The 115,343-nt window shown below is 41.4% G+C and carries 116 protein-coding genes, 9 tRNA genes, 2 rRNA genes, 1 pseudogene and 2 riboswitches (2 of these 130 only partly in view); of the genes and pseudogenes, 33 read left to right on the top strand and 95 right to left on the bottom strand.

Features of this window, described 5'->3' with window-relative positions; all coding sequences use genetic code 11:
• The 4 genes from NSQ64_RS03600 to NSQ64_RS03585 form a co-directional block, all read right to left on the bottom strand.
• Positions 1-2,904, bottom strand: a 23S ribosomal RNA gene (locus NSQ64_RS03600); it reaches 27 nt to the left of the window's first position.
• Positions 2,905-3,087: 183 nt separating this feature from the next.
• A 16S ribosomal RNA gene (locus NSQ64_RS03595) occupies positions 3,088-4,636 on the bottom strand.
• The 16S and 23S rRNA genes sit together here with 2 tRNA genes alongside, the layout of an rRNA operon.
• Before the next feature lie 180 nt (positions 4,637-4,816).
• Positions 4,817-4,890, bottom strand: a tRNA-Gly gene (locus tag NSQ64_RS03590).
• 15 nt (positions 4,891-4,905) lie between these two features.
• Positions 4,906-4,982, bottom strand: a tRNA-Arg gene (locus NSQ64_RS03585).
• Positions 4,983-5,351: 369 nt separating this feature from the next.
• Here NSQ64_RS03585 and gltP point away from each other — a divergent pair.
• Positions 5,352-6,602, top strand: coding sequence for a glutamate-aspartate/proton symporter GltP (gene gltP / locus NSQ64_RS03580; protein ID WP_024719154.1), 1,251 nt, complete (start codon positions 5,352-5,354; stop codon positions 6,600-6,602).
• A gap of 38 nt (positions 6,603-6,640) precedes the next feature.
• On the opposite strand, the gene NSQ64_RS03575 is transcribed toward gltP, so the two are convergent.
• Positions 6,641-7,660 carry a S66 family peptidase gene (locus NSQ64_RS03575; RefSeq protein WP_341015101.1) on the bottom strand — a complete coding sequence of 340 codons (1,020 nt, stop codon included), beginning with the start codon at positions 7,658-7,660 and terminating at the stop codon, positions 6,641-6,643.
• Between the two features lie 79 nt (positions 7,661-7,739).
• Positions 7,740-8,615, bottom strand: a complete 876-nt coding sequence (locus NSQ64_RS03570; RefSeq protein WP_173407803.1) for a DMT family transporter — start codon at positions 8,613-8,615, stop codon at positions 7,740-7,742.
• A gap of 296 nt (positions 8,616-8,911) precedes the next feature.
• On the opposite strand from NSQ64_RS03570, the gene NSQ64_RS03565 reads away from it, so the two are divergent.
• Positions 8,912-9,637, top strand: a complete 726-nt coding sequence (locus NSQ64_RS03565; protein WP_007496390.1) for an AzlC family ABC transporter permease — start codon at positions 8,912-8,914, stop codon at positions 9,635-9,637.
• The gene (locus NSQ64_RS03560; RefSeq protein WP_058336356.1) at positions 9,634-9,954 is read left to right on the top strand and encodes an AzlD domain-containing protein; all 321 of its coding nucleotides are present in this window, start codon (positions 9,634-9,636) and stop codon (positions 9,952-9,954) included. The genes NSQ64_RS03565 and NSQ64_RS03560 overlap by 4 nt, the downstream gene beginning before the upstream one ends.
• A 36-nt stretch (positions 9,955-9,990) precedes the next feature.
• Here the strand turns inward: NSQ64_RS03560 and NSQ64_RS03555 are convergent, their stop codons facing one another.
• The 3 genes from NSQ64_RS03555 to NSQ64_RS03545 form a co-directional block, all read right to left on the bottom strand.
• The gene (locus NSQ64_RS03555; RefSeq protein ID WP_341015096.1) at positions 9,991-10,653 is read right to left on the bottom strand and encodes an O-methyltransferase; all 663 of its coding nucleotides are present in this window, start codon (positions 10,651-10,653) and stop codon (positions 9,991-9,993) included.
• Positions 10,654-10,801: 148 nt separating this feature from the next.
• Positions 10,802-10,987: a CsbD family protein gene (locus NSQ64_RS03550; RefSeq protein ID WP_012009048.1), complete on the bottom strand. Its 186-nt coding sequence runs from the start codon at positions 10,985-10,987 to the stop codon at positions 10,802-10,804.
• Between the two features lie 154 nt (positions 10,988-11,141).
• Complete coding sequence (locus tag NSQ64_RS03545) at positions 11,142-12,131, bottom strand: aldo/keto reductase family protein (RefSeq protein ID WP_341015093.1); 990 nt, start codon at positions 12,129-12,131, stop codon at positions 11,142-11,144.
• A gap of 198 nt (positions 12,132-12,329) precedes the next feature.
• On the opposite strand from NSQ64_RS03545, the gene NSQ64_RS03540 reads away from it, so the two are divergent.
• Positions 12,330-13,223: a LysR substrate-binding domain-containing protein gene (locus tag NSQ64_RS03540; RefSeq protein WP_160758202.1), complete on the top strand. Its 894-nt coding sequence runs from the start codon at positions 12,330-12,332 to the stop codon at positions 13,221-13,223.
• Positions 13,224-13,345: 122 nt separating this feature from the next.
• On the top strand, positions 13,346-13,897 hold the full coding sequence (locus tag NSQ64_RS03535; protein ID WP_341015087.1) for a GNAT family N-acetyltransferase: 552 nt from the start codon (positions 13,346-13,348) through the stop codon (positions 13,895-13,897).
• Positions 13,898-13,901: 4 nt separating this feature from the next.
• Here NSQ64_RS03535 and NSQ64_RS03530 read toward each other — a convergent pair whose 3' ends face one another.
• Positions 13,902-14,489, bottom strand: a complete 588-nt coding sequence (locus tag NSQ64_RS03530) for a LysE family transporter (RefSeq protein WP_341015085.1) — start codon at positions 14,487-14,489, stop codon at positions 13,902-13,904.
• Between the two features lie 110 nt (positions 14,490-14,599).
• On the opposite strand from NSQ64_RS03530, the gene NSQ64_RS03525 reads away from it, so the two are divergent.
• Entirely contained in the window at positions 14,600-15,154 is a 555-nt protein-coding gene (locus tag NSQ64_RS03525) for a helix-turn-helix domain-containing protein (RefSeq protein ID WP_041507617.1), read from the top strand.
• A gap of 45 nt (positions 15,155-15,199) precedes the next feature.
• Here the strand turns inward: NSQ64_RS03525 and NSQ64_RS03520 are convergent, their stop codons facing one another.
• From NSQ64_RS03520 to NSQ64_RS03495, 6 genes are all read right to left on the bottom strand, one after another.
• The gene (locus NSQ64_RS03520) at positions 15,200-15,493 is read right to left on the bottom strand and encodes a hypothetical protein (RefSeq protein ID WP_341015082.1); all 294 of its coding nucleotides are present in this window, start codon (positions 15,491-15,493) and stop codon (positions 15,200-15,202) included.
• 348 nt (positions 15,494-15,841) lie between these two features.
• Positions 15,842-16,894 (bottom strand): LLM class flavin-dependent oxidoreductase, encoded by a 1,053-nt coding sequence (locus tag NSQ64_RS03515; protein WP_024719164.1) that lies wholly within the window; start codon positions 16,892-16,894, stop codon positions 15,842-15,844.
• Positions 16,895-16,911: 17 nt separating this feature from the next.
• Entirely contained in the window at positions 16,912-17,535 is a 624-nt protein-coding gene (locus tag NSQ64_RS03510; protein ID WP_039170198.1) for a nitroreductase family protein, read from the bottom strand.
• A complete protein-coding gene (locus tag NSQ64_RS03505) occupies positions 17,519-17,992 on the bottom strand; it encodes a MarR family winged helix-turn-helix transcriptional regulator (RefSeq protein WP_007496406.1) in 474 nt (157 codons plus the stop codon). Before NSQ64_RS03505 ends, NSQ64_RS03510 begins: the two co-directional genes overlap by 17 nt.
• Positions 17,993-18,101: 109 nt before the next feature.
• Complete coding sequence (locus tag NSQ64_RS03500; protein ID WP_061420843.1) at positions 18,102-18,605, bottom strand: dihydrofolate reductase family protein; 504 nt, start codon at positions 18,603-18,605, stop codon at positions 18,102-18,104.
• 115 nt (positions 18,606-18,720) lie between these two features.
• Positions 18,721-19,272 carry a TetR/AcrR family transcriptional regulator gene (locus tag NSQ64_RS03495; RefSeq protein ID WP_024719167.1) on the bottom strand — a complete coding sequence of 184 codons (552 nt, stop codon included), beginning with the start codon at positions 19,270-19,272 and terminating at the stop codon, positions 18,721-18,723.
• A 150-nt stretch (positions 19,273-19,422) separates the two neighbouring features.
• Here NSQ64_RS03495 and NSQ64_RS03490 point away from each other — a divergent pair, with 150 nt between their 5' ends.
• The 3 genes from NSQ64_RS03490 (at position 19,423) to NSQ64_RS03480 (ending at position 21,031) form a co-directional block, all read left to right on the top strand.
• Positions 19,423-20,046: a GNAT family N-acetyltransferase gene (locus NSQ64_RS03490; RefSeq protein ID WP_268383346.1), complete on the top strand. Its 624-nt coding sequence runs from the start codon at positions 19,423-19,425 to the stop codon at positions 20,044-20,046.
• Positions 20,047-20,114: 68 nt separating this feature from the next.
• Positions 20,115-20,510, top strand: coding sequence for a VOC family protein (locus tag NSQ64_RS03485; RefSeq protein ID WP_008346708.1), 396 nt, complete (start codon positions 20,115-20,117; stop codon positions 20,508-20,510).
• Positions 20,507-21,031, top strand: a complete 525-nt coding sequence (locus NSQ64_RS03480) for a GNAT family N-acetyltransferase (protein WP_008346711.1) — start codon at positions 20,507-20,509, stop codon at positions 21,029-21,031. The genes NSQ64_RS03485 and NSQ64_RS03480 overlap by 4 nt, the downstream gene beginning before the upstream one ends.
• Before the next feature lie 12 nt (positions 21,032-21,043).
• On the opposite strand, the gene NSQ64_RS03475 is transcribed toward NSQ64_RS03480, so the two are convergent.
• On the bottom strand, positions 21,044-21,313 hold the full coding sequence (locus NSQ64_RS03475; protein WP_035390333.1) for a YesK-like family protein: 270 nt from the start codon (positions 21,311-21,313) through the stop codon (positions 21,044-21,046).
• A gap of 51 nt (positions 21,314-21,364) precedes the next feature.
• Between NSQ64_RS03475 and NSQ64_RS03470 the strand changes: the two genes are divergently transcribed.
• Complete coding sequence (locus NSQ64_RS03470; RefSeq protein WP_268383349.1) at positions 21,365-21,838, top strand: GNAT family N-acetyltransferase; 474 nt, start codon at positions 21,365-21,367, stop codon at positions 21,836-21,838.
• Here the strand turns inward: NSQ64_RS03470 and NSQ64_RS03465 are convergent.
• Positions 21,830-22,618 carry a GNAT family N-acetyltransferase gene (locus tag NSQ64_RS03465; RefSeq protein ID WP_319078401.1) on the bottom strand — a complete coding sequence of 263 codons (789 nt, stop codon included), beginning with the start codon at positions 22,616-22,618 and terminating at the stop codon, positions 21,830-21,832. The two genes, NSQ64_RS03470 and NSQ64_RS03465, sit on opposite strands and share 9 nt — an antisense overlap.
• 161 nt (positions 22,619-22,779) lie before the next feature.
• Here NSQ64_RS03465 and NSQ64_RS03460 point away from each other — a divergent pair, with 161 nt between their 5' ends.
• Together NSQ64_RS03460 and NSQ64_RS03455 are read left to right on the top strand one after the other, a co-directional pair.
• Positions 22,780-23,220, top strand: coding sequence for a LytTR family DNA-binding domain-containing protein (locus NSQ64_RS03460; RefSeq protein ID WP_268383353.1), 441 nt, complete (start codon positions 22,780-22,782; stop codon positions 23,218-23,220).
• Complete coding sequence (locus tag NSQ64_RS03455) at positions 23,217-23,633, top strand: hypothetical protein (RefSeq protein ID WP_072368465.1); 417 nt, start codon at positions 23,217-23,219, stop codon at positions 23,631-23,633. Before NSQ64_RS03460 ends, NSQ64_RS03455 begins: the two co-directional genes overlap by 4 nt.
• A 60-nt stretch (positions 23,634-23,693) precedes the next feature.
• Here the strand turns inward: NSQ64_RS03455 and NSQ64_RS03450 are convergent, their stop codons facing one another.
• The 4 genes from NSQ64_RS03450 to NSQ64_RS03435 all read right to left on the bottom strand — a co-directional run bounded on the left by NSQ64_RS03450 (position 23,694) and on the right by NSQ64_RS03435 (position 28,995).
• Entirely contained in the window at positions 23,694-24,344 is a 651-nt protein-coding gene (locus tag NSQ64_RS03450) for a response regulator transcription factor (RefSeq protein WP_341015074.1), read from the bottom strand.
• Between the two features lie 5 nt (positions 24,345-24,349).
• A complete protein-coding gene (locus NSQ64_RS03445) occupies positions 24,350-25,567 on the bottom strand; it encodes a sensor histidine kinase (RefSeq protein ID WP_341015072.1) in 1,218 nt (405 codons plus the stop codon).
• 69 nt (positions 25,568-25,636) lie between these two features.
• Positions 25,637-27,814, bottom strand: coding sequence for an MMPL family transporter (locus tag NSQ64_RS03440; RefSeq protein WP_113767299.1), 2,178 nt, complete (start codon positions 27,812-27,814; stop codon positions 25,637-25,639).
• A gap of 149 nt (positions 27,815-27,963) precedes the next feature.
• Positions 27,964-28,995: an acyltransferase family protein gene (locus NSQ64_RS03435; RefSeq protein ID WP_045035192.1), complete on the bottom strand. Its 1,032-nt coding sequence runs from the start codon at positions 28,993-28,995 to the stop codon at positions 27,964-27,966.
• Positions 28,996-29,176: 181 nt separating this feature from the next.
• Between NSQ64_RS03435 and NSQ64_RS03430 the strand changes: the two genes are divergently transcribed.
• Positions 29,177-30,528, top strand: a protein-coding gene (locus NSQ64_RS03430) for an IS3 family transposase (protein WP_268356789.1) whose coding sequence is annotated in 2 segments (ribosomal slippage) — positions 29,177-29,621 and positions 29,621-30,528 — 1,353 coding nt in all. Because the reading frame shifts where the segments join, the coding sequence is not laid out codon by codon here.
• A gap of 48 nt (positions 30,529-30,576) precedes the next feature.
• Here the strand turns inward: NSQ64_RS03430 and NSQ64_RS03425 are convergent.
• Together NSQ64_RS03425 and NSQ64_RS03420 are read right to left on the bottom strand one after the other, a co-directional pair.
• The gene (locus NSQ64_RS03425; RefSeq protein ID WP_017358445.1) at positions 30,577-31,773 is read right to left on the bottom strand and encodes an MFS transporter; all 1,197 of its coding nucleotides are present in this window, start codon (positions 31,771-31,773) and stop codon (positions 30,577-30,579) included.
• 31 nt (positions 31,774-31,804) lie between these two features.
• A complete protein-coding gene (locus tag NSQ64_RS03420) occupies positions 31,805-32,410 on the bottom strand; it encodes a TetR/AcrR family transcriptional regulator (protein WP_268383361.1) in 606 nt (201 codons plus the stop codon).
• A gap of 136 nt (positions 32,411-32,546) precedes the next feature.
• Here NSQ64_RS03420 and NSQ64_RS03415 point away from each other — a divergent pair, with 136 nt between their 5' ends.
• The 3 genes from NSQ64_RS03415 to NSQ64_RS03405 all read left to right on the top strand — a co-directional run bounded on the left by NSQ64_RS03415 (position 32,547) and on the right by NSQ64_RS03405 (position 34,238).
• Positions 32,547-32,732, top strand: coding sequence for a hypothetical protein (locus NSQ64_RS03415; RefSeq protein ID WP_024719177.1), 186 nt, complete (start codon positions 32,547-32,549; stop codon positions 32,730-32,732).
• A gap of 103 nt (positions 32,733-32,835) precedes the next feature.
• A complete protein-coding gene (locus NSQ64_RS03410; RefSeq protein ID WP_341015065.1) occupies positions 32,836-33,288 on the top strand; it encodes a MarR family winged helix-turn-helix transcriptional regulator in 453 nt (150 codons plus the stop codon).
• A gap of 56 nt (positions 33,289-33,344) precedes the next feature.
• Positions 33,345-34,238 (top strand): alpha/beta fold hydrolase, encoded by an 894-nt coding sequence (locus tag NSQ64_RS03405; protein ID WP_268383364.1) that lies wholly within the window; start codon positions 33,345-33,347, stop codon positions 34,236-34,238.
• Positions 34,239-34,273: 35 nt separating this feature from the next.
• On the opposite strand, the gene NSQ64_RS03400 is transcribed toward NSQ64_RS03405, so the two are convergent.
• The 6 genes from NSQ64_RS03400 to NSQ64_RS03370 form a co-directional block, all read right to left on the bottom strand.
• Entirely contained in the window at positions 34,274-35,422 is a 1,149-nt protein-coding gene (locus tag NSQ64_RS03400; RefSeq protein ID WP_007496435.1) for a type II asparaginase, read from the bottom strand.
• Positions 35,423-36,139: 717 nt separating this feature from the next.
• Positions 36,140-36,901: an SDR family NAD(P)-dependent oxidoreductase gene (locus tag NSQ64_RS03390; RefSeq protein ID WP_268383367.1), complete on the bottom strand. Its 762-nt coding sequence runs from the start codon at positions 36,899-36,901 to the stop codon at positions 36,140-36,142.
• A 111-nt stretch (positions 36,902-37,012) separates the two neighbouring features.
• The gene (locus NSQ64_RS03385; protein ID WP_048001239.1) at positions 37,013-37,390 is read right to left on the bottom strand and encodes an MmcQ/YjbR family DNA-binding protein; all 378 of its coding nucleotides are present in this window, start codon (positions 37,388-37,390) and stop codon (positions 37,013-37,015) included.
• A gap of 151 nt (positions 37,391-37,541) precedes the next feature.
• Positions 37,542-38,435, bottom strand: coding sequence for an alpha/beta hydrolase (locus NSQ64_RS03380; RefSeq protein WP_341015060.1), 894 nt, complete (start codon positions 38,433-38,435; stop codon positions 37,542-37,544).
• Between the two features lie 190 nt (positions 38,436-38,625).
• Complete coding sequence (locus tag NSQ64_RS03375; RefSeq protein WP_045035253.1) at positions 38,626-40,065, bottom strand: DHA2 family efflux MFS transporter permease subunit; 1,440 nt, start codon at positions 40,063-40,065, stop codon at positions 38,626-38,628.
• 72 nt (positions 40,066-40,137) lie between these two features.
• A complete protein-coding gene (locus tag NSQ64_RS03370) occupies positions 40,138-40,716 on the bottom strand; it encodes a TetR/AcrR family transcriptional regulator (protein ID WP_039169846.1) in 579 nt (192 codons plus the stop codon).
• 266 nt (positions 40,717-40,982) lie between these two features.
• On the opposite strand from NSQ64_RS03370, the gene bglS reads away from it, so the two are divergent.
• Entirely contained in the window at positions 40,983-41,714 is a 732-nt protein-coding gene (gene bglS, locus NSQ64_RS03365) for a beta-glucanase (protein ID WP_341015057.1), read from the top strand.
• 42 nt (positions 41,715-41,756) lie between these two features.
• On the opposite strand, the gene NSQ64_RS03360 is transcribed toward bglS, so the two are convergent.
• On the bottom strand, positions 41,757-42,158 hold the full coding sequence (locus NSQ64_RS03360) for a MerR family transcriptional regulator (RefSeq protein WP_017366673.1): 402 nt from the start codon (positions 42,156-42,158) through the stop codon (positions 41,757-41,759).
• Positions 42,159-42,381: 223 nt separating this feature from the next.
• Here NSQ64_RS03360 and NSQ64_RS03355 point away from each other — a divergent pair, with 223 nt between their 5' ends.
• Together NSQ64_RS03355 and NSQ64_RS03350 are read left to right on the top strand one after the other, a co-directional pair.
• Positions 42,382-43,431 carry an NAD(P)-dependent alcohol dehydrogenase gene (locus tag NSQ64_RS03355; protein WP_024719191.1) on the top strand — a complete coding sequence of 350 codons (1,050 nt, stop codon included), beginning with the start codon at positions 42,382-42,384 and terminating at the stop codon, positions 43,429-43,431.
• Between the two features lie 248 nt (positions 43,432-43,679).
• A complete protein-coding gene (locus tag NSQ64_RS03350) occupies positions 43,680-44,141 on the top strand; it encodes a CarD family transcriptional regulator (protein ID WP_100325800.1) in 462 nt (153 codons plus the stop codon).
• 278 nt (positions 44,142-44,419) lie between these two features.
• Here NSQ64_RS03350 and NSQ64_RS03345 read toward each other — a convergent pair whose 3' ends face one another.
• From NSQ64_RS03345 to NSQ64_RS03335, 3 genes are all read right to left on the bottom strand, one after another.
• Complete coding sequence (locus tag NSQ64_RS03345; protein ID WP_003214229.1) at positions 44,420-44,623, bottom strand: cold-shock protein; 204 nt, start codon at positions 44,621-44,623, stop codon at positions 44,420-44,422.
• Positions 44,624-44,982: 359 nt separating this feature from the next.
• Positions 44,983-45,360, bottom strand: a complete 378-nt coding sequence (locus NSQ64_RS03340) for a hypothetical protein (RefSeq protein ID WP_268383406.1) — start codon at positions 45,358-45,360, stop codon at positions 44,983-44,985.
• 396 nt (positions 45,361-45,756) lie between these two features.
• Positions 45,757-46,557, bottom strand: a complete 801-nt coding sequence (locus tag NSQ64_RS03335; RefSeq protein ID WP_341015051.1) for an alpha/beta fold hydrolase — start codon at positions 46,555-46,557, stop codon at positions 45,757-45,759.
• Positions 46,558-46,892: 335 nt separating this feature from the next.
• Between NSQ64_RS03335 and NSQ64_RS03330 the strand changes: the two genes are divergently transcribed.
• The gene (locus NSQ64_RS03330) at positions 46,893-47,456 is read left to right on the top strand and encodes a GNAT family N-acetyltransferase (RefSeq protein ID WP_341015049.1); all 564 of its coding nucleotides are present in this window, start codon (positions 46,893-46,895) and stop codon (positions 47,454-47,456) included.
• A gap of 193 nt (positions 47,457-47,649) precedes the next feature.
• Here NSQ64_RS03330 and NSQ64_RS20945 read toward each other — a convergent pair.
• The 15 genes and pseudogenes from NSQ64_RS20945 to NSQ64_RS03260 form a co-directional block, all read right to left on the bottom strand.
• A pseudogene (locus NSQ64_RS20945) lies at positions 47,650-47,718 on the bottom strand (hypothetical protein); the annotation flags it as partial.
• 277 nt (positions 47,719-47,995) lie between these two features.
• Positions 47,996-48,541 (bottom strand): HAD-IIIA family hydrolase, encoded by a 546-nt coding sequence (locus NSQ64_RS03325; protein WP_341015047.1) that lies wholly within the window; start codon positions 48,539-48,541, stop codon positions 47,996-47,998.
• Between the two features lie 625 nt (positions 48,542-49,166).
• A tRNA-Leu gene (locus NSQ64_RS03320) sits at positions 49,167-49,250 on the bottom strand.
• Positions 49,251-49,298: 48 nt separating this feature from the next.
• Positions 49,299-49,381, bottom strand: a tRNA-Leu gene (locus NSQ64_RS03315).
• Between the two features lie 7 nt (positions 49,382-49,388).
• Positions 49,389-49,464 (bottom strand) — tRNA-Lys (locus NSQ64_RS03310).
• A 32-nt stretch (positions 49,465-49,496) separates the two neighbouring features.
• Positions 49,497-49,571, bottom strand: a tRNA-Gln gene (locus tag NSQ64_RS03305).
• Positions 49,572-49,595: 24 nt separating this feature from the next.
• A tRNA-Glu gene (locus tag NSQ64_RS03300) sits at positions 49,596-49,667 on the bottom strand.
• A 9-nt stretch (positions 49,668-49,676) separates the two neighbouring features.
• Positions 49,677-49,767: transfer RNA gene (locus NSQ64_RS03295), tRNA-Ser, on the bottom strand.
• Between the two features lie 4 nt (positions 49,768-49,771).
• Positions 49,772-49,846: transfer RNA gene (locus NSQ64_RS03290), tRNA-Asn, on the bottom strand.
• Positions 49,847-50,055: 209 nt separating this feature from the next.
• Positions 50,056-51,903 (bottom strand): sigma-54-dependent Fis family transcriptional regulator, encoded by a 1,848-nt coding sequence (locus NSQ64_RS03285; RefSeq protein WP_341015045.1) that lies wholly within the window; start codon positions 51,901-51,903, stop codon positions 50,056-50,058.
• A gap of 108 nt (positions 51,904-52,011) precedes the next feature.
• A complete protein-coding gene (lpdA, locus tag NSQ64_RS03280) occupies positions 52,012-53,391 on the bottom strand; it encodes a dihydrolipoyl dehydrogenase (protein ID WP_341015043.1) in 1,380 nt (459 codons plus the stop codon).
• A gap of 18 nt (positions 53,392-53,409) precedes the next feature.
• Entirely contained in the window at positions 53,410-54,540 is a 1,131-nt protein-coding gene (locus NSQ64_RS03275) for a dihydrolipoamide acetyltransferase family protein (RefSeq protein ID WP_341015040.1), read from the bottom strand.
• A gap of 17 nt (positions 54,541-54,557) precedes the next feature.
• The gene (locus NSQ64_RS03270; protein ID WP_098680548.1) at positions 54,558-55,595 is read right to left on the bottom strand and encodes an alpha-ketoacid dehydrogenase subunit beta; all 1,038 of its coding nucleotides are present in this window, start codon (positions 55,593-55,595) and stop codon (positions 54,558-54,560) included.
• A 20-nt stretch (positions 55,596-55,615) separates the two neighbouring features.
• Complete coding sequence (locus tag NSQ64_RS03265; protein WP_340940212.1) at positions 55,616-56,593, bottom strand: thiamine pyrophosphate-dependent dehydrogenase E1 component subunit alpha; 978 nt, start codon at positions 56,591-56,593, stop codon at positions 55,616-55,618.
• 192 nt (positions 56,594-56,785) lie between these two features.
• A complete protein-coding gene (locus tag NSQ64_RS03260; protein WP_035704229.1) occupies positions 56,786-57,259 on the bottom strand; it encodes a SprT family protein in 474 nt (157 codons plus the stop codon).
• A gap of 99 nt (positions 57,260-57,358) precedes the next feature.
• Here NSQ64_RS03260 and cmpA point away from each other — a divergent pair, with 99 nt between their 5' ends.
• Positions 57,359-57,493 (top strand): cortex morphogenetic protein CmpA, encoded by a 135-nt coding sequence (gene cmpA, locus NSQ64_RS03255; protein WP_008346893.1) that lies wholly within the window; start codon positions 57,359-57,361, stop codon positions 57,491-57,493.
• A 19-nt stretch (positions 57,494-57,512) separates the two neighbouring features.
• Here cmpA and NSQ64_RS03250 read toward each other — a convergent pair whose 3' ends face one another.
• The 14 genes from NSQ64_RS03250 to acpS all read right to left on the bottom strand — a co-directional run bounded on the left by NSQ64_RS03250 (position 57,513) and on the right by acpS (position 68,506).
• Entirely contained in the window at positions 57,513-59,672 is a 2,160-nt protein-coding gene (locus NSQ64_RS03250; RefSeq protein WP_146271939.1) for a Tex family protein, read from the bottom strand.
• 76 nt (positions 59,673-59,748) lie between these two features.
• Positions 59,749-60,348 (bottom strand): PP2C family serine/threonine-protein phosphatase, encoded by a 600-nt coding sequence (locus NSQ64_RS03245; protein ID WP_017358391.1) that lies wholly within the window; start codon positions 60,346-60,348, stop codon positions 59,749-59,751.
• Positions 60,348-61,136 carry an RNA polymerase sigma factor SigB gene (gene sigB, locus NSQ64_RS03240; RefSeq protein WP_341015035.1) on the bottom strand — a complete coding sequence of 263 codons (789 nt, stop codon included), beginning with the start codon at positions 61,134-61,136 and terminating at the stop codon, positions 60,348-60,350. The genes NSQ64_RS03245 and sigB overlap by 1 nt, the downstream gene beginning before the upstream one ends.
• Positions 61,102-61,590 (bottom strand): anti-sigma B factor RsbW, encoded by a 489-nt coding sequence (gene rsbW / locus NSQ64_RS03235; RefSeq protein WP_108611672.1) that lies wholly within the window; start codon positions 61,588-61,590, stop codon positions 61,102-61,104. Before rsbW ends, sigB begins: the two co-directional genes overlap by 35 nt.
• Positions 61,587-61,916: an anti-sigma factor antagonist gene (locus NSQ64_RS03230; RefSeq protein ID WP_017358393.1), complete on the bottom strand. Its 330-nt coding sequence runs from the start codon at positions 61,914-61,916 to the stop codon at positions 61,587-61,589. The genes rsbW and NSQ64_RS03230 overlap by 4 nt, the downstream gene beginning before the upstream one ends.
• Positions 61,917-61,975: 59 nt before the next feature.
• Entirely contained in the window at positions 61,976-62,983 is a 1,008-nt protein-coding gene (locus NSQ64_RS03225) for a PP2C family protein-serine/threonine phosphatase (RefSeq protein ID WP_017358394.1), read from the bottom strand.
• A gap of 10 nt (positions 62,984-62,993) precedes the next feature.
• Positions 62,994-63,395: an anti-sigma regulatory factor gene (locus tag NSQ64_RS03220; RefSeq protein WP_003214085.1), complete on the bottom strand. Its 402-nt coding sequence runs from the start codon at positions 63,393-63,395 to the stop codon at positions 62,994-62,996.
• 2 nt (positions 63,396-63,397) lie between these two features.
• Positions 63,398-63,766, bottom strand: a complete 369-nt coding sequence (rsbS, locus tag NSQ64_RS03215; protein WP_003214235.1) for an RsbT antagonist protein RsbS — start codon at positions 63,764-63,766, stop codon at positions 63,398-63,400.
• Between the two features lie 4 nt (positions 63,767-63,770).
• Positions 63,771-64,601, bottom strand: a complete 831-nt coding sequence (locus tag NSQ64_RS03210) for an RsbT co-antagonist protein RsbRA (protein WP_024719204.1) — start codon at positions 64,599-64,601, stop codon at positions 63,771-63,773.
• Positions 64,602-64,715: 114 nt separating this feature from the next.
• On the bottom strand, positions 64,716-65,066 hold the full coding sequence (gene ndoA / locus NSQ64_RS03205) for a type II toxin-antitoxin system endoribonuclease NdoA (RefSeq protein WP_003214169.1): 351 nt from the start codon (positions 65,064-65,066) through the stop codon (positions 64,716-64,718).
• A gap of 4 nt (positions 65,067-65,070) precedes the next feature.
• Positions 65,071-65,352 carry a hypothetical protein gene (locus NSQ64_RS03200; protein WP_003214273.1) on the bottom strand — a complete coding sequence of 94 codons (282 nt, stop codon included), beginning with the start codon at positions 65,350-65,352 and terminating at the stop codon, positions 65,071-65,073.
• Positions 65,353-65,649: 297 nt separating this feature from the next.
• The gene (alr, locus tag NSQ64_RS03195; RefSeq protein ID WP_341015031.1) at positions 65,650-66,828 is read right to left on the bottom strand and encodes an alanine racemase; all 1,179 of its coding nucleotides are present in this window, start codon (positions 66,826-66,828) and stop codon (positions 65,650-65,652) included.
• Between the two features lie 135 nt (positions 66,829-66,963).
• On the bottom strand, positions 66,964-67,980 hold the full coding sequence (locus NSQ64_RS03190; RefSeq protein ID WP_007496489.1) for an outer membrane lipoprotein-sorting protein: 1,017 nt from the start codon (positions 67,978-67,980) through the stop codon (positions 66,964-66,966).
• A 160-nt stretch (positions 67,981-68,140) separates the two neighbouring features.
• Complete coding sequence (gene acpS, locus NSQ64_RS03185; protein WP_178929501.1) at positions 68,141-68,506, bottom strand: holo-ACP synthase; 366 nt, start codon at positions 68,504-68,506, stop codon at positions 68,141-68,143.
• Between the two features lie 94 nt (positions 68,507-68,600).
• On the opposite strand from acpS, the gene NSQ64_RS03180 reads away from it, so the two are divergent.
• Positions 68,601-69,206: a rhomboid family intramembrane serine protease gene (locus tag NSQ64_RS03180; RefSeq protein WP_007496491.1), complete on the top strand. Its 606-nt coding sequence runs from the start codon at positions 68,601-68,603 to the stop codon at positions 69,204-69,206.
• Positions 69,207-69,262: 56 nt separating this feature from the next.
• Here NSQ64_RS03180 and NSQ64_RS03175 read toward each other — a convergent pair whose 3' ends face one another.
• From NSQ64_RS03175 to NSQ64_RS03145, 7 genes are all read right to left on the bottom strand, one after another.
• Positions 69,263-70,759 carry a PH domain-containing protein gene (locus tag NSQ64_RS03175; RefSeq protein WP_135010069.1) on the bottom strand — a complete coding sequence of 499 codons (1,497 nt, stop codon included), beginning with the start codon at positions 70,757-70,759 and terminating at the stop codon, positions 69,263-69,265.
• Positions 70,749-71,228: a PH domain-containing protein gene (locus tag NSQ64_RS03170; RefSeq protein WP_008346922.1), complete on the bottom strand. Its 480-nt coding sequence runs from the start codon at positions 71,226-71,228 to the stop codon at positions 70,749-70,751. Before NSQ64_RS03170 ends, NSQ64_RS03175 begins: the two co-directional genes overlap by 11 nt.
• A 110-nt stretch (positions 71,229-71,338) precedes the next feature.
• Positions 71,339-72,829: a degradosome RNA helicase CshA gene (gene cshA / locus NSQ64_RS03165; protein ID WP_041507152.1), complete on the bottom strand. Its 1,491-nt coding sequence runs from the start codon at positions 72,827-72,829 to the stop codon at positions 71,339-71,341.
• 166 nt (positions 72,830-72,995) lie between these two features.
• Entirely contained in the window at positions 72,996-73,334 is a 339-nt protein-coding gene (locus tag NSQ64_RS03160; RefSeq protein WP_113767287.1) for a n-acetylglutamate synthase, read from the bottom strand.
• A gap of 120 nt (positions 73,335-73,454) precedes the next feature.
• Positions 73,455-74,153 carry an alpha/beta hydrolase gene (locus tag NSQ64_RS03155; RefSeq protein ID WP_341015025.1) on the bottom strand — a complete coding sequence of 233 codons (699 nt, stop codon included), beginning with the start codon at positions 74,151-74,153 and terminating at the stop codon, positions 73,455-73,457.
• A 26-nt stretch (positions 74,154-74,179) separates the two neighbouring features.
• Positions 74,180-75,544, bottom strand: a complete 1,365-nt coding sequence (locus NSQ64_RS03150) for a UDP-N-acetylmuramoyl-tripeptide--D-alanyl-D-alanine ligase (RefSeq protein WP_341015022.1) — start codon at positions 75,542-75,544, stop codon at positions 74,180-74,182.
• An 81-nt stretch (positions 75,545-75,625) separates the two neighbouring features.
• Positions 75,626-76,708, bottom strand: a complete 1,083-nt coding sequence (locus tag NSQ64_RS03145; protein ID WP_341015020.1) for a D-alanine--D-alanine ligase — start codon at positions 76,706-76,708, stop codon at positions 75,626-75,628.
• Between the two features lie 184 nt (positions 76,709-76,892).
• Between NSQ64_RS03145 and NSQ64_RS03140 the strand changes: the two genes are divergently transcribed.
• Together NSQ64_RS03140 and fbpB are read left to right on the top strand one after the other, a co-directional pair.
• The gene (locus NSQ64_RS03140; protein WP_008346934.1) at positions 76,893-77,213 is read left to right on the top strand and encodes a thioredoxin family protein; all 321 of its coding nucleotides are present in this window, start codon (positions 76,893-76,895) and stop codon (positions 77,211-77,213) included.
• Positions 77,214-77,552: 339 nt separating this feature from the next.
• Complete coding sequence (fbpB, locus tag NSQ64_RS03135; protein WP_017366658.1) at positions 77,553-77,702, top strand: Fur-regulated basic protein FbpB; 150 nt, start codon at positions 77,553-77,555, stop codon at positions 77,700-77,702.
• Positions 77,703-77,800: 98 nt separating this feature from the next.
• On the opposite strand, the gene NSQ64_RS03130 is transcribed toward fbpB, so the two are convergent.
• From NSQ64_RS03130 to NSQ64_RS03095, 8 genes are all read right to left on the bottom strand, one after another.
• Positions 77,801-78,136 (bottom strand): hypothetical protein, encoded by a 336-nt coding sequence (locus NSQ64_RS03130; protein ID WP_017366657.1) that lies wholly within the window; start codon positions 78,134-78,136, stop codon positions 77,801-77,803.
• A 117-nt stretch (positions 78,137-78,253) separates the two neighbouring features.
• Positions 78,254-79,021, bottom strand: coding sequence for an ABC transporter permease (locus tag NSQ64_RS03125; RefSeq protein WP_024720482.1), 768 nt, complete (start codon positions 79,019-79,021; stop codon positions 78,254-78,256).
• On the bottom strand, positions 78,999-79,925 hold the full coding sequence (locus NSQ64_RS03120; RefSeq protein ID WP_341015017.1) for an ABC transporter ATP-binding protein: 927 nt from the start codon (positions 79,923-79,925) through the stop codon (positions 78,999-79,001). The genes NSQ64_RS03125 and NSQ64_RS03120 overlap by 23 nt, the downstream gene beginning before the upstream one ends.
• Positions 79,926-80,051: 126 nt before the next feature.
• Complete coding sequence (locus tag NSQ64_RS03115) at positions 80,052-81,293, bottom strand: dicarboxylate/amino acid:cation symporter (RefSeq protein ID WP_025206789.1); 1,242 nt, start codon at positions 81,291-81,293, stop codon at positions 80,052-80,054.
• Between the two features lie 77 nt (positions 81,294-81,370).
• A riboswitch (cyclic di-AMP (ydaO/yuaA leader) is annotated at positions 81,371-81,504 on the bottom strand.
• Between the two features lie 63 nt (positions 81,505-81,567).
• Positions 81,568-82,590 carry an AI-2E family transporter gene (locus tag NSQ64_RS03110; protein WP_007496515.1) on the bottom strand — a complete coding sequence of 341 codons (1,023 nt, stop codon included), beginning with the start codon at positions 82,588-82,590 and terminating at the stop codon, positions 81,568-81,570.
• A 209-nt stretch (positions 82,591-82,799) separates the two neighbouring features.
• Positions 82,800-84,068: a C4-dicarboxylate transporter DctP gene (dctP, locus tag NSQ64_RS03105; RefSeq protein WP_007496516.1), complete on the bottom strand. Its 1,269-nt coding sequence runs from the start codon at positions 84,066-84,068 to the stop codon at positions 82,800-82,802.
• A gap of 124 nt (positions 84,069-84,192) precedes the next feature.
• Positions 84,193-84,837, bottom strand: a complete 645-nt coding sequence (locus NSQ64_RS03100; protein WP_341015014.1) for a response regulator — start codon at positions 84,835-84,837, stop codon at positions 84,193-84,195.
• A gap of 24 nt (positions 84,838-84,861) precedes the next feature.
• Positions 84,862-86,481, bottom strand: coding sequence for an ATP-binding protein (locus NSQ64_RS03095; RefSeq protein ID WP_041507162.1), 1,620 nt, complete (start codon positions 86,479-86,481; stop codon positions 84,862-84,864).
• A gap of 67 nt (positions 86,482-86,548) precedes the next feature.
• Here NSQ64_RS03095 and NSQ64_RS03090 point away from each other — a divergent pair, with 67 nt between their 5' ends.
• Positions 86,549-87,646: a TRAP transporter substrate-binding protein gene (locus NSQ64_RS03090; protein WP_341015012.1), complete on the top strand. Its 1,098-nt coding sequence runs from the start codon at positions 86,549-86,551 to the stop codon at positions 87,644-87,646.
• Between the two features lie 25 nt (positions 87,647-87,671).
• On the opposite strand, the gene NSQ64_RS03085 is transcribed toward NSQ64_RS03090, so the two are convergent.
• Complete coding sequence (locus NSQ64_RS03085; protein WP_024720476.1) at positions 87,672-88,502, bottom strand: EcsC family protein; 831 nt, start codon at positions 88,500-88,502, stop codon at positions 87,672-87,674.
• Positions 88,503-88,658: 156 nt separating this feature from the next.
• Between NSQ64_RS03085 and NSQ64_RS03080 the strand changes: the two genes are divergently transcribed.
• The 4 genes from NSQ64_RS03080 (at position 88,659) to NSQ64_RS03065 (ending at position 91,425) form a co-directional block, all read left to right on the top strand.
• A complete protein-coding gene (locus NSQ64_RS03080; protein WP_003214275.1) occupies positions 88,659-88,919 on the top strand; it encodes a GlsB/YeaQ/YmgE family stress response membrane protein in 261 nt (86 codons plus the stop codon).
• Between the two features lie 229 nt (positions 88,920-89,148).
• A complete protein-coding gene (locus tag NSQ64_RS03075; protein WP_341015010.1) occupies positions 89,149-90,426 on the top strand; it encodes an Nramp family divalent metal transporter in 1,278 nt (425 codons plus the stop codon).
• Between the two features lie 67 nt (positions 90,427-90,493).
• Positions 90,494-91,063, top strand: a complete 570-nt coding sequence (locus tag NSQ64_RS03070; RefSeq protein WP_008346964.1) for a GNAT family N-acetyltransferase — start codon at positions 90,494-90,496, stop codon at positions 91,061-91,063.
• 98 nt (positions 91,064-91,161) lie between these two features.
• Positions 91,162-91,425 carry a hypothetical protein gene (locus NSQ64_RS03065; protein ID WP_008346966.1) on the top strand — a complete coding sequence of 88 codons (264 nt, stop codon included), beginning with the start codon at positions 91,162-91,164 and terminating at the stop codon, positions 91,423-91,425.
• A 40-nt stretch (positions 91,426-91,465) separates the two neighbouring features.
• On the opposite strand, the gene NSQ64_RS03060 is transcribed toward NSQ64_RS03065, so the two are convergent.
• From NSQ64_RS03060 to topB, 12 genes are all read right to left on the bottom strand, one after another.
• Positions 91,466-91,690: a hypothetical protein gene (locus NSQ64_RS03060; RefSeq protein WP_024720475.1), complete on the bottom strand. Its 225-nt coding sequence runs from the start codon at positions 91,688-91,690 to the stop codon at positions 91,466-91,468.
• A 73-nt stretch (positions 91,691-91,763) separates the two neighbouring features.
• The gene (locus NSQ64_RS03055) at positions 91,764-92,483 is read right to left on the bottom strand and encodes an endonuclease V (RefSeq protein WP_341015006.1); all 720 of its coding nucleotides are present in this window, start codon (positions 92,481-92,483) and stop codon (positions 91,764-91,766) included.
• A 17-nt stretch (positions 92,484-92,500) separates the two neighbouring features.
• The gene (locus NSQ64_RS03050) at positions 92,501-92,947 is read right to left on the bottom strand and encodes a toxin-antitoxin system YwqK family antitoxin (RefSeq protein ID WP_061418008.1); all 447 of its coding nucleotides are present in this window, start codon (positions 92,945-92,947) and stop codon (positions 92,501-92,503) included.
• Complete coding sequence (locus NSQ64_RS03045; RefSeq protein ID WP_445684635.1) at positions 92,937-94,640, bottom strand: T7SS effector LXG polymorphic toxin; 1,704 nt, start codon at positions 94,638-94,640, stop codon at positions 92,937-92,939. The genes NSQ64_RS03050 and NSQ64_RS03045 overlap by 11 nt, the downstream gene beginning before the upstream one ends.
• 233 nt (positions 94,641-94,873) lie before the next feature.
• On the bottom strand, positions 94,874-96,595 hold the full coding sequence (locus NSQ64_RS03040) for a pyruvate oxidase (protein ID WP_341015004.1): 1,722 nt from the start codon (positions 96,593-96,595) through the stop codon (positions 94,874-94,876).
• 70 nt (positions 96,596-96,665) lie between these two features.
• Complete coding sequence (locus tag NSQ64_RS03035) at positions 96,666-98,492, bottom strand: APC family permease (RefSeq protein WP_007498061.1); 1,827 nt, start codon at positions 98,490-98,492, stop codon at positions 96,666-96,668.
• Positions 98,493-98,604: 112 nt separating this feature from the next.
• Positions 98,605-98,752, bottom strand: a riboswitch (cyclic di-AMP (ydaO/yuaA leader).
• Between the two features lie 66 nt (positions 98,753-98,818).
• Complete coding sequence (locus NSQ64_RS03030) at positions 98,819-100,900, bottom strand: cellulose biosynthesis cyclic di-GMP-binding regulatory protein BcsB (protein WP_341015001.1); 2,082 nt, start codon at positions 100,898-100,900, stop codon at positions 98,819-98,821.
• 4 nt (positions 100,901-100,904) lie between these two features.
• Entirely contained in the window at positions 100,905-102,128 is a 1,224-nt protein-coding gene (locus NSQ64_RS03025; RefSeq protein ID WP_412055034.1) for a glycosyltransferase family 2 protein, read from the bottom strand.
• 37 nt (positions 102,129-102,165) lie between these two features.
• The gene (locus tag NSQ64_RS03020; RefSeq protein ID WP_341014997.1) at positions 102,166-103,881 is read right to left on the bottom strand and encodes a DUF2334 domain-containing protein; all 1,716 of its coding nucleotides are present in this window, start codon (positions 103,879-103,881) and stop codon (positions 102,166-102,168) included.
• The gene (locus NSQ64_RS03015) at positions 103,871-104,722 is read right to left on the bottom strand and encodes a GGDEF domain-containing protein (protein ID WP_341014995.1); all 852 of its coding nucleotides are present in this window, start codon (positions 104,720-104,722) and stop codon (positions 103,871-103,873) included. The genes NSQ64_RS03020 and NSQ64_RS03015 overlap by 11 nt, the downstream gene beginning before the upstream one ends.
• Positions 104,703-105,785 carry a glycosyl hydrolase family 8 gene (locus tag NSQ64_RS03010; protein WP_135010091.1) on the bottom strand — a complete coding sequence of 361 codons (1,083 nt, stop codon included), beginning with the start codon at positions 105,783-105,785 and terminating at the stop codon, positions 104,703-104,705. Before NSQ64_RS03010 ends, NSQ64_RS03015 begins: the two co-directional genes overlap by 20 nt.
• Positions 105,786-105,982: 197 nt before the next feature.
• Positions 105,983-108,169 carry a DNA topoisomerase III gene (topB, locus tag NSQ64_RS03005; RefSeq protein WP_341014990.1) on the bottom strand — a complete coding sequence of 729 codons (2,187 nt, stop codon included), beginning with the start codon at positions 108,167-108,169 and terminating at the stop codon, positions 105,983-105,985.
• A 471-nt stretch (positions 108,170-108,640) separates the two neighbouring features.
• Here topB and NSQ64_RS03000 point away from each other — a divergent pair, with 471 nt between their 5' ends.
• Positions 108,641-108,937 (top strand): DUF3817 domain-containing protein, encoded by a 297-nt coding sequence (locus NSQ64_RS03000; RefSeq protein WP_008347156.1) that lies wholly within the window; start codon positions 108,641-108,643, stop codon positions 108,935-108,937.
• Positions 108,938-108,995: 58 nt separating this feature from the next.
• Here NSQ64_RS03000 and NSQ64_RS02995 read toward each other — a convergent pair whose 3' ends face one another.
• On the bottom strand, positions 108,996-111,245 hold the full coding sequence (locus NSQ64_RS02995; RefSeq protein WP_341014988.1) for a hypothetical protein: 2,250 nt from the start codon (positions 111,243-111,245) through the stop codon (positions 108,996-108,998).
• 160 nt (positions 111,246-111,405) lie between these two features.
• Between NSQ64_RS02995 and NSQ64_RS02990 the strand changes: the two genes are divergently transcribed.
• Positions 111,406-111,624, top strand: a complete 219-nt coding sequence (locus tag NSQ64_RS02990) for a hypothetical protein (RefSeq protein WP_082708258.1) — start codon at positions 111,406-111,408, stop codon at positions 111,622-111,624.
• Between the two features lie 13 nt (positions 111,625-111,637).
• Positions 111,638-111,820: a hypothetical protein gene (locus tag NSQ64_RS02985; RefSeq protein WP_008347162.1), complete on the top strand. Its 183-nt coding sequence runs from the start codon at positions 111,638-111,640 to the stop codon at positions 111,818-111,820.
• A gap of 594 nt (positions 111,821-112,414) precedes the next feature.
• Here the strand turns inward: NSQ64_RS02985 and NSQ64_RS02980 are convergent.
• Together NSQ64_RS02980 and NSQ64_RS02975 are read right to left on the bottom strand one after the other, a co-directional pair.
• Positions 112,415-112,837 carry a pyridoxamine 5'-phosphate oxidase family protein gene (locus NSQ64_RS02980; protein WP_008347166.1) on the bottom strand — a complete coding sequence of 141 codons (423 nt, stop codon included), beginning with the start codon at positions 112,835-112,837 and terminating at the stop codon, positions 112,415-112,417.
• Positions 112,838-113,130: 293 nt separating this feature from the next.
• Positions 113,131-114,000, bottom strand: coding sequence for an SDR family oxidoreductase (locus tag NSQ64_RS02975; RefSeq protein WP_024720227.1), 870 nt, complete (start codon positions 113,998-114,000; stop codon positions 113,131-113,133).
• A 155-nt stretch (positions 114,001-114,155) separates the two neighbouring features.
• Here NSQ64_RS02975 and NSQ64_RS02970 point away from each other — a divergent pair, with 155 nt between their 5' ends.
• Entirely contained in the window at positions 114,156-114,767 is a 612-nt protein-coding gene (locus tag NSQ64_RS02970) for a class I SAM-dependent methyltransferase (RefSeq protein ID WP_341014985.1), read from the top strand.
• 16 nt (positions 114,768-114,783) lie between these two features.
• On the opposite strand, the gene NSQ64_RS02965 is transcribed toward NSQ64_RS02970, so the two are convergent.
• Positions 114,784-115,343, bottom strand: the 3' portion of a protein-coding gene (locus NSQ64_RS02965) for a BglG family transcription antiterminator (protein WP_008347174.1). Its footprint extends 1,528 nt past the window's final position; 560 of the gene's 2,088 nt are visible here — the last part of the coding sequence; the start codon falls outside the window, past its right edge; it ends in the stop codon at positions 114,784-114,786.

The raw sequence follows: 115,343 nt of genomic DNA, 5'->3' as shown, positions 1-115,343 counted from the left end.
CTGTCAGCTCCACGTGTCACCACGCTTCCACCTCAGACCTATCAACCTGATCATCTTTCAGGGATCTTACTTCCTTGCGGAATGGGAAATCTCATCTTGAGGGGGGCTTCATGCTTAGATGCTTTCAGCACTTATCCCGTCCGCACATAGCTACCCAGCGATGCCCTTGGCAGAACAACTGGTACACCAGCGGTGCGTCCATCCCGGTCCTCTCGTACTAAGGACAGCTCCTCTCAAATTTCCTGCGCCCGCGACGGATAGGGACCGAACTGTCTCACGACGTTCTGAACCCAGCTCGCGTACCGCTTTAATGGGCGAACAGCCCAACCCTTGGGACCGACTACAGCCCCAGGATGCGATGAGCCGACATCGAGGTGCCAAACCTCCCCGTCGATGTGGACTCTTGGGGGAGATAAGCCTGTTATCCCCGGGGTAGCTTTTATCCGTTGAGCGATGGCCCTTCCATGCGGAACCACCGGATCACTAAGCCCGACTTTCGTCCCTGCTCGACTTGTAGGTCTCGCAGTCAAGCTCCCTTGTGCCTTTACACTCTGCGAATGATTTCCAACCATTCTGAGGGAACCTTTGGGCGCCTCCGTTACATTTTAGGAGGCGACCGCCCCAGTCAAACTGCCCACCTGACACTGTCTCCCTGCCCGATAAGGGCAGCGGGTTAGAAGGTCAATACAGCCAGGGTAGTATCCCACCGATGCCTCCACCGAAGCTAGCGCTCCGGTTTCCAAGGCTCCTACCTATCCTGTACAAGCTGTACCAACATTCAATATCAGGCTGCAGTAAAGCTCCACGGGGTCTTTCCGTCCTGTCGCGGGTAACCTGCATCTTCACAGGTACTATAATTTCACCGAGTCTCTCGTTGAGACAGTGCCCAGATCGTTGCGCCTTTCGTGCGGGTCGGAACTTACCCGACAAGGAATTTCGCTACCTTAGGACCGTTATAGTTACGGCCGCCGTTTACTGGGGCTTCAATTCGCACCTTCGCTTACGCTAAGCGCTCCTCTTAACCTTCCAGCACCGGGCAGGCGTCAGCCCCTATACTTCGCCTTACGGCTTCGCAGAGACCTGTGTTTTTGCTAAACAGTCGCCTGGGCCTATTCACTGCGGCTTCTCGGGGCTTTAACACCCTAAGAAGCACCCCTTCTCCCGAAGTTACGGGGTCATTTTGCCGAGTTCCTTAACGAGAGTTCTCTCGATCACCTTAGGATTCTCTCCTCGCCTACCTGTGTCGGTTTGCGGTACGGGCACCTCTCACCTCGCTAGAGGCTTTTCTTGGCAGTGTGGAATCAGGAACTTCGCTACTAAATTTCGCTCGCCATCACAGCTCAGCCTTCACGGGAAACGGATTTGCCTATTTCCCAGCCTAACTGCTTGGACGCGGATATCCAATACCGCGCTTACCCTATCCTCCTGCGTCCCCCCATTGCTCAAATGGTGAGGAGGTGGTACAGGAATATCAACCTGTTGTCCATCGCCTACGCCTTTCGGCCTCGGCTTAGGTCCCGACTAACCCTGAGCGGACGAGCCTTCCTCAGGAAACCTTAGGCATTCGGTGGACGGGATTCTCACCCGTCTTTCGCTACTCATACCGGCATTCTCACTTCTAAGCGCTCCACCAGTCCTTCCGGTCTGACTTCACTGCACTTAGAACGCTCTCCTACCACTGTTCGTAAGAACAGTCCGCAGCTTCGGTGATACGTTTAGCCCCGGTACATTTTCGGCGCAGAGTCACTCGACCAGTGAGCTATTACGCACTCTTTAAATGGTGGCTGCTTCTAAGCCAACATCCTGGTTGTCTAAGCAACTCCACATCCTTTTCCACTTAACGTATACTTTGGGACCTTAGCTGGCGGTCTGGGCTGTTTCCCTTTCGACTACGGATCTTATCACTCGCAGTCTGACTCCCAAGGATAAGTCATCGGCATTCGGAGTTTGACTGAATTCGGTAACCCGGTAGGGGCCCCTAGTCCAATCAGTGCTCTACCTCCGAGACTCTTACCTTGAGGCTAGCCCTAAAGCTATTTCGGAGAGAACCAGCTATCTCCAGGTTCGATTGGCATTTCACCCCTACCCACACCTCATCCCCGCACTTTTCAACGTGCGTGGGTTCGGGCCTCCATTCAGTGTTACCTGAACTTCACCCTGGACATGGGTAGATCACCTGGTTTCGGGTCTACGACCACGTACTCATGCGCCCTATTCAGACTCGCTTTCGCTGCGGCTCCGCATCTTCTGCTTAACCTTGCACGGGATCGTAACTCGCCGGTTCATTCTACAAAAGGCACGCCATCACCCGTTAACGGGCTCTGACTACTTGTAGGCACACGGTTTCAGGATCTATTTCACTCCCCTTCCGGGGTGCTTTTCACCTTTCCCTCACGGTACTGGTTCACTATCGGTCACTAGGGAGTATTTAGCCTTGGGAGATGGTCCTCCCGGATTCCGACGGAATTTCACGTGTTCCGCCGTACTCAGGATCCACTCTGGAGAGAACAACATTTCAGTTACAGGGCTGTTACCTTCTTTGGCGGGCCTTTCCAGACCTCTTCGCTTATATCGTTCCTTTGTAACTCCGTATAGAGTGTCCTACAACCCCAAGAGGCAAGCCTCTTGGTTTGGGCTGTTCCCGTTTCGCTCGCCGCTACTCAGGGAATCGCATTTGCTTTCTCTTCCTCCGGGTACTTAGATGTTTCAGTTCCCCGGGTATGCCTTCTCATACTCTATGTATTCAAGTATGGATACTACTCCATTACGAGCAGTGGGTTTCCCCATTCGGAAATCTCCGGATCAAAGCTTGCTTACAGCTCCCCGAAGCATATCGGTGTTCGTCCCGTCCTTCATCGGCTCCTAGTGCCAAGGCATCCACCGTGCGCCCTTTCTAACTTAACCATTTCTTACTTTAGAAAGAATCACTATGTGTGATGAACTTTGCATTGCATTCAATGTGAATGTATTACTTATTGTTATCTAGTTTTCAAAGAACAATCCTGTCTCGCTAGAGACATGTTTTGAAGGAATGATCCTTCAAAACTAAACAAGACGAAAAACGTACGCTGCTCCATATATCCTTAGAAAGGAGGTGATCCAGCCGCACCTTCCGATACGGCTACCTTGTTACGACTTCACCCCAATCATCTGCCCCACCTTCGGCGGCTGGCTCCATAAAGGTTACCTCACCGACTTCGGGTGTTGCAAACTCTCGTGGTGTGACGGGCGGTGTGTACAAGGCCCGGGAACGTATTCACCGCGGCATGCTGATCCGCGATTACTAGCGATTCCAGCTTCACGCAGTCGAGTTGCAGACTGCGATCCGAACTGAGAACAGATTTGTGGGATTGGCTAAACCTTGCGGTCTCGCAGCCCTTTGTTCTGTCCATTGTAGCACGTGTGTAGCCCAGGTCATAAGGGGCATGATGATTTGACGTCATCCCCACCTTCCTCCGGTTTGTCACCGGCAGTCACCTTAGAGTGCCCAACTGAATGCTGGCAACTAAGATCAAGGGTTGCGCTCGTTGCGGGACTTAACCCAACATCTCACGACACGAGCTGACGACAACCATGCACCACCTGTCACTCTGTCCCCGAAGGGAAAGCCCTATCTCTAGGGTTGTCAGAGGATGTCAAGACCTGGTAAGGTTCTTCGCGTTGCTTCGAATTAAACCACATGCTCCACCGCTTGTGCGGGCCCCCGTCAATTCCTTTGAGTTTCAGTCTTGCGACCGTACTCCCCAGGCGGAGTGCTTAATGCGTTAGCTGCAGCACTAAGGGGCGGAAACCCCCTAACACTTAGCACTCATCGTTTACGGCGTGGACTACCAGGGTATCTAATCCTGTTCGCTCCCCACGCTTTCGCTCCTCAGCGTCAGTTACAGACCAGAGAGTCGCCTTCGCCACTGGTGTTCCTCCACATCTCTACGCATTTCACCGCTACACGTGGAATTCCACTCTCCTCTTCTGCACTCAAGTTTCCCAGTTTCCAATGACCCTCCCCGGTTGAGCCGGGGGCTTTCACATCAGACTTAAGAAACCGCCTGCGAGCCCTTTACGCCCAATAATTCCGGACAACGCTTGCCACCTACGTATTACCGCGGCTGCTGGCACGTAGTTAGCCGTGGCTTTCTGGTTAGGTACCGTCAAGGTGCAAGCAGTTACTCTTGCACTTGTTCTTCCCTAACAACAGAGCTTTACGATCCGAAAACCTTCATCACTCACGCGGCGTTGCTCCGTCAGACTTTCGTCCATTGCGGAAGATTCCCTACTGCTGCCTCCCGTAGGAGTCTGGGCCGTGTCTCAGTCCCAGTGTGGCCGATCACCCTCTCAGGTCGGCTACGCATCGTCGCCTTGGTGAGCCGTTACCTCACCAACTAGCTAATGCGCCGCGGGTCCATCTGTAAGTGACAGCCGAAACCGTCTTTCATCCTTGAACCATGCGGTTCAAGGAACTATCCGGTATTAGCTCCGGTTTCCCGGAGTTATCCCAGTCTTACAGGCAGGTTACCCACGTGTTACTCACCCGTCCGCCGCTAACATCCGGGAGCAAGCTCCCTTCTGTCCGCTCGACTTGCATGTATTAGGCACGCCGCCAGCGTTCGTCCTGAGCCAGGATCAAACTCTCCGAGGTATGCAGGATGCATATCACACATGCGTTGCTACACGATGTAGCGAACTTAGCATGTGATCATTTCCTGCCTCGTCAGCGTTTGACTGACTACCTATGATGTATCATAGGATTTTTTTATAAAAACTCGAATTAACAGGTACGTTTTGTCTTGTTTAGTTTTCAAAGATCATTTTTTTAAAATGGAGCGGGTGATGAGAATCGAACTCACGACATCAGCTTGGAAGGCTGAGGTTTTACCACTAAACTACACCCGCGTGGTTAAATGTTATTGGCGCGCCCGAGAGGAGTCGAACCCCTAACCTTTTGATCCGTAGTCAAACGCTCTATCCAATTGAGCTACGGGCGCTTAATCAGGCGACTTAATTATCTTAACATATCGTTTTTATTAAGTCAACATCTTTTTAAAGTGTGTTTGTCGTATCTGTCTGAGCATCAGTGTTTCAGATGCGTCATCAGCGACGAATAAAAATATACCATGGATCATACAAAAGGGTCAATACATTTTTCTAAAAAAGTTTAATGTTTTTTAAGAAGTGCTCTTTTGTTAGATAAATAGAGTTTCAATCGCCCTATTTTCATTTCTTTCTTCATAATTCTAATGATTCTTAAATAAAATCTTTCTAAATCCAAAGGAGGACAAAACATGGTCACCTAGAATTTTTATTTATTGGAAAATTCTTAATATTTTCCATGCATTTAAAGGAGGTAGGAGATGATGAAAAAGTTTGTCGCTTTTCAAATCATGATCGCTTTGGTGATAGGAGCTCTTATCGGCCACTTCTTCCCTGATTTCGGAATGGCACTGCGGCCCATTGGGGATGGCTTTATCCGATTGATTAAAATGATTGTAGTCCCTATTGTTTTCTCTACGATTGTCATCGGCGCAGCTGGCAGCGGTGGAATGAAGAAAATGGGCAGTCTCGGATTAAAGACAATCATTTGGTTTGAAGTCATTACGACCATCGTTCTTGGAATCGGGCTTTTATTGGCCAACGTGTTAAAGCCAGGCGTTGGACTCGATTTCTCTCAATTAGCTAAGAAAGATATTGGGGAACTCGATGGTTATACTCAAAAGGTCGTCGATTTTAAACAGATGGTTTTAGACATCATTCCAACCAATATCATCGATGTCATGGCTCAGAATGATTTACTAGCAGTGATTTTCTTCGCTATTTTATTCGGTGTAGCCGCAAGCGGTATTGGGAAAGCTTCCGCTCCTGTCCTTACCTTCTTTGAATCAGTAGCACAAATTATGTTTAAGCTCACACAAATGGTCATGGTGACAGCTCCTATTGGAGTTTTAGCATTAATGGCAGCTTCTGTCGGACAATACGGCATTGTTTTACTCATTCCTATGATGAAACTTGTTGGCACTGTCTTCTTAGGATTGTTTATTATTCTATTTGTTTTGTTCCCTCTTGTCGCACTGATCTTCCGTTTTAACTACTTCGAAGTGTTGAAAATGATTTGGGATTTGTTTTTGGTTGCCTTTTCTACTACAAGTACAGAAACTGTTCTTCCACAGCTCATGTCACGGATGGAGAAATACGGCTGCCCAAAAAGAATCGTTTCCTTCGTCATCCCGTCAGGTCTTTCTCTTAATTGCGATGGTTCAAGTTTATATTTATCGGTTTCCTGTGTGTTTCTTGCACAAGCGTTTGGTGTCGATATGAGTTTATCACAGCAGCTCCTCATGATGCTTGTCCTTGTTTTAACAAGTAAAGGCATTGCGGCTGTCCCGTCTGGCTCACTTGTCGTTCTTTTGGCAACAGCTCATGCAGTAGGTCTGCCAGCAGAAGGTGTCGCTATTATCGCCGGGGTTGACCGGATTATGGATATGGCTCGAACAGGCGTGAATGTTCCTGGACATGCGGTTGCCTGTATTGTCGTTTCTAAATGGGAAAAAGTATTCCGAGAGTCTGCATGGGAAGTTCCAAAAGCAGGTGAAGAAACAAAAGGAATGTAATGTTTTTTATGAAGGAAAGGGGTCACCCTTTCCTTTTTTTATGGCAAAAATGTCTGCTTCAGCACGGCTTTACCTTCTTGTTGCAACTGCACCTCCGCATATGCTCCGTTAATGAGGGTCATTTGCGGAGGTACGTGTCCACAATCAATATCGTAAACAATCGGTATGTGTAATTCCTTATGCAATTCTTCATATAGATCCGTATATTCATATCCTTCCACAGAAGTGTCCACTGCACTCCTGCCAAACATGATGCCAGAGCAATGATCAAACCAGCCTGCTAGTTTTAATTGAACAAGAGACCTCTTCATGCTCGCAGCATTTAATTCACAGTTTTCAAAATACCATAGAATGGGTTCACCTTTCAGGTATGTTTCTTGAAAAGCTTTGACATCTCCAAAAGGCGTGCCAGCTAAGTGCCGGATCACATCAATACAGCCACCCATCAGTCTTCCCTTCATCGTCGTCTCTAAGTGATCAACAGTACGCCATGCGGTTGGCTCGGTTAAATGAAAGACATGAATGCTTGGATGGTCATACTGCCATTCCTTTTGATACATATCAGAAGAAAATTGAGTAACGTCCTTTTTCTCTGGAGTGGAAAGTATTTGTTCCCACATAGCCGTCACCTGATCAAGCTCTCCCCCCTGAAGATCCACCAGGTTCGGTCCATGCGCTGTCGCAATGCCTGTGTTTAATGTCAAAGCTAATAGAAGGAGACTTGTATCTGAGTAACCAAGAATCCACTTTTTTTGCATCACTGAGAAATCAAGATGCTCTAACACTTCAATAAGCAGCTGTCCGCCCCATGGCGGGATGATGTGGTCAATCTCATGACAAGTCATCATCCGCTGTAACTCATTTGCTCGCTTGATTGCAGAGGCTGATTTCGCTTTTTCCTGCTGCCATACTGTCTCTCCACATATGACTTCATAGCCTCTTTTTTTCATCCGATCGCAAGACAGTTGAAACATCTCATGCAAAGAGGGTTGTACACCTGAGGATGGTGCTGTCACACCAATTGTTTGTCCCTTTTTCAAATGCGGATACTGGATCACCCTGCTCACCTCCACCTTCTATGAATCTCTCATCTATTCATTGTAAAGAAAATTCCCCTTCTCCAAGGGGAATCTCGTCTTACTCTCTCTGACGCAGGACAGTATATACACCTGCGAAAATACACAAAATCCCAACAAACGAACGTAAGCCCATCTCTTCACCTAGAAGCATCCATCCAAGGACCGTGCCAACGATTGGTTGAAAGAAGAAAAACAGACCACCGCTTGAAGCGTCCATCAGTTGAAGCCCTCTATTCCACAAAAAGAAAGCAAGGGCCGTTGAGATGATACCTAGATACAGAATGCCGCCCCATATTTCCGGTCTTGCCATTTGCTGCACATCAAGATGAGGCAAACGAAACAAGACAGGTGGTGTTAATACGATAAAGGCCACAATGATCGCATATGTTGTCGTCACTACTTGAGGATACTTTCCTGGAACTCGTTTCAAAAGAACAGACATGAGCGCCCATGTTAATGCAGCAATAACCAGTGAAAGACCACCAACAAACTCATCCGTTTGAACAGCGACAGGCCCAATCATCGTCAGCACACCTACTGTAGCAAGCAGAATGGAGACACACTTTCTCACTGTGAATGATTCTTTTAATAGAAAGAAAGCGAAAAGCACCATAAAAGCAGGTGTGGCCGATGTGATGACGGCACCCATTTGTGCAGACGTATACATTGTGCCAATTTCTTGGGTCACGATCGAGAGAAAGTTGCCAATCAATCCAATCGCCACAATCAGCGGGATATCCTTTTTGTCTAACCGAAAAGAGTAGCCCAAACGCCAAATCGTGAACACAAGAACGACTCCAGCTATTGCATATCTCATCCAGACGAGCTCAAGTGGCGGGACCACCGCAACTGTTACTTTGACCACTACATACATACCGCCCCAAATACTAGCAGCTAACGCTAAGTAAAGGGCTCCTATATATTTTCCATTCATTTTTTCCCCTCCGTTACTGGATATATTCACTGCGATATCCACAAACGGAGATCACTCTCCGTTATGGACGGAGGTGATTTGGTACATCATGTTCAAATAAAGGCTTCCATTGCATATCAGTCACCCCAATTGTTTTTATTTTCTGATTACTTTATAACAAAATCTGGTTCACTTCAATCCTTTTTTATCGCCATGTTTCTTCATATAATAGAAGTTCAATAGGATTGACATGATGAATTCGTTTTCTTATAGTAAGTAAAACAATTGATGTTTACACAGAAAAGGAGTAGAGTTCTTTGGATGTTGAAGCTAGGAAACACATTCCCACTGCCGGAAACGAACCGTTTCTTGAGGGAATAAAAGATTGTGTGCCAACCTTGCTTGGTTATATGAGCATTGGGTTTGCCTTTGGAATTGTTGGCATTAGTTCGCAGTTAAGTATATGGGAAATCGCGCTGCTCTCTATCTTTATTTATGCTGGCGCTTCACAGTTTATCATCTGTGCATTACTTGTGACAGGAAGCCCCCTTTCCGCTATTATTTTCACCACGTTCATTGTCAATTTACGGCATTTGTTACTCAGCCTTACGCTTGCCCCCCATTTTACACGCTACTCTGTAAAGCAGAACATCGGGTTTGGTCTTCTGCTTACTGATGAATCCTTTGGCGTAGCGATGAATAAATTAGCACAGCAAGGAAAATTGAATAACAGATGGATGCATGGACTGAATATTACAGCTTATTTATGCTGGATTGCTGCGTGTACACTTGGCGGAATATTCGGACACTGGATTTCAAATCCAGAGGCGCTTGGTCTTGATTTTGCCCTATCCGCGATGTTTGCTGCGCTGCTCATTCTTTCTTTACAGACGGTGCCAAAAAATAAGCTAACCCATCGCTTGTCACTTGTTTTATATATGTTTGTTGCGATGTTTGTGCTGCTTCATTTTGTTCCTTCACACGTGGCTGTTTTGTTGGCAACTGTGCTTGTTGCCACTATTGGGGTGGTGACAGATAAATGATTAGTAGTTTTATGTTATGGCTCATTCTTGGCTGTATGATTGTGACCATCATCCCAAGAGTCGTTCCATTTTTATTTGTAAGGAGTATCCAGATGCCAGAAGTGGTGCTCAAATGGTTATCGTTTATTCCTATTTGTATATTTACCGCTTTGATTGCAGAGCATCTTTTCATACATACTACAGAAGGCGTCACCATTCACTGGATGTACCTTGCTGTCTTGGTTCCAACTGTGTTAATTGCTATTTGGACAAAAAGCTTGTCCCTCACCGTTCTAGTAGGCGTCATGCTGATGGGCACAGCTAGATGGTTTTTCTAATAGAAAAAGCTTAACCGGATGCGGTTAAGCTTTTTGTCATTTTACGATACCGTATATAAAGCCGTCATAGCCTTTTTCGCCAACAGTTTGAATAGCAGTTGCTTCAATTCTCGACTCTTGTTTGAGTAAATCGAAAAATTCACGCGTTCCCTTCACTCGCTCATCTTGATCAGAGGCATGAAGAACTGCTCCATTTCTGACCACATTGTCTGCAATAATGACTGTTCCCTTTTTTGAGAAATGTAACGCCCACTTCAAATATTTCGGGTTGTTTGGTTTGTCTGCATCAATGAAAATCAAATCGAACGGAAGCACACCCCTCTCTTTTAACTGAGGTAGCGTATCCAATGCCTTTCCTTGCAAAATGCTCACCCGTTCCGATAAGCCCGCTCTGCTGATGTTTTGCTGCGCGATCTGTACATGATGGCTGACAGCCTCTAGTGTGATGAGTTCTCCATCCTCTTCAAGAGCACGCGCCAACCAAATGGTACTATATCCACCGAGTGTCCCGATCTCTAAAATACGCTTTGCATTCTTAGTTTTTGCTAATAAATAAAGCATTTTCCCTTGAGCTGGTGACACATCAATTTCTGGCAGACCTGCTTGTTTATTATGAGTAAGAGCTTGCTCCAAAACATCATCTTTAGGAATCAACTTATCTGTGATATACTCGTCAACTTTCCCCCATACTTGCTTCATCACATCCATCTCCCTTGATCATGTCTTCTGTTATAAGTCTACATGATGATAGTGAGCGCGTATAATCAATTCTTTTCACACATCTATTCATTTTATTGATGAAAGACATGTCATGAGGGAGACATGAAGCAGTGTCCTGTATTCGAATTTACTCGTTCAGGTGATTTTTCAAATCCCCTTTTTTATCTTGAAGCTTTCCTTTGGCTTGATCCTTTTTCCCTTCTGACTTCAGTTTTTGATGATCTGTTGCTTCGCCAAGCTTCTCTTTCAATTGACCTTTGGCTTGATTCGTTTTTCCTTTTGCTTTATCCATATGTCCTTTTTCTTCACTCATTTGTTCCACCTCCACATTTGATACTATTCATTTAGCCTTTTTGACAAATACAAAACATCTGAGTGTGCGATCCCATGAAACTACAGCAACAAGAAAATCCAGCCAAGGTCGGCTGGATTAAAGAATAATGATCTATAAGATAGACTTAAAAGCTTTAACCTGTTTTACTCTGATCGTACTCGACCAGATCACCTAGAATTTCATCAATTTGATTCATCAATTCAGCTTCAATTTTCACCTCAGATGCTAAAGCATTCTCCCTCACCTGTTCTGGACTAGAAGCACCGATAATTGCTGCAGAAACGTTCTGATTTTGCAGTACCCATGCTATCGCAAGCTGAGCGAGAGTAAGATCAACCTCTTGTGCGACAAGCTTAAGCTTTTGGATCGCCTCTAAGGTGTTATTATTCATCCAGCGTTGAGCAAGGTTTTTAAAAAAAGGTTTTCCAGCAGTTGAGTTAGCACGTGAATTAGTCGGAAGTGATTTTCCAGGGAGATACTTTCCAGTAAGGATTCCCTGGGCCAAAGGCGACCATACGACCTGCCCAAGTCCTTCACGCTGGCAGGTCGGTATTACATCACTTTCAATGATTCTCCATAACATGGAGTATTGAGGTTGGCTGGCGATTAGAGGAACATTTAGCTCTCGGGCAAGCACTGCCCCTCGAGTAATTTGTTCTGCTGTCCACTCACTTACACCAATATAGTTCACTTTTCCCTGTCTTACTAGATCAGCAAAAGCTAACATCGTTTCTTCCAGAGGCGTAGTTGGATCAAACCTGTGTGCATAGTAAATATCAATATAATCCGTTGGTAAACGTCGCAAAGAGGCATGACAGTTTTCCATGATATGCTTGCGTGATAATCCTCTATCGTTTTTCCCAGTACCGGTTGGATGACATACTTTTGTACAAAGTTCAATGCTTTCACGCCGGATCCCTTTTAAAGACCTGCCTAGTATCTCTTCAGCCTTGGTGTCTGAATAAACATCAGCAGTATCAAACGTCGTAATACCAACATCAAGAGCAGCTTTCACACAATCATGGGCAGTATCGTCATTTATCTTACCACCATGATTAATCCAATTTCCGTATGCAAGTTTACTAATTGTTAATCCACTATTTCCAAGTTTACTATACTTCATAACAATGTCCCCCTTTTGAAAGAATACTTTCATTATAAAAAGAGGCCATTAATATGTATAATATATATATCCTGATAGATATATATATATTTTATATAATTAAAATAGTTCCATTAAAAAGCGCAAAACTGTTTAATAACAATCCTTCTTCATCATTTTACACAATAAGCAAGTATGAAATTTACTGGGGGCTTAAAGATGGATTTGAGACAAATACGGTATTTTATAATGGTTGCTGAAGAACTAAATTTTAGCCGAGCAGCTGAACGTCTTAAAATGGCACAGCCTCCATTAAGTCAAGAAATTCGCAAATTAGAAGAACAGTTAGGTGTTACGCTTTTTCATAGAACGAGAAGACAGGTTGAACTTTCAGATTCGGGGAGAGTATTTTTAGAAGAAGCCCGCCGTACGCTCCTTCAAGTAGATAGAACGATTAAAGCAACACAACTTGCAGATGACGGAAAAATAGGGCATTTAACGATCGGTTTCGTTGATTCTACTGATATTGTGATTGATATTATTAAAAGGTTTCGAGAAAGTTTCCCTAACATTCATCTTGTCTTATGTGAAATGGCTACAGAACAGCAGTTAAAAGCACTACATAAGAAAGAAATTCAAATAGGATTTATTCGTTCTAACCAAAATAATAAGATACTTACCTCAGAAATCTGTTGTGAGGAATCCTTAAGCTTGGTTTTGCCAGAAAACCATCCTTTAGCTTCATTTCCCAAAGTTCCAATTCATTTATTAGCCAATGAACCATTTATCATGTTTCCGCGTCATCTAGGTGCTGCATTTTACGATTTAATTATCAGTTACTTTTGGGAAAATAACATAAGTTTAAACGTAGTTCAGGAAGCTATTCAAATGCATACGATTGTGAATTTAGTTGCTGCAGGAATGGGAATCTCTGTCGTTCCATCCTCAGTAGAAAGCGTAAAACGCTCAGGGGTTGTTTATAGAAAAATCCAAGAAACGACACCAAGAGTAAATTTATATGTTTCATGGAGACATGATGAAACGTCAACCGTCGCTGAGCACTTTTTAACAGTTGTGAGAGAAGCTTATTTAAGTTCTCAGGCTAAATCATGAGAATCCAGCTAGAGCCTGCTGGATTAAAAAATAATGTTTTATAAGACAGGCTTAAAAGCTTTCACCTGCTATGTACACGTTTCAGGTATGATAGACATAACTACAAGAAAGGTTGGTGTTCTATGATTATCGCTGAAAACATATTTACTGTTCGTGACTTGACCTATCGTATTCGGTCTGCTGCAATTGGCGATGCCAAGCAGTTATCAGCGCTCAGGCTGAAAATCGATGGTGAAACAGAATATTTAGACCGTGAACCAGGCGAAGCCTTTCTTCATGAAAAAGATTTCGAGGTGTTGATTCAAGAGGATACCAAACAAAGCAGGCATTTATTTTTGGTCGTTGATATTGAAGGAGACATTGTTGGCTTCTCAAGATGTGAGGGACATTCACTCAAACGCTTTGCTCACAAAGTGACTTTTGGCGTCGCCATTCAAAAGGATGTTTGGGGCTATCACATTGGCAAAGAGCTTTTAGCCGCTTCTATTGACTGGGCAGATCAGCAAGGCATTCAGAAGATGTCACTTGAAGTGCTGGAAACGAACCAAAAAGCCATTCGCTTATATGAGCACCATGGCTTTCTGATTGAAGGGGTATTAAAAAATGATAAACGTCTGGCAGATGGACTTTATTACAATACTGTTGTGATGGGCAGGCAGCGGCCAAGCTTCTGACACCTTACATGACATAGCCCCATACCATTGAAACCGCACTGTAAATTAGAAGCAGCCCCATGACATACTGGAACGGTCTTTCGTAAGCAGTCAAAAACCGCTTATACAAAGAGCCAAATAGGCCCCAGCTGAATGTACCGAGAAAACCAATAAGTGCGAGAATCAGCGTCCATATGACATACTGCATATTAGATTGTCCATATGGCAAAACAAATGTTGAAATCACGGTCAATCCATACAAAATCGCTTTTGGGTTGATAAATTGCAGCATCATACCAGGGACAAAATGATTGTAACGATCAAGTGTTTCGTCATCCCCGCCTTTACTTTTCATGATTTTGACCGCTAAATAAATCATGTATGCAGCTCCAATGAACGCCATGACCCACCCTATTTTCGGCATCACTTGAAAGAGAATGATATTAAAAAAGCAACTCAAACACAAAATAACGAGAAATCCGATACCCACACCTAAACAAAAACGAAATGTTTGCTTAACCCCATATTTATTCGTAAACACCATGGCCATGATATTGTTTGGCCCTGGGGTAAAGCTACTCACAAAAGCATAGATCAACATAGAAAGAATCAAAATTGCCGCCCCCTTGTACGTTATTAAGACTTTAATTACTTTATTGCGTATGTTACGCTTTATTGTAACGTTTGGTCTTTATAAAGTAAATAGAGAAAGGAGTTTTTTTCATGGAAGATGTACAATCGATTATTTCTAAAAATGTGAGGCTTCTTAGAGACCAAAAGAAATTAAGCCTCGAAAAGATGGCAGAATTAACTGGTGTCAGCAAAACCATGATTGGACAAATTGAAAGAGGAGAATCAACCCCTACCATCACGACTTTGTGGAAAATCGCGAACGGATTAAAGGTATCTTTTAGTGAGCTCATCCATGCACCACAGCCTGAAATCAAAGTAGTACGCCATGAGGATGCACAGATTTTAACGGAAGATGACGGGAGATATCGCGTATATACGACTTTTCCTTTTGATGATCGAGGGAAATTTGAAGTGTACCGAGTAGAAATTGATCCTGGCGGGTCGCTACATGCAAATGAACACATTGGCGGGACAGAGGAATTGATTACCGTTTTTGAGGGATCGCTTGATATATCCATTGGAGATGAACAGTATCGCTTAAAAGCCGGCGACTCCATTCGTTTTAAAGCAGACCGAACTCATACATATAAACAAATTGGAGAACAAATGGTCAGGCTGCAAATGATTCTTTATTATCCCCATTAAAAAAAGCTGACAGGCTTGTCCACCTGTCAGCTTTACATTTTATATTTAATTAAATCCTGGATCGCGTACAACCGTTCCAGTAAAGGTAACTCTATATTTTCCTAAACCTAACTCTTCAATTGACGATTGATAGAGAATACCGACCCATCCATCCTTTGCATATGTAATACTTGATGGGATGTTTGACGTCGTATATGTTCTCGTTTCCGAGACGGTTCGACTTGCTTGTACCGTTACTTCACTGCTTACTTTCCCCTTCGCTTCTACTGGGACAGTGGTGACACCCGCACCCGTTAAAACAATTGCTCCAACCAAAACAGAAGTTATGACCTTTTTCATAAAAAAACCCCCCCTTTTTTTGTTGAACATATTAACCATACCATAATTTAGAACTTTAGTAAGTTATTTTTTCATTTTTTTGAAAATTATGATATGATTGTCTTATGCTGGATAGAGAGTGTTACATACTTCTATGCTTTTATCCTCACCTCATTCTAGTGAAACAATTGATAACGGAGGTGATTTCATGAAAAAATGGCTTATCTGTTTTCAACTTGTTTTCCTCTTCACCTTGACGGCCACACCATTTGCTTCTGCTGCTTCATGCCCTACAGTGAAACCATGTGTTATTGATCCTTAAGCATAAGAAAAAGTCGATCAAGCCTATTCACTTGATCGACTTTTTTGTTATGCTTGTTCGGCTTCCCAGCGAGCAACCTCTTCTCTTACTTTAGGAGCCACTTCTTTCCCAAATAACTCAATAGCTTTCAGCACTTGATCATGCGGCATTGAACCGACTGGCACGTGCAACATGAAGCGCGTAATGCCTACATTTTTTCGCAGATGAATCACTTTCTCTGCTACGGCATCTGGATCTCCTACATACAATGCACCTTCTAATGTTCTTGCTGCATCGAATGTAGAACGGGTATAAGGTCCCCAGCCTCGTTCTCTTGCTAATGTATTCATGACATGCTGTGTAGAAGGGAAGAATTGATCTGCTGCTAATTCTGTTTCCTCCGCAACAAATCCATGTGAATGGGATGCCACCGTTAATTTCTCAGGATCATGTCCAGCGTGAATCGCAGCTTGCTTGTAGAGCTGCACTAGCGGTGCGAACTGTCTAGGGCTGCCGCCAATAATGGCAAGGACAAGTGGTAATCCTAATAATCCAGCACGTACGACAGATTCTCTGTTTCCTCCACTGCCAATCCAGATGGGAAGCGGATCTTGAACAGGTCTTGGATATACGCCGACATCCTGAATGGAAGGACGGTGCTTACCGCTCCACGTCACACGCTCTGACTGCTGTAATTTCAACAGTAAATCTAGTTTTTCTTCAAATAATTCTTCATAATCATCTAAGTCATAGCCAAAAAGCGGGAACGATTCAATAAATGATCCACGGCCAGCCATGATCTCTGCACGACCGTTAGAAAGGCCATCTAATGTCGCAAAATCTTGAAACACACGAACAGGATCTGCCGATGAAAGAACAGTTACGGCACTTGTCAGACGAATATTCTTTGTTTGCGTTGCCGCAGCTGCTAATACGACTGCTGGATTTGATGCGGCGAAATCTTCACGATGATGCTCTCCTACACCAAAAACGTCGAGACCCACTTGATCTGCTAAAATAATTTCTTCTACTACTTCACGAATACGCTGTGCGTGGCTGACTGTTTTTCCTGTTTGAAAATCAGGTGTTGTTTCTACAAATGTACTAATTCCTAGTTCCATGAATGGAACCCCCTATCTTATAAATATGTCACAAATTCAGAGACCGGCTTGCGGTAGCCTCTCGCTTGTCTGCTTTCTACTTTTTCTTTTCCGAGTGTAATCATTAATACAGGAACCAAATCTGATTCGATGTTTAACACCTTTTTCATTGCTTCGGGGTCAAAGCCGATCATTGGGCAAGTATCCCATCCCTTGTTTTTGGCGGCAAGCATAAATAGCATGGCAGATAATGAAGCATTGCGAATCGCCTCTTCTTTCTGAAAGTCTGATCCTCTCTGCACATAAAAACTCATCGTCTCTCTGACCATTTCCTCATATTGTTGCGCATTTAAGATGCCGAGCATTTTTAGGCCTTCATAAATGTTTCCTGCTTGCTCATAAGCTTTCGGATCGCCGAGTACAATGATCGCTGCTGAAGCGGAATGCACCTTATATTGTCCAAATGCAGCATCTCTTACTTGCTCTTTAAGCGCTTCTGATTGGACGACGACATATTGCGTATGCTGTAAATTAAAGGCTGAAGGTGCCAGCTTCACTTCTTCAAAGATACTATTAAGCTCTTCTCTCGAAATCGAGATATTTGGCAAAAAATTTGATGCTGATCGTCTTTCACGTACCAATGTATCAAAGCTGTGTGTCATCTTGTTTCCCCTTTTCGTGAAGTTGTTTTGCACCTAAACCGATTTTTTTCAACCATTCAATGAGCTGTTCTTTTTCCTCTGTTTCGATAAAGGACAGATTTTGTGAAATGACATCTGTATGTTTTGGAAAAATATCGTCAAATAGCTGCTTCCCTTTATCTGTCAGTAATACATGGAATACACGTTTATCAGAAGGTGCACATTGTCTTTTGACTAATTCTTGTTTTTCTAATTTGTTGACCACATAGGTGATGCTCCCACTTGGAATGGATAGAATCTCACTAATTTTTTGAACGGGATGCGGTCCCTTACTATACAGTAATTCAAGAATTTGAAAGTTTTCAAATCCGATATCATAACGTTCAATGTCTTTTTGGATGTTTGCAAAAAGGGCATGGTAGGCTTTCATCCACACTCGGAAAAGCCTTAAGTCTAATTCCTGATCTTGCTGCACCATGGCAACTACTCCTTTTTCAATAAATCCTAAAACTAGGATAAATTTATCCTAACACTAGGATATTTTCTTGTCAACGTGTTTGTTTGATTAAAAAAAAGACCCCTTTGATTTAGTGGTCTTCTTTTAACACAAAATGCATTTCAGCAATTTGTTTGTATTGATTCACTTGTTGTAATGAAAATCTAGATTCCTGATCAGTTGGAGGGAAAAGAGGGATTCCTTTTCCAATCATGACAGGTGCGATTTGGAGATACAGCTCATCGACTAATTTTTCTTTTAATAATGCTTGAAGCAGTTCCCCGCCTCCTACTATCCAGATATGCTGCCCTTTTTCATTTTTTAAGTTGTGGATAAATGAGAGAACATCTTCACGAATGATACGGGTTCCTGTATGACTGTCTTGTAAAGTGCGAGAAACGATATAACATGTCTTGTCTTCATAAGGAAACCCATCAGGTGAGAGCTTTAGAACCTGTTCGTATGTGTTCCGTCCCATGATCAGCGTATCGACTGAAGCATAAAATTCCTCATATCTCGTATCCTCTTCGCCCTCTGTTCCTATGAGCCAATCTAAACGGTGATCATCCCTTGCTAAATATCCATCAATGCTCATTGCCCCATAAAATAGTAATTTCCTTTTCAATCTCACCACTCCCCACTTCAATTAAGAACATACATTCTTATCTTAACAGACAGGAAAGAAAAAGAGTATATGATTAATTCGTTTCTTACGATTCCTGTTCTACCTTCATGAGAAGCTTGTACAAGATGTGTGCAAGCTGCCCCGCTTCGACTGTCATCCCTTCATGAATCCATTCCTCCAGTACACCAACAACACCAGACACAACAAATGAGGCCACAATCTGTTCATGCTCCGTAATTTGCCGCTGATCAAGCTGCCACTCTTTCATGATTTTTTCTTTAAAAAACGATTTGAATTGATTCGTCGTTGGGCTATTCGGTTTGACAAACAACGTCATCATGAATTGTTTTTCTTTTAAATACTCAGTTGTTTTGTTTAAAAAGGACAGCATATCAAGCGGGTCCTGGCTTGGAAACGATTCATCGTATAGTCCGCCAAGCTGATCGAATAGTTCCTTCTCAAGCTGTTCATGCAAATCAAACACATCTTGGTAGTGCAAATAAAAGGTCCCTCTTCCTAAATCCGCTCTTCTAGATAGCTCTGATACTGTAATTTGTTGAACATCTTTTTCCTTTAAAAGCTCAAGAAAGCTTTCCCGTATCGCCTTTTTGGTTTTGATTGTTCGTCTGTCCTTCATCAAACACCCTCCATTTTTGAACAATCTGGCTATACCTGTCTATTTATGAACAAGAGATCATTCATTGCCGATGTTCGGTTTATTTTCCTCTTATTATAATAGACACATGTTCAATAATCTATATCTGTTCAAAAAAAGGAGGGCCATCATATGCTTCAATTCAGACTTGCTAGAGAGGATGAACTGCCTCAAGTGGCAGCGTTGTTAGATGATTCATTTCAGAACTATTCATTTTTTGATTTATTATGCGAAAAGGTTACCAAGCGTTCTGCTTTCGCCCGTCAGCTGCATTTGATCAATACAAGGGTATATTTTCAGCATCAAATCTGTTTGGTCGGGGTTGAGAACGAGAAAATTGTGTCTGCCGCCCTGTTAAAACATCCCCGTCTTCCTGAGCCAGGACTCATGGATTATGTGTTATCTGGTGGGTTAAAGCTGCTCTTTACTGGTGGCATATCGGCGATTCAGCATGTATTCCGTATGTTAAAGGAGGCAAAAAAAGCGTGTTCTTCCTTAAAGAAACCTTACTGGTATTTAGAAGCTCTTGTCGTTGCAAAAGACCAACAAGGAAAAAAACTTGGAAGCCGCATGTTAAAGCAATGTCTTTTCCCCTTTATCGCCCGGCAAGGCGGCGGACTGTTCACACTGATTACACACAACGAGGCCAATCGTCATTTCTATCGAAAAAATGGGTGGACGGAGTTTGATGAGAGAGTACTGCACGGAGAAGAGATGTCCCTAGAAAGCTGGAGTTATAAAACCGTGATCAAATAAGGTATCTTCTTCAAGGGATGATATAATAGAAGCAGTTCAAACAATGATCATACTTGGAGGAGAGACTGATGATACGACGACTTGATCATATCGTGTTGACTGTACAACATATGGAGGAAACCATTCGCTTTTATACAAACGTATTAGGAATGAAGGAAGAAACTTTTGGAGAAGGCCGTAAAGCCCTTCGTTTTGGTTTACAAAAGATTAACCTTCATGAAGCGGGTCATGAATTTGAACCAAAAGCTGCTCATCCCCAGCCTGGATCTGCTGACTTGTGTTTTATCACCGATTTAGATATAGACAGTTTATTGCTTCATCTTCGAAAGCAGGTTGTTCCAATTGAAGAAGGCCCGGTCAGACGTTCTGGTGCATTAGGTCCGATTGAATCCATTTATATCCGTGATCCTGATATGAACTTAATTGAAATCTCCCGATATATAGAGGAGGCTGATCCATCATGACTCGATTATTCTTGAGACCGATTGAAGAAAAAGATTATCCTGGTATTCATAGAGGATGCCAGCATGCAGAAACACTTTATATGACTGGCACACGCAAAACGTTCACACTAGAAGAAATTCGTTCAGCCTATACCCGTTTTCTGCAGGATGACAGTAGACGAGACTTTGCTATTTGTCTGCTAGACACGAAAGAAATGATCGGGGATGCGGCGATTGTGGATATTGATCCGATAAACCATACGGCAAGTTTCCGCATTGCGCTGCATGGTCCAGAGCATTTTCACAAAGGGTATGGTACTGAGGCTGTTCGGATGGTTCAAACATTTGCCTTTGAGACGTTAGAACTCAATCGGCTTGAGCTTGAAGTTTTTTCCCATAACCCACGAGCCTTTCGAAGCTATGAGAAAGCCGGATTTCAATACGAAGGAAAAAGACGTCAAGCGCTCTATTTCAACGGTGCTTATTCGGATGTCATCATGATGGGCATCCTTCGTGAGGAATACGATAGAATCAAATCATAAAGATGTCCCAGCCTACGATGGGTCATCTTTTTTAAACAAATGAACCCCTGTAACGATGATCAAACAAATGATAGAAGAGAGAACGATAGAGACGCTTGATATGCTGAGCGCCATCCCTTCCCATCTGCCAATGAAGAAACTGCCGATCAATAAGAGCAATCCAAACAAAGTGATACATACCGGAACAATCAGCCCGGCATGGCGATGCCTGCGTCTTTTTCCTGCCCACCACGAGAGACAGAGTACAATGACAGTAAAAATAGCGGTTTGCAGCCAGAACATATCGCATCAACTCCTTTTCTTTTTTATCCTATGACAATGGAGGTTTTTCCAATGAATATCAGACCGATTCAAAAGCAGGACAATCCTTTTATCGCGGCCATTATCCGCCAGTCATTAGAATCAGCGAATCTTGCGATTGAAGGTACAGCCTACACAGACCCACAACTTGATCAGCTTTTCGAATACTATCAATCATTGACTCATGCAGCCTATTGGATTGCCGAAGAACATGGTGAAATTGTTGGTGGCGTTGGCATTGCCCCTTTCACAGATGGCATTTGTGAGCTGCAAAAGCTTTATTTAAGCCCAAAAGCACAAGGCAAAGGTGCGGGCAAGAAACTGATGGATACGGCCCTACAATATGCTGCTACATACTACGATGCTTGTTATTTAGAAACCCGCAGTGAATTAACAGCTGCTACTGGTCTTTATCGACGGTATGACTTCTCTCTTCTTCCTGCACCGATTGAAGGCTCAGAGCATTCTGCCATGGATGCTTGGTATCTCAAAACCTTTTCAGCGTGAGGCATAAAATAAACGATACGTCTTTGTCCACTGAAAACCTAGCTTCTCTGCCAATTTGGCCGAGGTTGCATGATGGACATCGCAATCCCAATGCGGTGTCTTCCCTTTTTCAACACAGATGCTGATCATTTGCTGAGCTGCTAACAAAGCCAACCCTTTTCCACGGCAGGCTTCATCTGTCCAAATATCGATTTCCACACGTTTTTCACTTAAAAAAATAGAGATACATTCACTGACCACATCTTCACCATTTAAGATGGCAACTCCGACGCCATTAGATAAAAAGTGATCTACTCCTCCCCAATATGCTTCATAATAGCTGGATGGGAATACTTTGCTTGCGGCAATGACTTGTTCATTCGTGCGTTTGATCATTTCGTCTTGATCAGGCACAATCAGATCAGGAGAGGTCAAGTCATAAGAATATGCATGTCTTTGCATTTCATTCAGTTGGGAACCGAAGCATTTTTTCATCATCTCATCTGATGCTGGATTTGCTGAAAACAAAGTGAACCGTCTGTTCTCTCTTTTCTGCTTTTTATAAACATCCACAATGAACGTTGAACATAATGAGAGAGCTGCTTCTGACTTGCCTGCGACATAATAAATGCCGGTTGTCATCCCTGCAAAATAGACACACGGGTGATCTCGGTGATCCACATATAAATCTCCTTGTATCACGCCATCGAGTATCGCATCTACGAACACTGGATAGGCAGGATCAATCCGCCGAATTTCCTCTTTTACCGCTCCTGTCCTTTGTTGATCTACAAGATACAACATCATTCCTCCATTCACGAACGAGTATCTTTTCATTATAAAGGAAAGCCGCAGACACGCGGTGAATCTTTGCAACAAAAAGAATTCTTCTGCATCAAAGCAACATTCAATCGCATTCGCTTTCATCTATTGCTATGCTCATTGTGAGAGGAGGTTTATGGATGAAATTTCGTTTGATCTGGAATCAAGAAAAGGATGTGACGGAAGTAGACGTCATCAGCCATCCACATAATCAAGAACGTTTACAAAAGATGGCATCAATGATGGGGACTAGTACATCTCTAACGGTCAAAGATCCAAAAAATGATCGGCAGTCTCTTTTACCATTAGAACAAATTGAAGCGATCTCTGCGCTTGGACATCTGTCAAAGGTGATCACGACTCAGGGTACGACGTATTTTCTCAGTAAACGGCTGAAGGATCTGAAGTCATTAGAGCGTGAACATTTCTATCGTATCAACAATGCAGTCATTCTCAATTTAGCGCAAGTCGACAGCTTTGTCGCTGGTACGTACGCTCGCTTAGAGGTCGAAACCATCTCGAAAAACAGCTACACCGTCAGTCGTCATTACGCCAAATATATAAAGGAGCGATTCAAATGATCAAGGAACTAAAACATCAATTTATGCAAACAGCTTTTGTCTCTATCGTATGGCTGACACTCATCCTGTCAATCACTCAATGGTCATCCTCTATCCCTTTTCATTACGTGTGGCACATCATTGGCATCGGTACTCTGGCAGGCATCGTCTTTGGGGTCATGTATCCTTTACTATGGAACTACTTTACCTTTCCAGCACCCACCAACATTCTCATCTCCACTGTCGTCAATTTAGGGTTTCAAGTAGGAGCCGTCGCTTTATATTCGACTACACTGCTCGAATGGATCATGCCTTATTTTATCGGTATAGCCTTTCTCACATTAGTAGGCCATATCATCGCCTTTCTATTTTACAAAAAACAACAAAATCAAAAACTGGCGCAGGCACTGAATCACCTGAAGCCGCAGCCTTAAAAAAAAGAGACCTTATTTGAAAGGTCTCTTGTCTATTATTCTGCTGCTAACTCATTCTCTCTAAAAATGAATCACCCCTAATTCCACTGCTGCTTTAATTGCTTCCGCTCTTGAAGTGACCTCCAGCTTTTGATAAATATTTGTTAAATGAGCTTTGACAGTTCTCTCGGAAATCCCCATATCAAATGCAATTTCCTTACTTCGATATCCTCTAGCCACTGCTTGCAAGACAAGCATCTCTTTTTCAGTCAGCATGTTTATTTCTTTTTTCAAATGGGTCGGAGTCACTTGATGCTCTGTTGATTCAAATACTTTAGCAGCGACGTTTGCTTGAAGAAGAATATCCCCTCTGATAGCTGCTTCAATTGTATAAAATAAATTTTCTCTGCTGGCATCCTTTAAAAGATAGCCCTTTGCTCCAAGTTGCAGCCCTTCAATCATTAATTCCTCTTCGTTATAGGTAGTGAGAATCAGGACCGGTACTTTTAATTGAAGAGACTGCATCTCTTTTAACATCTCAAGCCCACTCATGTTAGGCATGTTGAGGTCAAGTAATACAAGGTCTGGAGCCTTCTCTTTCAAGATATCTAAACCCTTTGCTCCATCTTCTGCTTCACCAACAACATCAAATCGTTGATCTGTCTCAAGAATTAATTTTAATCCTTCTCTAACAACAAAATGATCATCGACAATCACAATTTGATAAGACATTGTTTTTACTCCTTTTTCAAAGGTATGGTTACCGTCACTTGTGTACCTTCATTTTTTTCGCTTTTCAAGTGTAGCTGTGCATCAAGCAGTCGGGCACGTTCTGACATACCAATTAGACCGTAATGCCCGGAAGTGGATTCTTGTTTTTTATCATCAAAACCCACTCCATTGTCTGTGATTTGCAAGGAGATGTGATCATCTTGTTGCTTCATCATCAATTCGACCTTACTTGCTTTGGCATGCTTGGCAATATTCGTCAAACATTCACTGACAATGTATACGGTATGTTCGATGAGGAAAGGGGACACTTGATAAGAGACAGCCACTTTTGTATGAACTGGAATATTCGTCGCCGTCATAAACCGATTCACTTCATCTTTCACAGAATCAGCTAAGTCATATTGATCCTGGCTGTATGTTCGAAGGTCGTCAATGACCAATCTCGCCTCACCTAATGTCGTCCGCGCATGGCTCATTGAACCTTTAATAATGCTTTGAGCACGCTCAACATTCTGATTCTCTAAATGGGCATGGACCGCTTCTAGCTGCATAATAATACCTGCCAGCCCTTGTGCAAGGGTATCATGTAAATCTCTCGCCATTCTTTGACGCTCATTAGCAAGTGTCAGCTCTTCCACTTGTTGATGTGCCAATTCAAGTTCCTTTAAAAATGTTTGTGTACGAATTCTAGCTTTGACTTGTCTAAAAAATAAAATGGAGTATGCGATGACTACAATCAGAATCAAAAACAAAATAGGAATGTATACGGTCAAATCATCTGTATCATTGACCAAAATAAGGGCAAGAAAAAAAAGAACATAAAAACTAAGCCCTGTCAAAATCACCTTCAATGTATGATAATATACCCCAATACTTTGCGCTATTAGTACCGGTAACAGACCAATTAAGATCACAGGGGAAGCCGCCTGCATGACTGAAACACAAAGTAGAATCACTATTCCTTGAATCAGAAAATATACCCATGGATTCTGCCGAAACCAGTAAAATGACCACCAATGCAGAATCAGATGTACGGCAATAAGTGCAGAAAAAAACAGGCCAGAAAGTGCTAATGGGGTGGTTATAAACTGAAATATCATTGCTGCAATATAAACAAGAATGACCCATAATAATGTTGGAATTCGCGAATAGATCATTTCATTAAAAGGGTCTACCCGTCGTTTCGCCATAAATATCACCATCCGAGCCTCATATTCACTCAAAAAATACCGCCCCCCCTTTATCGAGGTAATGGCGGTATCATCAATCATACCATGTAAGACTATCAGTGACTAAATCACCTTCTCTTCTTTCTCATCCTTCTGAGAAATAGACTCACCTTCAATGTCTATACGTGGAAGCCATCTTTCAAACCATTTGGGTAAGTACCAAGCAGCTCGTCCGATCAGCATCATACAAGCTGGGATAAAAGTCATTCTTATGACAAATGCATCAAACAGAACACCGAATGCCAACGTTAACCCCATTGTTTTGATAATCAAGTCATCTGCAAAGATAAAACTAGCAAAGACGAAGATCATGATTAAGCCTGCGGCAGTCACTACTCTTCCACTGTGCTTCAAACCTGATACAACGGACTTTTTCGCATCACCTGATAGAAGGAAATCTTCTCTCATTCGACTGACTAAAAAGACCTCATAATCCATTGCAAGACCAAATAATATTCCTGTTACTAGTACAGGCATAAAGTTTAACAATGGGCCATTTGCTGGTATTCCAAACAATGGCGCAAGGTGTCCATCCTGTAAAACAAAGACAGAAAAACCTAGTGTAGCGGTCAATGTCATAAGGAATCCTAAAACCGCTTTTAATGGAACAAGGAATGACCTAAACACAAGAATCATCAAAATCAAAGCAAATCCAATAATGACTCCTGCAAATTTCGGTAACGCTTCACTGAGTCTATCTGAAATATCTATATTAACTGCCGTAGAACCAGTAACAAGTAATTTCGTATCATACTGTGCAGCAGTCTGACTAGATTCATTTCGTATATCTTTGACTAATTGCTTTGTCGCCTTATCTTCTGGACCGCTTTTCGGTAAGATGGTCAGCATGGCGTACTTACCCGATGGATTAGGAACAGGCGGTGCCATTTGTTTGATGCCATCCATCTTCTCTAATACTTTTGTTGTTTTCTCAATAGATTTCATTGCGTTATTTGCATGGGAGGCATCAATGATAACAACCAGTGGCCCATTAAACCCTTTACCAAATCCTTCTGCTAACAGGTCATAGCCCTTACGTTCAGTTGTTTCCTTCCCCTTCATGCCGTTATCAGGAAGACCCAACTCCATATGAAGTGCTGGCCAACTGAGTAGACCAGTCAATACAATGACACCTAGGATGATCTTACCTGGATACTTCTTGATAAACCTTCCCCAAGCTGTGGCTTCTTCTTTTTGTTGAGATTGTAATTTAGAGAACCATTTATTCTTTCTTGAAGGGCTTACTTTATCACCAAGAATCCCTAGTATGGCAGGAACAATTGTGAGAGACACAAGCATAACTGATAGTACCATGAATGCAGCTACAAGACCCATAACGCCTAAAAATGGTATACCGACTAATACAAGTCCGCATAGTGCAATTACGACGGTAACACCTGCAAACAATACAGCGCTGCCTGCTGTAGCAACAGCTCTAGCTGCTGCTTCTTTCAATTCGTAACCCTCTGCTAATAACTGTCGATAACGAGAAATGATAAATAATGCATAATCAATTCCTACTGCAAGTCCAATCATCACAGCTAATGTAAGACTAAATGCAGACATCTCAACAAAATTTGAGGTAATTAATATGACCATCACGCCGATTATTAACCCAATGACAGCCGTCAAGATCGGTAGTCCTGCAATCAATAGTGAAGCGAAGGTAAAGGCTAAAATAAAGAAGGCCATGACAATACCTATGACTTCCGAAATCCCGCCTACCTCAATTTCTGAGAATGTGACGGAGCCGCCTAATTCTGTTTGGATGCCAGCCTTTCTTGAAATCTTAATACTATCTAATACTTTCTCTTTCGAGGATGTTTTTACCTCATCCGCCTTTACCCGGTATGTAATATCCGCATACCCTATTTTCTTATCCTTACTAATAGCAAATGTCTGATATAAATCCGTCACTTGCTTGACTGCTTTATCCTTTTTGACTTCTTTGATCGTTTCGTTCAATTTGTTTCTTACTTTTTTTGTTTCTAATGTTTCACCCTTAGGTGCTTTAAAGATCAGACGAATCGTCCCGCCATCATCACCTGCTGGGAACTTTTTCTCCAAGAGATCCATTGCCTTTTCTGACTTTGTTCCTGGAATCGACATATCGCCATTAAATGAAACACCTGTCCCTATTGTTGCCGCCACAACAGCTACTAAAACAAGTAACCAACCGATAATCATCCGTTTCGGCTTAGAAAAAGCACTTTTTCCTAAATGATATAAAAATTTTGCCATTCACTTACTCCTTTTTCTTCAACTTCGTGAACTTCATCTTTTTATTCTAAGCAATGAGATGATCGATTGAAATTGTACTTTCGGGCAAGAAGCATTGTACTTTTAGGCAACAAAAAAAGGGCATCTTCTTAAGATCCCCTTTAAAACGTTTATGAAGCGACTGTTTTTCGCCTCGTTCTGTTGATTTTACCGACAAACATATAGCCATATTTATAATGATTTGCTATCCGTGACAATAGGATAGGTCCAGCAATTGCAAGTGCTGATGTTATGATTGTCCCTACAAAGAATGGATAATCTTTTAATTGTCCCCATAGTAACACAGAGATACCTAGAAAATACCCGTGAAGCAAATAGATGGTGAATGAATATTGACTAATGACAGCTACGAAAGGTGGAACGCTTTTCACTTTAGAAAACAAGAGAAAACATAAGAAGACAATACTGACTGTATAAAGAACAACGTCTGGCCTCTTAGAAGAAGACTCGAAAAAGCCTACATATGAATTGCTTAGAAGGGTCGCTGCGGAAATCAAAACAAGTCCATACACGGCATACTTAAAACGATGAAGTCTTGTGATAAACTGCTGATAATTCGCTCCACAATAATAGGCTAAACAAAAATAGAACAACCACCCTGGAAATGGAATCCATTCTAAGCCGAACATTGGATTAGGTAATTGAGGTTGTGGGATTTTGACGAGGTTCATGACACTTAAATAACCAACTGTGATGATAAAGGAGATCGGCAATACCCATTTGGCTGAGGTACGCTTAGCCATTTTGTGAAAAAACATGTGCAAAAAGTAAAATTGAAAAATAATCAGAACAAAATAACCAATATAATTTCCCAATAAGACATTTGCTGAAGCTCTTTTAAAAAAGTCAACTGCCCCTCCATTTAACGATGCCGAATGCAAAAAACCATCGACAATCCCAATAAAAGCAAATGGGAAAAAGATGGCTTTCACCCTCTTCCACATAAATCCTTTAGGGGTACCATTCGGATAAGCATGAGCCAATAAAAATTCAGAAATGAAAATAAAACTCGGGGTACTGAACATGAGTAGTGCTACAAGAATAGATGATGAATGAGAGCTAGATAAAATGGCTATTGCATGAATGAGCACAACACTCAAACACGAGATACACCGAATATAAAAAATCTCTTTAATTTGCATTGAAAATCCTCCTCCTGTATTTTGGTAAAACATGTATTAGATTAACATGTATAATACCTTTTCAACAGGGACCTTGTGATTATTTTTCAATCATCTATCCAAAAGGAACAAAAAAAAGAACCCTAGTTTGAAGTGCACCCCAAATATTAGACACAGTCTAACATTTGGAGGTGCTTTTCTTTTGGCTAAATTTACAATTGAAGATAAAATCAAAGCGGTAAAACGATACCTCATTGACCGCGAACCCCTGCTTGGAATTGCAAAACAGATTGGCGTGCACAAAAGCATACTTCAATATTGGGTCAGAAAGTATCAATATCATGGCGAAAAAGCTTTTTCAAAGTCATATACAAATTATCCAGTCCAATATAAACTAGACGTACTTGATTATATGAATGAACATGGGACGTCTATCTTGGAAACAGCTGCACTCTTTAACCTGCCTTCTGATACAACGCTTTGGAACTGGAAGCGCATCTTGGAAACACAAGGAGTAGACGCCCTTCAATCTAAGAAAAAGGGGCGTCCGTCTATGAAAAAGAAAACTGGAAAACAAGAAATAACGAAAGGATCAATGGAAGCGTTACAGGCAGAAGTAGAACATTTGCGCATGGAAAATGAGTATTTAAAAAAGTTGAATGCCTTAGTTCAAAACAAGGAACAATCACCAAACAAGACAAAGCGCAAGTAGTCTATGATTTAAGGCATCAATATCCGGTGAAATCACTTCTTAAGCTCGCATGTATTCCACGCAGTACCTACTATTACTTGATCAAGCATTTAGATCGTCCTGATCAGGATGTCGAACTGAAAAAGATGATTCAAACCATTTATCAGGAACATCAAGGACGTTATGGATATCGCCGGATTCGTGATGAACTAATCAACCGAGGACAAAAGGTGAATCACAAAAAAGTCCAGCGCATCATGAAAGTTCTAGGGCTAAAATGCATGGTCCGAGTGAAGAAATATCGTTCATACAGAGGCACAGTGAACAAAATAGCGCCTAATATTTTGGCTCGTCATTTTCAAGCTGATAGACCAAATGAGAAATGGGTCACAGATATAACGGAGTTCAAGTTATTTGGTCAGAAGCTCTATCTTTCGCCCATATTAGATCTATTTAATGGTGAAATCATTACCTATACAGTCGGTTCAAGACCTGTTTACTCACTCGTCTCAACGATGCTTCATCAGGCGTTCAACCGTTTAGATGAAGAGGAGAAACCAATGATACATTCTGATCAAGGATGGCATTACCAAATGAAGCAATATAGACACGCCTTAAAAAAGCGTGGGATTACACAGAGTATGTCCCGAAAAGGTAACTGTTACGATAACGCAGTTATCGAGAACTTTTTTGGTATCTTAAAGTCTGAATTTCTATACCTAAAAAAATTTGAGAACATCGAACACTTCAAGCAAGAACTTGAACAATATATTGATTACTACAATCACACACGTATAAAGACAAAACTAAAAGGCATGAGTCCGATACAATATCGAACTCATGCCTCGAAAGCTGTCTCATAAAAAAACGCGTCTAAATTTAGGGGGTCACTTCAAGTTAGGGCTCTTTATCTAATCAGATTCAACCGTCGCCTTCCCCTTCCAAATAAGGGTTAAGCCCAATCCAAGAAATAAGACAACACCTGCAAACAGGAATGGGAAATGAATATTTTGATCGAATAAAATGCCGCCAAGTGCCGGGCCAAAGATCGTACCAAGACTTGTGTAGGTAGAGTTCATCCCTGCGACAAACCCTTGCTGATTGCCAGCGATTTTTGATAAGAAGGTCGTGAGTGCAGGGCGCAATAAATCGAACGCAAGGAAAATCACACACGTCACGATCAGCACAACCATAAAGCCTGACACGACTGTGGAAACAAAAGCGAGAACTGCTCCAACAATCAAGCATAGTTGAATAACTCGTTTCTCCCCAAGCGCATTCACCATTTTACCAAACACGAGGACTTGGATGATGACGGCTACAATTGAACTGACGGTAATGATAATCGCAATATCCTTCGGACCAAATCCAAACTTGTGATTTGTAAACAAGCTAAAGACCGTTTCATATGCAGATAGTCCAAACGCCAGCACAAAGACAATGATGAAGGCGATGAGATAACTTGGATGAATCGATTTTTTCAAGTCTTTAAAGAAGGTCGATTCTTTCACTTGATCCATTTGTTTCTCTCGCTCTTCTTTTGTTAATGGTTCCTTCAGCATAAACATAGACGAAATCACAGCAATAAATGCAATCCCTGCTGCAAAGAAAAACGGCAGGCGAACGCCATATTCTGCAATAAATCCGCCAATTCCCGGGCCAATGATAAATCCGGTACTAATAGCAGCGGATACATACCCCATTGCCTTTGATCTTTCTTGAACGGTTGTGATATCGGCGACATAAGCGGTGACAGCCGGCATGATAAATGCTGCACTAATGCCGCCAAGAACCCTTGCAAAATACAGAACATATACGTGTGTTCCTAAGCCAAAAACGAGTTCTGATAACGCGAATAGAAACAGACCAGACACAATCATGATCTTTCTTCCGTATCGGTCTACCCATCTTCCCGCAATAGGTGATGCGATAAGCTGTGCAACAGCAAACGCCGCCACAAGATATCCCATCGTACTGCCCGTTAAATGCATGACATTCATAAAGAGCGGCATGACAGGTATAATCAGACCGATGCCTAAAAACGCAATAAATATATTACTTAATAAAATAACAAGTACCGCTTTTTGCTCACGAATCGGTTTTTGCATGATGTTTGTTTCCCCTTTACTGACTCACTTGTTACTCATGATGGTTGATTCCGTGAATAAACAATGAGATCGCCTCTTTTTGTAATTCCTTTTTCTGCTGCATCGTTTCATTTCTATATAACACGTCTAATCCGTAGAATACGGAAAGTAATATTTTCACTTTTGATTCAACATGCTGAATCGACCAGCTGCCATCTTCGTTTCCTTCAAGCAGGATGTCTCGCATTACATCATCAAAGTCTACATCAATCTTGTTCAGCCGCTCCATGACTTCATCTGATGTAAATGCACTGGCGCAAAATTCTTCACTCGCTCTCATTAAAGGATAGTTAATCCCCATTTGACTAAGCAGCTCTGCAAACCCTGCAAGCTTATCAATGGCCAGAGGCAGTCTTTGCTTCTCTTTATGCCACGTCTCCATCATGAGTCGATGATCCTCTTCCATAATATGAAGGAACAAAAACTCTTTTCCTTTAAAATGATGATAAAGGTTGCCTTTACTTATCTCAGCAGCCTCTAGAATATCTCGCACGGATGTTTCGGAATATCCTTTTTTCGCAAATAAATCACGTGAAGCGGTGACAATTTTCTGCTTCGTCTTTTCACTTTTTCCAGCCCCGCTTTGTGTACTTGTCATCTATGAACAATCCCTTCTACCTTGCTTTTCTTCACACGGACAAATAAAACCGACCAGTTGGTTTATTTTTTATTATAAATGGAGATCGCCCATAATACAATGAAAAAGGCATCGACTTCCTAAGGAGTGAATCTAAGTGAAAACAAACAAAACGATCATTTATGCCATCACCAAAAAGGACGTATACTTGTTTTTCTTTTATGATCTATTCATTGCCACCTTAGCCTACTACATGTTCAAAATCAAACCAACTATGTTTTATGAATGCTTAGGGATAACAGGAAGTATTCTTTGTCCATTGTTGATGAGAAAGTGGAGGTAGAGGTCATTTTCTCATCACATCTATCCCTCTTTTATTTAATTTTTCTTAACATTTAACTTCACTTAAATATTAAGATCGCATATAATATAGGAGAAAAGAGGTGATGTCATTGGATGAGGATATCATTCATTACAGCAAAAAAATCATTGAGTACTCAAACGCACTAGGTTCTATCTATGTAGAAGAGTATCAACGATTCTTAAAAAATGAGTATGCAGATTTAACAAGCAAACAAGAACTGACACTTGAATTGCTGCGGTCGAAGACGAGAACAATCAATGAACTAGCTGATTATTTCTCCATTTCATCTAGTGCCGCTAGCCAGCTCATATCAAAGCTTGAACAGCTTGGATATGTGAAAAGAGAGATTAATCCACATAACCGTAGAGAAATCATTGTTGATTTTGCTCAAAAGGGCCATGACTATCATAAAGATATTGAAAAAATTCAGCTACATCTTATTCAAAAATACTATACCAAGCTTTCAAAAGAAGATCTAAAAACATTATTATCGCTTTACGAAAAAATCTATCAAATTGCGAAAGAAACGCCTTAACCCGGCCTTTCATGCATGAATATGTAAGCTAGATAAACGATGAAGGGGATGATCATATGGACAGGATTCATTTGCAAGATGGACGTCATATTGGTTTGTCTCAATACGGTGATCTTGAAGGATTCCCAGTATTCTTTTTTCATGGGACACCTGGATCGAGAGTGATGTTTTTAGATGATGATCCAATCTCAAAAGAGCTTGGCATTCGTCTCATTTCTTTAGACAGACCTGGTTTTGGTTTATCTGATCCGCAACCTGACCGCACCATTTTAGACTGGGCAAAAGACGTACAGGAAGTGGCCGATCATCTTGACATCTCCCATTTTTCAGTGATTGGTGTCTCTGGAGGTGGGGCATTCGCTGCTGGTTGTGCCTATCAATTGCCAGATCGCATTCTTTCGGTTGCTCTCGTCTCAAGTACCACCCCATTTCAGGATGGTAAACCGCCTAAAAGTATGCTAAAGGAGAACAAGATTGCCTTTTTCCTCAGTAAAAGAATGCCTTGGCTCTTAAAGGCAAGCTATCGCGCTCAGAAAAAACTAATTGAAAAGAAACCAGAGAAATTCAAGAAACTAACGAAAAAAGGGAACAAACATTTACATCCATCGGATCGGCAATTTCTTCAAACCGATGAGCAACTGGAGCTGATGATGATGCATTTATACGAAGCCACTCGTCAATCGGTTGATGAATGTATTTATGAGCCAGATTTACTGTCGCGGTCATGGGCATTCGATATGAAAGATATACAAATCCCTGTGGATGTCTGGCATGGAAAAGAGGATCAGATGGCCCCTTTTGAAGAGATAGAAAGCATTGCTCCGAACATTCCAAACGCCAAAACGCACTATATCGAGCAAGCAGGACATTTTCTTACTGATATAGATGATGTTTGGAGAGACATTTTACTCTCTTTAAAAAAACGGGCTGAACATCAGGTACACATATAAAAAAAGACCCAATGATACGTCGGGTCTTTTTCTTTTTAATACTGCTCGTAATAGGATTGAATTTTATCTGGATCTTTTGTTTTCGTCAGAGCCAGCATGAGTAGAATGCGGGCTTTTTGTGGATTTAATGAATCCGATGAGACAAAATGATGTTCATCATCCATTTTTTCATGTGTGACAATACCATTTCCTGCACGGCTTGACCTCACGATCACCACGTCTTTCTTCACTGCATCTGTTGCCCCATTGATCGCTTCTGTTGACATCGTTCCATTTCCTGCGGCGGCAACGACAATGCCTTTCGCTCCTGCTTTAACCGCAGCATCATACACATACTTTTGATCATTTTGATAGCCGTATAAGATATCCACTTGCGGCAGCTCTTTTAGCTTTGAAATATCGAATTCACTGTCAGCTGTATGTTTTCTTGTCGGTTCGTTATAAAAAGAGACAACTTCACCCGCCACTTCTCCAATGTACCCTTGCTCAAGAGACTTGAACGAATCGGTTGTGGTGGTATTTGTCTTCGTAATAAAACGAGCAGAGGCAATTCGGTCATTTAATGTCACCATTACACCTTTGCCTTTGGCTTCTTTTGTCGAAGCAATTTTCACTGCATGATACAGGTTAAGCGGGCCATCCGCACTAATGGCAGATGCTGGCCTCATGGAACCCACGACCACCACTGGCTTATCACTTTTTACAACCAAATGTAAAAAATAGGCCGTTTCTTCTAAAGTATCTGTACCATGTGTCACCACAATGCCATCCACTTGATCATCATTTAAAAGCTGATTGACTCGTTTCGCTAATTTTAAAAGAAGAGCGTTATCCACATTTTCACTGCCGACGTTCGCTACTTGCTCACCCGTGACATTTGCAATATCCTTCAGCTGTGGTACGGAAGCAATGACTTTATCGATTCCAAGTGCACCAGATTTATATCCAGTCGTATCTGTATTACTATCTGAACTACCGGCAATCGTTCCGCCTGTTGCCAGCACCTTAATATTGGATAAAGATTTGTTCCCTGTCTCAACAGCCGTGTTTTTTTCTTTTGTTTCACTGGTAGTGCTTTCTTGATTACTTTGATTATTCTCTTGAGTGCTATCGTTCGCACAAGCTGCGGTCACCAATAGTGAAACAGAAAGAAGGGCAGCACCAAACCATTTTGTTACGTTCATAAGATCATCTCTTTTCTTAAATGTGATGAATAATTATCTGTCTATAGGGTTTACTTTATACCATTCCTTCATTCATCAGCATGAGGTGAAAGTCACAGAACCAAATAAAGGAAAAAGGACACTATTATCAAAATTTATTTATACCATAATACCTAAATTGACTTCAGAAATTGTTCTCAACCCATTTATGATAAAATATAGGAAATCTTACAAAAAAGGAGTACATACAGTGCGTTCCGTTCAACCATTTTACAAAATCCTACTCACACTATTCTTCAGTTCCATTTTACTCAGCTTGTTCGTATGTTTATATCCACCGATTCAGGGCGAGCCTGCGTTTATGATGTTTTACACTCCCATCTTTTTTGTTTATTATTTCATCTTTGCGGTACCTTTACAGTTGTTGTTCTCTTTACAGCCCAAGGCTTTTCATCCTCTTTATTTAGCGGCTTACTTACTGATAGCAATGATTGTCATGCTTTTTGTTATGGATGGAATTGAGAGCTCCACATCCCTTCCGATCATGATTGTCAGCAGTCTCATTTACTGGACCTGCGATTCTTTCATTCATCAAAGAAGCATAAAAAAAACACCTAATGTGTAGGTGTTTTTATCTATTCTAGTATGTGTTGACAGTGCTCCACATTATCCAAGACATCTTTCGGCTAGATGACCTGCTGATCACTAAGAGAATCTATCCTCAGTGATTGGAACTTTTTATTTCATGCTTGTGCCAGCGTGTGAAAAAATGGGGTCCTTCAATTCAAAATCAAATGTCTTCCCATCAACGATACCAACTGTTTGTGAACTGTCGTAAAGCTCAAGCAAGCACGCTGCCATTTCTTTTGATGTGTGATATTTCTTGATAGTGCCTTCATATTCGAATTGATCGACATCTAATGAACGCTTTGCAAATTCCGATTCTGTCGCAGCAGGCGCTAATACTTTTGCCTGTAATTTGGCTCCTTTTTCTTTCAATTCTAGGGCCAGCCCTTCTGTAAAGGCGCTCACATAAAATTTCGTTGCTGAATAAGTGACAGCATTGGCGACGACGGTATAACCCGCTCTTGAAGAGATATTGATTAGCTGCGTCCCCTCTTTTTGCTCATAATCATGGACATACAGAGTGGATAAAATTGTTAACGCTTCAATATTGAGATGAAGCATGTCCCCAATTTTTTTCAAATCCTGCTCTCCTATTGAACCAAAATGGCCAAACCCAGCATTATTAATGAACGTATCCAGCTCATCACCAGCTAATGACTCATAGAAAGAATACACTTGCTCTCTGTCTGTTAAATCAACAGACTGGATTTTCACTTGAATATCGGGATATGTTTCTAGAATCTTTTCTTTCAGTTCTTGGAGTTTATCAAGCCGGCGTGCAGCTAAGATCAGATTTTTTCCTCTTGCTGCAAAGGCCAAAGCCGTTTCATATCCAATACCTGAACTTGCCCCTGTAATGACTGTATAGCCCATTGTATATCCCCCTATTCGTATCTTCTAGCTGTTTAAAGTATAGCGAGAGCATGTGACTCTAGTCAATTTTGAAGAGATTCAAAGAGACATGAACAACTGAACGTTTAGCATTTAATCGGTTTCTTTTGAATTATGTTGGAGGATAGCCTGCTGAGCTTTTTTTGTTAATTTGTGAAAAACCAGTTGATAGGAATGTTCAATTAGCTCTTCGACAAATGAAGATGGAATATCTGCATCAAGATAAATAGAATTCCAATGCGTCTTATTCATGTAATATCCGGGAATAATTCCTTCATGCATTTCTCTTAATTCTTCAGCGCGTTGCGGATCACATTTTAAAGTGATGACTGGCTTGCGATCGACGTCTCCCCCCATCATGGCGAACATCTTTCCACCTATATGATAACGATCTGCCTGCCACTCAGGTTGATAGTCGTGGGTTGCTCCTTGTAAAGAAAGACAAAATGCCTGTAGTGTCTCTTTTTTCATTCTATTAGCTCCTTTTTTAGTTGTCTTCTATCTTTCTATTATATCGACAGTTGTGATTGTTGTATCTACACTTCTTTTCAGGACGTCAGCAAGAACACAAAAAAAGCACAGAAAAAAAGGTCTGTGCTTTTTACTTATATCCGAATATTTCTTATTCAAACGCCTTCTTAAGCTGATCGCTCGTCAGATGCCAAGCCTCTTCAGCTATCTCTAAATCTCCGGCATGAGTGAACGCATGAGGGACTCCTTTAAATTGTTTGTATGTGACATCTACCCCTGCTTCTTTTAACTTGTCCGCATAATGCTCAGCTTCTTCAGCTAGTGAATCCTTCTCAGCTGTGATAACAAGAGCTGGGGGCATTTGTGCTAAGACTTCTCTCTCTGCAAAGACTGGAGAAACGAGCGGATTGTGCGGATCTTGACCTTGCAGGTAGAAGGAATTAAACAGTCTCGCCATTTCAACTGGAATTGCTTCTTCAAACGCTGGCTTTTGTGCTGGATCAGTAGCCAAATCAAGCGGTGGATAGTCAAGCACTTGATAGACAATCGGAAGTTTGTTCCCTTTTTGGATATCAAGCAAACAAACCGCTGTTGCCAAGTTCCCACCTGCACTATGACCGCCAATGGCTAATCGATTTGGGTCTATTTGTAGTTCATCAGGATGTTCATATAACCATTTCATCACATCGTAGCATTCATGAAGAGCAGCCGGAAAAGGGTGTTCCGGTGCCAGCTGATATTCCACATTGACAACGATACACTCCGCACGATCTGCTATGACCGGACACCAATGATTATCCATTTCAGCACTTCCAAGTATAAAACCGCCCCCATGCAAATTCACGAAAACAGGAAGGGGTTGTTTCAATGTTTTCACAGGTTTAAATACCCACACCTTTGTTTCACCAGCACCCGTTGGGATATCATATTCCATTTTGTTCACTTCAGGAGGGTGGACTGGCTTTAGTTCTGATTGACCAGCTAATGAATCTTCAGCTGGTTGACGCAATGACTCAGCCATTTTAATTTGTTCGTCTAAGTTCATGATCTCAGCTCCTATCTTATTCTTTTATCTCTATCCATTCGTTACGAATTTCGCCTTTTCCTTCAATGTCGTCAGAGAGTCGTTGCTTTTTATCTATCTCCCCATTTTCAGCTTCTTTGAAACAAACATTCACCCCTATGAGTAAATAAAAAAAGCACTGCGGCGCTAAGTCCTCAGTGCTTTTCATATATTATGATACTTGTTGTTCTACTTTCACTCGTTTAATAAAGAAAGCAATCACCAAACCAATCACTGTCATAATGACAGCAAAGATAAAGGCATGCTGGACGCCATTTGTAAAGGCGAGCAGCTTATTGACTGGATTTGCGGGATCAGCCACATTTTCCATAAAACTGCGCGCTCCTGATGAAAGGATCGAGATACCAACCGCAGTCCCAATCGCTCCTGATACTTGCTGCAATGTATTCATAATCGCTGTACCGTGCGGATATAGCTCTGGCGGCAGCTGATTTAATCCATTTGTTTGGGCAGGCATCATGATCATCGCAATTCCTATCATTAACGTAATATGAAGCGTCACGATATAACCGATGGACGTATTCACACTTAAGTTCGTGAAGCCAAACATGGTCGCTGCAACGATGACAAGGCCTGGGATGACAAGCCACTTCGGCCCAAATTTATCAAAAAGCCCACCCATGATTGGCGATAGCAGTCCATTGATAATTCCACCTGGTAATAGCATTAAACCTGCTGTAAATGTAGAAAGTGCCAAGGACGTTTGCAGATATAATGGCAAAATCATCATAGCAGACAGCATCACCATCATACACACTAAAATCAGAAGTAACCCGATCACAAACATTGGATATTTAAATGGGCTTAAATTCAACATCGGTTCTTTCATGTTTAACTGTCTTAGAGAGAACACAAGAATGCCAATGACACCTACAACAATCGCCACAATCACATGCATACTGCTCCAGCCGCCGCCTTCACCGGCACTGCTAAAACCATACACAATTCCACCGAAACCGATGGTTGATAGCACAATCGATAAAATGTCGATTTTCGGTCTTGTGGGTTCCGTAATATTTTGCATAAAAATATACCCAAATACGAGTGCAGCAACTAATAACGGAAGCGAAATCCAAAAAATCCAATGCCATGTTAACGATTTAAGAATAAGGCCAGAGACCGTTGGACCAACTGCTGGGGCAAACATAATGACAAGACCGATAATCCCCATTGATCTACCTCTTTTATGAGGCGGAATGATAACCAAGATCGTATTAAACATCAATGGAAGGAGCAAGGCTGTTCCTACTGCCTGCACCACACGTGCCACCATTAAAATACTGAAGACTGGTGCAACGGCCGCAATAAATGTACCGATGATCGAAAAGACCAGTGAAGTTATGAAAAGCTGTCTTGTTGTAAACCATTGAAGAATGAGGCCAGAAATTGGAACAAGAATCCCTAGTGTTAATAAATAGCCGGTTGTAAGCCACTGAGCAGTCGTTGCTTCAATACCAAAGTCTAATGTTAAACTTCTCAGCGCCATGTTGAGTGCCGTTTCACTGAACAGTCCAATAAATCCAGCTGTGATAAATGAAATAATAATGGGCAGCGTTCGAATGTCGGAAGCTGCTGTTTGCTGTTTGTTCATATTAAGTTGGCTCCTTTTCTTTTTCAATATTGAGCAATCTTAGGAAGTCAGGCTAGTCAGAAATGAGCCACTTCATTGTCGTTGAAAAACAGATAAAATTTGTTTTTCCGCAGCGAATTGTGCAATTTTTTCGATTGAGTAGCCGGATTCATGAATATAAAACATGAGTTCAGGCGTCATTGGAGAGGACATACATAATGTCGTCAACTCAATGTCTTGTATGTTCGCTTCTCCCTTTACTTTCGCTTCCTCGAGCAAATCACGAATGATTTGTTTGAGTGATTGACTGTAATGACAATCATATACTTTACTTGTCTGCTCTAAGTTCCCAGAGATTGTGAGCATGCGAATCCAATCTAAATGATGACCGACGATGAGATGAATTTCTTCAAGAACATATCGTAAACGCTCACGAACCGGCTGATCACTGATTTTACTTAAGTAAAGATGCAACGCAGGGATCAGTTGTTCAAATTTTTCTCCAAGGATCGAAAGGCATAAATCACTTTTATTGGCATATCGGCGGTAAAGAGTACCCTGTCCAACACCAGCTGTTTTAGCAATTTTATGCATACTGACATTCTCTACACCAAACTCTTGAAACAAAGAAAAAGCGACCTCTTCAATTTCCTTTCCAATATCCTTTTCCATGATGCTTCACCTTCTTTACCTTCATCCACCTTGCATATATCTCTATGTGTAAATCAAATTTCTTTCATTTTCATTAGGACAATTGTACCGGTATTATCTTACGGACAACTGTCCGCTTTGTCAATCATTATTTTTTACCTATCAATTTTCTTTTCATTCTATTAAAAAAACACACTGTTTATCATTATTTAGACCGATTTTCCATTTTGAGAGAATCATGTATGATCAAAAAGAAAACGCTTTCAAAAAGAGAGGGGAATGCCTACATGTCTTACCGTGTAAAACGAATGTTGATGCTGCTTGTCACTGGATTATTTATGAGTTTGTCCACATTTGCTGCAAGTGCCTCGGCACAAACGGGCGGGTCGTTTTATGAACCGTTCAACAACTATAATACCGGGTTATGGCAAAAAGCCGATGGGTACTCGAACGGAAATATGTTTAACTGTACGTGGCGCGCAAACAATGTCTCCATGACGTCGTTAGGGGAAATGCGATTATCGCTCACAAGTCCTTCCTATAATAAGTTTGACTGCGGAGAAAACCGTTCTACTCAAACATATGGCTATGGGCTATATGAAGTAAACATGAAACCAGCCAAAAATGTTGGGATCGTGTCTTCGTTCTTTACTTATACGGGACCGACTGATGGTACGCCTTGGGATGAAATCGACATCGAATTTCTAGGAAAAGATACGACAAAAGTTCAGTTTAACTATTATACCAATGGTGTCGGAAATCATGAAAAAATCGTCAACCTTGGTTTTGATGCAGCAAACTCTTATCACACATATGCGTTCGACTGGCAGCCTAACTCGATTAAATGGTATGTGGACGGTCAATTAAAACATACGGCTACTACTCAAATCCCTCAAACACCGGGAAAGATTATGATGAACTTATGGAATGGTGCAGGTGTCGATGAATGGCTCGGCTCCTACAACGGTGTTACTCCACTTTATGCTCATTACAATTGGGTGCGTTACACAAAAAGATAACCACATCACAAAACCTGTGACAAGTCACAGGTTTTTCTTCATTTAAATAGAGCTCGTTTTTAATTGATGAACTAGTTTTTGTTCATAACTGTGGATAATATCTTCATAACTTTCGATCTTGTAATCTAACCGTTTAATCGTTTCTTCGATTTCCTTTTGTTTGTCTACAAGTCTTTCTCTCTCATTGACCAAAATCCTCTTCCTTGAGGACAATGTACGATCCTCTCCCTCGATAAATAAAGCCGTATATTCTCTAAGAGCATCAATTGACAGACCCGCATTTCTCATACATTTAATAAATTCTATCCACTGAATATCTTCTTCTGTATAATCACGAACACCATTTTCATCACGCCTGATCGGTCTAATTAAACCTATATTCTCATAATACCTGAGCGTAGCAGTAGATAAATCGAGCTGCTTGGCGGCTTGTGCTATTTTCATTGTTTTCACCCTTCTCTTCTTTCTCTTACTTGACGATCTCCCTTTTCCCATCATCTCCATTTTTATCGAGAAGACAAGATACTTTTGGCTCAAATCTTGATTCAAGGCTGATGCTAAAGCCTGAATTGAGGCGATCAGAGGGTTCTATGTTGACTTAAAGTTCACTTTAAGACGTACAGTATAGAGGAAGGACCGAATCTTACTTTTGAAAGGATGATCAAGAATGTGTCAGACGCACCAATCAAACGTTTTAAGTGTTTCCCATGCAAAAGCAAACTTTGAACGGACAACCATTGAACGAAGAGCACTTCGTCCACATGATATTTTAATTGATATTCAGTTTAGCGGGATCTGTCATTCAGATATCCACAGTGCCTTTGATGAATGGGGCGGCGGTATTTTCCCAATGGTTCCGGGTCATGAGATTACTGGAGTTGTTTCAGCTGTTGGGGATGCTGTCACGAAATTCAACATTGGTGATCGTGTAGGCGTCGGTTGTTTTGTCGATTCTTGCGGTACATGTGAATATTGCCAAAATGGAGATGAACAATATTGCAAGAAAGGAGTCGTTCAAACTTATAATAACCTGGATTATGATGGAGAACCAACTTACGGCGGCTACAGTCAGAAAATTGTTGTGACAGAACGATTTGTTGTCAATATTCCTGACCAGCTCTCCCTCGATGTCGCCAGCCCTCTTCTCTGTGCCGGCATCACAACGTATTCTCCGTTAAAACACTGGAAGGCTGGACCTGGCAAAAAAGTGGCGATTGTCGGAATGGGCGGTCTAGGTCATGTCGCCATTCAATTTGCACGCGCACTTGGCGCTGAAGTGACTGTATTAAGTCGTTCTTTGAATAAAAAAGAAGAGGCGCTGTCATTTGGTGCAAAAGACTATTTTGCTACAAGTGACCCTGATACGTTTAAGACACTAGCCGGTCAATATGACCTCATTCTCAATACCGTCTCTGCCAATATCAACGTGGATGCCTATTTGTCCTTACTTCGTGTTGACGGAACATTAGTGAATGTCGGTGCACCACCAAAGCCAGACAACTTCCATGTGTTTTCATTAATTACGGGACGTCGCAGCATCGCCGGCTCACTCGTTGGCGGCATCCAAGAAACACAAGAAATGCTCGATTTCGCAGCTGCTCATAATATCGCACCACAAATTGAAATGATCAACGCAAGTCAAGTTGATGAAGCATATGAACGCGTGCTCAATAGTGATGTACGTTATCGGTTTGTGATTGATATTTCGACATTATGATCGAATTCTATTTGGAAAGACCAGCTCAATGGCTGGTCTTTTTTTAATGGTGGATATTCTGTTTTTCTTGTAGCGAGGATTCTTGAGGATATACTCAAAAATCATCCGAAATCCCCAAAAAAATCTCTCTTTTTTAGAACAAAATTTATTGACAAAAAATAAATAAACATGTTATTATTAAAAATTTGATTATTTTACCTCTAAGTGTGGTACCCTTAAAGTAGATACATGATATGGAGGCGGATGATATGTTTCAAATTGGTGATAACATTGTTTATCCAATGCACGGAGCAGGTATAATTGAAGCCATAGAAGAAAAAGAATTCTCTGATGAAAAACAATCGTATTATGTCATTAAGATGGCCGTTAGCCATATGAAAGTGATGATTCCTACAAGGAAGATGTCAAGGTCAAGAATAAGACCTGTTACAGATATACTTGCCTTAAAGAACATTATGCACACTTTTCAAAATGGAACATCAGATAAGTTACTACCATGGAAAGAGAGATATAAAATCAACACCGACAAAATCAAAACGGGCGACATACTAGAAGGCGCTGAAGTGGTACGTGATCTCATGCGAATGAAGAAAGAAAAAAAACTGAATGCAAGCGAAAAGAAAATGCTTGACGATGCTCATGGTTATTTGATTAGTGAGCTAGAAGTCATCAAAGGAATCACTGAAAAACAAATCAAGAGTTTCTGCTAATATTGTCTACCTGCTTCCCCATTTTTTGAATACATTTTCTCTACGAACAAATCCCTCTATCTTCGACCAGTAAAGAAAAAAGAATTTATTTAAGCAAATTCCGCATATTGTAAATCCAATATGCTATACTGTTGATAAACCTTTGAAGCATGAATTTTTTTACGATTACCTTGTAACATCTCCCTACTTGTACGCTGAGTAGGGTTTTTTATTGCAGAAATAAATGAAAACACAAAAAAACAGGCTCTCTACAGAGAACCTGTTTTAAAAAATGAAGATTAAGCAGTTTTTTGAACGTTAGCAGCTTGAGCTCCACGAGAACCTTGCTCTACGTCAAAAGTTACTTTTTGACCTTCGTCTAAAGATTTGAATCCGTCACCTTGGATAGCTGAGAAATGTACGAATACATCGTCTCCTTCTTCACGTTCGATAAATCCAAAACCTTTTTCTGCGTTAAACCATTTTACTGTACCTTGTTCCATGTTTGTTGCCTCCTAGTGCGTTACCACACAATGTATTATACTATCCTTGCCCAAAGTATCCTCAAGACGAAAAGTCTTTCTTCATGCTATCCTTTACGCCGAACAAAAATAATTATTCTTATTGTAACATGAATCGGAAATTATTGCAATTTAGGATTTAAAAGAGTAAAATCAACGATCATATTCAATTTTGTTCTTCTCTGACTTTAAGATATTTTTTCTACAAAATGGGCGTTCAATGATGAAAGGAATAAATAAGTTCATAACGCAAACCTTTTTTCAGACATCTGTCAGTTTTATTTAAAAGTAAAGAATAAGAAACATTACTTTACTCTTAGAAAATTGATGTCATTTTTATTTTAGTTAAGGTTAGCATCTCTATTCCTATCAATTCTTAAAGTAACTATAAGACTAGCTACGCTGGCTAAAGTTCCTGCAACAGAAACAACAATTGTTAAAAAATCTGGAATAAGAAATCCTATTGGAATGAGCCCCAGAAAAGATAGAACAATAAAACATTGATATACACTAGATATAGTTCTCACAATCAAATGACTGAAAAAGGACATCACTAATGGAGGAATGAATAAACATACCATTATTCCAATTGATATTATTAAGATGTGAGGCTGATCAAATGAAATGACATGATCCCCAGGGGAATTTTTGGCAGCCACTAGCAAAACAACTATAGACATCATGAGAGTAAGTAAAACTAGAGAAAACCTTTTTATCATGTTATAACTCCTTTGGTTGATCTTATGCGACTTAATTTATTTTTATCAAATTATCTCATTATCACCTTTATTTAACAATATAAAAGGTGATTAGAAAACCACCCCATCATGACTAACAACTATTCTCTAGAGGATAGTCATTAAGATTTCACAGCTAAGTTAATTTGAAGTGGAGTCGTTTGTTCAAAGAGAAACTGATATTAAAATCGACTGGGCACGTTTCCACCCTGCATACAATCGATGTATCTTGTGATCTCTTTCTAATAAAAGAGCACATAAAAAAATACCAAAGGTACACTACCCTCGGTATTTTTCAGAGGTGATCGAGAGGAATTAAACCTCCATGGGTTATTCACCCCTGACTCCGATTTGCACAAATTTTGCACAAGATCTAATCTATTTCTTCACATTTTCCGACTCAAGTCTGTTTAACCAGTTATGGACTAATGAATGAAACACATCGGGTTGTTCAATCTGCAGGTTGTGACCAGCCATATCAAGCACTGCAAAAGTGGCCCTTGGATAGTCTTCGATCAGCCGCCACGCATCTTGATATCCGACTACATCGTCCTGACGCCCTGTGATCATGAGCGTGGGATATTGAAATTCAGCTGAAATGTCGAAGGTATAGCCATACCCATTTTGAAGAATGTTATTGATGAATTCATGATTTGTTTGTTTAGAAGGAAGGTAAATTTCATCGCGAAACCTCTCCCATTCCGTTTTTCCTTGCACAACCGCCATGGAGCAAAATGCATCCGCCTCCTCTGAAGACAAATGCGATATCAAGTGGCTGTCACTTTTTAGAACTGTCTTCTCTGGTACGACTCTTTCATCGAATGTAGGTATCGTCATTGGTGCCACAAGTAGTAATCCACGAACGGTTTCCCTGCGTGAATGAACAATCCCTCTAGCTATGTACCCTCCATACGAATAACCACAAACAATAAACTGTTCATCAGGAATAATCTCGTCCAAAAGACGCAATACCGCTTCTAACATATCGTCAGAGTTCTGAATAGATGAGTGAGGCTGGGAACGTCCCATACCCGGTAAGTCTATGTATATTCTTTTCCAACCGCTTTGTTTTTCAAATACCGGTTCCAATGCATGTAACATCACTTGATGGTCAAGTGTCCAACCATGCAATATCACGATCGGAAATCCTTCTCCAATGACTTTATGGTAAATTGACATGTATTTGCATCCCCTTTTCTAGCGCTTCCCTAGTAATCTCAAGGTTTTTTGTTGTTTTGCTTGTTAGGAAACTATGTTGCGATAACCCCAAAAAAACTTCTAACAAAAAATATTGTGCAGCCTGTTTATATTCTTTCACTTCACCATAACAAATCCCCATATTCATGTGTGACATTGAAATGCTTTATGTTACTTCAAATTTTAAAGAATTGAAAATTGTTCCAAAGCTCTTCTAATGAATTGATCAGTTTCTTGCTACAATAAATTGACAACGAACAGTTTGAACCACATACTCTCCATACACGCTAAAATATAAAATTGAGAGGAGAAATGAAATGAACCCTTTATTGTTAGATATTCCTTTACAGTTAGAAACAGGAAGACTCATTCTTCGAGCACCACACCAAACAGGAGACGGGAAAATTGTAAACCAAGCAATAAAGGATTCCTTTTCTGAATTAAAAGCGTGGCTGCCATTTGCTCAAGAACTTCCTACTGCTGAAGAAACAGAGATCAATTTAAGAAATGCTCATATCAATTTTTTAAAAAGGGAAAGTTTCCGTTTTCTTATTTTTGATAAAAACAGCAATCACTTCATTGGGATAACTAGCCTTCAGGGGATTGACTGGACCATTCCTAAATGTGAGATTGGGTACTGGATAAATACAAAGTTTAGTGGGAATGGATATATGACAGAAGCAGTGGAGAAATTAGCTGACTTCGGATTAAACAATGTCAAATTTAGAAGAATTGAAATAAGGTGTGAATCAACCAACCTCAAAAGTCGGGCTCTCCCAGAAAAACTTGGCTTTGCATTTGAAGGCACCTTAAGAAATGATGATTTATCCGCAGATGGCAGCAAGCTGACTGACACTTGTTTTTATTCCATAATAAAGTAACCTAATGAACATCAGCAATTAAAGTAATGGGTGCATTAGTGGAACAAGAAAAAACATAGCATATTATATAATATGCTATGTTTTTTAATTTTGGCCTTGATAAGTGGGTCTACTCCTCTAACATTGTCCTTATTGCCTTTACTTCTTCATAATCTGATGTTTTCTTTGATAAACCCTGACAGAAAGTTTTCAGCAGCAGGCTCTCAACACAAGACCACAATGTAACTGCAATCAGCTTCGACCTGTCACGAGGTACTTTTTTATCCCAGTCAATTTCTTTTATAGAGCAATTGGATTCACTCTCCATTCACAGATTTCTAAAGACTTTCCTCCTGATTAGCTTTCATGTTTCTTGCCATTTTTTCATAGTTCGGTCTGTTTTAACTCCGTCACCATCATTTCCACTGGTTTAACTTAATTTCAACGACCTCAACACTCTGTTCATGAAAGGACTCGTAACCTGTTTTAAAAAAACAAAAAAGATGCTACATGTTGAAACACCTTTTTTTGTATTGACAGCTCTCATTAGCAGGGTAATATTACACTTGATTATTTATACAAGAATTTTTATACAACCAGTTTATAGCATCATTAAGGTCATTGGCTATATAGTCTATTTTAATCCCACTTAATTTATCAAAGTGTTCACTAAGCGAATATTCACCAGCCCCAGTTCTAACCAAAATTTTAATACTTCCTACTTTATCAGCTGCAACAATATCACTCCAACGGTCCCCGATTACGACACAATTTTCGAGAGTTAAATCGTGTTTTTGTTGAGCTTCCATTAACATTCCTATGCCGGGCTTCCTACAAGAGCATCCGTCATTATGACCGTGTGGACATATATATACTTCATCAAAACCAAAACCTTGCAATTCCTCTTTAAAATCTTCTACCTTAGCTAGTCCACTTGATATACCAGGTTGATTTGTAAAAGAGAATATTTTCACATTATCTTTTTTTAGTTTATTAATTTGAATTGCTGTATAAGGAAAGAGTTCGAATTTTCCGGGATAATGAATAGTGTCATCACCACCAATTGTTCCATCTCTATCTAAAAAAATTGCTTCTATCTGTTTCATGTTATCCCCCCATTAGCTAGCAACTGATCCTGCGTTAAGATTTATTATTCCATTAGAAAATTTTGATGACATCAGTTTATCATAAATATTTATTATCAATATCCCCTAATAAAAATTAAAATCTTTTCAACTGTCTTTCTTTTCAATTTGTTTCATTCTTTCCAAGAAAGAGAAAAAGGATGTTCATGTTACAGACTTGCCAAATGAATTTACATAATAAGTTTCTACGTGGTGTCTTTGTAAATTACATTTGTTTCATACTCACCAACCATTCAACTTAATTATTAAGGAAGGCTCTGTTAACCTCTCATTAATTGAAAGAAGCTAAAAACATATCTTTAATATTGTGTTGTGTACTTCCGTGTACTGCGACTATCTACAAACAAAAACTTCAAAAATCTTCACTATCTTAAACACTCTCATATCGCTCTATTAATTGAACAAGGAGAAGAATGTATAAGGTCATTTATTTTCTAAAAAAGGCTACGGCTGAGAATTAGACGACAATATATAAAAATATCAAACTCAAACAAAAAAATCCATTTACTTAAGATAAGTGGACAAATTCATTTAAAAGTTATAAAAAACAAAAAAACCAAAGATCTATAACCTTTGGTTTCTTAGATGCGGCCGAGAGGACTTGAACCTCCACGGGTTATTCACCCACTAGGCCCTCAACCTAGCGCGTCTGCCATTCCGCCACGACCGCGTGTATGATGTGCTCATATATTCATAAGTGCACTGTTTGAAAAAACAATGCGGGTGAAGGGACTTGAACCCCCACGTCATAAAGACACTAGATCCTAAGTCTAGCGCGTCTGCCAATTCCGCCACACCCGCGTGACAATGGTGAGCCATGAAGGACTCGAACCTTCGACCCTCTGATTAAAAGTCAGATGCTCTACCAACTGAGCTAATGGCTCATCTGCTATGCAGAAAAACATATATATAAAAATGGCTGGGCTAGCTGGATTCGAACCAACGCATGACGGAGTCAAAGTCCGTTGCCTTACCGCTTGGCTATAGCCCAACGAATCAACATAAAAAGAAAACATGACCCGTACGGGATTCGAACCCGTGTTACCGCCGTGAAAGGGCGGTGTCTTAACCGCTTGACCAACGGGCCATATGATAATGGCGGAGAAGGAGGGATTTGAACCCTCGCGCCGCTTGCGCGACCTACACCCTTAGCAGGGGCGCCTCTTCAGCCACTTGAGTACTTCTCCATTATGGCTCCGCAGGTAGGACTCGAACCTACGACCGATCGGTTAACAGCCGATAGCTCTACCACTGAGCTACTGCGGAATAATGAGACATGTTTCATTATATCTATGCCAGAAAAATGTGTCAAGAATTTTCAAACGTTTCATTCCTGCTTCATTTGCGACGGCTTTTATAATTTAACATATACTAATATAACAGTCAAGCCTTTTTCCATGCCATTTGTTTAACTTGGCAGAAAGCCCCCGACCTCCACGTAGACCAAGGGCCTTGATGCAGCCTTCCTCATAAGATTAAGACAGATGAAACTTTCGCATCCACTTATAAAAAGTACTTCTTGGCACTCCTGCTAACCTCGCTGCTTCTGACACATGACCTTTTGTTTTATGCAGTGCGTCTATCACTGTTTGCTTTTGAATGCGTTCCCTGAATGTGAGTTCTTTTGACGTCTCGGGTGGCTCTGCTGGATGCAGCTTCTGTTTTTTCTGATCAATCGTCTCTAATACTGAAGCATATTGCGATTCACCAATCCATCCGCCTTTCGGAAAGAGGACCCTTAGATGTTCAAACAGGTTAAAAAGCTCTCTTATGTTTCCTGGCCAATGATACGCCTGTAATTTCTGAAAAAATGATTCAGGAAACGCTGCATTCCAGTGATGCTTCTTTTGGTAATAACGATACAAATCATGAATGTCTTCTTTTCTTTCTCTAAGCGGCGGGATATTGATCGGATAGACATGAAGACGGTAATACAAGTCTTCTCGTATTTTTCCTTCCTTCAGCAGTTCGTTCATATTACGGTGAGTCGCTGTAATGATTCGAATATCCAAAGGGATTTCGTGTGTCCCGCCGAGCGGTACGACTGTCCTTTCTTCTATCACCCTAAGAAGCGCTACTTGCATCGCATATGGGATTTCGCCTATTTCATCTAGAAAGAGTGTTCCTTTATGGGCTTGTTCAAATTTCCCTTTAGCTCCGTGACGTTTTGCTCCTGTAAAAGCACCTTCAGCATAGCCAAACAGCTCACTTTCTAACAGGCTTTCAGGAATGGCTCCGCAATTAACAGCAATGAACGGCCCTTTATGCCTTTCACTGGCGGAGTGAATGGCTCTAGCGGCGAGTTCCTTCCCTGTCCCTGTTTCTCCCCAAATATACACATGTGCATCTGTTTGTGCCGCTCTTTTCATCTCACTAAGCGTCTGTTGAAATACCTTACTTGTTCCTGATTCCCCGGGAAATTGAGCAAAAGAAACGGTCATGCTGCTTTTCGCTACTTCTTCAAGAGAAAGGGATATGCCTAGCACCTTCCCGTCTTGCTCTGATTGAATGATCTGCTTTCCCCGGATAACAAATGGATGATCCTTAAGCCGCTCAACATCCATTCCATACCAGTCTGAAAATCGATCTCTAATCGACCTGCTGGCAGACACAATTTGCTTTTTTTCATTACAGACCACATACGGTTCATCTGCTTCCACCTGCTGGAGACAATGAGTGATCAGCTCCAGCTCTCTCCTTTTTTGCTCGACTTGAATTTCTCTCTCTATGGCATAAGCAACCGTTGAAGCCATTCCAAGCATAAAAGGGTGCTTGTTATCCGTCATACAGGAAATATCAATCACCCCTATGATCGTACCGTCCGCATCGCGAATTGGAGCAGCTGAACAACTCCAATGATGAGAGGCGATAGAAAAATGCTCCGTTCCGTTGATCGTCACCGCTTCTCCGATGACGAGTGCCGTTCCGATCGCATTTGTCCCTACATCTGTTTCAGTCCAGCGTGAACCCTCCATAAAATTAATTCTTCTGGCTTCCACCATCGTTCTTTCGCTTCCTGTCAGACTTAGCACATAACCATCTGCATCAATGAGTAAGGCCAGCATATCAGAATCTTTTAATTGCTGATTGATTTTATTTAAGTAAGGAAGAGCCGCATTTAGGAATAATGAATATTTCTTTTTTTGAGCACTGAATCGTTCCTTTTCTAACAACGACTGTCCTTTATCTAAATACGGATTCACATTTGCCTGTTTACACCTGTGCCATGATTCTGCCACTCTCTTATTCAGACGAGACTGATCAAGCAAACCTTCACGAACAAAACGTTTCCACGTATTTAAATAACAAGGCGTCGGATTCATTCCATCCTCTCCTCTGGGGGCTTTTTATTCATTATAGATAAACATAAAAGCGCTTTCAATTATCATTGGCTAACCCAAGAAGTCAATTGGATGGAAAAGGAGTCTTTTTCAGCAGTGCACCGCTCTTCCAATGGTTTGCAGAACGGCTTCGTGTATTGCCTCTGAAAGTGTCGGATGTGCCGCAATAAACTGCTCTAATGTATCAGCGGTCAACTCTGCATGCATCATCACCGCCGCTTGTCCAATCATTTCTGTTGCATTCGGTCCAATGATTGAAACGCCTAATATTTCTTGATATTGCGGCTCTACAATGACCTTTACGTGACCGGCTGGTTGATTTAAGATTAATGCTTTTCCATTTGCAGAAAATGCACATGTCCCTATCCGAATCTCCTCATATTGTTTTCTAGCACTCTCTTCATTTAAACCAACACTCGCGATTTCTGGAGAGGTGTAGATGCACCTCGGAATCACTTGTTCATTGACCTTTAGATGTTCACCTGATGCATGGGAAGCCGCAACCGTCCCTTCATGAAAAGCAGTATGAGCAAGCTGGACCCCACCTGTCACATCACCGCACGCATAAATATGCGGGAGATTGGTTTGCATATGTTCATTGACGTAGATTCCGTTTCTATCAAATTCAATTCCAATCTGATCAAGATTTAACTCTCCAAGTTGCGGAGTTCTGCCAATGGCCACTAAGCAAAGATCCGACTGGATGTCACAACGTTCTCCTTGATTATTCTCCACCACTACTTTTCTTGAAGAGGAATCAAGCTGTTTGACTGCGGCGGACGTCAAAATGTTTACACCCGTTTCTTCGAGCTGCTCGTGAAGACATTGTGCTGTATCACGATCTTCTTCTGGTAAAATGTGCACTGCCCGTTCAACCATGACAACCTTTGATCCCATTCTGCTAAAGATGCTCGCAAACTCACAGCCAATCACCCCGCCCCCAATGATACAAAGTGAATCTGGGATCGAAGAAAGTGACATGGCGTCCTTGCTGTGAATGATCCATTCGCCATCAAAAGGTGCAAACGGTAAAGCCGCAGGCACAGCCCCTGTTGCAATAATGATTTGTTTTGCTTGAATGATTTCAGACTTTCCTTCACTTTCTATGAATAGCTCATGTGCTGATAGAAATGAAGCCTTCCCATTTACCACGGTAATTTTGTTTTTATTCATCAAGTAACGAACACCATCAGTGAGCTGCTTGACGACAGACTGTTTCCGCTTTTGGACAGCATTCCATTGAATGATAGGCTCATGTTCTGGAAGCTCAATTCCAAAATGTCCAGCCGATTTCACATGCTCATACATATCGGCGCTTTGCAAAAGTGCTTTGGTCGGGATACAGCCGTCATTGAGGCAGGTACCTCCCAGCTGACCTTGATCAATTAACACAACCTCTCTGCCAAAACGGGCGGCTGTTATGGCCGACACATAACCTGCTGGTCCGCCTCCTATAATGACCAGTGTCATGGTACATTCACCTTCTTTCTATAAAAGAATGGATATTGGTTCTTCTAAGTGTGCTTTGACCGTTGATAAAAATGCAGAGGCAGGCGCCCCGTCCAGCACGCGGTGATCAAACGTAAGACTGAGTGGTAGGATGGTCCCTTTGCACAATTCATCCTCTCGATAAACAGGGGTGTCATACATTGTTCCGACACCAAGGATCCCCGCTTCCGGCGGATTCAAAATTGGTGTGAAATGCTCTACACCATACGCTCCAAGATTGGTGATGGTAAAGGTAGAACCTTTGATTTCGTCATGTAGAAGCTTTCCTTCACGTGCTTTTTTACCATACAATTTAATGCCCTTCGCCAGCTCTATCAGCGTTAACCGCTCCGCATGCTGAATGACCGGTACAGCCAATCCGTTATCTAACGCAGCAGCAATCCCAAGATGAACATTCTCAAAGGTTTCGACAACTCCGTTATGATATTGACTGTTCATCGCAGGATGTTCTAACAACGATAGGATCGCTGCTTTGGCTACAAAATCGGTGATGGTCAACTTTGTCTCGTAACGTGCGATGGCTGTTTCATTCAGCTGTTGTTGTAGGTTTGTCAGTTTTGTCACGTCCGCTTTCATCGTAATGGTTAATTGTGCACTTGTTTGCAGGCTTTCCATCATTCTTGAGGCAATTGTTTTCCGCATCATGTTAATAGGCTGTTGCACTGTCTCGTTTTGTTTCTTCTCTTTCCGTTCAGGAAGTGCACGAAGCACATCCTCTTTCGTAATTCTTCCACCTGGTCCTGTCCCCACTAGCGTATCAATGTCTAGATTTGCGCTATTCGCCATTTTACGGGCAACAGGGGAGATTTTTTTTCTCTCTTTCTTTGGTTTTGACTGGATTTCTTTTTCTTTCTTTCTCTCCACCTGTTCATTTCCTTCACCGATATAGCAGATGACCGTGCCAGGCGGTACACCTTCTCCCTCAGGCACTTTTATATCCAAAATGGTTCCTTCAGCAGGTGATTCGATCTCCATTTCAATTTTTTCGGAGTTGATGCTTGCAATGCTTTCTCCTTTATTTACGGTCTCACCGACCTCTTTATTCCAGACAGATACAATTCCTTCTTTCATCGACATGCCCAATTTAGGCATCACAACTTCGACAGCCATCTCCCTCTCTCCTTTCTTTAGTTCAAGATCTTGTCATGACTCTTGCCAATCATCTCTAATACGGTGTTCACAACTTTATCAGGTGTTGGCAGATATATATCTTCAAGAGGTGGTGAAAATGGCACCGGTGTATGAGGAGCCGTCACTTTTTTGATTGGTGCGTCCAGTAAATCAAATCCTTTATCTGCAATCAAAGAAGAGATATCTGCGGCAATTCCGCATCTTGGATTTGCTTCATCGACAATGACAAGTCGATTTGTTTTTTCTACTGAAGTCAGAATGGCCTCTTCATCGAGCGGCGACAAGCTTCTTGGATCAATTACTTCCGCTTCAATACCTTGAGCAGACAATTGCTCTGCCGCTTCGAGTGCTGTATACACTTGTTTGCCCACGGCAAAGATGGTTACATCAGATCCCTCTCTCTTCACATCTGCTTGACCAAGCGGCAGTGTGTAATACCTCTCCGGCACATCTCCTGTGATATTGTAAAGCGTCTTGTCTTCAAAAAAGATGACAGGGTCCTGATCCTCGATGGCTGCCAGCAGCAGCCCTTTGGCATCATATGGTGAAGAAGGCACAACTACTTTCAAACCAGGGATGCTTGTAAATAGCGCATACAAACTTTGTGAATGCTGGGCAGCTGCTCTAAAACCCGCCCCATGGGTCGTTCTAATCGTGATTGGCACCTCTGCTTTTCCGCCAAACATGTATCGAAATTTTGCGCCTTGGTTCAGCACTTGGTCCAAACAAGTACCGATAAAATCATTAAACATAAGCTCCGCAATTGGTCTTAATCCTGTTGAAGCAGCTGCCATGGCCGCACCTACATAACCGGCTTCACTAATCGGTGTGTCAAGGACACGCTCACGTCCAAATTCCTGAACGATTCCTTTCGTTACACCAAGAACACCGCCCCATGCTTCATCATCCTGTAAGTGATCTACATGAGCGCCTCCTGCAACATCTTCTCCCATTAAAATGACATCTTCGTCTCTTCTCATTGCCAGTTTAATCGCTTCATTCAAAGCACTAGACATGCTGATTTCTCTTGTCATTTCCCTCTCTCCTTTCAGATTTATTGATACGAAACATACACATCAGTTAGCAATTCAGTATGATCTGGATATTCACTTTCTTCACTGAATCTCACGGCTTCATCTATCGCTTCTGCTACAGACGCTTCAATACTTGATATTTCTTGATCTGTTAGCAGCTGCTGCTTTAATAATTCATTTTTAAAAAGAGTGATGGCATCTTTCTCTTCTTGATGTTCGGTTTTTTCTTGATTGGTTTTATAGCGCTGAGCGTCTCCTTCAAAATGACCATAATTCCGATATGTCATGCATTCAATCAATGTCGGACCTTCTCCATTTTTTGCTCGTTCTATCGCTTGTTCTGCTGCTTGATAAACGGCTGTCACATCTTTTCCATCCACTTGAATACCCGGAATACCATAACTGGCGGCTCGATCCACAATCGATTTACAGCTTGAAGCATACGAAAATGGCGTCGCTTCCCCGTAACCATTGTTTTCTGCGATGAAAATGACTGGCAGTTTCCAGATAGCGGCGAGATTGATTCCTTCGTGAAAAGTCCCTTGATTGTTAGCACCATCCCCAAAAAAGCAAACGCTTACATTGTCTTTCTTTTTATATTTAGCCGTGAGGGCTGCCCCGCACGCAAGTGGAAAGCCGCCTCCCACAATTCCGTTGGCACCGAGCATTCCTTTATCAAAATCTGCAATGTGCATAGATCCACCTTTACCTTTACAAAGACCTGTGGCTTTTCCATAGATTTCTGCCATCATTCCTTTTAGATCACAGCCCTTGGCGATACAATGACCGTGGCCACGGTGTGTACTTGTAATACTGTCTTGTTCATTCAGATGAGCGCAGACTCCTACAGCAACAGCTTCTTCACCAGCATAAAGATGGACAAAACCTGGCAAGATCCCTTTTGTAAAAAGCATGTGTACTTGATCTTCAAATTGGCGAATCTCCTGCATTTTTTGATACATCCAAACGGCTTTTTCTTTTGTAAGTGCCATTTCCATGATAAAACCTCCTATCTTTTTTGCTTGCACTTCTATACAAGCAAAAAGCGTGCCAACATCATGGCGCTTGAAAGCTTAGGATTTGAGCGATTCCCATCGATCAAAAAAGAGACAAAATGAGACTCGCGTCTCTATTTGTCTCAATATGTCTACTTCATCTCACAAAAAAAGCACCCCATAAAGGAATGCATATCACTCTGAACCGATTGTACGCTGCCATTTTAATTTTCCTTTGCAGACGCCGCACACATAACGAGAGGTATCAACTCGCCTTTTCCTGATAAAATACTGACCGCATCCTGTGCAAACATATTCTTGTCGCTTCTGTCCACGTCGTTTATTTTGTACGGTCTTTAGCGCTGTACAAAAACGCGGGGCTCCTACTTGTTTTAATAACTCTTTAAAGGAACGGTCACGATGCTGATAGCCTTTTCCCTCAAGATGCAGATGATAATGACACAGCTCATGCTTGATGATCCCGATTAATTCTTCTCGTCCATGTTCTTCTAGGTATCGGCGGTTCAATTCGATATTGTGTGTTCCAAGTAAATATCTCCCGCCTGTCGTTTTTAAACGGGGATTGAAAACAGCCTGATGGCGAAACGCCTTACCAAAGAACTGCTCTGAAATGTCTTCTGTTAACTGCTGTAACTCTCTCTCGTTCAATCAAGATCGTTCCTTTCTATAAAAACCTCGAACGGGACAATTTCCTCTTTGCATACATTGAAGGTACACCCACTGTTTTGATCAAAGGAGGAATGGGCGATGCCCAACTGGCTGAAAAATCAGATGCAGAAAGCATTTTATGAGAAAAATCATTATCAAATCAAATTGCTTAATCAATGCTGGTACTTCTATAGAAAAAAACATTCAGTCACATCAAGGCACACCCCATCCTAAGGTGCGCCTCGTTTTTTGTTTACTCTGGTTTTAGCATCGAAAGAGCCACCCGACCTTTTGCCTGGTCAACGGAGTCTACCCATACGGTCACAATATCACCGACTGATACAACGTCGAGCGGATGTTTCACAAAGCGATTGCTTAGCTTGGAAATGTGGACAAGTCCATCCTGTTTTACGCCAATATCAACGAATGCGCCGAAGTCTACGACGTTTCTCACCGTTCCTTGTAGCTCCATCCCTTGCTTCAAGTCCTCCAATTTCAACACATCTGTTTTCAAAAGAGGTTTTGGTACTTCATCGCGTGGATCACGCTCAGGTCTTGTGAGCTGATCGATGATATCCTGGAGTGTAATTGGACCAATGTCAAGCTGCTGTGCGGCTTCGTCTAGCTTGACCTCTGCGATTTTCTCTTTTAACTGCTCTGTACCAAGATCGTCTGGCGTCATGTTGATCATACGTAAGAACTGTTTTGTTTCTTTATAGCTTTCAGGGTGAATACCCGTGCGATCAAGTGGATCTTGTCCATCTGTGATGCGCAGGAAGCCGATACACTGCTCATAAGTCTTTGCACCAAGCCTTGGGATATCCTTCAGCTCTTTTCTGCTTGTGAATCTGCCAATCTCTTCGCGGCGCTTGACGATGTTCCCTGCGACGGCTTTTGAAAGACCTGACACATATTGCAGCAGTGCCTGTGAAGCTGTATTAACGTTCACACCGACTTGGTTAACAACCGTCTCTACCACAAAGGTTAACGAGCTGTTTAATTGCTTTTGACTCACATCGTGCTGGTATTGTCCTACACCGACAGATTTTGGATCTATTTTCACGAGCTCTGCTAATGGATCTTGTAATCTTCTAGCAATGGATATAGCGCTTCGTTCTTCGACTTGCAAGTCTGGAAACTCTTCTCTTGCCAGTGCAGATGCAGAGTATACACTTGCCCCTGCTTCATTCACGATCAAATATGAAACTGGCTGGTCCAGCTCTTGGATCAAGTCTGCGATGAATTGTTCGGTCTCTCTTGAGGCTGTTCCGTTTCCGATCGCAATGACTTCAATGTTGGATGATTGAATGATTTCTTTCACTTTTTGTTTGGCTTCCGCTTTTTTCTGCACAGGCGGGTGCGGATAAATGACGCCAATATGATGGACTTTTCCTGTATCATCCACGACGGCTAATTTACAGCCTGTACGAAACGCAGGGTCTACCCCAAGTACACGTTTCCCTTTCATCGGCGGTTGAAGTAGGAGCTTTCTTAAGTTTTCAGCGAAAATATGAATGGCTTGTTCCTCTGCTTTTTCTGTCAGCTCTTTTCGTATTTCCCGTTCAATTGAAGGCTGAATCAAGCGCTTGTATGCATCATCAATGGCCGCTTCAATGTAAGGCCTCGCCGTCGTTTGCTTGCCTTTTAAGACTTGTTTATCGAGGTAGAAACGAATATTTTCAGCAGGTGGTTCGATGGTTGCTTTCAAAATCCCTTCTTTCTCGCCTCGGTTGACCGCAAGTACACGATGAGGCACAATTTTTTTAATCGGCTCTTGATAGTCGTAATACATTTCATAGACGTTTTTCTCGTCGTTTTCAACGTCTTTTCCTGATGTGACAAGACTTCCCTTTTGGTACGTCTCACTGCGAATCCATTTCCGCATATCAGGATCATCCGCAAGCTGTTCAGCAATGATGTGCTGGGCGCCCTCTAGTGCTTCTTCTGCGGTTGTGACTTCTTTTTCTTCATTAATAAAAGCCGATGCTTTCTTTTTGATCTCATCGTTTGGCAGCTGCAGTAAATACTCCGCAAGCGGCTCAAGTCCTTTTGCTTTGGCTACATTGGCCTTCGTTTTTCGTTTTTGTTTAAATGGTCGATATAAATCTTCGACCTCTTGCAACTTATGCGCCTGTTCGATCTTCTGTTTTAATTCATCTGTTAATTTGTCTTGTTCAGCGATTAAGCGAATCACTTCTTCTTTTCGATTCGTCACATTTTGGATATATGTATAGCGTTCAGAAATGGTTTGAATTTGCACCTCGTCTAGTGAGCCTGTCTGCTCTTTCCGGTAGCGTGCAATAAACGGGACGGTATTGCCATCCTCTAATAGCTGGATTACACTTCCAATTTGTTTTGTTGAAAGCTTTAATTCTGTCGCAATTTGTTTCAATAAAAAGTCAGATGTCTTCATACTTTGCATCCTCTCACTGTGTCTTCTCTTTTAGTGTATCAAAAAAACCGGCAAAACAGAAAAAAGGTCAGCTATTTCATGTAAGCTGACCAAGTACATAGGTGAGATCGTCTTTCTTGTCTTGTGTGTATGTTTCAAGTTCTTTTGCGATGTCTGCAACTGAATGGCTATGCTTTAAACACATTCGCATGTTTGGCACATTCAGCCCGTCTGAATACATAATGAATGTCGAACCTTTTTCGTAGGAATAGGTGTATGTTTTGTATTTTCTAGGTTTACCTGATAGATATCCTGATGTCGGAAGTGGATAAATATAGTCGCCAGAAGGTGCATTCAAGATAAAACGAATGTTACCAACCGAACAATAGGTAAACTGCTGTTGAGAAAAATTCACCTTTAATATGGCTACAGTGGCTCCGCGTTTATTTTTCATGGCCTGATTGCATCTATCGATGAGGGTTGTCACATCCTCATGTCCATATTCTTCGACAATTTCGCTGACTAAAGAAGATGATTCATTGGCGAACTGGCCGCTGCCTAATCCGTCTGCTACAGCACAAATTAGTTCTTCATCATCTGCTTTAATAAAAAAACTGTCCCCGCAGCATGATTTTCCTTCTTTGTTCGATTGATAGATAATGGCGTTTACATGCTCATGCTGTTCGATCTGCTTCATTACCCTAGCTCCATAGACGCATCTTCTGACAATGCATCTCGTAGCTTTTTAACTGCCTTCCGCTGCAGCCTTGATACATGCATTTGAGATATGCCGAGTAAATCGCCTGTTTCTTTCTGGCTTTTATTTTGCAAATACGTGAGATTGATAATTTCTTTTTCTCTATCTGTCAGAACGTGAAGCACACTTTCAAGCATCATTTTTTGGTTTACACGTTCGTACCCTTCTTCTTGTGAGCCGACGACGTCTAAAATCGTCACAGTGCTTCCTTCAGAATCTGCCTCTACGCCTTGGTCAACAGACAGCGCTTGATAGCTTTTGCCCATCTCCATTGTTTCAAGAACTTCTTCTTCTGTTACATCTAGATATTCTGCGATTTCTTGTACTTTAGGTGACTTTTGCGTTTCCGTTGTCAGGTGATCAACTGCCATCTTGATTCTTGGTCCAAGCTCTTTAATTCGTCTTGGTACATGGACACTCCATGTTTTATCACGTAAAAAGCGTTTGATTTCCCCGATAATGGTTGGAATGGCAAATGCCTCAAATGATTTACCGACAAGTGGATCATAACGCTTAATTGCGCCAAGTAGACCAATCATTCCAACTTGTCTTAAATCCTCATGAAAGCTTTTTCCTTTGGAGTATTTCTTCGCGAGCATATCCACAAGATTTGTATAACACTCAACTAGTCTCAGCTGCGCCTGCTCGTCTTGGTTGGATTGATAGCTTTGAATGAGGCGATCCACTTCATCTTTAGTTAGTTTCATAGTTTTGGATGGTTGTGTCATGGTCAACTCGCTCCCTGTTTAAAAACTTTGTCATCGCCACGGTAACTCCGGAGTTTGCTTGCACCTCGACTTCATCCATCAATGTTTGCATTAAGTATAAACCAAGACCTCCTTCTGCCAATTGATCCACCGTATGAGCAGATGTGTACGGCCCTAGGTCTTCCTGCTTTTGCTTAAAGTCAAAGCTACCGCCTTTGTCTGCGACAATGATTTCTAGACGATCTTCGTAGACAAGAAAGCGAACAGCTACCTCTCCATCTTCACCGTCTTTTCCTTTATAGGCATGCTGAACTGCATTTGTACAAGCCTCACTGACGGCAATTTTTAAGTCTTCAATCTCTTCGTAGACATAGCCCATTCGGCTCGCTACGCCTGAAAGAGTCAGACGAATGATGCCTACATATTCTGGTTTTGCCGGTATTTTCATCTCGATTAGATCTACTGTTTCGTTCATTGTACCCCACCCTCTGACTTTGCAGAAATGTCAATGATGTCCTTTAATCCAGTAATTTCAAACAACCTTACAAGCCGCTCTGACAAGTTCTCAAGCTTTAGTGTTCCACCTGCTTTTTGAGCTGCTTTAAACAACCCAACAAATACACCTAATCCTGTACTATCCATATACGTAACATCCTTCAAACAGATCTCTAGATGCTCTCCCGCCTCGGCTTTAGGCATGAGTGTTTCTCTTAGCTGAGGAGCAGAGTACACATCGATTTCTCCACTAACACTAATTTTTGTTTTTTGATCTATTTGATGCTCTTTTACAGACATATTCATTATGCATTCACCTCGAAATTCTTGTTTCCTTGAATTTTATATACCCGTCTATGCACTTTCTAAACCTTCCTTTTGAGGACAAGTAACGTAAAATCATCATGCAGCTGAAATTCTTGCAGCTTGAGTAAGCTGTCATAGATGGAATCCACCATTTCCTGAGCTGAATAGGATAGGTTCTCAGATATCAGGGCTTTGATATCCTCACGCTCTAGGAAGCCATCCTCCGATTTGGATTCTGTGACACCATCAGAGAATAAGATCACCATATCCCCTACGTCCAAATGCTTCTCATACTGCTTATAATCAAAATCTGGTGCAATTCCAAGCACAAGACCCTTTGCATCTAAATCGTAAAACTGATTCTCTTTTTTGCAATAGAAAAAGCCCGGCTCATGTCCAGCCGATGCGTACTTAAATTCATGTGTTTCTTTATTATAGCTGCCATAAAACATGGTGATAAACATGCTTGGGTCTACGTTTTGCTCGACCACACGATTAAGGGTTTTGAGCACTTTCGTTGGGCCGCTGCCTGACTCTGGCAGGGAATCCATCGCATACTTAATCATCGACATACAGAGCGCAGCTGGAATGCCTTTCCCAATGACGTCTGCAATCGCGATATTGATTGTATCGTGATCTGTTACGAAATGGTAATAATCCCCGCTCATCTGTTTTGCCGGCACACTGATGGCTCCGATATCAAATGTGTCTCCTTCTGGAATTTTCGTTTCCAGAAGGGTTTGCTGAACATTTGCAGCAATTTCAATTTCCGACTTAATTTCTTGCTGGATGCCTCTTAGTGTTAAATGCTCCTGGTAGGCAAGTCCGTATCCAATCATGACTTCAATTAAGAAGTCTAGTGAATGAAAGACATCTTCCGGCAAATCAGGGTAAAGCTCCTGAATCACTTTTCGGTGAACACTCACTATTTCTTCAGGAGGTATTTGATGCTCAATGGTTTTACGGCTAAATTTTTGAGCTTGATAAAGCGATGTTTCAGTTAAATCACTGATATAACGACTGAGCAGCTGATGGTACCGCTGCTCCATTACCTCCTTAAAATCCATGGTTTCCCTCCTAGCGAAGCCACTTGACAGCTTGTATCTCAGTTCCTTGTTCTGGTGCGGAATCTAATTTAAATTCATCCATCAGTCTTCTGACGCCCGGCAAGCCTGCTCCGAGTCCGCCTGATGTAGAAAATCCGTCTTCCATTACTTTACGTATATCCATGATGCCAGGCCCCTCATCGGCTGCGATGACTTTGAGTCCACGCTTTCCGCGCTCCATCACTTCTTCTATACAAATCTGACCTTTACCAGCGTATAAATAGATGTTACGAGCTAATTCTGAAATGGCCGTCGTAATTCTTGCCTGGTCAACTGTTCCAAAACCAAGTTCTTTTGCAACATTCCGCCCCAATTGTCTTGCTGCGACTATGTCCCATTCCGTCAATATTTTTACACAGGATTGGTCTTTCATATCTATTCCCCCAATTCCCGCTTCAGTGTCTCAAGCCCTTGTTCAAGATCTAGTGCTGTCTGAATTTCTTCCAGTGAAATGCCAAGTTCAATAAGCGTCACAGCGACTGCCGGCTGTATTCCTGTTAATACAACTTTTGCCCCCATGAGCTTGGACATGGTGATCACATCGCCTAATACCTTTGCGATAAATGAATCAATCATATCGACGGATGTTAAGTCAATGACCACACCGTTTGCTCCTGTTTCATGAATTTTATTCAGTAAGTCTTCTTGAAAGTGAAGAGCTGTTTGATCATCCAGCTCCCACTGTATTGAAATCAGAAGACAATTATATAATTTTAAGATTGGAATCTTCGGGTGATTTCTCAATTGGTTATCCCTCCAATGAAACAATTTTTCGATTTGTCATTTCCAAAGCAGTTTGAATTCCTTTTTGAAGGGTATTCTTTGTTGTAACCTGAGATAAATCAATTCCAAGGTTAACGATCGTTTGGGCTATTTCTGGGCGAATACCAACAAGTAAACACTTCGCTCCTACTAATCTCACAGCCTCTGACGCTTGAATAATATGGTGTGCCACCATTGTGTCTACGACAGGTACACCCGTGATATCAATCAGGACGACCTGTGAGCGATGTTTGACGACACCATTAAGCAGGTTCTCCATAATTTTTTTCGCACGATCTGTATCAATTGTGCCAACAAGTGGCATGACGGTGATGTGCTCAAACACAGGGATTAGCGGGGCAGAAAGTTCCTGCAGCGCAATTTTTTGAAGGCTGACGGTTTTTTCCCATGAGATGGAATACTGGTTTAAGATCTCATTATGGATGGGTGTGATGAATCGATCGATTTGCCAGATGAGGTCATGACTTTCTTGTGTTGTATCTTTGTCATCGTTCATTTTTTCATATAAATGTGTACGGATTTCCGTTAGACCGTTTGCCAGTAACTTAAGTGATATACCCATTTGAACGATTTTCAAAGCAAAATTTTGCACTTTTTCTTCAAAATCCTCATTACCCCCCTCTGAAAGAGATGTAATGATGAGTTGAACATATTCCGAACAGATGGTTTCATACATTTTGTCGTTCAGCATCATGTCCGTTTCTTTTTCCCCGAGTCGTTTTAAAATGTCCGTCCACTCTGTTTCTAATTCCTTTTGGTGCTTTCTTGCAAAAGCTAACACGATATGATTCGACATGTTTTACCCCCTACTTACATTTAAAGCTCTTCTTTAGTCTTTCTTCATTATAACGTTAAAAAAAATTGAACACAAAAAAAGTTGCTCCCAATAGAGCAACCAAGTATCACCATATTAAAAATCAATAAGAGCCAAACTAACTTGTAAGGCTTCATCAACCTTCTCCATCATCTCATCATCAAGATGTGTGATTTTATCTGTCAATCTTTGTTTATCGATCGTACGAATCTGTTCCAAAAGAATGACAGAATCTCGTTCAAAGCCGTATCGCTTTGCATTAATTTCGACGTGAGTCGGTAATTTCGCTTTTTGTATTTGGGCTGTTATGGCTGCAACGATAGCAGTCGGGCTGAAGCGATTTCCAATGTCATTTTGAATCACCAATACTGGGCGAACCCCGCCCTGCTCGGAGCCAACAACAGGAGATAAATCAGCAAAGTAAACATCACCGCGTTTAACAATCAAATGTTTAACCCCCGCTGACTAATCGCTCAACTGTATTCTCAGCCTCAAATTCTGCGTATTGTGCCTCTGAAGAGATATTCAGATTAATTTTCGCCATCTCCATGTAGCCGCGTCTCATCGATTCACGATTTTGTCGAATATTACGTTCACGAATATACGTTTTTGTCGCTCGGTAGATCAATTCATTTCTTGTTACCTTATCCTGCTCTGCTACTCGTTCGATCTCAGACATTAAAGCCTCCGGCAGTCGAATCTTCATTTCGTTTGTTGCGCTGGATTCAGACAAAAAACATACACCTCCACAAAACTTACGGATACCGTTTCGATCCATTCCAAGACTAATCATACCATTATTCAATGCACAAGCAAAGCTGTTTTTTCATGATTTCTTATTAGAACATGAAGCGGCTCGCCACCCGTAAATCAAGATGATAATGGAGTTCCTCTTTCCCATTATACGCTTTTTTCCGAAAATCATACGGTATTTCCAAAATCTCTAAAAAAGGGAGAATGTTTACCCTATTTTTGTCGAATAAAAAAGAACGAAGTCAGTTTGACTATCGTTCTTTTTGAATGTTGTTTATTAAAAACTTGACCCGCCTTGAAGGAGTGGATTCCGCACTTGCACTCTTTTGCCGTCTTCTATATATACTCTTGGAACACGGTGGCCAATCGAGCACGTGACTTCATAGTTAATGGTTTCAAGTCTTTTAGCGATTTCATCGACTGGTACCATGTCTTCTCCTTGCTTACCAATTAAAACGACCGGTTCCCCTACTGGAAGCTTGTCTTTCAGTTCAACCATGAATTGATCCATACAAACCCTTCCGGCGATCTTCCGGCGCTTTCCGCCAACAAGTACTTCCGTTCCTGCCAGCTTCCGGATCCATCCATCTGCATAGCCAACTGGAACCGTGCCGATCCACGTATCTTGATTGGCTGTATACGTTGCTCCGTAGCTGACACTCTCACCCTTTTGAATGTGCTTCACATGGGCAAGTTTTGTATGAAGAGACATAGCTTCTTCGAGCTTGAAAGGCAGTTCATCCTTGATTTCTTCCGACGGCGACAGCCCGTACATACTGATGCCAAAACGAACCATATTAAATAAAGTGTCTTTAAACCTTAGACCTGCTGCACTGTTGGCGCAATGAATGAGCAGTTTGTCCGTATGAAGCGGCTCAAGCAGTGTTTGAAAGGTGTCGACCTGCCGATCAAAGTAGGCCTCATCCTTTTCATCTGCTGTCGCAAAGTGAGTAAATACGCCTTCCAGCTGTAAATAAGAGTGCTCGCTGACAAGCTTTTTCACTTCGTTCACTTGCTCAATCGTTTTCACACCTAATCGGTTCATTCCGCTGTCTATTTTCAAATGAAATCGTATAGGCTGTCCCATCTGCCCTTTCATCATGTTGGTGACGTCTCTCAGCCAATCGATGGAGTATGCAGTCATGATGACATTGTATCGAACGGCGACTTTGACATATTCAGCAGGTACAGCGCCGAGTACCAGTATTGGTGCTTTGATGCCTTTATTTCTTAAAGAAATGGCCTCATCTAAAAAGGCGACGGCTAATACGTCTGCTCCTGCTTTGAGAGCAGCTCTTGTCACTTCTATATCTCCATGTCCATATGCATTGGCTTTCACCACAGCCATTAGTTGAACATTTTGACCGATATGATCTTTCATATGTGAAACATTATGCTTGATTGCTGATAAATTAATTTCTGCCCATGTGTCTCTATAAAAGGCGTTTGTGTCCATCCGTCACACATCCCTATTGAATGATTCAATCCCCTCATATGATACTAAAAATCAGGAATAAAGTGAAACAAATCAAAGAAAATCAGCCCTTGTATAGGGCTGATTTTTCATATCTAAGGCTCTCGCCTGAGGTATTTATTTAGCTGACTGTCCTTCTACACTCTTTGCAACCATCAAGAGCTCTTCCTTCGATAGATCACTTGAAGAAATCAAGTAGTCAACTCCATCAGATGTCCAAGAAAGAGATTTGTCTGTCAGAACACCCACTGTCATGCCAAGATCGACTGGCTCGCCGTTCATTGTCACAGGCGTAGACGCTTCTGCTACCCGCGCTTTTTCCTGAATGAGTGTGAAGGATTTCTTTCCGCCATACGTCATCACATAACGCTTCCCGGCATCTGTTGTCATTTCTTTCTCTTCCATTTTCTTCACGCCCTCTGGCATATCCACAGGCGTTTTCACCGCAAAGCTGTCAGATGGATCTGCACTTGTGGCAACATCCATTTGAGAAAGTGTCATATTTTTCTTCTCATCAAAGGCGTCTTTGTCAAAGGATTTGTTGAATTCAAAGTGAGAGAATTCTACTTTCACCATTGGCTTTTTATCGCTGTCCAGTACTTTCACACTGGCAGGCGCCATTGTTTTTTTATGAAAGGTAATCTCTTGGGTCGGCAACATTTGGTTGTGCTGATAGTTGGTTTTTGTTTCAAAAACGTACTTCGACTCTTTTGCTTTGAACTGAGCTGCACTGTCATTTTTAATGTCTTTCACAAGTGATTCAAATAAATACACCTGACTGCTGTTGTTCGGCCAATCGCTATGGAAGCGGAAGCTTTTGTTTAATGAAGGTGTCAGCACAAATACACCATTGCCATTTCTTAAAATGACTTGACTCTGATCCTTCTTCGGATTTTCTAAGTAGACACGGTAAAGCTCCGGCTTCTTGTACCAAATTTCCACATGGTATTCCTGCGGATCATTTCCTGTCTCAATGGTCATTTTTGCTTTGGCTTTGTATGATGTCATTTCCTCTGCCTTTTTGTTTAAATCTCCAACGATATCCTGTTGAGATTTTTGACCGCATGCGGAGAGAATCAGTACAAAAAGGATCCCCGTTACAAGCAAAACAAAGCTTTTTCTCACCCTTTTCAACCCCTTCGTTAATTGTGTTAAAAGGAAGAAACCGCTTGTTTGACTTTAACAGTACGCCTCAAGAGTTAACTGCGTACCGCGAACCATCAAAGCCTGTTAGCAACTCGCCCTTCCTTATCGCACTACCCAATATATGAAGGGGGGACAAACAATATGCAGACTAGCTTGACAACCTTTCAATTAAAACTTGTGCTGCAGCATATTCTTTTGTGTGTGTAATGGATACATGAACGTAGTCTTCTTTTGTTTTCTCACTTTTGATGAGAGGTTTTCCGTTCGCATCTTTTTGTAACTCGATGTCGTGAAAGCTGACATACTGACCAATTCCCGTACCGTATGCTTTTGCGAATGCTTCCTTCGCCGCAAAACGGCCTGCCAGAAACTCCAGCTGTCTCTTTTTACTTAGTGTGCGAAAGTCTTCCTGTTCACGTAAAGTCAAAATTCGTTCTGGTAAACGGGGCTGCCTGCTAAGCACTCTTGACAGCCGGCCGATCTCTACAATATCCATACCGATTCCTTTAATCATGAGGTACCTCCTATGATACTCGTACTAATTTGGATGTTCGCTTCATAAACGTGTTACTATAAACTTACCATTATCTAGTCAAAAGGGGTTTGTTATGTTTATTCGAACGGAGAGCTTTCAACAATTTATTAGATCGTATCCAATCGTAACAGCGATCCTTGCTTTGCAAATCGGCCTATGGCTTTTATTTGCGATCCCTATTCCAATGATCCAGCTTGGGCAGGACCATCTCGTTGGTTTTAATTATGGTGTTGCAGCAGGAGAATGGTGGCGGCTTTTAACGCCTATTTTTCTTCACGGAAGTCTGACACATATTCTGTTCAATTCCATGTCGCTCTTCCTATTCGCTCCAGCACTTGAGTATTTGCTTGGAAAGGTTCGATTTCTTGTGATTTATCTGGGTGCTGGATTCATTGGCAATCTCGGAACCTATTGGGTGGAGCCTTTAGAGTACGTACATGTCGGGGCTTCTGGTGCGATATTTGGTTTATTTGGCGTCTATCTTTATCTTGTCCTATTTAAACCGCATATGATGGACCGTGGTAATTCTCAGGTCATCTTAACGATTCTCGGCGTTTCTGTCATTATGACGTTCGTCAACTCGAACATCAACATCATGGCCCACTTATTTGGATTGATAGGCGGTATGATCCTAGCACCGATCACCCTATTCTTCCATTCAAAAAAACGACGCTATTAAGCTCATAAAAAATGTCGATCACTCCGTTTAACGGGAGCTGATCGACATTTTTTGGTTTAAGTTGATTGATTCGTTTCATAGGAATACCAATCGCATACACGTGCAGCATCTTCCTCTTCAAGGTGATGCACACCAAAGGAATCAAGCAAGGCAGAGGACTTCACAAAGGTGTGAATACTTGCCACCCGCCCTTTCTTTTGAAAATAGGATTGGGTCATCGTATAGTTTTGCATTCGTTTTCTTAAAACAATTCCGGTGGTCTTGCCGATACCTCTTGTCGTTAATTGAATCAGTTGATCTTTGATCACATATCCTGATTGTTTATAGGCTAAATACCCAAAAAACAAGGCAAATGGTAATGGAATCAGCGCCAAATATCCCCATGGTGGAAAACGTACAGAAAGGATTATACCTACAAGTAATGGAACAAATCCGTAAGATATCAGATAACGTTTTAGTGAACGCTTCGGCACTTTTTTCAATTCACTTTCTGGTGCCAGCTGATATTGATCTGTAAATTGCGTTAACAATTCATTGATTTTTTTCTTCCGTATGAGTGGAAATAAGACAGAAGAGGTCTCTTTTTCTGTAATGGAACCTCCTGCGCTGACAAGCATGACCGTCGCAAAACCAAATGGTTCACGCAGAATATTTTCTTTGATTTTCACTGCTTGAATTCTCGCAAGCGGAATGGTCATTTGATGCCTTTCGATGAGTCCTCTTGTGATGATGATGTCTTTCCCTTTTCGTTTTGCGGTAAAATTCGCATATTGAAGGGCTGTTACCCCAACACTAAGAATCCACGCAATCAATACGGCAATAAATATGAGAATCGCATAAATCTCAACACTCGCATGACTTAAAAAAGAAAACCGTTTGAAGAATCCGTCCAAAGGCAGAATTTCATCTATTTGTGTGTAAATGGCGAGACACCCAGAAATAATGACGCCGATTCCGCTTGAAGTGGTCGCAGCCAAAAGCAGCTCTGGTATACCCATTCGGTAGGAAACACTGATTTCTTTTTCTACAGGCTGTTGCGCTGTCAGAGGATCAGGGAGATCTAAATTTTCATCATTCATTTCTTCTTGTTGCAAGCTTTTCTTCCGGTTGAAAATCGATTGCTTTAATTGCTCAGCTTCTGCTTTTGTAATGGCCGTCAGGCTCACTTCAGGTCCATCCGTCCCGCCTGCCGTTTCGATTTGCACCCGAACCAAACCGAAAATCCGCTGGAAGATGCCTTCACTTGTATTCACCGTTTGAATTCGTTCTAATGAGATATACTTTTTCTTTTTGGTGATGACACCTGATTCTACTCGAAATTCATCGTCTTCCATTCGATAGGTGAATCGTCTCCATGCTAAAACGGTTGAAACAGCTTTCCATAAAAGAAGCACACCAAGAATGATAAACGCATAAAAACGAATACTTGAATTCGAGTTCACAAAAATAAGCACGAAAAAAGGGATAATGAAGTTTTTGATCATGGATACGGCATCTGATATAAAATCAATGAACATCGAGATTGGATGTACACGTTTTGGTTCAGACATCATCTTCCGTCACCCTTGCTAATCGAGATATGTAATCGCGAAGCTCATCTGCCTCTTCTAATTCCAGTGCCGGAATATCATGCACTGTCGCAGCAGTAGAAATTTGAACAGATGCCAACCGGTAGCGCCTTAAAAGCGGCCCTTGGGATGTATCCACATGCTGAACACGTACCATTGGCACAATGACACGTGTGACACGAATCAGTCCGTGCTGTATTTCAATTTCGTTCTCAAATACTTCGTAGCGCCAGATGTGATGGCGGATTTTCGGTATGAGCCAGATTCCGAAAATGACCTGTAAAATCCACAAACCGATGAGGATGGCTCCAATCCAATATGGCCATTGAAAATAATAACTAGCTACAAATACCCCAATGATGATGAATAAGAAAATCAATGAGATAATTCCATTTTGAAGACGCCATACTTTTAATCCATTTAAGCTGATTTGACGTTGCGGCTGTTTTCTCACATTCTTCCCCCATTCTCTTACTTTTCTATCAATATATTACGAAAGAAAGCCTAAAAAGTTTCATTAGGCCTGTTAAAAAAAGCGAACCCTGCAAAGGATTCGCTTTTGAATTAGTTGTTATAAGATTTCTTTTGACGACGATCGTTAGAAGAACGATTGCGGTCATTTGAAGAACGCTTTTTATCACCGTAAGATGAACGGCTTTTTCCGCGATAGCCGCCTCCGCCGCCACCGTCTCTACGTTTTGAAGAGCTGCGGTTGTTACGATTGCGTTTTGAAACCATTGGTGCTTCATCTGTCAAACGAACAGGCGTTGCATCTGGCTCTTTTGTCATCATTTTGATGGCAGCCGCAACCACTGTAACAGAATCATGATCTTCTAATAATTCAGCAGCTGCTGTCATGTAGAAGTTTAAGTTGTTTTCACTGATGATTGTGCGCAGACGATCAATGGTTACTTGTTGTTGTCCTTCGATTGCCTCATCTAGTGTTGGTTCTTTCATACGATCCATTTTACGCTTAGTCGTTTGCTCGATCGCACGAAGCATATCTTTTTCACGTGGTGTGATGAATGTCATCGCCATACCTGTACGTCCAGCACGTCCAGTACGTCCAATACGGTGTACATAGCTTTCTGGATCTTGTGGCACGTCAAAGTTATACACGTGTGTTACGCCTGAAATATCAAGTCCACGTGCTGCAACGTCTGTTGCTACAAGCACATCGATTGAACCTTCTTTGAATTTACGAAGCGCAACCATACGTTTCGCTTGAGTCAAGTCACCATGAATTCCTTCAGCTGTATAGCCTCTAAGGTTCAGTGCTTCAGTCAATTCGTCAACGCGGCGCTTTGTACGGCCGAAGACAATTGAAAGCTCAGGTGATTGAATGTCAAGAAGACGAGTCAATGTATCAAACTTTTTACGTTCATGGATATCCAAGTAGAACTGCTGGATGTTAGATACAGTCATTTCTTTCGCTTTTACTTTTACGTGTTCTGGGTTTGTCATGAAACGTTCTGCAATGCGCTTAATTGGTGCAGGCATTGTCGCAGAGAATAAAAGTGTTTGGTGTTCACTTGGTACATTTGAAAGGATCGATTCAATGTCTTCGATGAAACCCATGTTTAGCATTTCGTCTGCTTCATCAAGCACGACTGTTTCAACATTTTGAAGACGCATTGTACGACGGTTAATGTGATCGAGTAAACGTCCTGGAGTCCCTACGATGATATGAGGATTTTTCTTGAGCGAACGGATTTGGCGACCGATATCTTGTCCACCGTAAATCGGAAGTACGCGCGCACGCTTGTCTTGGCCAATTTTGTATAGCTCTTCAGATACTTGAATCGCTAATTCTCTTGTTGGCGCAATGATAATCGCTTGGATATTTGGAGACGCTGGGTCGATTTTTTCTACAAGAGGAATACCAAACGCTGCAGTTTTTCCTGTTCCTGTTTGTGCTTGTCCAATGACATCTTTATTCTGAAGACCGAGAGGAATTGTTTCCGCTTGAATCGGTGTTGCTTCTTCAAATCCCATGCGGTTAATAGCTTTCATGAGACTTTCGCTTAATTGAAAATCTTGAAACGTTATAGTCAAATTATTCAAACTCCTTCTAATTGCTGTTTCAGTAATCTCGTGAATGATCATTAAAAACTGCCCTTTGTATGAAAGGACAGGTCCATTATATACAAAGCCCGAATTACCCTACATTATATCTTACCATTACACTATTTGTTTTTCAACAAGACAGAAATGGATATATCTACTGCTCGACAATGACCGATTCACCTTCACTTTGATCTCCGTCCATCCATTTCCACTTTTCAAACAGTTGAATTTTTCCGTTATCCAGCTGCTTAGGAGTGGAATGACATGAACCGCTTCTCATGCTGCCATCCTTACTTACATGATGATATCTAAAATGAAGTGCTCCGTCTATATTCACAGTTCCTACAAGCACGCCAGATTGAATACTGCCGCCTTGATATGTGCCCGTTAAAATATTCCCGTCCTGACGATATTGAAATATGGTTCCTTCCGATACTTCCCCATTGCTCGAATTAGACTGCGGGATAAAGGTTTTTCCGTCATATTGAAACAACCGAATCGACCACCTTTTCTTACCTATTGTAACATAGGCCTGTCACTCATTCGACAAAAATGATGCAAATTTTAACAAGTGGGATTCAATTTATATTAGTTTAGCCACATTTTAGCTTTTCTATAGATTAAATTGTTTTTTTAGAAATTGTTCGACTTTCTCAAACAATTGCTGTGCACAAGGCTCATGACAAACGTGATGTTTACAATCAGGTAAATAGAACATTTCTTTCTGACGGGACGGGATTTTATGATAAATGAATTCCGCACTAGAAGCGGGGACGATCCCATCACTTTCACCTTGAACGATCAAGACAGGTAGATGAAGCTTTTCAAGAGAACCTTTCGTTTGCTTCACCAATTTCATAAATTCTACAGCAGCTGATAGCGGTGTACTCGTCAGCTTATGACGATATCGATCATACAATGGGTTCGTATCAATCAAACCAGACAAGGATTCCTTCACCATCTGCCTTGTGTCTTGAATCATTTGTTTTGGGTTTACATATTTAGCAGCAGCACTTAACAGAACAAGACGGGCCACTGGATACTTCGCTGCTAAATATGAGGCAATCATCCCGCCCATAGAAAAGCCGATCAAATAAATGGTGTCACATGTTCGGTAAAGGGATAAGAGTTCTAATTCAGCGGTGGCAATCCACTCCTGATAGAGAATGCCTTTGAGCTGAAGTTCCTCCCCATGCCCCGGAAGCGTGACAGATTGTACCGTCCAATCTGTCGTCTGCTTTAAATATTCCGCAAGCGGCTCTACTTCATACGGGGCACCAGTAAAACCGTGTATACATAGACAGCCAATCACCCTGTCACCTTCTTTGCCGATCTGATTTATAGTGCAGTAATAACGTCTTCCAATCTCATGCCACGGGAAGCTTTGACCAGAACGACATCGTCAGGTCCTGCCACATCCGCAAGTTTTTTCTTCAGTTCTTCTTTGTCCATATAAGAAGACACGCGGTCGTCTCCAAATGCTTTCTTCGCTCCTTCAGCAATGAATGCGCCAAGACGGCCAAACGTTAAAACATGATCAATAAACTCAGGCTTGATGTACTCCCCTACTTCAAAATGATAGTTCTCTTCTTCACTGCCCATCTCCAGCATATCTCCGAGAACGAGTATGCGGTTAGCAAAGCCGTCCATATCTCCTACAAGATCAATCGCTGCTTTCATCGACGTAGGACTCGCATTATACGCATCGTTGATAACCGTGATGCCCTTATCTGTTTTAAACAGTTCTAAACGCATGCCTGTCAATTTCGTTTGCATCAGCCCTTGGGCAATTTGTCTTTCATTCAGACCGAAATGCTGGCCGATTGCAATAGCTGCAAGAGCATTCTTTACATTGTGTTTCCCTAATACAGGAATGAGAAACCCTTGAGCATATCCCTCCACTTGAAATTCAGTGCCTTCAGCGAGTTGGTGAATGTGAATCACCTTGATATCACAGTCCTCTGATTCTCCAAACGTTTTTACGCTGCGTGCCAGGGCATTTGCTCTTTGGCGGAGTAAAGGCTCGTCTCCTAAATAATAAAAAGTCCCATCCTCTTTTAACCCTTTTGTGATCTCACATTTTGCATCTGCAATGGCTTCTCTTGATCCTAGATCCTGCATATGAGATTCTCCAATATTGGTGATGACAGCTGCATCAGGTTCAGCGAGATTAGATAAAAATTCGATTTCTCCTTTTGCACTCATGCCCATCTCTAATACAGCAATCTCGGTTCCTTCTGGCATCGCAAGGATGGTCAGCGGAAGTCCAATGTGATTATTAAAGTTGCCATCCGTTTTGTGGACTCTGTATGTCGTTTGTAAGACTGAATGGATCATATCTTTCGTCGTTGTTTTGCCATTACTTCCAGTAATACCGACAACTCGAGGATTTTCCTCTTTTAAGTATGATTTTGCAAGCTGTTGGAGTGCTGTCAAAGTATCCTCTACAAGTATGACAGGTACACCGAACGGTGGATTCGCTTCTGTTTGATTCCAAAGAACAGCTGCCGCTCCAAGCTCCACTGCTTTTAAAGCAAAAGTGTGACCGTTAAAATGTTCCCCAATAAGCGGGATAAATAGTGCGCCTTTTGATACTTTTCGCGTATCTGTTGTCACTCCGTGTATCTGTTCTTCGCCAAAAGCTTCATTCGATAATGTGCCACCAGCCATTTGAGCGACTTGTTTCACTGTACGTTTGATCATGTTTTTTCGCCTCTCTTTCTCATTTCACGTTTGAAGGAAAAGAGACACTACCTGTAGGATAGTGTCTGCTTGCTTCTTACATTAAAAAGTGGTTTTAATGGTTTGTTTTTCTTGATGGCGTTCAATTGCAAGTGACACCAGCTTCTCAATCAGCTCAGGATACTCTACACCAGTATGTTTCCAAAGCAGCGGGAACATACTAAAAGGTGTGAACCCTGGCATTGTATTCACTTCATTGATCAGCACTTCGCCTTCTTCTGTTAGGAAGAAATCTGCACGTACGAGGCCAGATCCATCAATGGCTTTAAATGCCTTAATCGCCATATCGTGAATCGTCTTGTACTCTTCCTCTGACACACTCGCAGGAATGATCAAATCTGTATCGCCATCTTCATATTTTGCTTTGTAGTCATAAAAATCTGTTTTAGGTGCAATTTCACCAACGACTGAGCATTTCGGCTCGTCATTTCCTAATACACCAATTTCAATTTCTCGTCCTACAACGCCTTCTTCCACAACAACACGACGATCATATTGGAAAGCCAAATCAAATGCTGTTTGCAGCTCTTCTTTGCTGCGGCATTTACTAATTCCGACACTTGACCCCATGTTGGCAGGTTTCACAAAACAAGGATAACCGAGAACTGCTTCTACCTGTTCTAGACTGTCTAATATGGCTTTCTCATAATCCTTTTTATTGAAGGAAAGATGCTTTGCCTGCGCAAGCCCAGCTTGAGCAAACACATCTTTCATCATGACTTTATCCATACCCGCAGCAGACGCGAGAACGCCGTTACCGACATACGGGATATTCAATAGTTCAAGTAACCCTTGCATGGTCCCATCTTCACCATTTGGCCCATGTAGCAATGGAAAGACAACATCAATCTTTTCATCAGCAGATGCAGGTTGTGGAAACATGCTTTCATTTAAAGAAGTTGGTAAAAACGTCTTTGCATTTTGTTCAAATTGAAGCATTTTGACGTTTGATACTGGTTCAGTGAGTTTTTCTCCTCTTAGCCATTCGCCCTCTTCTGTAATATAAATTGGATGTATATCGAACTTCTCAGTGTTAAGTGCTTTTGTAACTGCAAGGGCTGTTTGCAGTGATACATTATGTTCGGCTGACTTTCCGCCGTAAACCAATCCTAAACTTATTTTCAATGGATACTCCCCCCACTAAAATTCATCTTTACTATCTTATCACTTTCAAGCAAAAATGCTCTAATTAATTTTTGTTGTTACGGAATTGAAATGATTTGTAAAGGTTGTAAGCGCCCCCCGAGCATTTGTATGTCATTCGCCTTTATTTTATATTAAAATGACATTGAAAAGGAGTTGTGACAAATTGAAAAAAATTACAAGCACTGAACAATTCAACGAAATCATTCAATCAGACAAAGAGGTCATCGTTAAATTCTTTGCGACATGGTGCCCTGATTGCACTAGAATGGACATGTTCATTCCAGACATCTTAGAGGCTTATGCTCAGAATGAATGGTTTGAAATAAACAAAGACGACTTTCCTGAGTTAGCGGAAACGTATCAGGTCATGGGAATTCCTAGCCTGTTAATTTTCAAAAATGGCGAAAAAACAGGTCATTTACACAGTGCCAACGCTAAATCACCTGAAGAAGTAACAGAGTTTCTTCAAGAACACGTTTCATAACTCATTTGAATGGAGACATCAGCCAACTCATGCTGGTGTCTTTTTTTATATCCTTTTAAATTAAATCTCTTCATAAGACGAGATGTGCGGCTAAAATGTTTCAACATCGACAGGAATGTTTGATCTGATTTCATGACAAGGTTTGACAGCGGATTATTTCCTGGGAAAGAATTCATCGTCGATATGGATGGGAATATGTCGGTTACGTGAATTTTCTGAATTGAATCTTTACTTATGACATTCTGCTTTGTATAATGGAGATGCTAATTGAAAATGATTATCAATTTCATCTGTGTGAAATCTTATAGAGTCCATTCTACCAAAGGAGCGTTGAGTTACATGTCTAAGAAGAAAATCAAAACGTATCAGCAATTGATTGAAGAAAACAAGGAAGCGATCATGCGAGACCCTAAAATGATGGAAAGTATATACGCAACCATCGACAAAAAGCACCAGAAGCAGCTTGCCGCTGCTGGACGTGAATCATAAACACAAGAAGAGCAGTCAAACAGATGGCTGCTTTTTTATTTGCCTGAAGAAAAGAAAAAGCCGATAAAATCTATTCTTCGATTTTATCGGCTTTTGTTTTAATGTGATTTCGCTACACGGTCTTGCTTCATTCCTAAATAGATGAGCATATATGTTAGATAACCCATTGTCATCGTTAAACCACCGAAGAAGAATTGTGAAAACACGGGTTCTTCAAATGTCGTAACGGCAGCAAGAACGATCCAGCTCGCATATAAATAGACCATGAACCATTTCATGTTTCTTTTAAGTGTATACAGAAAGAAAAGACCCGCTAATGAAAAGATCCCTAGCGCTAGTCTGAAATAAACAAGATGATCAAACTGGAAGGCAAAAGACACAAACGAAAACGACAACAGCAGCAAAATAGGTAAAGCCGTAATAAAATTTTTCACGATAGTGCCACCTCCATGACTCTGTCTTATTATAAGACAAAACCAGCCGGTTATCGTGAAATACAGACTCGTTTTCACAAAGATGTCACGAATTTTTCTTGTTATTTGACACAATTTTTACACATTTACATCACGCTTCCAAAAAAGGAGCCAAGCAGCACCAACAAAGAAAACGAAATGCGCCCCTACAATGAATAGTGAAAACAGAGGGCTCATGCCCTGAAAGAGCGGCGGACCTTGAAAACTGTATTGTGTAAAGTCCGTATTAGCGAAAAGTAGAATCTTCCCCCACTGATTTTCTAACAGAGACATGATCGACACTAATGATTTCGCCGCGTATAAGACGAAAAATGAAGTCACAAGTGCAATCAGACTGTTTCTAAACAAACTTGAGCACAGAAAAGCAAAGCTTGCCATCATGACCACTTCCACCCACTGTGATCCAATCACAGCAAATGTGTGCAGAAATAACCGCCCAGTGCTTTCATCAAAATCAGTACCAAAGAAAATAAGGCCAAAAAGAAAAGCGAACACATAATAAAAAACAAACAGGTAAAGGACCATCAGCACAAGAGTGATGTATTTTGACAAGAAAATATGAAGCCTTGTCTTCGGCCGAATCAACAAGAACTTGATGGTTCTTTTTTGAAACTCTGTTGAGATCAATGTGGCGCCAATCACGACAGCGAACACTTGTAAAATAAACACAACATTCGTGGAATAAGCAAAATAGTTAGCGACTGTATCTTGCCCGCCAAGCCCGGAAATGACTCGTTTCAATGCTAGAGCCATCGTCAATTGAAAGACAACAATCAGTCCAAGTGCAATGAATGTGATCTTTTGTCTCGTGATTTTTTTATGTTCATTCTTGATGAGTTGAAGCATCTGCCGTCCCGCCTTCCGTCCATTTCATAAAGGCCTCTTCAATTGATTGTTTTTGAGGCGTCATTTCAAGTACATCAAATTCTGCTAAGACAAGCTGTTTATTCAGCTCCGGCACACGGTCTTTATTCAGTTGAACCAGTACATGCTGATCCTTTTGTTCATATGTATATCCTTGCGTATCTAGCCATGAAACTGCCTTTTCTACTGGCTGAATATTCATCAGCACCTGCTCTTTCCCTTCCATGTCGCGAAGGTTTGTATTGGCTTTGATCTGTCCTTTTTGGATGATGATCATGCGGTCACAAAGCTCTTCTACTTCATGCAAAAGATGTGTAGCAAATAACACAGAGACACCTTCTTCTTGTACAAGCATTTGCAAGTGCTCTCGAAACTCCTTCATTCCTGCGGGATCAAGCCCATTTGTTGGTTCATCTAAAATGAGCAGATTGGGCTTATGCAAAATGGCTTGTGCAATCCCGAGCCTTTGTTTCATCCCTAGTGAATACGTTTTGACCTTCTGGTGAATGGCGTGCTCCAGACGAACTCTTTTTACCACTTCAAAAATGCGCTCTTCTGAAACTCCATCATGCATAGACGCATACAGCTCAAGGTTTTCAAAACCTGTTAAATATGAATAAAATTCCGGATTTTCTATGATCGCCCCAACAGATGACATCGCTTTTAGATGATCATCATCTTGAGAATATCCATTAATGATGATCCGGCCGTTGTTTTTTTTCATCAAGCCAACAATCAATCGAATCAAGGTCGTTTTTCCAGACCCATTTGGTCCAAGTAAACCGACAATTTCCCCTTGCCTAATGTCCATCGAAATATGTTGTAAAATTTGATGCCGGCCAATTTGTTTATCGACGTTCTCTATGTGTAAAACAGCAGACTGCAAAGTGGTTCCTCCTTCTGATGTAAAACCTATGGCGGCAGTTACGGCCGCTCATCCTGTAAAAAGTATATCACGCTAGACAAGCCGTTCCACGAAAAAAAGGGCTGATCCAGTCAGCCCTTTTTGTTGTTACAGTGATAAATTAGGTGTTGGTGCTTCCTTCTCATGTTTCTTCTCGGTTTCAGATACAATCACCGCACATGCTGCGTCACCTGTAATATTGACCACGGTTCTTGCCATGTCTAATAAGCGGTCTATGCCAAGGATCAGCGCAATGCCCTCAACAGGAAGATTCACGGAATTTAAAACCATGGCTAGCATGATGAGCCCTACCCCTGGGACACCTGCTGTGCCAATACTTGCTAGTACTGCCGTTAAGACAACTGTCAGCATTTGAACAAGGGTTAATTCAACTCCATACACTTGTGCGATAAAAATAGTCGCAACCCCTTGCATGATCGCTGTACCATCCATATTAATGGTCGCACCTAGCGGCTGCACAAAGCTTGAAATAGGTTCTGGCACCTTCAAACGCTTTTGAGCTGTTTCCATTGATACTGGCAGTACTGCGTTACTGCTTGATGTACTAAATGCCACAACCATCGCTGGAGAAAATCCTTTGAAGAATGCCATTGGATTTCGTTTAGCTAATAGGGCAACGGTTGACCCATAGGTCAGGAAGAAATGCAAGATCAGCGCAATTAAGACGACTGAGAAGTAAAGTCCCATCGCTTTCATGGCATCGAGCCCCTGACTGCCAATTGCCGTTGCGATCAAACCGAATGTCCCGTACGGTGCGAATTTCATCACAACACCGACAAGATACATCATTAATTCATTTCCTTGTTCAAACAGCTTCAGCAAACCTTCTGTTTTTTTACCGAGCAAGGCAATGCCAAGACCTAAAAATACACAGAAGACGATAATTTGAAGCATATTTCCTTCAACTAGAGATTGGACTGGATTGGTTGGAATAATATTGAGTAGTGTGTCTGCCATTGATGGGGCTTCCTCAGCGGAATATTCTGCCGCTTTCGTATCAAAATTGCCAAATGCGCCTGGCTTAATAAGTAAGGCCAATGAAATGCCAATAATGATGGCAAAAGTCGTAGTGAGTAGAAAGTAAGTAATGGTTTTTACGCCGATTCTGCCAAGTTTTTTCGGATCGCCAAGGCCTGCTACACCAAGTGTGATCGAAAAGAAGACAATCGGTACAACTAACATTTTAATCAGGTTTAAGAAGATTTGACCTAGAGGTGTAAATAAATAAGGGTCTAACACTTTGAAAACATTTGGAGCAAAAATGTTGAGTAGTAGTCCTGTGATTGCACCTACAATTAAAGCAATAATAATTTTCGTCGCAAGCTTCATTAAAATCTCCCCTTCCTCGTCAAAAAGGCCCACGAGAGAGTCTTCTCGTGGGCCTGCGTGTCCATACGTGTACCACTGTCTACTCTCTTCACGCTGATGAGGTTAGCTGACGGGTTAGGACGAAGAGATGTCCTTTTTTCTTAAATAAGAAAAATTCACCCCAAAAACTTGGGTCCCCCATTCCTTTAGAAGGATTAAGCGTGTGGTAATATGATATTTTCATACTATTTATACCTTATTTTTAGAAAATTGTAAACAGGTTCATATGAACTTTTTAATTACTTTCTTCCTTATTCGTGACCTCCAAGATATCTAAGATAAACACAAAGATTGGGATGCCGATAATCAGTCCCCAAATGCCAATATAGTGTTCAGAAAAGATCAGGACAATAAACGTGAAGAAAATAGGGAGCTCTGTTTTAGCTGACATGAGCTTTGGATTTAAGAAGTAGGCTTCAATGGCATGGATGATCACGATCACCAGCACAATATATAGGACGTACATTCCGCCTCCAAGTGTATACGCAATGATGCTGAGTGGAACGAGGGAGATGACCACACCCGCTACCGGAATTAAACCTAACAAGAAGACCATGACCGCTAATCCAAATAATTGCGGGAAGCCCATAATGCCAAGCGCAATTGTCGTTAAGACACAGTTAACTGTTGCAATGATGAACTGTGCTTCAAGTACCTTACCAAATGTTCTGGAAAACTTACGTCCAAAGAAGGCAATTTCATGATAGAACACGGAGATTTTACTCGTTTTGAACTTATTCATGAATTGAATGAGGCGTTCCTTTTCGAACAGGAAGAACATGCTTAATATTAAGGACATAATGACCTGGATACTGAACGTGCTGAAATCTGTTAAGTATGTATAGAGGAAATTAAACCCTTTCTCGAAGAAAGAAGATATTTTGAAATCTCCGAACACATTGGTGACGACGTCAAAGAAGGGTAAATCTTGTGGATGATCTGCAATCTTTTTCCCTAAATGAAATAACTGTTCCACCTGTTTAGCAATGATGGGCACAAACACAAAGCCGCCAAACGTCAATCCACCAGCTAGAAGGATGTACAAAATGGTGATGACTGATTTCTGTCCTATTTTCAGGAAGCGATTTAAAAAGCCTCTTATGACCTCTTCTAACCGGTTCATTAAAAAGGTGAAAATGAAGGTCAGGAGGATTAAATTCATCATTCCTCTTAATAGATATAATGCTGTGGCTAATACTACAAATACTGAAAACCTCTTGACACCAGGTTTTTCGAACAATTTAAAAAATGCCGCCATACGTTACACACCTGCCAGGACTAAAGTCTATTTTTCGTTGGATCTCATATTCATTATATCGGATCTTTCTGTAAATTATATAACAAAAGGTCAATGAGGTCTTACGATTCGTCCTAAATTAATCAAGCTTTTATGTTTTTTCTTTTTTTACACAAGAAAAAACCGAACCCCATGTAGACATAAGGTTTCGGTTTTTGGTTGTTTTTATACTAAACAGCCTGCTTGATATTTCGCATTTCCTGTAGCGCTGTTTTACTCTTCGCTTCGTCAAATTCCCCTTCACTTTTCGCTACAACAATTGTAGCAATTCCATTTCCAATCAGGTTCGTAATCGCTCTTCCTTCACTCATGAAACGGTCGACCCCTAATAGCAGTGCAAGACCTTCTAGCGGGATAACCTGAAGTGCAGCAAGTGTAGAAGCTAGCACGATAAATCCGCTTCCTGTGACTCCAGCTGCTCCCTTTGATGTGAGCATCAGAACAAGGATAATCGTGATCTGCTGTCCGATGGATAGATCCACCCCAAACACTTGCGCTAAGAAGACCACGGCCATGGACAAGTAGATTGAGGTTCCATCTAAGTTAAAAGAATAGCCTGTCGGAATGACAAGTCCAACGACCGACTTAGAGCACCCGTAGCGTTCCATTTTATCCATCATTCTTGGCAAGACAGATTCTGAAGAACTTGTGCCAAGAACAATTAAAATTTCATCTTTGATAAAACGGAGGTAACCGAACAGGCTGAAGCCATACATTTTACAAATGATGTTCAGCACGACGAAAATAAACAGGAACATCGTCATATAAACGGAAAGCATCAGACTAGCCAGTGGTTTAATTGAAGCTAAACCGAAGTGTCCGATTGTATAAGCCATTGCTCCAAATGCCCCTAATGGCGCGGCACGCATGATGTAACCAATGATTTTAAAGAAGACAAGCGACAGTTTATCAAGCCATTCGATGATGCCTTTCCCCTTCTCGCCAAGTGCAGCGAGCGCAACACCGAATAAAATAGAGAAGAATAAGACCTGTAAAATATCTCCCTTTGCAAAGGCATCTACCATGTTAGATGGCACAATGTGTGTGACAAACTCCATCCAGTCGATACCCTGTCCCCCATTTTGGGTATATTGCGAGACATCCCCTTTTTCAAGCTTACTATAGTCAAGACCTGCTCCCGGCTTCATGATATTGACCACGAACAGTCCGATGACAAGCGCAAGCGTCGTCACAACTTCAAAATAGATAAAAGCTTTTCCCCCAACTTTTCCAACCTTTTTCATATCCCCCATCTTGGCAATCCCAAGTACGATGGTTAAGAAAATAATGGGTGCAATGACCATTTTCACTGCATTAATAAATGTGTCACCAAGCGGCTTCATTTCTTTCCCGACGTTTGGCCAAACCATCCCAACAATGATCCCGATAATGACAGCTGCAATGACCTGAAATGTCAGGTTCTTCAATAGCCTCTTCATAAAAAATCAACTCCCTCACCCTTTGATGTAAACGCTTAACTGTTATCTGTAGGTAAATGATAGCGATTTCATCAAAGGCTGTGAAGCTTATGGACATATCGTACATTTTGGTCTTTTTGGTCTCTTAGTCAGAATGTACGATATATTTATTCACAGGGCGTCCGACCCCGCCATATTGCATATCTAATTTCAGCTCGCCTTCTTTTACAAGGAAGTCTAAATAACGGCGTGCCGTGACACGTGCAATCCCAAGTGCATTGGCGACTTCCTCTGCAGACTGCGCTCCTTCTTGCAGACGCATATAGGCTTTAATTTCATTCATCGTATGCACATTCAGCCCCTTAGGAAGCCATGTCTCTTCCTGCTTAACTGCAGGCTTTCGTATGATATCATCGAGCATCTCTTGAGAAAATTCTGCTGCGGTACGAATTTTTGATTTGAACGCTTTATAGCTTTCAAGAGATTCTTTCATCCGTTCAAACTTAAATGGCTTAATGATATAATCTCGGGCACCATTTTGAAGCATGGTGCCGATCGTCTCTTTGTCCTTTGCTGCCGAAATAACAATCACATCCACCTGCATCTTTTGCTTTCTGATGTCTTGCAGTGTTTTGACGCCATCTTTTTTAGGCATATACACATCGAGCACCACAAGATCTGGACGAATGTCTTTGATCAGCTGGATGCCCTGCTCGCCATTTCCTGCTACAGCCGCAACTTGAAAGCCAGGGACGCTCTTAATGAACTCTCTATTGACTTCTTGCACCATCGGGTCATCTTCCCTTAATCTGAGTCATCTGTCTCTCTCCTCTATTGTCATTGGGAATTCGATTGAGAAGGTGGTACCAATGCCGATGCTTGATGTGACTTCTACATTTCCCATCCCTTTGTCGATAATCGTTTTTACAATATACAGTCCGTAGCCTGTTCCGCCTTCTTTACCGTGAGTAAAGCCTTTGTCGAAAATATGAGGAATCATGTCCTCTTCTATTCCAGATCCATAATCTTCAATTAAGATCGCAAGGACATCCTCTGTTTGATCAATACTAATAGAAATAAGTTTTGTGTCTCTTTCTACAGTATCATACGCGGCAAAGGCGTTCTCGATCAGGTTGCCAAGTAGCTTCGTCATATCATGCTGATCCAGCCGCTCTGGGAAATCGCGCAGACTGCTATTTTCATCTACTTCAACCTTGATTCCAAGCTCCTTGCCCCTTCTTATCTTGCTCATCAATAAACCAGCCACTGCGTCATGCTGTATCACACGGTGGAGAAAGTCCGTCACATGCTCCTGTTCTTCGGTCGTTTGAAACGCTAAATCGAGTGCTTGATCGGCTTTCCCTAGCTGAATTAAACCCGCAATTGTATGAAGCTTATTCATATGTTCATGATTTTGCACCCGTAGGCCATCAACGAAGTTCTTCACCCCGGTTAATTCCTCCGCCAATTTGGCCGCCTCTGTCCGGTCCTGAAAAATCGCAACCGCTCCGATGATTTTCTTTTTCATCACAATCGGAATTCGGCTGCTCATGATCCGCTTTCCGCTCATATGAATTTCTTCATTGTAGACGGGTTCTGCGCGGTCAATGATTTCTGGAAGCCTTGTATCTGACAGCACATCCCAAATATTTCGGCCCACTACATCACCTGTCACGCTGAAAATTTGCTTTGCTTTTTCATTAAAAATGGTGATCATGTGCTGGTTATCAATGGCAATGACCCCTTCATTAATGGAATGAAAGGTAGCGGTGCGCTCCTCTAGCATTCTGACAATCTCATGCGGCTCCAGCTTAAACATTTGCTGTTTAATATGACGGGCGAGCAAAAATGAACCGACAAGCCCGAAGCTGAGCGTCAGCAAAAGGATCATGAGGATATCCTGCTTCATTTCTCCTAATATATCTGCCATACTCGGCAATGTTCTTCCGACTAGTACAACCCCTGTTTGGTTAAATTTTTCATCCTTTACTGGATAAAAGGCTCTAATGGCTGTGCCAAGCTCTCCCTGTGCTTCTGAGAAATAGATATGCTCTGCAAAGGCAGGTTCTTCATCTGTCCCCTCAGAGCGCTGGCCAATCCTTGTTTTCACTGGATGTGTCAATCGCACGTGATCCATATCCATGACAACAATGTAGTCAGCATCTTGGATAATCCGAATCTCTTCAATGGCATGCTGTAACTGCGCACGCTCCTTTGTCTGATCATCCAATGCCTGCTTTACCTCATTCATCTCAGCTACTGTTCTTGCCGTGTTCATGAGCCTTTTTCGAAGTTCTCGTTCCTCTGTTTGCTGAATTCCCCCGACTAGAACAATTCCTCCGATTAAAAGGGCAAAAATGACAACGAAATATGTGAGGATGGTGAGCTTCCATCTAATAGATAATTGTTGTAATTTCAGTCGATTTCTCATCATTTTTTCACCTGTATCTTTACGAATTCTTCCTCTGTCAAGTATCCTTGACATAAGGGGGATCTAACGCATGAAGAATTTACTCGCCTATACGCTATTGCTCATCATCGGTTTTGTAACCGCTTTATACTTTGGTTTTTATCATATGATGCCTAAATCAGCGACGATCTTCGACGATGAACAGACTGGGCTGAAGGATCAGCTTGTGTTCAAATTCAGCCATGTTGTCGCAGATAATACCCCAAAAGGGCTGGCTGCAAAGAAATTTGCTGAGCTTGTTCATAAAAAATCCGACGGCAGGATCAGCATTCAAATCTTTTCAAACGGGAGTCTTTATTCTGATATTGAAGAAATTAATGCACTAAAAGAGAATCAAGTTCAATTTATTGCTCCGTCTACGTCAAAGCTCGGCATGCTGTCCCCTGAATGGCTGGCACTTGATCTGCCCTTTGCCTTTTCTAACTACGATGCTGTCCAAGAAGGGTTACATGGTGCGATTGGACAGAGACTGTTCGGCACACTGCAAAAAGACGGACTAAAGGGAATGGCCTACTGGACAAATGGCTTTAAGCAAATCACTTCGAATAAAGGCCCAATCAAGCAGCCTAGTGATTTAAAAAAACAATCTCTCCGTATTATGCAAAGTGACATGATTGAAAAGCAATTCAAGCTTCTTGGCGCAAAACCCTATCAGGAATCGTTTAATTCAACTTTTCAGCTGCTAGAAACAAAAAAAGTAGACGGTGAAGAAAATACAATTTCAAATATTTATTCAAAAAAATTCTATCATATACAAGACTATATGACGATCAGTAATCACGGGTATTTAGGGTATGTCGTCTTAACAGATCAATCCTTTTTTGATCGTCAAACACCTGAGACGAAGCGAATTTTACTCGAAGCGATGGAAGAAACAACGGCATGGAACGAAAAACATGCCGAACAAATGAACAAGGATCAGCTGGAGGATATTAAACGCGAATCTCCAATTGCCATACACGAATTAACACCAGCAGAGCGGCAAAAATGGATGAAGGCGCTCGATCCTTTGTATGATGAAGCAGAAAGGATCATCGGTTCCACCTTGATTAAACAAATCCGCGAGCTCCGGGCACGCTATGAATATTCTCTGATTCAAGCGTTTGAAGAAGATGCTGAGACCAAATAAAAAATCCCTTTAGAGAGGGATTTTTTTATGCGCCGGAGTCACGCTGTTCTTGCTGAGCGAGCTCCTCTAATCTTGTTAATATTCTGCGCTTTCGATATTGCATAATGCCTGTTTCGGCAATTCCTTTTAACTGTGAGCGGTTGGACGCTGCACCAAACAAAATCCCCGCAATTGGGACAAGTTGAAACAGCTTCTTCCAGCCAAACGAATCACGGTAGTTATATACGACCTCACGCCATCCTTGAATTTGAGAGATCATGTTTTCGTGCTTCCCTTCTGATGCATGATAGCTCTTCAGCTCTTTTAATATTGATTTTTTCCCAACAACGTCAGCAGAATTCAACTGTAAACATTTAATGATAAAGACTCGTTCTTCTTTATTTTTCGGATCATAGCCATAGGTGACGGCGATATCCTGTAATGTTTTTAAAGAGAGACCGAGGACAGCCGGAATATCTGCCGCTAATGTAAACATACCTCCGACACCTGTTGTCGCACCTTGTACAGTGGCGAGGTTTGTTCGGTTTTTCCCCATCTGGTCACTAATGGCATCCATGACCTCGATCGGAGCCGCCTCAATATCTTCAATACGCTGAATCGATTCATCGGCACATTTCTTTTGAAATTGATGAATAATGCCTTTCTCTGACGTCAAATAGACACCGCCTGATTGAATGTAGTGCCCCATCTCATCTAATAACACACCGATTTTCTTTTGAATAAAGGCAGGGGTCAGCTTGTCCAGCATTTGAAATGGAAGCCGGCTGAGTTTCTCCCAAAACCATACCTTTTGCTGGTCTTTCTCCCATTTTTCAATCTCTTTTAATTGTGCTTTTAGCCACTCTCTTTCCTCCATGCCATTTGCCTCCTTAGATGCCGTTCAAGTATATGTCTGTTATTATACACAATCCTTGTCCATCATACGTATCGAACATTGAAGCGGTTCCGAAAGGTTTTAATCTCTTTTAAAACGGTTATTGCTTAGTAAACAAACAAAAGAGGAGTGATCAACATGTTAGGATTTCTGATTTCATTAGTTGTGGCGATTGTCATAGGTCTCATTGGGAGTGCACTCGCTGGAGGCAGTGTACCAGGAGGCTGGATCGGTTCAATGATTGCTGGGCTTGCAGGTGCTTGGATTGGTCATGGATTACTTGGAACGTGGGGTCCTAGTCTGGCAGGATTTGCGATCATTCCAGCGATCTTAGGAGCAGCCATTTTCGTCATTATTTTAAGCTTGATCTTCCGCAGCGTTGGATCAAGGGTTTCTTAAAAAACGATACAAAAGAAGAGGAAGCAGAGGATGCACCGCCTAAGATAAGAGGCGGTGTTTTTTATGTGTTGATTGACAAGGTATCTATTTTTTTCACTTACATATGATAAACAAACCTATTAGTTCAGATAGTTGACTTTTCATGAAGATGGGCATATGATGATTAAAAATTGCATCGAGGAAACTTTTTGTGCCAAAGCAAAACTTTGTAGAATCTAGGTGATGACATATGACAAACAAATACATCGAGGCACAAGCCCACATGTCAGTGGCAGCGGAGCGTGCACTTGAAGGAAAGGTGAAGGGATTTAGAAGGCTCCTTCCTTTTCTCGGGCCTGCTTTTATCGCCGCCATTGCCTATATTGATCCAGGAAACTTTGCGACCAACATTGCAGCTGGCTCGAAATATGGCTACCTTCTGTTATGGGTCATTCTCATATCCAATCTCATGGCCTTACTCATCCAGTCTTTGTCTGCAAAGCTTGGAATCGCAACAGGGAAAAATTTACCTGAAATTGCTCGAGAAGAGTTTCCAAAACCAGTCTCGATCGGTTTATGGATTCAGGGTGAACTCGTCATTATCGCCACAGATTTAGCCGAATTTATCGGGGCTGCCCTTGGTTTATACTTACTCTTTCGTATCCCGCTGCTTGAAGCATCGATTATTGCAGCGATCGGTTCTTTTGCCATTTTAGAGCTCCAAAGACGAGGTTATCGAGCGTTAGAAGCAGGAATTACCGGCATGCTGTTTGTTGTCGTGATTGCTTTCGCTGTACAAACCTTTGTGGCTAAACCTGATCTTGCAAGTGTCGCCGGTGGACTGTTCATTCCAAGGTTTGAAGGGACAGACAGCGTACTGCTTGCCGCTGGTATTTTAGGCGCTACGGTGATGCCGCATGCGATCTATCTCCATTCAGCCTTAACGCAAAGAAGAGTCGTCGGCAGAACGGAAAAAGAGAAAAAGCTGATTTTTCGTTTTGAGTTTTTAGACATCCTCATTGCGATGGTAGTTGCTGGCGCCATCAATGCCAGCATGTTGATTGTAGCAGCTGCTTTATTTTTTAAAAATGGTCTTTTTGTTGAGGATTTAGATGTAGCATTTCAGCATTTTGGAACTCTCTCAGGTCCTGTATCAGCGATCTTATTTGGTGTAGGTCTGCTTGTAGCCGGACTTTCCAGTTCTTCTGTCGGTACACTGTCAGGCGATATTATTATGCAAGGTTTTATTCAGTACCGAATTCCGCTGTATGTCCGCCGGCTGATTACCATCATTCCACCTATTGCGATCATTGCATCTGGGGTCAATCCGACATCTGCGCTTGTGATGAGTCAAGTGGTCTTATCATTTGGAATTGCGTTTGCTTTAATTCCGCTCATTTTGTTTACAAGTAAAAAACGAATTATGGGCGATTTGACGAATGCTCGCTGGGTGACCGGAATATCTTGGGTGATAGCAGCTCTTGTTGTCGCACTGAATCTGTTTTTAATTGTGGATACGTTTATGTAAAAGACAGTGATCATACTGTCTTTTATATCGGGTTGTGGTAGAATTTCCCTTGAGAGGATGTGATCACATGTTTTTTTATCAGGATCAAGATCTATCCATGCGGCTGCTTGAACCAAGAGACGCGAGAAGTCTGTATCTGCTCATCCAACGCTCAAGAGAGCACTTACGTGAATGGATGCTATGGGTCGATTCGACGCAGACAGAAGAAGACAGCATGGCGTTTATTCAAGGTGCCATGCAACAAGCTTTGCAAAACAATGGTTTTCAGGCTGGAATCTGGTCACATGGAGAACTCGTTGGTATCATTGGCACCCACCAAATTCATTGGATTAATCGGACGGTTTCCATTGGCTATTGGCTCGGGGAAGGCTATCAAGGAAAAGGCATCATGACAAAAGCATGCAAAGCGGTCATTCACTATTTATTTGAAGAGTGCGGTCTGCATCGCATTGAAATAAGGGCCGCTGTTGATAATCAAAAAAGCAGACGCATCGCAGAGCGTTTATCTTTTTCACTTGAAGGCATATTAAGACAATGTGAATGGCTGGGCGACCACTTTGCCGATCACTGTGTGTACGCACTTTTACAGCCTGAATATATGAAACAAAAAACGAATTCAATCAATCAGCCCACTTAATTGTGTCGATTGCATGAACTATTTTACAAAGTGAAGCTTTGTAGTATCCGTTGTGATTGGCATCTGATAAAATAGAAGGAAAAATCGAGGTATGATGTATGTCTCTTATTATTTTATTTTACTTATGGATTGTCCCTTTATTATTTGGCATTTTCTTCTCATTCCTAACAAAGAAAGCCACATACAAACGCCGCTTTGTCCCATCATATAGCATGGCAGGACTCAGCATCGTGTTTCTCATTCTGGCACTCGTCTTTTCAGCCAGTCATTTTCTATTCATTTGCGGTATGTTCCTATTCGCCACTACACTTGTCGGCACAGGCATCCCGTTATTTTTAGCCTTTACCAAAACACCTTCATAAACAAAACCACCTTTTCGCGATGGAAAGGTGGTTTCTTTTTTTACTGCTGAGGCATTCGATAGGTCATCGTACCATTTGGGTTTTTTTCAATTACTTTCACAATGTCTTGAAGGATCTCTGACGCTCGATCGCTTGAGTCATACTTGCCGAGCGTCTTGACCCAAGAATCACTGCCTGCGATAAACCCTTCAATCTTTTTACCGGTTACTGTGACTTCGTGAACATTAACGAAACTTTGTTCGTTTTGTGTGAAAATCCATAGCATTGGTTGATTCCCCTTTTTTTCTGGTGATTGGGTTTCGATAGTGTCATTTTCTAAATCTTAAAAAATGAGCACTTCACATTTCACCCTTTTTTGTTAATAACTCATTTCGAATAATGCGTGTCTCGATATCTGCATATCTTACAGGGATCGGCAGTCGACTATTTTTATCAATAAGTTTCATCACAATTTTTGTAGTTGTATCTAAATCAATCCAGTTACCACATGAAATAAAAATGGGCTTAACATTGATTCTGGTTCGAAGTACTCGACCATAAATTTCATCATCTATAATAATATCTGTGTATGCATTCTCTTTATTTTGGGGTAGGGTAAAATCTATTCCTTTGATTTTCAAATAGCTTTTTGCTACACCAATGGTAGGCTTCTTTAAGAAAAATGATGCCTGTGTAGCAATACCCATATGTCTATCATGTAAGTAACCATTTCCATCAAACATATAGATATCTACTTGTTTCGTCAGCTTTTTTGCTGCATCTTTTATTAAAGGCAATTCACGAAAAGCAAGAAATCCGGATATATAAGGAACCTTTATTTCTCCATAACTATTCACTTTTTCAATTACTTGTTTTTCTGTCAAATCATATACAACTATGCAACAAACACCTTTCGATTTTCCATTTGTTTCAAAATAAGAAACATCTACCCCTGCGATAAACCGTATGTTTTCTAATCGGAAATTATTTTCCAATTTAACTTTAGGCAAGAGAGCTTTTTGTTCATTTTTAAATTTTTCTATTAAATGATCTATTTTATCATTATCCAGATTAACCATATATCACTTTATCCTTATTAATCGTTGAATTTTTCGACGTATTTTAAATCAGATTCATCAGGTTCTGCTTTTTGCTCTACAATATTTCCGTTTTCATCGTATTTTATATAAGTCATTTCTCGACCAGCAATATATTCAGATTCATACTTTCTATTTCCATTCTCAAAAAACTCGACTTGATATCCATCTGCAGCACTTTTATTCATATTACCTATTTTTTTCACATTTCCATTTGAGTAAAATTCAACACACTTTCCCTGCTTAACACCTTGCTCTACATAGAAGTAACTTTCGATATTTCCATTTTCGTATTTATCATAAGCTAAGCCCGTAAATAGTTTTTCGTTACCATCCGGGGTATATTCCACTATTGCTAGTTCGTAAGGACCCCCATACTCTAAATGTTCTTCAAACTCCGTACCATTTTCTAAAATAAAATCCTTTTGTAATATATCATTTAACATTTTTAGGAACCTCCGTGATAATTTTAGATCCATCCGTAAGATAAGCACAATGTGGACATCGTGGAAACATCATCCCAGCCGGTTTCACTCTACTTTGACCGGTCCTAACTACATTCAAAATAAAATTATCTAAACTAGCACCTGGGTTTTCCTTTAAGGCCTTATTCAATGCAATCACTTCGGCATGTGACCCCGCACCTTTTGTAAATGCATATGAATCTATAACCTCTTTTGGCATTTTATCATATTTGTTTTTTATTAAGGGATGAAAATCTGGTAACTTTCCATCATAATCATTTATTGCATAAGAATATTTCCCAGTTTGTTTATCATAAACTCCAGCAAAAGCAGGTCCCATTTTCTTCTTACTAATACCAGTACCTTTTAATTTATTTAGCTCTTTCATCGTTTCACCGCGCAAATTGATTCTTTCATTTAATTCTTTAGAACTGATTGTTCCATATTTATTTCTTAAATAATCTATACGTTTCCCACTCTCTACAGCACCCATCTTCCCATGAAATCCTTTCGCCCCAAATGGCAAAAGCATCCCCAGCGCCGCATTCATACTCGCTTCCTGCTGTTCTTTCGAGATCTTATTTCCAAACATATCTCGGCCCGTAATCGCTTCGCTGAAGCCGTTGGTCGCAGTAAGACCGTATAAGCCTTTTTGTGATGTTTTCAACGCATCGAAAGACTTCTGTGATGTCTTGTAAATGTCGACCGCTCTGACTGCGGCGGACGTGGCTTGAGTCGTTTTATAGACGGCTTTCCCGCCTTTAAAAATGCGTCCTGCCCAGCCGACAATCGGGATGTAGCCTGCTGCTGCCATGCCGCCTGCGGCGACTCGTTGGCCTGCGGTGAGTTCTTCACCTGTGATCGGATCGACACCTGTTGCGGCACGTTTTGCATCGTTCACGCCTGTCAGCTCATTAACGATATTCCCACCGTAATCAAGGGCTTTTTCATACCAAGGACGGTTGGCGAGCGCTCCTTGTTCCTTTGCAATCTTGCGGGCTTCTTCTTGATCTTTTTTGATTTTTAGATATTCAGAAGTTTGCTTCTCAATATCGCTTTTTGCCTTGTAGATTTCGCTATTTTGATACGCTTTCTTGTCAAAATTCATAGGCGAAATGGATTTTCCGTCATTTGTGGCATTGATCATTTCTGCGTACAATGCCATTGTAGCCTTCTCCTCAGTCTCTGACAAAGCATATTCATCTTTTAGATTTTGATCAAGTTCTATTAAATCTTTAACCGTTTTCTTCCGTTCATCTTCCGCATCTGCAATCTTTTCGTCAAAAGTTTTACTATCAAATACCTCCAGAGAAATGAGGTCATCAATATCTTGAAAAATCGTTTTGAGTGCCTTTTTTTGATCCTTCACGATGCTTTTGGCATTCTTGATTCCCATATGTACAGCGTTGTCTAAAAAGTGTTCTTCTACAAAGGTGTCGCCGCCAAAATTTGTATCATCAAGTGTCCCAGAAACACCTTCATGAAAGGCTTTTTGTTTATCAATGAAGCTAATAAACATGTCCACATTTCCCGCGAGTTCTTTGTAGAAGCTTTTAATGTTATCGGCACCTTTTCCAGTGAAGTCGTCACCGAGGTTGGCAACACCTTGTAATGCCTTTTTTAAATCTATCATTTGTTCACGGAGTTCCTGATAGTGTTTTGCCCTTGTATCCATGGCACTGGTTAGTGCTTTTGCATCAAGTACCTTGCCCAGATTAAGCCACTCCCTCCATTATTGATCATAAAGTCTATTTTACCTTTCTCACCGAATTGGAAAAATAGGCTTTAAGTTGCAAAAAATCCAGTCTGTAAATTTTTATACAGAAGAAAACAAGTGACAATTGAAATGATTTTACCTATTCAACAAAAAAAGTCAGTCTTCTAATTAGAAGACCGACTACCTGCTGTTTAGAAAATGCGTTTAAGGCTTTTCTTGAGCGGAGGGATATCCAGCTCACCTTTTTCAAAGAATTTTTTCAATAAATATTTACTAAAGCCTGCTGCTTGTGTGTAAGTGATTTTACCAGGTAACGGTGGTTCATTGGTCACCGCAACATCAATGATCACAGGTTTCTCAGCTTGAAGTGCTTGATCAAAGGCTGGTGCTAGTTCTTCATGTGATGACACCGAGATTCCTTTACCACCGCACGCTTCTGCAAATTTTGCAAAATCAATATCTTCCAGCTCTATACCATAGTTGATGTTGCCTTTTACCTGTTGTTCATATTCAATCATACCAAGGTTGTTGTTATTTAAGATCACAACGACAATTGGCAGTTTATATTTTACCGCCGTCACAAAATCTTGCATCACCATTGTGAAGCCTCCGTCACCACAGACAGCAATGGCTTGGCGATTTGGTTCATTTAATTTAGCTGATATTGCGCCAGGTAAACCACAGCCCATTGTGGCAAGCCAGCTGGAAATAATGAAATCCTGCTGCTTCATTTCGAAATGACGTGCCATCCATACCGTCACATTACCGACATCAACTGAAAGAATGGCATCATCATCTACCGCTTCTTCTAATCTAGCGATGACTTGCTGCGGTTTAAGCGGTGATGTGGCAATAGATTTTTCCTTATCCATTTCTTCTCGCCACTTCATCATGTGCTCTGTACAAGCTTCAAGGAAACCGCGCTGCTCTTTATATTCAATATAAGAGGTTAGTTCATGAAGACCAGTCTTACTGTCACTTACAATCCCCACTTCTACTGGATATCTTTTACCGATCTGATCCGGTTTGATATCCAATTGAATGGCAGGCGTGTCTTCCGGTAAGTAATCCCTATATGGGAAGGAGGTTCCAAGCATGATTAATAAATCGCACTCTTCCATCGCTTCATATGCCGGCTTCGTACCGATCTGACCTAGGTTTCCTAAAAAGTATGGATGCCTGTCTGGAACAACACCTTTTGCAGGAAGTGTAATGACGATCGGTGCAGCTGCCTTTTCTGCAAACGAAAGAAGTTCTTCTTTTGCATTTCTTAATCCTTTTCCTGCTAAGATGACTGGCTTCTTCGCATTGTTAATGAGTTGAGCAGCCTTTAGCAGTTGATCTTTCTTCGGCCGCACATCTCCCTCTACATAAAGAGGTGATGTATAAACGGGACTCCGCTTAATTTTCTGAGAAAATAAATCATCTGAGACAGTGAGAACCGCCACCCCTTTATGGGTATAAGCAGCTTTGATGGCTTGATTCAATAAGTCAGGCAGAGCTTCTGCTGTTTGTACTTGCTGATTAAAGACAGCAACATCGTCAAACATCCGCTCTAATTTGATTTCTTGAAATGCATCTCTGCCTACTTCAGTTGAGGCAACCTGCCCTGCAATCGCTAATACAGGTGCACCGTCCGCTTTTGCATCGTATAGTCCATTTAATAAGTGGACAGCACCTGGCCCAGCAATTGATAAACAAACTCCAAGTTTGCCTGTTAGTTTCGCATCAGCTGCTGCTGAAAGTGCTGCCACTTCTTCATGTCTTGTTTGTATAAATTGAATTTTGCTTGATTCATGCCTTAGTTCTTCGATTAATTCGTTAATACTGTCGCCGGGCATTCCATAAATATGTTTCACGCCCCACTCTTCCAGTAGCGCTGTTACTTCTTTTCCTGCGGTTCTTTGCGGCATGTGAGAAAACTCCTTTTTTCTTACTCCATACCACCGCACCCTTTTGATCAAACGTTTCAACTTGCTCTTGTTACTTTTTAAAGTGATATGGAAGAGTGGCGACAACAATATCCCGTTTCCATAATAAACGGAATCTTAATAAGAAAGCAGATTGATTATGCAAAATGGTGTGCCATCTTTTTTTCGGAATAAATTGAGGGACGAGCACCATCACTCTATATTGATGTGCATTTGCTTTCGCTTCAATCGTTTCAAGAAATTTATCAAGCGGGTGAATGAGACTTCGATAAGACGAATGTAAAATCACAAGACGCACATCACTATTCAGCTTTTCCCAATCAGCTTCAATTTTCTTGTCTTTCTCTTTATCAAACGATACATGAACCGCTATGACCTGGTCTGATAAGGATTTTGCATATTGCACAGATTGTTCGACGACACGTGTGACACCTGCTATTGGGACGATGACCACATTTCCTTTGATTTCGACAGGCTCGGTTTCATTCAATAAACGTAATTGTTCTCCAACAGACAGATAATGTTTCTTAATAGAATGAAAAATAAATAGAACAATTGGCATGAAAACAAATACCGGCCATACAAGATGGAACTTGGTCAAAATGAGAATCATGAAAACCGTAAATGAAATAAGTGCTCCTACGATATTGATAGGCATTTTCACTTTCCATCCCTGTGGTTTTTCACGAATCCACTTTACACACATACCTGTCTGAGACAAGGTAAATGGAATAAACACACCGACAGCATAAAGTGGAATGAGGTGTTCCGTTTTCCCATCAAATAACCAAATAAGCAGCATAGAAGCTACACCTAAGAAGATAATACCATTGGAATAACCGAGTCGATCTCCTCTCACTGTAAACATGCGCGGCATATATTTATCCTTTGCTAAGTTGACAGCCAATAATGGAAAAGCTGAAAAACCTGTGTTTGCCGCTAATATTAAAATTAAAGCTGTGACAGCTTGAATGACATAGTAGAAAAATGTCCGTCCAAATGTGTCTGATGCAATCTGTGACACAACCGTTTCTTCTGGCTTTGGCGAGATGCCAAAACCAAACGCAAGCAATGTCACTCCTACAAATAGAACGGCCAGTAATCCCCCCATCATCAATAAAGTTCTCGCTGCATTTTGTGCAGCTGGTTTTTTAAAGGATGGAATTGTATTAGAAATCGCTTCAACACCAGTTAAAGCAGAACAGCCAGACGAAAATGCCTTTAATAAAAGAAATAACGTGATGCCTGATACATGTGTGCCAAATGCTGTATGTTCAGGTGCTGGCGGCACTTGCCCTGTTAATAGTTTAAAACCGCCCACCCCAATTAAAATGAGCAATGAAAAGACAAATAGGTACACAGGATAAGCCAAAATAGATGCCGACTCTGTCAGTCCACGAAGGTTTAACACCATAATCACTAGGACTAATACGATTGAGATCATGACATGATATGGATATAGAGCTGGAAAAGCCGATGTGATTGCATCGGTCCCAGCAGAAATACTCACTGCTACGGTTAAAATGTAATCGACGAGTAATGATCCACCAGCAACCAGCCCTGGTTTTTCACCTAAGTTTCTGCTGGAGACGACATACGCCCCGCCGCCTTCTGGATAAGCATAAATAATCTGGCGGTAAGATAGAATTAACGCCATTAAAAGAATTAATACACAACCTGCAATCGGGAGTGAGTACCAAAACGCTGCCGCACTAACAACTGATAGAACAATCAAGATTTGTTCTGTACCGTATGCGACTGACGACAATGCGTCTGATGACAATAATGCCAAAGCTTTGATTTTTGATAGTTTTTGTTCTCCTGCTGCCTGTGATTTTAATGGTTTACCAATTAAAATACGCTTCATCAAACTGTACATGTGATGCCCGCTCCTTTAGTGTCAAACGATTTGAGTTACAAAATTTGGATCGCCAAAAAGACACAGAGGCAATAGAATGCCCCTGTGCCTATTGTTTAGATCACAGGTTGGTCTTTGCTCTCTTTAACGCTTACGAGGTTAGCTGACGGATTCGGGCGCATGAGATTTTGCCCTACCTTAAAAGGATTCACCCCACGTGGTGTTTTATACCACCACAATTGGTTCCCCCGCTCATCGAAATGATTCAGCGATTGGTCTTTTATAAAAGAGATCATACTCCCGTTTGACACCAAAGTAAAGAGATTTTTTCAAGGTCTTTTGATCGTTTAGAACTCAGTCTTTTTACGGTTTTTTCGTACGAAATAGACAATCATTAAAAGCACAAAAAGGATGAGTGCAGCGATACACACAAAGTAAATCCAAGACTCGCTACTGCTTTGTTTTTCACTTGTTTTCAGACTGTTCGATGTGCTGCTGACGGATTGATGATTAGTAAACACACCTTTGTTTTTACTCTCTATTGCAACTGTTGCTTTTTCTGTATTTGTTTGAAGAAATTGCATTACTTCATTTGACACGTTAGCTTCAGCTGCAGTCATTCCTGAAAAGACTGTCATTGTCTGTTCTTTATTCCAAACAGATGGCTGCGTCCATACAATTCGAGCCGTTGTTTCGTTGATCATGCCGAAAGAAGATACATCATACTGATCCTTTTTCACCGGAACAACGAGATCGGCTGCTTTTTCTTTCAGAAGAGAGAATGTTTGAATGCCTCCGATGAAAATGAGAGGGTGATTTTTCAATTGTTCATTTGTCACTTGAGAAGCTTTCATTAAATGATATTGAGCTACTTCTGGCTGACTAAAAGATTCCGTCACCATGGCCATTTGATTGATTGTTTCACGTTTGATTTGATCTGGTATGATGATCAATGTATTTTTCGAAGTGAACGGGAGCGGCCATGCGGCTAAATCTGGCTTTTCACTCGTTGTTCCTTCTGGTATTTGTAAAGAGCTATTTTTGTCAATGAATATCCAGCCTTCTTCATCCGTATGTCTGCAAGATTCCATGTTTTTAAAACCACTTGTGACAAATTGCAAATCAATATATTCATTTTTTTGAAGTATGTTTGAATCTACTGGAATCGAGACATGATAGAATCCATTCGCATCTTTGCTGCCTAGTTTTGTTAATGGTACGTCGTGCGGTTCGTCATTGATCATAACAGTTAACCGTTCTGTTTTGCTTGCCGCTGTATCAGATTTTTTGAATGAAAGATTGAGCTTTGCACCTGATTTTTGGTTAGCCAGTAGCGCTTTCGGATAATAGTAGTGGTCGGATGCCGTCTTGTTGGTCCCAACCGTGACATCATCTCCGCCGAAATCTTTCAAACGAATCTTGTGAGATGGTTTAGACGTTTGAGCTGCAGCCTTTTGAAGCACTAGGTCTGTTCCAGTCAGTTGATCCGTTAATTCTGACTGAGTTAGAACATTGATTTTTTCAGCGATTGTCACAGGCTTTTCCGCTGTCACAAATAAAATGGGCTGTTCTGTTTTCTTTGCTGTCAAAGTTCTCATCGCTAACGTAAGATGACTGCTTTTCGTTTTAATTCCTGCAGCTTGTTCAATCGTTTTCATCCGTCCATCCCAGCTTCCTATAGCTCCCACAGCAATCGTTGGGTGAGCCACTTGCTTGATGTCCTTTTCTTGGATAAGTTTGATCTCTTTTTGGCGATCTTTGTTTTTCAACGTACGGTATACTTTGATGGCTGCTTCTAATTCAGCTGCATCCGGTGAATTAGGAATTACAATGTCTGTCTGTTCTTTCTGATCACCTGTTTGAATAAAAGGTGATGGAAAGCTATCTAATGTGAAATCTTTTGTCTGGATTCCTTTGAATGTAAGTTCACTTTCAGGATACACTTTTAGCCAATTAGCAGGTGTCTCTTGGTTGATACACACGCCTTCTTTTAAAACACCATAAAATGTGACCTGAATGCGGTGAGTACCTTTTTTCAATTGTGCTTTGTTCAACTTGATTTGAATCGACTTTTTCTGGTTTTTCCCTGATACAGGGATGGTCTTTTCGATCTCTCCATCAATCATAACAGTGAATGAGGAAGGTGAAATCAATAATGGTGAAGCCTCTATATTGAACGTCAATGTGCTTGACTCTGTTTTTTCCTGATCCACTTGATAGGTAAATTCAGTGCGGTCTTCTTGCCCATATAAGGTCACTACGTCTTCTGATAGATGCTGCGTTTTTGTTTTGCTTTCTTTTGAAGATTGAACCCAATCATCTTTGACTTGAACTCGGTTGGATTGCGCCATTGCTTGACCTGCCATGAAAAAAGGCTGGATCGCTAAGGATAATCCTAATATATAAATCAACCATTTTAACGATTTCAATATGTCACCCGCTTTTCTTTTGTTGTTGATTGTAACGCTCGGTTTTGTACCATTTCACTTCTTGTTTCAATAATCGGCTTTTCACCTCTACACATAAGGAGTACACAACAAGCGCAATCCATACTTGGGAATAGGTAAAGTACATGAGAACGACAATGAGAATATTTTGTTTGGTCAGCTCTGTTTTCTCTATGCTTAACGTAATCATCACTTCTGTTAAAAAGAGGAAGAAGGCTAATCCCCATAGGATGAGTGCCACAGCTCCCACAGATAAGTGAAGATCAACGAATAAGTTTACGATAAAAATGCCGTTGGAGAGCAGTACACCAAAGAAAAATAAGAAATACGTAAAGAAAAAATAAAATAAATCGAAAATCATTCGTTTTCGTTTTAATTTCATAAACTGTCTTAAAAATTTGAGCACAACATATTGGTTGCCTCTAGCCCAGCGTGTTCTCTGCCGCCACCAGACTTTCCATGTTTCAGGCTCTTGTTCCCATGTAATCGCAGCAGGAAAGAACCGAATCACATAGCCCAGATTATACACACGAATTGTTAATTCAGTGTCTTCAGCTAGTGCATGGACATCCCAGCCGCCAAGCTCTTCTAAAATGTTCCGGCGGATCGCAAAGTTGGTGCCTGGTATCGTCGCAATGCCAAACCATTTCCATCTCCCGCCTTGCGCCATCCACTGGAAGCAGATCGTTTCTATGTTAATGAATTTTGTCAGGAGGTTTTTGGCTGCATTGATGACCCTGAATTTCCCGACAACAGCACCTGCTTTAGGATCATTCAATAATCCAAGAACCAAATGGTAGACGGCTTTCTTTTCAGGCATATTATCTGCATCGTATACACAAATAACGTCTCCTGTCGAAGCCTTCAAGCCTTCATTCAGTGCAGTAGATTTCCCCTTCCCTGCAAATGGCGGCTTTGTTTCAATCATATGGACATGATCGTATTGCTCACTAAATGATTGCACAATCTCCCCTGTACGATCAGAGGAATTGTCATTAATCACAATGATTTCAAGAAGGTGTTTGGGATAGGATAACTGGACCATGGCTTTTAGCGTCTGCCGAATGACCACTTCTTCATTATGTGCTGGAATGAGAATGCTGACGGTCGGCAGATCTTTCCCTTGTTTCGTCCATTTAGGCAGCACTTTTTCGTAAGTTAAATAGTGCTGAAAGCCTCCCTGCATCAGAAACATATGATATAGGAGCATGATCCAAATCAGTATTAATGATAGGTAAAATAAGATATCAGCCACCTGATTTTCTCTCCTTAAAGATCCGTTTTTTCATCGTCAGCCTTAAATACAATGTGTAAAAAGCAAATGCCACAATAAAGAGCAGCACCACCACTGTGAGTATTCGAAGCATATTTTCCATCCCGCTTCGTTTGTTTGTTTTTGTTTCAGCTATATTGGATTGCTCTATTTGAATATGTCCATTTCCTGCTGTTTTGATCTGGATATTCTGAGTTTGAACAGTCTGTTTTGTTTTCTTTAAATCTAGCCATTCACTAGAAGGGATCGCATCCATTTGTGTGATTACATCTTGCAGCCCATCTATCCCCGCTTCCACATCATAGGACAGCCCAATGGCGGCGGATTGGATATGCTGCAAGGATTGAATTGTCTGTTCAGTCAGTATGATTGCACCTTTTTGGTCAGACGCTGTATCTATAGACTGTTCAGGATATAAAGTCATGCCATGAAGCATGGCGGGTGTCGACAAAAACGGTGATGCACTTCTTGTTTTCCATGTACGGTCTGAGAGCTGCACCTGTCCAAATAGACTGGACACATGGCGGGAAATCACTTCATAGCCTTGCAGGGAAATGGCGTCATTTGGTACTTCAAATGCAAGCGGATATAACCCCTGCTGCGCGAGCAGTTCAATGCCTTTTGTCAGCTTTTCTTCTGTATAGATGGCTTCTTGATGTTGATTGGATGTGATATACGCATTAAAATCTTTTTCATTCGGAAAAAAGCTTTTGTTCAGCTGTTGATCAGCTTTCTCTGGTTCATTTGACGTAACGGGCTGATCGTACTTGACATCCCAGAATTCAAAGCCTTTACCCGACTCCTCCGTTCGATACGAACGGCTAAACCCGTGAAGAACGACACTAGCTCCATTGCTTTGCAATTGTGTTAACACGTGGACAAGTTTAGGCCGGTCACTGAGCGTCACTTCATCCCCTGTTGCTGGATCAATCCATATAGGGGTCACCGCCAGCAGAAAAGGGATATGGCGAGCTGTTACGTATCGTCCAAGTTCAAGTAACTTCTTCTCATCCGTGACGGGGTTAATCTTCCCAATCTGTAAGTACTTTGTCGTCGTTTGATTAGAAGCCGGCAGGAGACTTTCCAGCACCTCTGCAAGCAGCTTGTCGTGCTGAAGGATATTTAGCATTCCGACATATGCCGCACCTTCTTTTGTTTGAATCACAAATGGCTGTTCAGCTTGATTTTTCTTCAATAAGAATTTACGTTGCAGATCTGTCCCTTGAACCGTCTGAGCTGTGATTCCTCTCTCTAGCTGACGGTATTCTTGATCATCAGTATCTTTGATTTGACTGATGTGATCTTGTTTGTGAAAAGTAAGCTTGGAGAATGGACGAAGCTGTTCCGCATTGTATCCTATTGCGATTAAGCGTTTTGATTCGTTTATGAGACGAATGGTTTGTGCTTTCAACGTTCTCTTTTCTTCACCTATATAGATAACTAGCCGAGAGTCATTGAGGTTCTTTTCAGTGATTTGTTCATCAGATAAAATGGTCGTTCGTGTGGAAAAATGCCCCACAAGTACATCAAGCATATGAACAGTTGGAGTTGCCTCACCTGATTGTGTGGAATAGACGATGAGGGTCCTTGACTCTTTCTCAAGTGCACCGGCTGATGTACTGTCTTTGATCGAAAGCATAGAGAAAAGAACGATTAACAAACAACATTTCGTCAAAACATTAAAGTTCATTCATCATCATCTCGTTTTCTAGTTCTTCTAAAAATTGCTCTGGTGTCCGATAGTCCGAGCTGCTTGTTAAATGACAGACATGAAAAGTTAAGGTCACTTCACGACCATTTAGCAGGACATGCGTTTGCAGTTTGTCTTTTAGCTTATCAAGAACGATCGAGACGTTTTCTGCAGGTGTGTGAGTGAGCAAGAGACCCATTCGTTCTTCGGATAATCGAAATTTCTTATCGGTTTCTCTCACACTTTCGCGAATCTTCATACTGAGTTGCTGGAAAAGATGTTGCATTTCTTTTTCTCCATATAATGTTTTGAATTCCGCTGAGTAGTGCATATGAAGAAGGATAAAGACGAATGGCTGTTTGTATCGTTCTGCTCGTTTCATTTCCTCAGACAACTCGAGTCTCATCCGCTCTGCATTGTCAAATCCTGTGATTGAGTCAATCGCTACAAATTGTTTGATGGCCCTCTTTTGTTGGTCAATGGTGTAACGCATCGTTTTGATTCGCTCATGCACGTTTCCAGCAGAAATAGCAAAAAAGAGAAGCGCCACGCCCCATATCACGACATCTTGCAACGTTTGATGAGAAAAGAGTGAATTTGTGTGACCAAGCTCTGTAAAGAACATCCCGCTTCCTATAAAGAACAAAATCAACAAAGTAAAAACCAATGCTGGCAAAATACCAAATAAAATGCCGCATCCTATCACGACAAATGTGAGTGTGATGATCATGACACTCTCCGCATCACGTCCATTCAAGTAGCCCATAAATAAAATGAGTCCCGCAAACGTGAGGAGCACCGTATAATACGTGCGATAGGTGTTACTGAATAACCTTTTCATTTAGAAGCTCCCTTTCTGCAATTAGAGGCAATAAATTATCAAATGAGTGTGTATCTTTTTCGTTCATATAGCCTCCGTAATAAGGCTTGAGAGGATCTTGGATTTGCAGCTCTTTCATTCGGTGATAGACGTCTTTTGCAAAATCATCTTCTCCTTGTTTGAGTGCATATAAGATCACCAGTGCATAGACTGAAGGTGATTCATACGTCACTGCTGGCTGTAATGTGCTCAGTTTATATCGTCCATACAGTTTTCCTTCCTTTTGGAAGTTGGTTTTCAGCCATTTCATGATGACTGTTGTATCAACCTGTGCACGTTCGGCATAAAGAGCCGTATAAAGCTGGTCGATCAAGTTGATTTCCTGATCAAATGAGTAGACTTTCTTCGCTATGTCATAGGATTTTGGAAAAAATCCTTTTTGTCTCGGTGCATTTTTTAGAATGGCCAATTGGTTGTTCATCATTTGTTCTGTGAATAGGTGGAGGGATACTAGTTCTTTGATTGCTTTTGGGTCAATATATGAAAGTGTGATTGTATGTGAAGTTTGCTTTGTCGATGCATCATAATAGTCGGTCAACATACCCTTGAACATGTTTTTGTCTTTTAACGCTTTTGCGATTTTTTTGGCTGTGGTTTGATATACTGACTTCTGCCACAATTGATCTGCTTTTTGAAGTGCTGTTACTACACGTAAGTCATCAACTAAAGCATTGACTTTGCTTTTTTGATGAGATTCGATTTGCCAGCTAAGAAGATCATGTTCCAGTAAGAATTGAGTGCGCAGGACATCTACCTGTTGATCAAAAGATGTTTGATCTTTTTTTCTAACAAGATAATCCATCCAAAGTCCGAGCGATTCTGATAAGTAAGTAGGCTGCTCCGCAAGCGAGGTCCGGATCATGCCTTGATCTGTCATTAAGTGGTGAGTCATAAAGTACTCTCCTGACAATACTGGCTTTGCAGGTTCTGGTTGAGCTGAATGTTGCTGCTGTTTCCAGGTACATCCGCCTAGTAGAATGACAATGAGTATAGCGATAGCTGTACGATATATGGGTGTATCCATTCGTGTCCCCTTTCAATCCTTGTTCTCTCTAAGCATCTAACGATTTATTATAGAGCGTTTCTGTTTAAATGAAAATAAATATTTTATACCAAATTACGAGTCTTTTCGCTTACATATTCCCATTTACAGAAAAACAACATGTCAAAATACTCGAACAAACAAAAAACCCATGCGAATTCACATGGGTTTTTACACAACTATTGATCTAATTTTAGTTTCTTCAATTGTTCTGCAAGTGCGTTATTGATTGGTTCTTCCACTTTCTTTTGTTTCTTCATATATTTGGACACATCGTGCTTACTGGCTCGTTTTTGATTGGATTGTGATTTGCGTTTTTCGAAAACAGACAGTTTCTCTCTATGACCACAAACACAGGCAAATATTTTGCCATCGCCTTCTCCGCGCAGCTCAAGCTTTTTATGACAGTTCGGGCAGCGTGCATTTGTTTTCTTTGCCACATTTTTTCGATGTCCGCATTCTCTATCCTGACAAACAAGCATGGTGCCGTTTTTCCCGTTCACTTTTAACATGAGTTTTCCGCAGTCAGGACAATGTGTGCCTGTCATGTTGTCATGCTTAAAGGTTTGGTTCGTTTGTTTGATTTCAGATACGGCTTGTTTTGCATATGACTTCATTTCACTCATGAATTGAGAAGCTTTCAGCTGGCCTTTTGCAATTTTAGAAAGCTTTTGTTCCCATTCCGCTGTTAACGCCGGAGACTTTAAGTCTTCAGGCACTAAGGAGAGCAGCTGCTTCCCTTTCGATGTGATGAAAATGTCTTTTCCCTTTTTCTCGATTAAAAAGCTATTGAACAGCTTTTCAATGATATCCGCTCTTGTGGCAACTGTCCCTAGACCGCCTGTTTCACCAAGGGTTTTCACTAGTTCCTTTTCCTGATTCTGCATAAATGCAGCTGGGTTCTCCATAGCAGATAGTAAGGTTGCTTCATTAAAGCGGGCAGGAGGTTTCGTTTCTCCAGTTGTTTCTTTCAGCTGGCGTACTTCAAGTGACTGCCCTTCTGAAAGCAGCGGCAGATGCTGATCTACTTCGACTGATTCCTCGTCTTCATAGGAATCATCATACACGGCTTTCCAGCCGGCTGATTGTACGGTTTTTCCTTTTGCCGTGAAGGTTTCACTGCCTATCTTGGCAAACACCGTTGTTTCCTCGTATTCAAAAGGATTCATGAGTACAGCAAGGAATCGTTTAGCAATAAGATCATATAATTTACGCTCTTTATCACTTAGTGCACCTGGATACAGCTCTTCCTCGGTTGGAATGATCGCATGGTGATCTGACACTTTGGCATCGTTGACGAATCCTTTATGTGCTTTAATGCCTGATTGTAAAATGCGATTCACATGCTGCGCGTAAGGTCTAACGTTCATTCCTTTGAGTCGATCTTTTAATGTAGGCACGATATCTGCCGAAATGAAACGTGAATCCGTACGAGGGTACGTGACGAGCTTATGCTGCTCATACAGACGCTGAAGTGTAGACAGTGTTTCTTTTGCTGAAAAACCGTAGCGTTTATGGGCATCACGCTGCAATTCTGTCAGGTCATACAATCCTGGAGCAAAGGATTTTTTCGCTGTTTTTCTCAGTGCATCAATCACCGCAGGTTTTCCTTTACAGGCTGCCAAGCGCTCCTTCACTACATCCTCTTGGAATGTACGGTTTTGTTTTGTCTTTGCATCCTGCCAAGTCAGCGTCAGTCCGTCAACTTGTGCAGTCAGCCCAAAGAACGGCTTCGGCTGGAATTGCTGAATGTCTTCCTCTCGCTTGGCGATCATAGCAATCGTTGGCGTTTGCACACGTCCACAGGATAACTGCGCATTGAACTTCGTTGTCAGCGCTCTTGTTGCGTTGATCCCTACAATCCAGTCTGCCTCTGCACGCGCCACCGCAGAGCGGTACAAGTTGTCATACTCTCTGCCGTCTTTTAATCGTTTGAACCCTTCTTGAATGGCTTTGTCTGTAACAGACGAAATCCATAGACGTTTTAGAGGCTTTTTCACATGTGCTTTTTCAAGAATCCACCTTGCCACAAGCTCCCCTTCACGTCCAGCATCTGTTGCGATGACAATGTCTTTTACATCTTTTCTCGCCAGCTGCGCTTTGACCGCTTGGAACTGCTTCCCTGTCTTTTTCATCACGACAAGCTTGAGTGGTTCTGGAATAATTGGTAAATCCTCTAGGCGCCAGGATTGAAATTCTTTCCCGTAGCCTTCTGGATCAGCCAGTGTCACCAAGTGGCCAAGCGCCCACGTGACAATGTATTGATCTCCTTCTAAGAAACCATTTCCTTTTTTATGACACTTCAGCACACGTGCAAGGTCACGTCCTACTGAAGGTTTCTCTGCTAATACAACTGTTTTTGACACGAAATTTCACATCTCTTTCTTCTATCCATCCTTTTATTATAGCAGACGTGGAGATGCGGTTCTAATGGCTGAACATAAATGAGAAATAGAGCTGAAATACTAGTGTAAAGACAACACACTTGAAATAGAGACATATCTACACTGAAACGTATTCAGAAAGTACCACGAAATTAGAGCTTGTAGTGCCGCATAGACACCAACCCGCCAAATTTTCGTTCATCATATGTTTTCCAGTCATACAAAAAAACCCTCTGTATTCAAAAGGCGTTAGAAAAAAGAATTTAGCATTTATGCCCTAGCTCGTTTCATTGATATCGATTAATCTTTAAAATCCATCACAGCTGCAATTCTCCCATTTTTTAAAAATAACATGAACATATTTTGAATTTTTCGTAGATTATCGCATGTTCAGGCGGTCTTTCGTTTATATTAGAAGATGAGAAACTAGCTTTTATACAGGAGGATTTGTATATGCATACAAGTATCAGCCGTCTGAGACAGGCGGGTTTTATTGAGGGTATGTCTCTTTTAACCCTTCTTTTAATTGCCATGCCTCTAAAATATTTTGCGGATATTCCGATGGCGGTCACCATTGTGGGCTCTCTTCATGGCGCATTGTTTGTCATCTATATGCTCATTTTGGCATATGTGACCTTTAAAGTTCGCTGGCATTTGAAATGGTCCATCGCCGGATTCTTTGCGGCATTCATTCCTTTCGGCAACTTCGCCTATGATAAGGTGCTTCGCCAGTATGATACAAAAGCTTAATCAAAAGGGCTAAAACGAAATTCGTTTTAGCCCTTTTTTCACGCTGGGGAACGCTTTTTTAAATCGATGCATATTTCACAATGGCTGCTTGACGCGTCATGTCGTGATACGCCATCCATAATTCATCACCAGGCAGTACGCTAGTGATCGGATCGATTGGCTGTTTCACTTCATACATCACGCCATCTCTCTCAATCTGAATGATCGCTAACGGCTGGTTGCCGATGACACCGGAAAATGAGACATGGGTCACTTTTGCACTTCCTTGTTTCTCTTGCATAAGACTGATTTCTTTATCCAGCTCTTCTTGTTTTGTCTGCATCGTGATTTGAGTTCCTGGCGCGACCTCCATATGATCAGGGATGAATTGACTGACCGTTTTTGTGATGGATTGATCTCCGCTAGAAACCGTCACATCCAGCATAATAGGCTTCTGATCATGAATTGTGACTGGATATTGCTTCACCCGCTGGATCGTTCCTGTTAATGTCACGTCTTTTCCCGCACGATTCCGCACTTCATGCCCATAGGCTGCCATTTTCAACTGACCGCTGATGACAACGAGATCGGCTTTTTCTCCTGTTCTAAACTCAAAACCAGCGGCTTGAATCATCGGAATGGTATACCTTTTCTGATCTGCTTCAAATGTAAGTGATAAGACGGTGCCTCGTCCTACGGTTCCATATGATTCTATGTTTCTTAAAATAGCGCCTTTGATGAACTTTGGCTCGCTCGGCTGCGAGAAGTCACCCTCTTTTAAGAGCATTGCTTTTTTCTTTTTCGGATTGTAGAGAATGGCGATACGCTGACCCGGTTGCGGTATCTGAGTATAGGATACAACCGTTTTAACCGCCTTCTCGATATTTTCCCCATCATATTGAAATTGAAGCTGCATGTTGACCAGCGGCTGTTCATTGATGTAGGTACCCGTTTCTTTGACAGATACAATATTGGCTTCTAATGTGACACTGTCTTTTATCTTGTTCTTTCTCACCAGTCTCAAAATCGGCGGCAGGAAGATCGCTAGCACAAATAACAGCAGTGGGATAAAGAGCCATATCGCCCAGTTGAGAATGAGTGGTCCGCCCTTCATGACATATTGTATAAAGGTGTCAACAGACGTTTGGTGGGCTGGACTGGCATTTTCGATTGAGATGACCTTTTGCAAAGGGAATTCCTTTAGCTGTTTGCTTTTCGCCTCAAATGCCCCCGTTAATTGGTTGCCAAGTGAATAATAGAGCCAATCACTCTTCACATTTTTATGAAAAGAGAGATCTTCTTTTTGTAAAGATTCATATGACAACGACTGAAAAAGCTTGCTGGCAGACGTCGCCTTATTCGTGCGGTGATTATAAATATAACCAGTCAGCTTGCCTTTTGCTTCGTCCTTTGCTGTAGAGCCTGCAAGAAGAACTTCTTCTTCATTCAGCTGGTAGATAAAGGTTTGGTAAATCGGTTTTGGTGTTGGGACGACTTCCCCAAGCCTTCCCTCTGCATCCACTTTCCTTGGTCTTTTTGGATAGTTGGATTCGACAGCGACAGCAACGTTTTGTGATGATCCGATCGTTTTTTGCAGCTGCTGCACGACTTTATCTTCAATGAGGCTAAACGGTTCAGCACTTTTGGAGACATAGACCCCAAGCTGATGCTTCTCGTTTGAGATTCCGCTGACATACGCCTTCTGGTCATTTTTCAAAGTCAATTCAAACATAGGGAATGGGGTCTGCCCTCTAAAAGAATTCATGACGACATCGATGGAAACAGGTCTTGCTGGCAGCTTCAGCTCGTTGAGATTGTGGACATGAAACTGACCATTCTTTAGCTCACCGAGGACCGCAGCAGCGCCTTCCTTTTCTCCTGTAAACAAGAGTCGTCCATTCCATTGATATGTATTCGTTTTTAAAAATGAGGGAATCTGTAATTTTTGCTTAACGAGTTCTTTCTTTGCTCCGCTTGGAGACAGTTTCTCGATCAACAGCCGCTCGTCTTTATTTTTTAAAGCAAGTAAGAGGTTGTTACCTTGAGTGGATGGCAACATTTCATTAAACGTATCGCTTTCCGTGGTCCATTCACTGATTTTTTTTCCTGATTGAGGATCATACATTGCAAAATGGAGCTGCTGGTTTTTTGATACAGCACTCACCACTCGTTTTCCTTCATCGAATGTAAATATTTGTTTGACGTCATATTGCGTCGCTTTCCCTGCTGACAAATCATCTTGGTAATGGTTCCACACCAAGACACTAAGAATGATTGCTGGAATAAAGAAGACAATATACCTGAGGAAAATCACTGGTATTCTTTTCACTTGATCGCTTCCTTTCATGGAGTTCCTTTTTCTTATACGTCAGTGCAGCGAGAATGTTTCATGCTAGCAGAATACCATTCCAACTTTCTAAATCCATATTTTACATATTTGATTATTTACGATAAAATCCAATCAGATTCAAAAAAAGGATGTTATCTCAATGGATAAGCTATCATCGATCATTCTAGCGGCTTGGCTGCGTGTTCCCCGTTGGTTCAAGCAAGGGGTGCTCGTATCTATTACCATTTTCTTTTTTTATATGTGCTTTGTAAAGGGGCTGACTAGCTGGTACACCTTGCCGCCTGTTACTTTGCTCGCATGCGCCATTTGTTCCTTCTTCATCTGGTTGGTGTGGCTAAACAGTCAAAAAAATAAGTAAAAAGGAGAATTTCATGAAAGAATCCATCTTTTATTTTGCTATCTCTTTTGTTCTTCAATGGGTTTGGTTTGGGGTTGTGCATCCAGATAGAGGTGTGACACTGCTGGACATGTTGATCTTCTCTATTTTGTTTACGGTGATGTTCTTTTTTATTGGCCGGATTTGGAGGTATCAGAAGAAAGGGCGAAGTGAGTAATGATGAAGCATTCCCTCTTTCTGTCGATGAGTGTTCGTTGTTCTATTGTTGGCGGCGGATCTTTTTGAAGGAGATATCATGCGGACGGTGTCCGCATTTATCTTCCTTTTTCCTATTTTATTGTTTAAAACGTAAAAAGGCTGCCAAATAGATGGCAACCCGTTTCTTACTCTTTTCATGCAAATAAATAATCAATGTTTAATCTCCGTCACGGAGTGTATGAATTAAGATTCGATCATATCAGTGTGTCATATGTGTTCCGAGTGAACCTACGTTTGAAAGTAAACGCCATGGAAGTTCTGGATAACAAGACAACGAAAGCCCTACCTCTCATTCGTCCTTACGGCTCCGAAGCCGTGCCAGTGTGAATTGTAAATCAAAACGTCTTTTTTCCATTCTTCCGCTTTTATAGGGGGGCGGTTGCAGAAGGAAAAGAATAAGTTTGTTCGCTTTGACAGCGTCTCGTTCTTATCAAGTAGAAGCTCTATTGCTTCTCATTATGTCATAGAAAAAAGAAAGTTTACTTTCTTTATTTATTTGCTATTTCAACACTTAATATAAAACTATAACACGTTCCCCCAACTTACGCAAGTGTTAAAGTGATAATTCTGCTGGTGTCCGGTTTCCTTCGTTCATATAACGAATGGAGGTTGGGTCAATCTTAAGGATCACTAAGTTTGGATCATCTTTTCCTTTAAACCATTTCTCCATCTCATCAGACCAAAGGCGGTCGATCAGTTCTGGATCATCCGTTAATGTGGCTTTACCTGCGATTTCTGCATATGTGTCCCCAAATCCTTCACCTGAATAACCAATGAGAATATGAACATTCGGATTTTTTTCAATCTCATCCGCTTTATGTGTTTCTTTGCTTGTTGGTGTATATAATGTCAGCCCTTCATGAAAAAAAGTCATATAGCGGGTATGCGGCTTATCTTGTTCAACAGTCGCCAATGTTCCCACTTTTTGTTCGTCTAATAAGTTCATTACCTTTTGCTTTAACTCTTCTTGTGACATGTATCTTCACTCCTTCAAAATGTCATCCGTACTCTTAGGTTTCCACGACAATCCATTCATTAAACAAAGAAATGTGTTTTTCATAAAAAGACATCTTCTAGCTGATGCTATAAAAAACGGATACATTGAAGGGGGAAGTTGAATATGCATCATGAAACGATGTTCCATTTGAGTTCACTTGTTATTGCAGCGGTTGTTGTGGGCATTATCATATGGTCTGTCTCATCTGTACAGAAGAACCGGAAGAAATACTAAACACACCGCCCAATCAAATCTGGGCGGCGTGCTATTGATCATGTATTCATAAAGGAACCGCCGTTGACATGAAGTGTCTGTCCCGTCATATAAGACGATTCGTCCGAAGCAAGCAGTACATAGCAGCCTACATGCTCCACAGGCTGTCCTGGTCTTCCCATTGGGGTCTCGGCCCCGAAGCTTTCGACACTGTCTTCATCAAATGTAGATGGGATGAGTGGCGTCCAAATTGGACCGGGTGCTACACCGTTTACCCGAATTCCATCTTTCACAAGCGACTGTGCCATAGAACGAGTAAAGCCGTTGATGGCCCCTTTTGTCGCCGTATAATCAATGAGCACTTTGTTGCCTCGATACGGGTTAATAGATGTTGTATTAATAATGGAACTTCCCGGTTTTAAGTAATCGAGTGCCTTCTTCGTAAAATAAAAATAAGAATAGAAATTGGTTCTAAAGGTTTGGTGAAGCTGTTCACTAGAAATATCTTGAATACGTTCTTTCGGATGCTGTTCGGCCGCATTATTGACTAAGATGTCCAGCTGTCCAAAGGCTTCAACTGTCTTTTCTACCGCTTTCTCACAAAAGGCTTCGTCCCCGACATCCCCTGCAATTGTTAAACATTTGACGCCTTCCTGTTCTACACGTTTTTGCGTATCCTCTGCATCCTCATGTTCATTTAAGTATACGATCGCGACATGAGCTCCTTCTTTGGCATACGCAACAGAAACGGCACGTCCAATTCCGCTGTCTCCACCTGTAATCAGCGCTACCTTACCTTTTAGCTTACCAGACCCTTTATACGATTCATCCTCATAGATCGGGGCAGGATTCATTTCTCTTTCACTGCCTGGCTGCTGATCCTGCGTTTGGCGCGGAATGCCATTTGTTAAGTATTCACGTAAATCCATGTGTAAGCTCCTCCTTGATTTGTTGATGTATCCTTTCATTACCACTTCATTTTTTCACTCAAACATCCCTATGCGTCATCGATGCGTTTTGAAAATTGACAGGTTTCAGGATGGGAAAAATCGGTTACATAAACATAAAAAAGGAGCGTTCTCACATGCTGTCAACCATTTCTAAAACCTTTAGCAGACCAAAAGGCTGGCTCGGAAGCATCGCAGGTTTTATTATGGCAAATGAAAATAAGGCACTGAATCAATGGGCGATCCAGCATTTAGATTTATCAGATGGTGAAAACATATTGGAAATAGGCTATGGCCCCGGCTATAGCATCAAACATATGCTCAAGTATTATGACGATCTTCACATTGATGGACTAGATGCTTCTTCAACTATGAAGGAACAGGCGCATTCGCGTATAAAGAAACGATCCAAAGAGAAGCAGGTCCGGCTGTATGTCGGGAAAATTGAAAAAACACGCCTGCCGGCGGATCAGTATGACAAAGTACTTTCTGTTAACAATTATACGATTTGGGATGACCCAAAGGCTGGCGCACTCAACCTTTATCACACCTTGAAACCGGGCGGAACACTCGTCATTGTGATGCAACCAAGAGAAAAAGGAGCGGACGCCAATCGAACAAAAGAAATGAGCGAAAGCATCCTCAATGATTTAGAATTTGCTGGATTTGATCAGTTTTCTGTTGAATATGAGGAGATTCGTCCCACCCTTGCTGTCTGTGTCACAGCAAAAAAGCCGAGAAGCGAATAAGCTCTCGGCTTTTTTCTTACCATTTTGCCTCTTTGACAAATTGATAAAAAAGTTGATGTAATTTCTGTTCAATCTCTTCCTTTGTTCCTTGTCCATAAAGTGCCATGCTTTCTTCGCTTTCAATGATGGATGAACTGATCAGGCTAAACATTTCAGACCCTTCTTTGCCAAGCTCTAGCGGCGCTAGCATGAGGAGCATTCTGGACATAAGCTGCTGCCCGCCATCCATGCTTTTGATCTCGTATGCCTCATCAAGATCATAGATATGAAAGACCGGTTTCTTAATGAGATCATGCTTTAAGTGAAAAAGAGCAAACTCGGTTCCTGGAATGCCTAAACCACCTTGCTGCTCACGCTCAAGCAAACCGGCTGTCACTTCGTCTGCACGTTCTAAATAGCCTTGACTTTCAACCTGACGCATCAGCTCTCTCATTGTTGACTCATGCTGCTCCGTCGTCTTCTTTTTTTCGATTGTAAAATGGGACAAGATGCTGCGAATCACTGACATATAATTCGTGATTTGCTCTGCCATCCCTATCATATCAACCGTTTCCTCCACCGATTCTTTTGCAGATT

Source organism: Bacillus sp. FSL W8-0183 (genome assembly GCF_038006825.1).
GTDB lineage: Bacteria > Bacillota > Bacilli > Bacillales > Bacillaceae > Bacillus > Bacillus altitudinis.
This window is presented reverse-complemented; position numbering and strand designations above follow the sequence as displayed.

What these genes read in the sequence shown, in the direction of transcription:
- NSQ64_RS03060 (WP_024720475.1), bottom strand. Translation starts at nt 91,690, where the DNA reads ATGCTATGGATTTTCACACAAAACGAACAAAGTTTCGTTAATGTTCAC.
- NSQ64_RS03075 (WP_341015010.1), top strand. Translation starts at nt 89,149, where the DNA reads ATGACAAACAAATACATCGAGGCACAAGCCCACATGTCAGTGGCAGCG.
- NSQ64_RS03340 (WP_268383406.1), bottom strand. Translation starts at nt 45,360, where the DNA reads ATGATAAAAAGGTTTTCTCTAGTTTTACTTACTCTCATGATGTCTATA.
- NSQ64_RS03040 (WP_341015004.1), bottom strand. Translation starts at nt 96,595, where the DNA reads ATGCCGCAAAGAACCGCAGGAAAAGAAGTAACAGCGCTACTGGAAGAG.
- NSQ64_RS03035 (WP_007498061.1), bottom strand. Translation starts at nt 98,492, where the DNA reads ATGTACAGTTTGATGAAGCGTATTTTAATTGGTAAACCATTAAAATCA.
- dctP (WP_007496516.1), bottom strand. Translation starts at nt 84,068, where the DNA reads ATGAAGAGGCTATTGAAGAACCTGACATTTCAGGTCATTGCAGCTGTC.
- NSQ64_RS03285 (WP_341015045.1), bottom strand. Translation starts at nt 51,903, where the DNA reads ATGAATCCGACGCCTTGTTATTTAAATACGTGGAAACGTTTTGTTCGT.
- gltP (WP_024719154.1), top strand. Translation starts at nt 5,352, where the DNA reads ATGAAAAAGTTTGTCGCTTTTCAAATCATGATCGCTTTGGTGATAGGA.
- NSQ64_RS03440 (WP_113767299.1), bottom strand. Translation starts at nt 27,814, where the DNA reads ATGGCAAAATTTTTATATCATTTAGGAAAAAGTGCTTTTTCTAAGCCG.
- NSQ64_RS03370 (WP_039169846.1), bottom strand. Translation starts at nt 40,716, where the DNA reads ATGGAAAAGGATATTGGAAAGGAAATTGAAGAGGTCGCTTTTTCTTTG.
- NSQ64_RS03230 (WP_017358393.1), bottom strand. Translation starts at nt 61,916, where the DNA reads ATGAATATGTCTGTAAAAGAGCATCAAATAGATCAAAAAACAAAAATT.
- NSQ64_RS03405 (WP_268383364.1), top strand. Translation starts at nt 33,345, where the DNA reads ATGGACAGGATTCATTTGCAAGATGGACGTCATATTGGTTTGTCTCAA.
- NSQ64_RS03055 (WP_341015006.1), bottom strand. Translation starts at nt 92,483, where the DNA reads ATGGTTAATCTGGATAATGATAAAATAGATCATTTAATAGAAAAATTT.
- NSQ64_RS03090 (WP_341015012.1), top strand. Translation starts at nt 86,549, where the DNA reads ATGAAGAATTTACTCGCCTATACGCTATTGCTCATCATCGGTTTTGTA.
- NSQ64_RS03470 (WP_268383349.1), top strand. Translation starts at nt 21,365, where the DNA reads ATGAATATCAGACCGATTCAAAAGCAGGACAATCCTTTTATCGCGGCC.
- NSQ64_RS03490 (WP_268383346.1), top strand. Translation starts at nt 19,423, where the DNA reads ATGCTTCAATTCAGACTTGCTAGAGAGGATGAACTGCCTCAAGTGGCA.
- NSQ64_RS03560 (WP_058336356.1), top strand. Translation starts at nt 9,634, where the DNA reads ATGATTAGTAGTTTTATGTTATGGCTCATTCTTGGCTGTATGATTGTG.
- acpS (WP_178929501.1), bottom strand. Translation starts at nt 68,506, where the DNA reads ATGATTAAAGGAATCGGTATGGATATTGTAGAGATCGGCCGGCTGTCA.
- NSQ64_RS03515 (WP_024719164.1), bottom strand. Translation starts at nt 16,894, where the DNA reads ATGGAACTAGGAATTAGTACATTTGTAGAAACAACACCTGATTTTCAA.
- NSQ64_RS03555 (WP_341015096.1), bottom strand. Translation starts at nt 10,653, where the DNA reads ATGAAGCAAGTATGGGGGAAAGTTGACGAGTATATCACAGATAAGTTG.
- NSQ64_RS03390 (WP_268383367.1), bottom strand. Translation starts at nt 36,901, where the DNA reads ATGGGCTATACAGTCATTACAGGGGCAAGTTCAGGTATTGGATATGAA.
- NSQ64_RS03330 (WP_341015049.1), top strand. Translation starts at nt 46,893, where the DNA reads ATGAACCCTTTATTGTTAGATATTCCTTTACAGTTAGAAACAGGAAGA.
- NSQ64_RS03425 (WP_017358445.1), bottom strand. Translation starts at nt 31,773, where the DNA reads ATGCAAAAACCGATTCGTGAGCAAAAAGCGGTACTTGTTATTTTATTA.
- NSQ64_RS03500 (WP_061420843.1), bottom strand. Translation starts at nt 18,605, where the DNA reads ATGAGCATTGATGGATATTTAGCAAGGGATGATCACCGTTTAGATTGG.
- NSQ64_RS03150 (WP_341015022.1), bottom strand. Translation starts at nt 75,544, where the DNA reads ATGATCAAACGTACAGTGAAACAAGTCGCTCAAATGGCTGGTGGCACA.
- NSQ64_RS03125 (WP_024720482.1), bottom strand. Translation starts at nt 79,021, where the DNA reads ATGCTTCAACTCATCAAGAATGAACATAAAAAAATCACGAGACAAAAG.
- lpdA (WP_341015043.1), bottom strand. Translation starts at nt 53,391, where the DNA reads ATGACACTGGTCATTATAGGAGGCGGACCAGCAGGTTATGTGTCGGCC.
- NSQ64_RS03265 (WP_340940212.1), bottom strand. Translation starts at nt 56,593, where the DNA reads ATGGAAATGGCACTTACAAAAGAAAAAGCCGTTTGGATGTATCAAAAA.
- NSQ64_RS03380 (WP_341015060.1), bottom strand. Translation starts at nt 38,435, where the DNA reads ATGAACTTAGACGAACAAATTAAAATGGCTGAGTCATTGCGTCAACCA.
- NSQ64_RS03220 (WP_003214085.1), bottom strand. Translation starts at nt 63,395, where the DNA reads ATGAAAGACCAATCCTGTGTAAAAATATTGACGGAATGGGACATAGTC.
- NSQ64_RS03410 (WP_341015065.1), top strand. Translation starts at nt 32,836, where the DNA reads ATGTCATTGGATGAGGATATCATTCATTACAGCAAAAAAATCATTGAG.
- NSQ64_RS03350 (WP_100325800.1), top strand. Translation starts at nt 43,680, where the DNA reads ATGTTTCAAATTGGTGATAACATTGTTTATCCAATGCACGGAGCAGGT.
- NSQ64_RS03175 (WP_135010069.1), bottom strand. Translation starts at nt 70,759, where the DNA reads ATGATGTCTGAACCAAAACGTGTACATCCAATCTCGATGTTCATTGAT.
- NSQ64_RS03545 (WP_341015093.1), bottom strand. Translation starts at nt 12,131, where the DNA reads ATGAAGTATAGTAAACTTGGAAATAGTGGATTAACAATTAGTAAACTT.
- NSQ64_RS02975 (WP_024720227.1), bottom strand. Translation starts at nt 114,000, where the DNA reads ATGGATTTACGTGAATACTTAACAAATGGCATTCCGCGCCAAACGCAG.
- NSQ64_RS03065 (WP_008346966.1), top strand. Translation starts at nt 91,162, where the DNA reads ATGTCTCTTATTATTTTATTTTACTTATGGATTGTCCCTTTATTATTT.
- NSQ64_RS03450 (WP_341015074.1), bottom strand. Translation starts at nt 24,344, where the DNA reads ATGTCTTATCAAATTGTGATTGTCGATGATCATTTTGTTGTTAGAGAA.
- NSQ64_RS03110 (WP_007496515.1), bottom strand. Translation starts at nt 82,590, where the DNA reads ATGGCGGCATTTTTTAAATTGTTCGAAAAACCTGGTGTCAAGAGGTTT.
- NSQ64_RS03385 (WP_048001239.1), bottom strand. Translation starts at nt 37,390, where the DNA reads ATGAAAAAAGAGACACTACAGGCATTTTGTCTTTCTTTACAAGGAGCA.
- NSQ64_RS03345 (WP_003214229.1), bottom strand. Translation starts at nt 44,623, where the DNA reads ATGGAACAAGGTACAGTAAAATGGTTTAACGCAGAAAAAGGTTTTGGA.
- NSQ64_RS03375 (WP_045035253.1), bottom strand. Translation starts at nt 40,065, where the DNA reads ATGAACAAACAGCAAACAGCAGCTTCCGACATTCGAACGCTGCCCATT.
- NSQ64_RS03475 (WP_035390333.1), bottom strand. Translation starts at nt 21,313, where the DNA reads ATGTTCTGGCTGCAAACCGCTATTTTTACTGTCATTGTACTCTGTCTC.
- rsbW (WP_108611672.1), bottom strand. Translation starts at nt 61,590, where the DNA reads ATGAACGAAACAGTAGATCTAATCGAGATGAAAATACCGGCAAAACCA.
- NSQ64_RS03495 (WP_024719167.1), bottom strand. Translation starts at nt 19,272, where the DNA reads ATGAAGGACAGACGAACAATCAAAACCAAAAAGGCGATACGGGAAAGC.
- NSQ64_RS03335 (WP_341015051.1), bottom strand. Translation starts at nt 46,557, where the DNA reads ATGTCAATTTACCATAAAGTCATTGGAGAAGGATTTCCGATCGTGATA.
- NSQ64_RS03100 (WP_341015014.1), bottom strand. Translation starts at nt 84,837, where the DNA reads ATGGTGCAAGAAGTCAATAGAGAGTTCATTAAGAGCGTCCCTGGCTTT.
- NSQ64_RS03400 (WP_007496435.1), bottom strand. Translation starts at nt 35,422, where the DNA reads ATGAACGTAACAAAATGGTTTGGTGCTGCCCTTCTTTCTGTTTCACTA.
- NSQ64_RS03480 (WP_008346711.1), top strand. Translation starts at nt 20,507, where the DNA reads ATGACTCGATTATTCTTGAGACCGATTGAAGAAAAAGATTATCCTGGT.
- NSQ64_RS03080 (WP_003214275.1), top strand. Translation starts at nt 88,659, where the DNA reads ATGTTAGGATTTCTGATTTCATTAGTTGTGGCGATTGTCATAGGTCTC.
- NSQ64_RS03520 (WP_341015082.1), bottom strand. Translation starts at nt 15,493, where the DNA reads ATGAAAAAGGTCATAACTTCTGTTTTGGTTGGAGCAATTGTTTTAACG.
- NSQ64_RS03210 (WP_024719204.1), bottom strand. Translation starts at nt 64,601, where the DNA reads ATGTCGAATCATATCGTGTTAGCTTTTGCAAGAAAGCACCAAAAGGAA.
- NSQ64_RS03085 (WP_024720476.1), bottom strand. Translation starts at nt 88,502, where the DNA reads ATGGAGGAAAGAGAGTGGCTAAAAGCACAATTAAAAGAGATTGAAAAA.
- NSQ64_RS03540 (WP_160758202.1), top strand. Translation starts at nt 12,330, where the DNA reads ATGGATTTGAGACAAATACGGTATTTTATAATGGTTGCTGAAGAACTA.
- sigB (WP_341015035.1), bottom strand. Translation starts at nt 61,136, where the DNA reads ATGACACAACCATCCAAAACTATGAAACTAACTAAAGATGAAGTGGAT.
- NSQ64_RS03010 (WP_135010091.1), bottom strand. Translation starts at nt 105,785, where the DNA reads ATGGATACACCCATATATCGTACAGCTATCGCTATACTCATTGTCATT.
- NSQ64_RS03525 (WP_041507617.1), top strand. Translation starts at nt 14,600, where the DNA reads ATGGAAGATGTACAATCGATTATTTCTAAAAATGTGAGGCTTCTTAGA.
- NSQ64_RS03020 (WP_341014997.1), bottom strand. Translation starts at nt 103,881, where the DNA reads ATGAACTTTAATGTTTTGACGAAATGTTGTTTGTTAATCGTTCTTTTC.
- NSQ64_RS02990 (WP_082708258.1), top strand. Translation starts at nt 111,406, where the DNA reads ATGGATAAGCTATCATCGATCATTCTAGCGGCTTGGCTGCGTGTTCCC.
- NSQ64_RS03325 (WP_341015047.1), bottom strand. Translation starts at nt 48,541, where the DNA reads ATGAAACAGATAGAAGCAATTTTTTTAGATAGAGATGGAACAATTGGT.
- NSQ64_RS03435 (WP_045035192.1), bottom strand. Translation starts at nt 28,995, where the DNA reads ATGCAAATTAAAGAGATTTTTTATATTCGGTGTATCTCGTGTTTGAGT.
- NSQ64_RS03115 (WP_025206789.1), bottom strand. Translation starts at nt 81,293, where the DNA reads ATGAAGCTTGCGACGAAAATTATTATTGCTTTAATTGTAGGTGCAATC.
- NSQ64_RS03250 (WP_146271939.1), bottom strand. Translation starts at nt 59,672, where the DNA reads ATGAAGACATCTGACTTTTTATTGAAACAAATTGCGACAGAATTAAAG.
- NSQ64_RS03070 (WP_008346964.1), top strand. Translation starts at nt 90,494, where the DNA reads ATGTTTTTTTATCAGGATCAAGATCTATCCATGCGGCTGCTTGAACCA.
- NSQ64_RS03180 (WP_007496491.1), top strand. Translation starts at nt 68,601, where the DNA reads ATGTTTATTCGAACGGAGAGCTTTCAACAATTTATTAGATCGTATCCA.
- NSQ64_RS03550 (WP_012009048.1), bottom strand. Translation starts at nt 10,987, where the DNA reads ATGAGTGAAGAAAAAGGACATATGGATAAAGCAAAAGGAAAAACGAAT.
- NSQ64_RS03360 (WP_017366673.1), bottom strand. Translation starts at nt 42,158, where the DNA reads ATGAAAATAGCACAAGCCGCCAAGCAGCTCGATTTATCTACTGCTACG.
- NSQ64_RS02980 (WP_008347166.1), bottom strand. Translation starts at nt 112,837, where the DNA reads ATGTCACAAGAAGAGTTAAAGCAAAAGGTAATGAACTTATTAGACGAA.
- NSQ64_RS03245 (WP_017358391.1), bottom strand. Translation starts at nt 60,348, where the DNA reads ATGAAGCAGATCGAACAGCATGAGCATGTAAACGCCATTATCTATCAA.
- NSQ64_RS03095 (WP_041507162.1), bottom strand. Translation starts at nt 86,481, where the DNA reads ATGATGAGAAATCGACTGAAATTACAACAATTATCTATTAGATGGAAG.
- NSQ64_RS03275 (WP_341015040.1), bottom strand. Translation starts at nt 54,540, where the DNA reads ATGGCTGTCGAAGTTGTGATGCCTAAATTGGGCATGTCGATGAAAGAA.
- NSQ64_RS02985 (WP_008347162.1), top strand. Translation starts at nt 111,638, where the DNA reads ATGAAAGAATCCATCTTTTATTTTGCTATCTCTTTTGTTCTTCAATGG.
- NSQ64_RS03355 (WP_024719191.1), top strand. Translation starts at nt 42,382, where the DNA reads ATGTGTCAGACGCACCAATCAAACGTTTTAAGTGTTTCCCATGCAAAA.
- NSQ64_RS03420 (WP_268383361.1), bottom strand. Translation starts at nt 32,410, where the DNA reads ATGACAAGTACACAAAGCGGGGCTGGAAAAAGTGAAAAGACGAAGCAG.
- NSQ64_RS03460 (WP_268383353.1), top strand. Translation starts at nt 22,780, where the DNA reads ATGAAATTTCGTTTGATCTGGAATCAAGAAAAGGATGTGACGGAAGTA.
- alr (WP_341015031.1), bottom strand. Translation starts at nt 66,828, where the DNA reads ATGGACACAAACGCCTTTTATAGAGACACATGGGCAGAAATTAATTTA.
- NSQ64_RS03025 (WP_412055034.1), bottom strand. Translation starts at nt 102,128, where the DNA reads ATGCTCCTATATCATATGTTTCTGATGCAGGGAGGCTTTCAGCACTAT.
- NSQ64_RS03045 (WP_445684635.1), bottom strand. Translation starts at nt 94,640, where the DNA reads ATGGATACAAGGGCAAAACACTATCAGGAACTCCGTGAACAAATGATA.
- NSQ64_RS03535 (WP_341015087.1), top strand. Translation starts at nt 13,346, where the DNA reads ATGATTATCGCTGAAAACATATTTACTGTTCGTGACTTGACCTATCGT.
- NSQ64_RS03505 (WP_007496406.1), bottom strand. Translation starts at nt 17,992, where the DNA reads ATGGTGCAGCAAGATCAGGAATTAGACTTAAGGCTTTTCCGAGTGTGG.
- NSQ64_RS03015 (WP_341014995.1), bottom strand. Translation starts at nt 104,722, where the DNA reads ATGAAAAGGTTATTCAGTAACACCTATCGCACGTATTATACGGTGCTC.
- NSQ64_RS03455 (WP_072368465.1), top strand. Translation starts at nt 23,217, where the DNA reads ATGATCAAGGAACTAAAACATCAATTTATGCAAACAGCTTTTGTCTCT.
- NSQ64_RS02970 (WP_341014985.1), top strand. Translation starts at nt 114,156, where the DNA reads ATGCTGTCAACCATTTCTAAAACCTTTAGCAGACCAAAAGGCTGGCTC.
- NSQ64_RS03570 (WP_173407803.1), bottom strand. Translation starts at nt 8,615, where the DNA reads ATGAATGGAAAATATATAGGAGCCCTTTACTTAGCGTTAGCTGCTAGT.
- NSQ64_RS03270 (WP_098680548.1), bottom strand. Translation starts at nt 55,595, where the DNA reads ATGACAAGAGAAATCAGCATGTCTAGTGCTTTGAATGAAGCGATTAAA.
- fbpB (WP_017366658.1), top strand. Translation starts at nt 77,553, where the DNA reads ATGTCTAAGAAGAAAATCAAAACGTATCAGCAATTGATTGAAGAAAAC.
- NSQ64_RS03000 (WP_008347156.1), top strand. Translation starts at nt 108,641, where the DNA reads ATGCATACAAGTATCAGCCGTCTGAGACAGGCGGGTTTTATTGAGGGT.
- NSQ64_RS03485 (WP_008346708.1), top strand. Translation starts at nt 20,115, where the DNA reads ATGATACGACGACTTGATCATATCGTGTTGACTGTACAACATATGGAG.
- bglS (WP_341015057.1), top strand. Translation starts at nt 40,983, where the DNA reads ATGTCTTACCGTGTAAAACGAATGTTGATGCTGCTTGTCACTGGATTA.
- NSQ64_RS03225 (WP_017358394.1), bottom strand. Translation starts at nt 62,983, where the DNA reads ATGGATTTTAAGGAGGTAATGGAGCAGCGGTACCATCAGCTGCTCAGT.
- NSQ64_RS03510 (WP_039170198.1), bottom strand. Translation starts at nt 17,535, where the DNA reads ATGACACACAGCTTTGATACATTGGTACGTGAAAGACGATCAGCATCA.
- cmpA (WP_008346893.1), top strand. Translation starts at nt 57,359, where the DNA reads ATGCCCAACTGGCTGAAAAATCAGATGCAGAAAGCATTTTATGAGAAA.
- NSQ64_RS03050 (WP_061418008.1), bottom strand. Translation starts at nt 92,947, where the DNA reads ATGTTAAATGATATATTACAAAAGGATTTTATTTTAGAAAATGGTACG.